The sequence below is a fragment of the Streptomyces cyaneofuscatus genome (assembly GCF_033109485.1).
Lineage (GTDB): Bacteria > Actinomycetota > Actinomycetes > Streptomycetales > Streptomycetaceae > Streptomyces > Streptomyces cyaneofuscatus.
On record NZ_CP137002.1, the window covers coordinates 1,544,962 to 1,660,304 of the forward strand.

Here is a 115,343-nt window from a genome sequence, read left to right on the forward strand (position 1 = left end):
ATCACCCCGCCGGCGAGGCTGGGCATCTGCGCGATCACGGCGTCCGGTCGTCCCGGCGGCGGGGCGAACAGTCCGGTGGCGAGGATGGATGCCTCGAACGCCGCCCGTTTCAGGGCAGTCTGACGGGGCGGCACATAGTGCCTGCGCCGGTGCACGCCGACGCCGCCGCGTATCTCGACCGTCCGCCACACGCTGCGGTACGCCTCGTCCAGCTGCCAGGACGGATAGTGCGGCATACCGGTGAGCGCCCGCACCCGGGCGCCCGACGCGGCCCAGTGCTCCGCGAGTTGAGTGGCGTACGGGCCGATGCCCGTGACCTCTGGTGCGTAGTTCGTCGAGACCACCAGAAGGCGGCGGTTCAGAAACGGCCTGTGCCGTTCGACATCGGACATCGGACGATCGCCTTCCCCCCACAACAGCCGCTGCTCCCTGCGGGAACAGCCCCTGCCGAGCTTATCCGTTCACGGCTTGCACAAGTGTTCTTCACAGTAAGGTCGTTGGAACATCACCGGATCACGTTGACCGTGGGGGGAGAGATACGGATGGTGCAGCACAGGGTGGGGTACGCACCCGGGGTGTACGACCTGTTCCATGTGGGTCACCTCAACATCCTGCGGCATGCCCGCAGTCAGTGCGACTACCTCGTCGCGGGGGTCGTCTCGGATGAGATGGCCGCCCTCGCCAAGGGCCACACGCCCGTCATCCCGTTGCGCGAACGACTGGAGATCGTCCGCAGTGTGCGGTTCGTCGACGCCGCGTTCGTGGAGACCGTGCCGGACAAGGTCGAGACCTGGCAACAGGTCCGGTTCGACGTGATCTTCAAGGGCGACGACTGGCGGGGCACGGAGAAGGGGAAGAAGCTGGAGCGCGACTTCGCCGAGGTCGGCGTGGAGGTCGTCTACTTCCCGTACACCGTGCACACGTCCAGCACCCAGCTGCGCCGGGCGCTGGACGTGCTGGTCAGCCGGGACGGAGCGCTCTCAGCTCCCTGAACCACTTGGTGAGGAAGGCCGCCAGGAAGAGCGTGTGGACCACCGCGAGCACGGCGTACCCGGCCCGGAAGGCCCCGGGTGCGCCGAGCAGCAGGAACACCAGGCAGAAGACTCCGTAGTCGGCGGGCAGCAGCGCGACGGCCCGCACCCTTGACACCGGAGCGGCCGTAGTGCCCGCCGTCGCTCCGGCCACCGCCGCCTTGCCGAGCTTCTCGCGCAGCAGCCCCGCGCAGAAGGTCACCACGGCGGCCAGCTGGAAGCCCAGCGGCAGCAACAGCCAGGCGTCCGAGGGCAGTTCGCCGAAGCGGTAGAAGGAGATCAGCACGGCGGTGTGGACGAGCACCAGCTTGCCGCAGTCCACGACGTGGTCCAGCCACTCCCCGTCGGGCCCGCCCCGGCCGGTGAGCCGGGCGAGCTGGCCGTCGGCGGAGTCGAAGGCGAAGCCGATCGCGAGCGCCGCGTAGACCAGCAGCGCAAGCGTCCAGGACGGCTCCACGAGCGCGACCGCCGCGAGCGCGGCGTAGGTGAACAGTGCGCTGATCAGCGTCACTTGATTGGGCGTCAGCCCGGCCCGGTACGCGCCCGCCGCGAGGAACCGCCCGGCCGGGCGGTTGAGGTACCGCGAGTAGAGCGAGACGCCCTTGGCGCTCTTCTGTGCGCCGCGCAGTTCGCGCAGCACTGTGCCTGTGCTTCCCATACGCCCCCCAGCGTCCGGCATTGCCCGCATCATGGCACGTGGCGACTGGGACCGGGGCATGATCGGCCGGACGCGCGCGCACGTCGACCGGCCTACGGGAACGTCGTCGGTCGATATTGTTAACTGTCCGGAAAATCTCTTGCCTTGCTCCGACCGCGGTCACCAGACTCGCACTGCCGCACCACAGCACCGCACTTCAGCACCACCGTTAGCACCGCATCTCAGCACCACAGTTCCTGCCGGACCGGGGCACGAGGAGTAGGCGTTGAGCACTGGCGATACCTGGGCCTATGACGGCCGGCGCTACCGCATGTACCGGTTCCCCGCCGATGTCCAGCGGGAGGTCAACGAACTCAACCGGGCCGACAACTGGCATGTCTTCCTCGCCTGGGCCGAGGACGTGTTCTGGATGGCGCTCTGCGTCCTCCTCTGCGTCTACGGCTCCTACTGGTTCTACCCTCTCGCCGTCCTCGTCATCGGAGCCCGGCAGCGAGGGCTCTCCACCCTGCTGCACGACTGCGCGCACGGGGTGGGCGTCGCCGACAAGCGGCTCCAGATGTTCGCGGGCACTCTGCTGACCGCGTACCCGATCTTCCAGCAGCACTACGCCTACAAGGTCTCCCACGTCTTCACCCACCACCCCAAGCTCGGCAGCCCGGACGGCGACCCCGATCTGCGGTTCTTCATCGAGCAGGGCGCCTACCGGAGGTCCGCCACGGCGAACTACGTCCGGCGCGTCGTCATCTTCCCCCTGCTGGGCACCCAGACCTGGGCCTATCTGCGCTATCTCGTGCGCAACCGCTACCGCGTCATCGCGGGCGTCGAGAAGCGGGCCGTGGCCGCCTCGCCCGTGCAGCGGCGCAAGCAGGCGTTGGACCGGGCCGGGTTCTGGCTGTTCTGGGGGCTCGTCGTCGGGCTCGCCTGGTACGGCGGGTGGCTGCCGGAACTCGCGATGTTCTGGGTGGTCCCGTACCTCACGAGCTTCCAGATCCTCGGCTGGTACATCGAGCTCTCCGAGCACACACCGCTGGTGCGCGACTCGAACACCGATCTGTACATGACGCGCAACCGCAAGAGCCGCAGCTGGGAGAAGTTCCTGACGGGCATTCACAACGACAACTACCACCTGGAGCACCACCTCGACCCCCGCACCCCGTTCTGGAACCTGCACAAGACGCGCAAGATCCGGCTCCGGGACCCGAACTACGCCGCCGTCGACCAGGCGCTCGGCGGGCTGTTCCACCGCGGGCCCGAGGGACAGCCCAGCACCATGTCGGCGATCGTCCGCTCCATGACGCCCGACCGGGACGCCACGCCGGAGAAGGTGCCCGGCGCGGAAGCCACCCCCGAGAAGACGCCCGCCCCGGCGGCCACGCCCGAGAACCGGAACCAAGAAGGACGCGATGTCGCAGCCTGACCACAGGGCTCTCGCAGCCAAGGAGTTCACCAGGCCCGAGTCGGCCGCCGTGCACGGCGGTTCGCAGTCGCGGCTGGGCATCACCCCGCCCATGGTGACTCCGATCTTCCAGACCGCCGCGTACGAGCTGCCCAGCACGGCCGCCGCCGCGGGCATCTTCGACCTGATCCAGGACGGGCAGGCCTACACCCGGCTCAACAACCCGACCTGTGACGTGCTCGAAGAGCGGATGGCGGCGGTCGACGGCGCGGCCGCCGCGCTCGCCGTCGCCTCCGGTCAGGCCGCCGTCAGCCTCGCCCTGCTCAACATCTGCCAGGCCGGCGACAACATCGTCAGCTCCAACGAGCTCTACGGCGGCACCTGGAACCTGCTGGCGAACACCTTCGCCCGCTTCGGCATCGAGACCCGGTTCGTCAGCCCCGAGGACCCCGCGAACTTCGCCGCCGCGACCGACGAGCGCACCCGCTGCTACTTCGGCGAGACCCTGCCCAACCCCCGGCTGCGGCTCTTCCCGGTCGAGGAGGTCGCCCGGATCGCCGAGGACCACGGTCTGCCGCTGGTCCTCGACAACACGATGCTGCCGTACGTGCTGCGCCCCATCGAGCTCGGCGCGCACATCCTGGTGTACTCCGCCACCAAGTACATCGGCGGACACGGCTCCACCCTCGGCGGACTGATCGTCGACGGCGGGACCTTCGACTGGGAGCGACACGCGGAGCGCCATCCGCTGCTGACCACGCCCGACCCGGCGCACGGCGGCGTGGTGTGGACGCGCACCGGCAAGGAGCTCAGCGGACCGCTCGGCCGCAGCAGCTATCTGCTGAAGGCCCGCGAGACGCTGCTGCGCGACCTCGGTCCCTGTTTGAGCCCGTTCAACGCGTTCCTGCTGCTCCAGGGGCTGGAGACGCTTCCGCTGCGCATGCGGGTGCACGGCGAGAACGCCGCCCAGGTGGCCGCCTTCCTGCACGGCCACCCCCTCGTCGACCACGTCATCCACCCCGCGCTCGCCGAGGGCGAGGAGGGCGAGCGGGTGCGCCGCCTGCTGCGCGGGAACACCGGCCCGCTGGTGCAGTTCGAGGTCAAGGGCGGCCGGGAGGCCGGCAGCCGGTTCATCGAGGCGCTCCGGCTGATCTCGCACGTCACCAACATCGGGGACGTACGGTCCATGGCCACCCACCCCGCCTCCACCACCCACGCCCAGCTCCCGGAGGCGGAGCAGATCGCGGCCGGTGTCACCCAGGGGTCGATCCGGCTCGCGGTCGGCGTCGAGCACATCGACGACCTGCTCACCGACCTCGACCAGGCGCTGAAGGCGACATGAGCGCGACCGGTACGGGCACACCCCTGGTCGCCCTCGCCTGTGTCACCGAGGACGTCGGCGGCGTACCGCACGCGGCGGTCCGTCAGGTCTACGTGTCGGCGCTGGAGTCCGTCTCCGGCTGCGCGGTCGTCCTGGTGCAGGGGCCTGCGGCCCGGCTGCCGTCGGTGCTCGGCCGCTTCGACGGGATCGTGCTGGGCGGCCATGAGTCCAACGTGGCGCCGGAGCGGTACGGCAGCCCTCCCGGTCCGGGCCCGCGCGCACCGGAGCGGGACGAGCTGGCCCTGTCGCTGCTTCCCCTGGCGGTCGACGCGGGCCTGCCCGTCCTCGGCATCTGCCGCGGGCTCCAGGAGCTGAACGTGGCGTACGGCGGGACCCTGCGGGACATCGGCGCGCTGCCCATCGGCGCGGCGCACCGCGAGGACCTGAGCCTGCCCCGGGACGAGCAGTACCTCCCCGCGCACGACATCGCGGTGAGCCCCGGCGGGCTGCTGCACGGCATCGTCGGGCAGGACACCGTACGGGTCAACTCCCTGCACCAGCAGGCGGTCGACCGTCTCGCGCCGGGGCTGAGGCTGGAGGCGGCGACCTCCGACGGTGTCGTCGAGGCGGTCTCGGTGGCGGACGCCCCCGCCTTCGCCCTCGCCGTGCAGTGGCACCCCGAGTGGTACGCCTCGTCCGAACCGGTCTCCAAGTCGCTGTTCACCGCGTTCGGGGCGGCCGCCGCCCGGCACGCCCGGAGGCGCGGGTGACCAAGGCTCCTCACCGCCCGGAGAGCCTGGTGCTCTTCGGTGCGGACCGGCCGCTGCGCCTGGAGTCCGGCCGGACCCTCACCGATGTGCCCGTGGCCTTTGAACGGTACGGCCCGCCCGACCCCACGGGCACGGACACCGTCTTCGTCTGCCATGCCCTGACCGGCGACGCCCATGTGGCCCGGCACCGGCCGGACGACGCGCCGGGCTGGTGGGAGTCGATGGTGGGGCCGGGCCGCCCGATCGACACGGACCGCTACCAGGTGATCTGCGCCAATGTGCTCGGCGGCTGCTCGGGCACCCTGGGCCCGGCGCCGCTCGCCGACCGCACGGCCTGGGAGCCGTTCCCGCAGGTCACCGTCGCCGACATGGTCGCCGTCCACCGCGAGCTGCTGCGCCGGCTCGGTGTGGGGCGGCTGCACGCGGTCGTCGGCGGCTCGCTGGGCGGGATGCAGGCGCTGGAGTGGCTGCTGCGCCATCCGCGGGACGCCGGGCGGTACGGTCTGATCGCCACCTCCGCCCAACTGTCCACCGACAACCTCGCGTTCAACGCCATCGCCCGTGCCGCGATCCGCAGCGACCCACGGTTCCGGGGCGGTGCCTACCGGGCGGGCGAGGGGCCGGACGCCGGGCTGGGCATCGCCCGCATGATCGGCCACCTCACCTACATGTCCGGGGCTTCGTTACAGGCGAAGTTCGACCGCGACCTCGCTCCGCCGCCGCAGGGGGTCCCCGCCGAGGGAGACGCCTCCTGGGGGCCGTTCTCCGTGGAACGCTATCTGGAGCACCAGGCGGACAAGCTCGTCGCGCGCTTCGACGCGAACAGCTACCTCTGTCTGACCAACGCCATGGACCTGTTCGACCCCTTCGCAACACCGTACGAGGACATCGCCGGGGCGGAGCCGGACGTCCACCTCTTCAGCTTCGCCTCGGACCGGTTGTACGGGGTCGAGCACAGCCGCCACATCAGGGAGCGGCTGGAGAAGGCGGGCGTCGGCTGTGCGCACTTCCACGAGGAGACCGCACGGGGAGGCCACGACGCCTTCCTGATGGACGTGCCCGACTACCTGGAGGCGGTGGGCCGATGGCTCGCGGCACCCGCGTGCCGCGAGGCCACCGCGCCCGGCGTCGTCTCCCTCCCCACCACCCGTACCCAGCAGCCCAGGAGAAGCTCCAATGACGTCGATGCGTGACACCCCCGATGGAGCGGCAGGCCGCACGCCGGACCGGAGATCACGCGGGATCGGCGCGATCATCCAGCGGCCGCTGGTCCCCGACCGGCCCACGCGCCGGCTCTCGCAGCTGATCTTCGGACTCGCCCTGTACGGCGTCAGCGACGCGATGGTGATCCAGTCCGGGCTCGGCGTCGAGCCGTGGGACGCGCTGAGCCAGGGCCTGTCCCGGACCTTCGGTCTGGGCATCGGCATGTGGACCAACATCATCGGCGCGCTGGTGCTGCTGCTGTGGATCCCGCTGCGCAACAAGCCCGGTCTGGGCACCGTGCTCAATGTGCTGATGGTGGGCACGGTCATGGACCTCTTCATGGCCTGGACGCCCGTGCCCGAGGCGATGTGGCTGCGCTGGACCGTGCTGATCTCCGGCGTCGTCCTCAACGGCGTGGCCACCGGCATGTACATCGGCGCGGGCCTCGGGCCGGGGCCCCGTGACGGGCTGATGACCGGGTGGGCGGCGCGCGGCCACTCCATCCGGGGCGTCCGCTGGGTCATCGAACTGACCGTGCTGGTCATCGGGTTCCTGCTCGGCGCGACGCTCGGCATCGGCACGCTCATCTACGCCGTCGCCATCGGGCCGCTCTCGCAGATCTTCATCCCGATGTTCGACGTGAAGAGCCCGATGCCGAAGGAGCCGGTGCCCGGCGTGCGGAAGAGCCGGACACCGGACGGGGAGGCCCCTTAGGGGGTGGGGCTCAGGACTTCTCGCGTGAGCGGGGGGCCGGGCCCTCGTCCGTGAGCTGCTCGTCCAGTTCGTCGAAGAGCAGTTCCTCGTGCTGGACCTGTCCGGTGCGGTACGCGGAGCGGGCGACCAGGTGCGAGGCGACCGGGCCGGTGAGCATCTGGAAGAAGCCGATCAGCGCGAGGGTGGCGAGGTCCATGCCGGTGCGCAGCCGCAGCGCGACCCCGGCCAGCACCAGGAGCATGCCGAGGGTCTGGGGCTTGGTCGCGGCGTGGCTGCGGGAGAGGACGTCGGGCAGCCGGAGCATGCCGATCACCCCGAGCAGGCAGATCGCGGCGCCGAGGAGGACGAGCAGGGCCCCGGCCGTGTCGAGGATCTGGAGCCAGGCGTTCACTGCGGGCCCTCCTTGGTCTCGCCGGCGTCCGGTCCAGGGGCACCCCGGGTCGGGACCGTGACGGCGGGCCGGTCGCGTACGGCGATGAAGCGGGCGATGCCCACCGAGCCGGTGAAGCCCAGGAAGGCGAGCACCAGCATGATCGGGAAGTAGAACGAGTCCAGCGCGACGGCGGACTTGGCGCCGAGGCCGGCGATGATCAGGGCGGCGATCACGTCCAGCGAGATCGCCCGGTCCAGCATGGAGGGGCCGCGCCAGATCCGGACCAGCAGCAGGAGGCCGGCCACCAGGACCAGGACGACGGCGGCGGTCAGCAGAATGCGGTCGATCTGTTCGAAGACGCTCATGGTGCGGGCCTTCCGGCGGCGAGCTGCGGCGGTGGGGGCGGTTCGGCGACGCGGGCGATCTCGTCCCGGGTGCCGAAGGCCCGTACGGTCAGTTCCTCCAGCCGCCAGACCTGGCGCCGGGCGGCTTCGAGCTCCTCGGGCCGGTCCGCGTCCAGGACGTGCAGGAAGACGGTGGCGGTGGCCCGGCGCACCTCGATGACCGAGCCGCCCGGCACGTTGGAGACGGCCACCGCGACGGCGGCGAGCATCAGGTCGCCGCGGCAGCGCAGGGGTACGCCGATGACGGCGGCCTGGTGCGGCGTACCGCTGAAGATCTGCCGGGTGACCCGCACGCCGGAGGTGTACATGTCGTAGAGCAGATACCCGGCGAGGCGGATGATGCCCCACGGGTGGAGCCGGAGCCCGAGGTCGACCGGCGGCAGCGGGAAGGCCAGGCAGACGGCGCTCGCGACGATGACGCCGGTGATGATGTTGGCCAGGTTGAAGGTGGACCAGAGCAGCACCCAGATGAGGGTGAGCCAGGCGATCAGCGGCAGGTCCAGCACCCGCCCCCGCTTGCCGATCTTGCAGCTCATCGGCGGCAGGTCGGCGTCGCGGAACGAGAACCGCAGGAAACGGCTCACTTGCCCAGCACCTCCTCGATGTAGGGCGTGCGCTTCAGCAGTTCGACGGCCGAGCGGTCGGTGAAGGCGGTGAGCGGTCCGGCGAACACCGTGAAGGACAGGGCCAGCGCGATGGTCGCGGCGGTCGCCGCCATCATGGGCCGGGGCAGCCGGCTGGTGGTGATGACCGACGTCTGCCGGGCCTTGGTCACCACGACGGCTCCGCCGGCCGGCCGGCGCACGGGCTCGATGCCCTCGTCACCGGTGCCGGGGACGCCGTCGGGGCCCTCGTCGGTGTCGTCGTCGCTGTCGTCCTGGGACTCCAGGACCGTGCCGGCTTCGGCCTGTCCGGGCGGGGCGGCCCGCCAGAAGGCCAGGTTCCACACCTTGGCCACCACGTACAGCGACAACAGGCTGGTGACCACCGATCCGGCGACCAGGACATAGGCCCAGACGGAGCCGTCGGCGACGCCCGCGCGCATCAGCCCGAGTTTGCCGATGAATCCGGAGAGCGGCGGGATGCCCGCCAGGTTCATCGCGGGGACGAAGAAGAGAAGGGACAGTATCGGCGCGGCCTTGGCCAGTCCGCCTAGCCGGGTCAGCTCGGTGGTCCCGCCCCGGCGTTCGATCAGCCCGGCGACCAGGAACAGCGAGGTCTGGACGGTGATGTGGTGGACGACGTAGACGATGGCACCGCCGTACGCCTCGCGGGTGGCGAGGCCGATCCCGAAGACCATGAAGCCCATGTGGCTGATCAGGGTGAAGGAGAGCAGCCGTTTGAGGTCGGTCTGGGCGACCGCGCCGAGGATGCCGATGAGCATCGAGGCGAGCGCCACCGCCATCAGCAGGTCGCCGATCCGGTTGCCGGGGAAGAGCAGGGTCTCGGTCCGCATCATGCAGTAGACGCCGACCTTGGTGAGCAGTCCGGCGAAGACCGCGGTGACGGGCGCGGGTGCCGTCGGGTAGGAGTCGGGGAGCCAGGCGGCGACCGGGAAGACGGCGGCCTTGATGGCGAAGACGGTGATCAGCATCGCCTGGATCAGCGTCTGCACACCGAGCGACAGTCCGGGCAGCCGCTCGGCGAGCTGCGCGAAGTTGACGGTGCCGAGGGCCGCGTACGTCATGGCGATGGCGATGAGGAAGACCATCGACGAGAACAGCGAGATGATCACGTAGGTGGAGCCGGCCCGCATCCGGGGACCGGTGCCACCGAGGGTGAGCAGGACGAAGCTGGCCACCAGCATGATCTCGAAGCTGACGAAGAGGTTGACCAGGTCGCCCGCGAGGAAGGTGGAGGAGACTCCGGCGACGAGGATCAGATAGGCCGGGTGGAAGACCGCCAGCGGGGTCTCCTTGTCCCGGTCGGTCATGCCCTGTCCGAGGGAGTAGACCAGCACGCAGAGCGTGACCGCCGAGGAGACGGTGAGCATCAGCCCGGAGAGCCGGTCGGCGACCAGGGTGATGCCGAGCGGCGGGGCGAAGTCGCCGAGGTGGACGGAGAGCGGGCCCTGCCGGTCGGCGGCGATCATCAGGATGATCGACAGCGCCAGGACGGCGGTGAGTACGGCGACGCTGATGAAGCGCTGGAAGCGCTGCATCCGGGTGCCGAAGGTGAGGCTGAGTCCGGTGGCGCAGAGCGGCAGGAGTACCGGCAGCGGGACGAGCGCGTTCATCCGGTGGCTCCTCTTCCGTCTCGGGGGTAGCGGTCGTCGGTCTTGGCGTCGCCTTCGCGTTCGTAGTCCTCGGGGTCGGCGCCGATGACGTCGTGCCAGAGGTCGCCGGAGGCGTCGCGGCCGCGGGCCTGGCGGGCCCGGTCGGCGCGGAGCCGGTCGCGGAGTCTGCGGCGCTCCTCCCGGTAGCGTTCGCGCTCGTCCGGCGTCGGCTCGGCGCCGGAGCGGAACTCCTCGCGCAACTGGGCGCGCTCGGAGAGCACTTCGGCGCGGAGCACGATGCGCCGGTCCTCCAGGTCGTCGTGCACCTCGTCGGTGCCGGTGATCTGGTGGCTGCGGTAGGCCATGGCCAGGAGGAAGGCGGTGGTGCCGAGGGTGATGACGATGGCGGTCAGCGCGATGGCCTGCGGCAGCGGGTCGGTGACCCGGCGCAGGTCGACCCCGTAGAGGAGGGGGGCGGCGCCCGCCGTGCCGGTCGAGGCGAGGATCAGCAGGTTGACACCGTTGCTCATGATGACGGCGCCGAGCAGGATGCGGGTCAGCGGCCGGGTCAGCATGAGGAGGGCGCCCACGGCGCAGAGCACCACGGCGGTGAGGAGGAGTGAGGCGCTGACGGTCATCGGGGGTTCCCTTCCGCCGTCGTGCTGTTGGAGGCGGCGAGGGCGCCGGCGGCCCGTTCGATCTGCCGGTCGATCTTGGCGCCGAGGGCCCGGACAATGTCCAGGACGACCCCGAGGACCAGGAGGTAGACACCGAAGTCGAAGAGGATCGGCGTACTCATGTGGAAGTCGCCGAAGACCGGCAGGTGCCCGTGATAGGTGAAGGCGTGCAGCACGGTGCCGTCGATCAGGCCGAGCAGTCCCACCGCGGTGGAGATGAAGAGGCCGAGCCCGGTGAAGAGGCCCGGTTGCAGGGGGGCGGCCTGGGCGAGTTCGAACCGGCCGCCGGCCAGGTAGCGGGTGATGAGGGCGACTCCGGCGACGAGCCCCGCGACGAAGCCGCCGCCGGGCATGTTCTCGGCGCAGAACAGCAGGTAGACCGAGAGGATCAGGATCGGGTGGAAGAGCAGCCGGGCCACCACCTCGAAGACGATCGAGCGGTGCTCGGGGGCGAGCGTGGAGCCGGCGGCCAGCCAGCCGCGCTCGGGTGCCACCTCGTCGCCCTGGGGCAGACGGGCGGTGTGCTGGGCCGCGATGGACCAGGCGGTACGGCCCTTCAGCTCGTCCGGGAGCATCGGCCCGTCGCTGCGGCGGTGCAGGTAGATGAGGCTGGTGACACCGATGGCGGCGGCGGCCAGCACGGCGGACTCCCCCAGGGTGTCCCAGGCGCGCAGGTCGACGAGGATCGTGGCGACGACGTCCTTGTACCCGTGGTCGTCGACCTCCTTGACCATGGCGGCGCCGGCCGGTTCGGCGGTCCGCGCGGCGGCGGCCACCCAGAGGGAGACGCCGACCACGCCGGCCGCCACGAGCGCCACCGGGATGCGGATCGCGCGCCGCCAGGGAGAGACGGTCTCCTCGAAGTGGACCGGCATCCGGCGCAGCACCAGGACGAAGACGATCATCGCCACGGTCTCGACGCAGAACTGGGTGAGCGCCAGGTCCGGCGCGCCCTGGACGACGAAGAGCAGCGCGGTGCCGTAGCCGATGAGGCCGCTGAGGACGACCGCCTTCATCCGGCGGCGTACGGTCAGGCAGAGCAGCGCCGCGATACAGGTGAGGGCCGCCACACCGCCCTGGAGCTCGTTGTCCCAGACCCGGGGGGCCGGAGCACCCTGCCAGGGCTGGTCGACCGCGAACACAGCGAGCTGTCCGCCGGCCATGACGAGCAGGGTGGTCGCCAGGTAGACCGAGAGGGAGCCTCGTTGGACGGTGCCGGTGACCTGGAGGGCGAGCCGTTCCTGACCCAGCAGCAGATGGCCGAAGACGCTGTCGCCGGTGGGCCAGGCGATGCGGCGGGAGACCTTGGTGACCGTGTCGCGCGCCAGGAACAGGCCGGTACCGGCGGCCCAGGCCACGGCGGACAGGAGCAGCGCGATGCCGAACCCGTGCCAGAGCGCGAGGTGGTAGGGGTCCTCGGGGGCCGGATAGGTGTCGGCGTAGGCGCTGAACAGCCGGTCGGTCAGCCCGACGCCGGGGCCGAGCACCAGGCCGAGGACGGCGAGCAGGGCGGGCGGGGCGAGGAAGGCCCAGCCCACGCTGTGTACGGCGGTGTCGGGAACGCCGGGCTTGCGGGCGAAGGCGCCCCAGACGAAGCGCAGGGTGTACGCGGTCGTCAGCGCCGAGCCCAGCACGACGACGGCCAGCGCCCAGCGGTCGGCGGCCGAGCCGTGCAGCAGCGCCTCGAACGCGGCCTCCTTGGCGGCGAAGCCGAGCAGCGGCGGCAGCGCGGCCATGGAGGCGGCGGCGAGGACGGCGACGGCGGCGACGTACGGCAGGGAGCGTCCGACACCGGAGAGTTTCCGCAGGTCGCGGGTGCCGGTGGAGTGGTCGACGATGCCGGTCACGAGGAAGAGCGGCGCCTTGAACAGGGCGTGCCCGAGGATCATCGCGACGGCGGCGAGGGCCGCGTCCCGGTTGCCGGTCCCGGCGAGCAGGGTGAGGAAGCCGAGCTGGCTGACGGTCCCGTAGGCGAGGACGAGCTTGAGGTCGTTGAGACGGAGCGCACGCCAGCCGCCGAGCAGCATGGTCGCGCCGCCGAGCACCAGGATGACGGGCTTCCAGACGGGTACGTCGGCGAAGGCCGGGGAGAGCCGGGCGACCAGGTAGACCCCGGCCTTGACCATCGCGGCCGCGTGCAGATAGGCGCTGACCGGGGTGGGCGCGGCCATGGCGTTCGGCAGCCACATGGAGAACGGCCAGATCGCGGACTTCGACAGCGCCCCGGCCAGGATCAGCACGAGGGCGACGGAGATGGCGAGCGTCGTCTCCGGCGGGTCGGCGACGATCGCGGAGATCTGGTACGTACCGGCGGCGTGACCGACGATCAGGAAGCCGACCAGCATGGCGAGGCCGCCGAGCGTGGTGACGGTGAGCGCCTGGAGCGCGGAGCGCCTGCTGTGGCGGTGTTCGCTGCCGTGGCCGATCAGCAGGAAGGAGAAGACCGTGGTCAGCTCCCAGAACACGTAGAGCGTGATCAGGTCGTCGGCGAGGACCAGGGCGAGCATCGCCCCCGCGAAGGCGAGCAGGTTCCCGGCGAACCGGCCCAGCTGCGGGGTGTTGTCGCGGAAGTAGGAGGCGCAGTAGATCAGGACGAGGGCGCCGACCCCGGCGGCCATCAGGACCATCAGCTCGGAGAGCGCGTCCAGGCGGAGGTCGAGCGCGACGTCGTAGTCCGGGATCCACTGCCAGGACCAGGTGACGGCCTCACCGGAGGCGGCGGTGCTCCACTGGGTGAACGCCCAGACGGTGGCGGCGACGGGGGGCAGTGCCAGCACGAGGAAGGCACGCCTGCCGAGCCGGTGGACCAAGGGGCCCGCGAAGGCGGCCAGCACGAAGTGGCCGATGATGAGCCCGATCACAGCGTGGCGTCCGGGTCGAGCGGCGAGACAACCGAGATAGAGGGCACCAAATACAGATATATCGCCCCAGTCGATTCATCGGACCGGCACGCCGCGCGCGATCCGGCACGCTGAGGCGCGCGACGGGACCGGGAAAGCGTCAGCTGGGGACGCGGGGGCCGCTGTGAACGCAGGCGAAGGTGTTCCATGTGGTGCCGCACCCGGAGAGCCTAACGCGACTCTCTTGACGAATTCTTTACGGGGGGTGCGTTTCGGTTCGCCGTACGCAGATGGTGCACGGAGAGGCCTCCGTCCTGCTCAGGGCAGCACGGCGATCCCGTCGATCTCGACCATCGCCTGTTCGTCCCAGAGCCGGGCCACCCCGATGACGGCCATCGCCGGGTAGTCGCGCCCGGCCAGCCGGCGCCAGATCCGGCCGAGTTCGGGGGCGTGGGAGCGGTAGTCGGCCACATCGGTGGCGTACACCGTGACGCGGACCAGGTCGGCGGGGGCGCCGCCCGCCGCGTGCAGGGCGGTGAGCAGATTGGTCAGCGCGGTGGCGAACTGTTCGGGCAGGGTGGCGCCGACGACCTTGCCGTCCGGGTCGAGGGCGGTCTGCCCGGCGAGGAAGACCAGATGGCCGCCGGTGGCGACGACGGCGTGCGAGAAGCCGGTGGGCGGGGAGAGTTCGGAGGGATTGATCCGGTGCGACGGGCTCATACGGACGGCTCCTGGGTCTCCTGGGCGGCGGCGGACGCGTACAGCTCCTTGGCGATGATGGCGCGCTGCACCTCGCTGGCGCCCTCGTAGATCCGGGGCGCGCGGACCTCGCGGTAGAGGTGTTCGAGCAGATGGCCGCGGCGCAGAGCACGCGCGCCGTGGAGTTGGACGGCGGTGTCGACGACGTACTGCGCGGTCTCGGTGGCGTACAGCTTGGCCATCGCGGCGCGGCGCGGCACGCCGCTCTCCCCCGCGTCGTACGCGGCGGCCGCCGCGTACACCAGGAGGCGGGCGGCCTCGGTGCGGGTGGCCATCTCGGCGACCTGGTGGGAGACGGCCTGGAGGTCGCTGAGCGGACCGCCGAACGCGGTCCGGGTGGCGGTGTGGGCCACGGTGGCGTCGAGGGCGGCGCGGGCCATCCCGACGGCGAAGGCGCCGACGCTGGGCCGGAACAGGTTGAGGGTGTCCATCGCGACCCGGAAGCCCCGGTCGGGTTCGCCGAGGACGTCGTCGGCGGTGACCGGTACACCGTCGAACTCCAGGGTGCCGATGGGGTGCGGGGAGAGCATGTGGAGGGCCTGGCCGGTGAGTCCGGGGCGGTCGGCGGGAACGAGGAAAGCGGTGATGCCGCGTGAGCCGGCGCCGGGCGTGGTGCGGGCGAAGACGGTGGCGAAGTCGGCCTCGGGGGCGTTGGAGATCCAGCACTTCTCGCCGGTGAGCCGCCAGCCGCCGGGGGTGGGTTCGGCGGTCAGGGACAGCGCCCCGGCGTCGGACCCGGCGCCCGGCTCGCTCAGCGCGAAGGCCGCGACCGCCCGGCCGGCCCGGACCTCGGGGAGCCAGCGTTCGCGCTGGGCGGGGGTGCCCGCCCGGACGACCGGTGTGGTGCCGAGGCCCTGGAGGGCGAGCGCGGTCTCGGCCTCGGTGCAGCCCCGGGCCAGGGACTCCCGCAGCAGGCACAGGTCCAGCGCGCCGGAGGAGAACATCCGTTCCAGCAGGCCCAGCTCGCCGAGGGCGGCCAGCAGCGGGCGGTTGACGCGCCCGGGCTCCCCCTTCTCCGCCAGCGGGCGCAAGTGCCGTTCGGCGAGGGTGCGCAGTTCCTCGCACCAGGCGGTCTGTGCCGGTTCGAGGGAGAATGCCGTCATGGCGGCGCCTCTCTTGTCGCGTCTCTGCTTCTTGTCGCGTCTCTACTGTCGCGTCTCTGCTTTATCGCGGACTGTTGACTACCGTCACCCGAACGATACGCTCCGAAGGCGACAAGGGGGCGATCCTTGATGGAGCCGAATTCCTCGCCGAACACGCCCACAGCCGCCGCCGACGCGTCCGTACGCGTCCCCGGTGCGCACACCGACACGTTCGCGCGCGACCATCTGCCACCGCCGGAGCAGTGGCCGAAGCTCCTCCTGGACGATCCCGGGCTGCGTTACCCCGACCGGCTGAACTGCGGCTACGAGCTGCTGGACCGCACGGTGGAGGAGCGGGGCCCGGACCGTCCCGCGCTGCGCTCCGCCGACGGGGGCGTCTGGAGCTACGGCAAGCTGCGGGAGACGGTGGACCGCATCGCCCATGTGCTCACCGACGACCTGGGGGTGGTGCCCGGGAACCGGGTGCTGCTGCGCGGTCCCACCACGCCCTGGCTGGCCGCGTGCTGGCTCGCCGTCATGAAGGCCGGCGCGGTGGCGGTGACCGTACTGGCGCAGGCGCGGGCGGGTGAACTGGCCACCATCTGCTCGCTGGCCGAGGTGAGCCACGCGCTGTGCGACGCCCGCTCGGCGGAGGACCTGGCGGAGGCCGCGGATCTCGCGAAAGCGGACGCATACAGCCTCCGGACGGTCCTCTTCGGCGGCGACGGCCCCGACGACCTCACCCGGCTGGCGGCCGCCCACGCCGCCTCCGGCCCGTACCGGACGGTCGACACGGCCGCCGACGAGGTCGCCCTCATCGCGTTCACCTCGGGGACCACCGGGCGCCCCAAGGGCTGTATGCACCTCCACCGGGACCTGCTCGCCATCGCCGACACCTTCTCCGCCCGCGTGCTGCGGCCCCTGCCCGACGACGTGTTCGCGGGCAGCCCGCCGCTCGGCTTCACCTTCGGCCTCGGCGGCCTGCTGGTCTTCCCGCTGCGGGCCGGGGCCTCCACGCTGCTGCTGGAGCAGGCGGGGCCGCACCATCTGCTGCCCGCGCTGGTACGCCACCGGGTCTCGGTCCTCTTCACCGCGCCGACCGCGTACCGCACGATGCTCGGCCAGCTGGACGGCCACGACCTCTCCGCCCTGCGCCGCTGTGTGTCGGCCGGGGAGAACCTGCCCGCGGCGACCTGGCAGGCCTGGTTCGAGGCGACCGGGCTGCGCATCATCAACGGCATCGGGGCCACCGAGCTGCTGCACATCTTCATCTCCGCCGCCGACGACGCCATCCGCCCCGGCACCATCGGCGTCCCCGTGCCGGGCTGGCAGGCCAAGGTGGTCGACGGGCACGGCGACGAGCTGCCCGACGGCGAGGCGGGGCTGCTCGCCGTACGCGGCCCGGTCGGCTGCCGCTATCTCGCCGACCCCCGGCAGACCGAGTACGTGCGGCACGGCTGGAACATGACCGGTGACACCTTCGTCCGTGAACCGGACGGCTACTTCCGTTACGTGGCCCGCGCCGACGACATGATCATCTCCTCCGGCTACAACATCGCCGGCCCCGAGGTGGAGGACGCCCTGCTACGCCATCCGGAGGTCGCGGAGGCGGCCGTGGTGGGCCGGTCGGACGAACTGCGCGGGGAGATCGTGGTGGCCCACGTGGTGCTGACCGAGGGTTCGGAGCAGACGGCCGACTCCCTGCGCGCCCATATGAAGGCCGTGCTGGCCCCGCACAAATGCCCACGCGTCTTCGTCTTCGAGCAGTCCCTGCCCCGCACCGCGACCGGCAAGCTCCAGCGGTTCCTGCTCCGGGACCGGCACCTCTAGAGTGATCACGTGGCCGAGCTGCGCACCCCCCGTTCCCTGATCATCACGCTCTACGGCGCCTACGGCCGTCCGGCGGACGGCTCTCCTTTTGCCGTGGCCGAGCTGATCCGCCTGCTGCACGCCGTAGGCGTCGACGCCCCTTCCGTACGCTCCTGCGTCTCACGGCTCAAGCGGCGCGGGCTGCTGGTCGCCGCGCGGGCGGCGGACGGGTCGGCGGGTTACGCCCTGTCGCCGGACGCCCGCCAGCTCCTCGACGACGGCGACGCGCGCATCTACGGCCGCCCCTCGCACCGGCTGGAGGACGGCTGGGTCCTCGCGGTCTTCTCCGTCCCCGAGGCCGAACGCGCCAAGCGCCACCTGCTCCGCTCCCGGCTGGCCCGCCTCGGCTTCGGCACGGCGGCCCCCGGGGTGTGGATCGCCCCCGCCGGCCTCTACGAGGAGACCCGGCACACCCTGGAGCGGCTCGAACTCGCCCCGTACGTCGACCTGTTCCGCGGCGACCACCTGGGCTTCGCCGCGACCCGCGCTTCGGTGTCCCGCTGGTGGGACCTGGACGCGGTGGCCCGCCTCCACCTGGACTTCCTGGACCTCCACGAACCGGTGCTCCGCGAGTGGGAGGCGACCGGGCGGACCGAGGAGGGCCCGCGCCCGCAGGAGGCCTACCGGGACTATCTGCTGGCCCTGGACTCCTGGCGCCAACTCCCCTACGCCGACCCGGGGTTGCCGGAGGAGCTGCTCCCGAGGGGGTGGCCGGGCGGGCGCTCGGCGGAGGTGTTCGGCAAGCTGCACGAGCGGCTGCGGGACGCCGGGGAACGGTTCGTGCGCGTCAAGGACTGATGCTGTCGCGGCACGACCGGGCCTCGATCTCGGCGGCGCTCGGCTTGTGGCTGCTGATCCAGCCCGGATCCTCCTTGATGAGCGTGGGGAGGGACGTCTCGACGTCCCTGATCCAACTGCTCGTCCCCACATGCTTCTTGAGCCAGGACGCCAGCTTGCGGCAGTCCGCGGTGTGCCCCTTCGGCAGCCCGATGCCGTAGTGCTGCGGCGCTCCTATCGTCACGTCCGGCACCACGCGCAGCCCCTCCTTCTCGTACTGCCGGGCGAAGCCGTAGAGGATGGCCTGGTCGGTGGAGACGGCCTTCACCTGGCCGTCGATGAGCTGCTCGATGCAGTCCGACGCGTCGGTCAAGGTGACCGGATCGGCGCCGGCGGTCTCCCTGATGCCTTCCAGGGCTTCGACCGAGGTGGTGCCCTGCCAGGTGCAGATCTGGCTGCCGCGCAGATCGGCCAGCCGCTCGATGCCGGCGCCGTCCGGGCCGACGAGGAAGCCCTGCCGGGTCTTGAGGTAGGGGCCGACGAAATCGATCTCGTCCATCCGGTCGGCGGTGATGGAGAACGACGCGATCGTCATGTCCGCCTTGCGCTGGATGAGCTGGGTGACCCGGTCGCCGGAGGAGACGTCGACGGGCTCGCTGAAGTCGACGTCGATCTCCTCCTCGATGTGCTGGAACATGAGGAAGTCGAGTCCGGAACGGTCGTAGTTGGAGGAGTACGACAGGCCGGGCAGGTCGTTGTGCATCGCGACCGTGATGCGCTGCACGCCGAGGAACTCCCGCTCCGGCTCCTCGGAGGAGCAGGCGGCGAGGCCCGCGAGCAGGACCAGCGTGGCGACGGTGCCGAACAGCCGGCCGGGCACGGGCCGCGCCCGGCGCCCGGTCGTGGAGGTGGGGGCCACGGTGTCCTCTCAGTCGTGAAGTACGGCGTCCGTGACGAACAGGTTCATCCGGCAGCCTTCGTCGGTCAGCAGCGTGATCTCCACGTCGATCGCGCCCTGCAGTCCGCCCAGGGGGAATCCGATCGTCTGACCGCTGCGCACATCGTCGACGCGGGTGCTGGTGTTCCCCAGCAGCTGGGCGGAGTAGCGGGTCTCCGGCGCGCAGAACTGGGCGGCCTTGTCGGCGTCCCGGACGGTCAGGGTCAGCCGCAGCCGGGAGCGGTCGGCGGGGCTGTCGACCACGAGCCGCAGCCGGGAGCCGTTGGTGACCGTGCTGTCGGTGACCGTGCCGCCGCTGATGCGGGTCCGCCCGGTGACGTCGATCTCGCCGTGGTCCGCAAGGTGGTCCATGCCGACCACGCCGGCGAACGAGCAGATCACGGCCGCCGCCGACATCAGGACGCGCCCGTGGGCCCGGGAGCTCCGCGCCGGCAGGACCAGCCGGACCAGCGCCAGGGCGACCGCGGTGCCCAGCGCGAGGTGGACCCAGAGGAACTGGCGCGCCGGTCCGTCGGGGGCGTAGATCAGCGCGTAGGCGCCGAGCGACACGACCAGCAGGAAGGGCGGCCAGTTCCAGCCGCTCCAGCGTTTCGCCTGATCCGTGAAGTCGACGAAGTCGCCGAGGAACACGCTCAGGAACAGCTTGCCGACGAAGCCGATCGCCGGGGAGTTGTCCCCATGGGTGACGGTGTCGCCCCGCGCCGGCGGCTCGGGCGTCAAGCGGTTCCGCCGTCCGGGCCGCGGTGGAAGTGAAAGGTCGCCGAGCCCACCTGGCCGATCGCCGGGGAGTTGTCCCCGTACGACGCCACGTAGGTCCGGTCACCCGCCCGGTAGGCGCTGTGAACGGATCTGATGGAGTGGGTCAGGGACCGGGCGCTCAGATCGTCCCCGTCGGCCAGCCATTGCCCGATGGCACTCTCCAGGATCTCCCGCTCCTGCGGCTGAAGTCGCGCGATGGCCGTGGCCGCCTCGTCGTCCTGCTCGGTCAGGGGCGGGTCACCGGTCCCCCGGGACAGCACCGCACCCAGCAGCACCCGCCCCCGCTCCACCGCACTGTCGGCGATGCGGTCCCGCGCGGCGTCGACGACGGCCCCGGCGAAGGAGGTCGCGGCGGCGCTCACGAAGGGTGCGATGACGGCGGCGGCCGCCAGCAACTCAGACATCTGGTCTCCCCCGAGTAGGAGACCAATTTTACTCGGATTTCCTTTCGGCAGAAGGTAATTGGCACCGCCATCCGCACTTCCTCACCCCAGTGCGAGCCGGGGCTTCGGCGCGTCCGTGCGGCCTGTGGGCGGGGGACGGCTACCGGCGCCGTACGGGAGGGGCCAGGGTGCGCCCGCCCCCGAGTAGCCCTGTTCGGCCGCCGCGTGGAGGGTCCAGTGCGGGTCGTACAGATGCGGGCGGGCCAGGGCGCAGAGGTCGGCGCGGCCCGCCAGGAGCAGGGAGTTGACGTCGTCCCAGGAGGAGATGGCGCCGACCGCGATGACCGGGACGTCCACGGTGTTGCGGATCCGGTCCGCGTACGGGGTCTGGTACGAGCGGCCGAACTCGGGGCGCTCCTCGGGCACCACCTGGCCGGTGGAGACGTCGATGGCGTCGGCCCCGTGGTCGGCGAAGGCGCGGGCGATCTCGACGGCGTCCGCCGCGTCGGTGCCGCCCTCGGCCCAGTCGGTGGCAGAGATCCGGACGGTCATCGGGCGGTCCTGCGGCCAGACTTCGCGGACGGCGTCGAAGACGTCGAGGGGGAAGCGGAGGCGGTTCTCCAGCGGGCCACCGTAGGCGTCGGTGCGGTGGTTGGTGAGCGGGGAGAGGAAGCCGGAGAGCAAGTAGCCGTGGGCGCAGTGGAGTTCGAGGAGGTCGAAGCCGGAGTCGGCGGCGCGGCGGGCCGCCTGGGTGAACTGATCGCGGATGGCCGCCAGTTGGGCGAGGTCGAGTTCCTGCGGGATCTGGCTGACGCCGGGGGTGTACGGGAGCGGGGAGGCGGCCGAGACGGGCCAGTTGCCGGTCTCCAGGGGCTGGTCGATGCCCTCCCACATCAGCCGGGTGGAGCCCTTGCGGCCGGAGTGGCCGAGCTGGACGCCGATGGCCGCGCCGGGGGCGGAGGTGTGGACGAAGTCGGTGATCCGGCGCCAGGCGGTGGCCTGTTCACCGGTCCACAGGCCCGTGCAGCCGGGGGTGATCCGGCCCTCGGGGCTGACGCAGACCATCTCGGTCATGGTGAGCCCGGCGCCGCCGAGCGCGCGGGCGCCGAGGTGGACGAGGTGGAAATCGCCGGGGAGCCCGTCGGTGGCCGAGTACATGTCCATCGGGGAGACGACGACCCGGTTGCGCAGTTCGAGGCCGCGCAGCCGGAGCGGGGTGAACATCGGCGGGGTCTGTGGCGGGCAGCCGAACTCCTCCTCCACGGCGGCGGTGAACGAGGCGTCGCGCAGCCGCAGGTTGTCGTGGGTGACCCGGCGGCTGCGGGTGAGCAGGTTGAACGCGAAGCGGCGGGGCGGCTGGTCGACGTAGCCGGCCAGCTCCTCGAACCAGCGCAGACTGGCCGCCGCCGCCCGCTGGGTGGAGGCGACGACCGGGCGGCGCTCGGCCTCGTACGCGCTCAACGCGGAGGCGAGGTCCGGCTGTTCCTCGATGGAGGCGGCGAGCGCGAGGGCGTCCTCGACGGCGAGCTTGGTGCCGGAGCCGATGGAGAAGTGCGCAGTGTGGGCGGCGTCACCGATGAGGACGGTGTTCCCGTGCGACCAGCGGGAGTTGGTGACCGTACGGAAGGTGAGCCAGCTGGACCGGTTGGCGCGCAGGGGGCGGCCGTCCAGGGCCTCGGTGAAGAACTTGGCGCAGCGGGCGGTGGATTCGGCCGGGTCGCAGGTGTCGAGCCCGGCGGCCCGCCACACCTCGTCGCGCATCTCGACGATGACGGTGGAGGCGTCGGCGGCGTACGGGTAGCCGTGCAGCTGCATGACGCCGTACGGGGTTTCGGCGATCTCGAAGCGGAAGGCGTCGAGGGCGAAGTCGGCGGCGAGCCAGATGTAGCGGTTGCGGTGCTCGGTGAGGGACGGACCGAAGGCCTCGGGGTGCGCCTGGCGGGTCGTGCTGTGCACCCCGTCGGCGGCGATGACCAGGTCGTGGCGGGCGGCCAGCTCGGCGGCGGGCGGGGCCTCGGTCCGGAAGCGGAGGTCGATGCCGAGGGCGGTGCAGCGCTCGTGCAGGATCTCCAGGAGGCGGCGGCGGCCGAGGGCGGCGAAGCCGTGGCCGCCGGAGGTGTGGGTGCGGCCGCGGTGGACGATGTCGATGGTGTCCCAGCGGACGAACGCACGACTCAGGGCGCGGTAGACCTCGGGGTCGGCGTGTTCGATGCCGCCGAGGGTCTCGTCGGAGAGGACGACGCCGAAGCCGAAGGTGTCGTCGGGGGCGTTGCGCTCGTACACGGTGATCTCGCGGGCCGGGTCGAGCCGCTTGAGGAGGGCGGCGGCGTAGAGGCCGCCGGGGCCGCCGCCGATGACCGCGATGCGCCGCACGGGGGTGGGCATGGCCGCTACCTCCCCCGCCACTTCGGCGGCCGCTTCTCGGTGAAGGCGGCGTGGAACTCCGCGTAGTCCTCGCCGTGCATCAGGAGCGCCTGGGTGTTGGCGTCCAGCTCGACGGAGGCGGCGAGCGGCATGTCCAGTTCGGCGGTGAGCAGCGCCTTGGTCTGGGCGAGGGCGAGGGCGGGGCCGTCGGCGAGGCGGCGGGCCAGCTCGGCGGCGCGGGCGTCGGCCTGCCCCTCGTCGGCCAGCTCGCTGATCAGCCCGATCCGCTCCGCCTCGGGGGCCCGGACGGCGTCGCCGAGCATCAGCAGCCGGGTGGCGTGGCCGAGGCCGACGACCCGGGGCAGCAGATAGGCGGCGCCCATGTCGCCGCCGGAGAGGCCGACCCGGGTGAAGAGGAAGGCGAAGCGGGCGGAGGGGTCGGCGACCCGGAAGTCGGCGGCGAGGGCGAGCACGGCTCCCGCTCCGGCGGCGACCCCGTGGACGGCGGCGACGACCGGGAAGGGGCACTCGCGCAGGGCCCGTACGACCTGGCCGGTCATCCGGTTGAACTCCAGGACGGCGGCGGTGTCCATGGCGAGGGTGGCGCCGATGATCTCGTCGACGTCGCCGCCGGAGCAGAAGCCGCGCCCCTCACCGGCGAGCACGAGGGCACGGGCGGAGCGTTCCCGGGTCAGCTCGGCGAGCAGGTCGCGCAGATCGGCGTAGGCACCGAAGGTGAGGGCGTTGAGTTTCTCGGGGCGGTCCAGTGTGACGGTCACCACACCGCCGTCCCGGGTGATCCGGAGATGGCGCCACTCCTCCACCCGCGGGGCGGAGCTGGGAAACGAGCTCATGAAGGGGTTCCCTTCAGCATTCGGGCGGGTTGCCGGCCGTGCGCGGGTCGCGTTCCACCCCCGAAGTTATCACCCGTACGTGACTGTCGTCACGAGGTCGCGATACGCCAGCCGTGAGACTGTTGTGGCGAAAGTCCTGTTTGCACCGGTCGACCGCCTCTATGGTCCAGGCCGTGCGGTTCGTAAGGTTGACCCCAGGAAGTCTCGATACGCGATGCCGATGAGTCGAGTGAGTCGAGAGACCCCGATGAGGAGTCGGGAGAACCCGATGAGTCGAGAAGTCCCGCTCCAAGGAAGTCCCGCTCCCGAACGGAACCCCGCCGTGCCGCCCGATGTCCCTGTTCCCGCCTCCTGGCGCATCGCCCTGCCGCACTCCACGGCAGCCGTGCCGATCGCCCGCGCCCTGGTCCGTACCGCCCTGTCGGACATCCACGCCCCGGCGGACAGCGACACCGCCGAGCTGCTCACCGCCGAGCTGGTCGCGAACGCGGTCGAGCACACGGTGAGCAGCGAGCCGATCGAGCTGGTCGTGGAGCTGCTGCCCACCGGCTGCCAGGTCGAGGTGCACGACCACGACCCCGCTCCGCCCGGTGACCTGTCCCGGCCGCAGCCCGGTTTCGAGGTCGACCCGTGGCAGGAGCACGGCCGCGGCCTGCTGCTGATCCGGACCCTCAGCTCCGCCTGCGGTCACCGCACGACGGAGCACGGCAAGGCCGTCTGGTTCACGCTTCCGGCGATACCGTCCCAGCCGGGTCCGTCCCCGGAGAGCTGACCAGCCGGGACCGCTTGCGCCCGTAGAAGGTGTAGAGCAGCGATCCGGCGGCGAGGAAGACCGCGAACTGGAGCCAGGTCGTCCAGCCGGTCCCGTACATCAGATACAGGCAGAACACGACGCCGAGCACCGGGCTGACCGGGTAGAGCGGCACCCGGAAGGTGCGCTCCAGCTCCGGGTTGCGGCGGCGGAGCACCACGACGGCCACATTGACCGCGACCATGGTGGCGAGCGTGCCGATGGTCGTCAGGTTGACGACGACGTCCAGCGAGGCGAAGGCGGCCGGGAGAGCGAAGACGCAGGCCACGATCCAGGTGTTGGCGACCGGGGTGTGGGTCTTGGGCGAGACGCGCTCGAAGACGCGCGGGATCAGCCCGTCGCGGGACATCGACATCAGGATGCGGGTCTGCCCGTACATCACGGCGAGCACCACCGAGGCGATGGCGACGACCGCGCCGAAGGCGATGATGCCGCCGCCGACCGAGGAGTCGGTGACCTGGTTGACGACGAGCGAGAGGGCCGCGGGCTTGTCGGAGACGGCGTCCGCGCCGAGCGCGCCGATGGCCGAGAGCGCCACCGCGCAGTAGAGCAGCGTGACGACGCCGATGCAGATCAGGATGGCGATCGGAATGTTCCGGCGGGGGTTCTTGACCTCTTCGCCGGCGGTGGTGATCGCGTCGAAGCCGATGTACGAGAAGAACGCCAGCGAGGCACCGGCCGTGATCCCGCCGAGCCCGTGGCCCGCGAACGGCACGAGGTTGTCGTCCTGGTACGCGGTGAACGCGATCGCGCAGAACGCCAGCAGGATGCCGATCTTCAGGACCGCCATGGCGGCCGTCGCGTTGGCGCTCTCCCGGACGCCGCGCACCAGCAGGGTGGCGGCCATCGCGATCACGACGATCGCCGGGAGGTTGATCACGCCGCCGTCGCCCGGTCCGGCGGACACGGCGGCGGGCAGCTGCCAGCCGATCAGGCTGTTCAGCAGCTCGTTGACGTACTGGCTCCAGCCCACCGCGACCGCGGAGACCGAGACGCCGTACTCCAGCATCAGGCACCAGCCGACGAGGAACGCCGTGCGCTCGCCGAGGGCGGCGTACGCGAAGGAGTACGAGCTCCCCGAGACCGGGATCGCGCTGCCCAGCTCCGCGAAGGAGAGGGCGGTGAAGATGCAGGTGATCGCGGCCAGGACGAACGAGATGACGACGGCGGGTCCGGCCTCGGCGACGGTGTCGGAGAGGCCGACGAAGATGCCGGTGCCGACGATGGCGCCGACGCCGAAGCAGACGAGCTGGAAGAGGCCCATCGTCCGCCTGAGGCCGTGGCCCTCCAGGTCGCCGCCGGATTCGGCGATGAGCATGTCGGGGCTCTTGCGGCGCAGTCCGGGCCGGGAGAGGCCGGGACGCTTCGGGGTGCCGGGGGTCGGCAGGCCGGGGCTCATGCGGGACGTTCTCTTCTCTGGTGGTGCAGTGGGGGGACGGTCCTGTGCGCGCCCGGGGCGGCACGGGAAAGGGGTCCAGGCATGTCAGAGCCCGAACCCCACCAGAGGCGACATCGTAGCCACCACCGCGCATGTTCACCCAATCGGGCGAATGACCATACGCACCCCCACCCGCAGGGGCGCCTACTCCCCCGCCAGCGTCGCCACCAGTACGGCCTTGATCGTGTGCATCCGGTTCTCCGCCTGGTCGAAGACGACCGAGTGCGCCGACTCGAAGACCTCGTCGGTGACCTCCAACTCGGTCAGGCCGTGGGCGGCGTGGACGTCCCGGCCGACCTGGGTGCCGAGGTCGTGGAAGGCGGGCAGGCAGTGCAGGAACTTCACGTCCGCGTTGCCGGTGGCCCGCAGGACGTCCATCGTCACGGCGTAGGGCGCGAGCGCGGCGATGCGCTCGTCCCAGACCTCCTTGGGCTCCCCCATCGAGACCCAGACGTCGGTGGCGACGAAGTCGGCGCCGCGGACACCCTCGGCGATGTCCGCGGTGAGCGTGACCTTCGCGCCGCTGACCACGGCGAGCTTCTCGGCATGCTCAACGACTGAGGGGGCCGGCCAGTACATCTCGGGGGCGACGATCCGGATGTCCAAGCCGAGGAGGGCGCCGGTGATCAGGTAGGAGTTGCCCATGTTGAAGCGGGCGTCGCCGAGGTAGGCGAAGGCCAGCTCCGTGACGGGCTTGTCGCTGTGCTCCGTCATGGTCAGCACGTCGGCGAGCATCTGCGTGGGGTGCCAGTCGTCGGTGAGCCCGTTGAAGACGGGGACACCGCCGTACGCGGCCAGCTCCTCGACCACCTGCTGGCTGTCGCCCCGGTACTCGATGCCGTCGAACATCCGGCCGAGCACCCGGGCGGTGTCCTTCACCGACTCCTTGTGGCCCATCTGGGAGCCCGACGGGTCCAGGTAGGTGGTGGAGGCGCCCTGGTCGGCGGCGGCGACCTCGAACGCGCAGCGCGTACGGGTCGAGGTCTTCTCGAAGATCAGCGCGATGTTCTTCCCGCGCAGCCGCCGGACCTCGGCACCCGCCTTCTTGGCCGCCTTCAGCTCACCGGCCAGCGCGACCAGGCCGAGGATCTCCTCGGCGGTGAAGTCCAGCTCCTTGAGGAAGGGGCGGCCGGTGAGGTCGATGGCCATGGTGACGGCTCCAGGGTGGGACGGGCAGCCGGAACGGGGATCGGCATACAGTTCTGGAAGTCTATACGACCATCCGCATTCCTATACAGCCCCCTGGTCCGGAAACCTTCTGGCCCCTGTCTCGAAAGCGCTGGTACTACACAGGGTCCCGCACGACCGGACAGCTCATGCAGCGCGGTCCGCCCCTCCCCCGGCCCAGCTCGCTGCCCCGGATCTCGATGACCTCGATGCCCTGCTTGCGCAGATAGGTGTTGGTGGTCGCGTTCCGCTCGTACGCGATGACGACGCCCGGCTCGACCGCCAGGACGTTGCAGCCGTCGTCCCACTGCTCGCGCTCGGCCGCGTGCACGTCCTGGGTGGCGGTGAGCACCCGGATCGCGTCGAGGCCGAGGGCGGCGGCGATGGCCCGGTGCATGTGCTCGGGCGGGTGGTCGGTGACCTTCAGCTCGCGGGGGCCGCTGCCCGGCTCGATCGTGTACGAGCGGAGCATGCCGAGCCCGGCGTACTGGGTGAACGTGTCGCCGTCGACCATCGTCATCACCGTGTCCAGGTGCATGAACGCGCGGGCCTTCGGCATGTCCAGCGCCACGATCGTGCGGGCGGAACCGGCGTCGAAGAGGCCGCGGGCCAGCATCTCCACCGCCTGCGGGGTGGTGCGCTCGCTCATCCCGATCAGGACCGCCCCCTGCCCGATGACCAGGACGTCACCGCCCTCGATCGTGGACGGGTAGTCGTCCTGCCCCTCCGACCAGTGGTGGAAGACACCCGCCTCCGGGCCGGTGAAGAGCGGGTGGTGGCGGTAGATCGCCTCGAAGTGGACGGTCTCGCGCTGCCGGGCGGGCCAGCGCATCGCGTTGATGGAGACCCCGTCGTAGATCCAGGCGGAGGTGTCCCGGGTGAAGAGGTGGTTGGGCAGCGGGCCGAGCAGGAAGTCGTCCAGGTCCATCACATGGAAGCGGACGGAGGTCGGCTCGCTGTGCCGCTCCAGGAACTCGCGCTTGGTCATCCCGCCGACCAGGGCCTCCGCCAGCTCGGCCGAGGGCAGCTCCTCGAAGGCGGCCCGCAGGTGCTCGGTGGCGAGCGGCCCGTACTCCTTCTCGTCGAAGACCCGGTCGAGGACGAGCCGGCGCGCGACCGGGATGTCCAGGGACTCCTGGAGGAGGTCCCCGAAGAGGTGCACCTCCACGCCCCGGTCGCGCAGGACGTCGGCGAACCCGTCGTGCTCCTGCCGGGCCCGGCGCACCCAGAGCACGTCGTCGAAGAGGAGCGCGTCCTTGTTGGAGGGGGTCAGCCGTTTCAGTTCCAGATCGGGGCGGTGCAGTATGACGCGGCGCAGCCGCCCGGCTTCGGAGTCGACGTGGAATCCCATGTCTTCATCCTCACCGGGCGGAGCACCGTTCACCCCGCGAATCGCCCAGGGTTTGCAGCGGTCTCAGAGCCGGGGGTCCACCGGCTCCGACTCCAGGGCCAGGACCGCGAAGACCGCCTCGTGGACCCGCCACAGCGGCTCGCCGTCCGCCAGCCGGTCCAGCGCCTCCAGGCCGAGCGCGTACTCCCGCAGCGCGAGCGAGCGCTTGTGGCCGAGGAAACGGGAGCGCAGGCGCTCCAGGTTCTCCGGGCGGGTGTACTCGGGGCCGTAGATGATGCGCAGATACTCCCGGCCGCGCACCTTGATGCCCGGCTGGACCAGGCGGCCCTTGGCGTCCCGGACGAGGGCGCCGAGCGGCTTGACGACCATGCCCTCGCCGCCGCGCCCGGTCATCTCCAGCCACCAGTCGGTGCCCGCGCGGACGGACGCCTCGTCGGCGGGGTCCACGACGAGCCGGCGGGTGACCTGGAGCAACCCGGTCGGGTCGTGCTCGACGAGGCGGTCCAGCCAGGCCAGCTGCTCGTCGTGCGGGACGGCGGCCAGCGAGCGGCCCTGGACGGCGAGGATCTGGAACGGGGCCAGGCGCACCCCGTCCAGCCCTTCGGTGGACCAGCAGTAGCGCCGGTACGCCTCGGTGAACGCGGCCGCGTCCGCCGCCCGGCCCTGCTGCCGTACGGAGAGGTCGCCGACGTCGACGCCACGGGCGGCGGCCGTCTCCAGGGCGGCGAGGGCGGAGGGGAACACGGCGCCGGAGGCCGCGCCGACCGCGGCGTACTGCGAGCGCAGCAGCCCGCCGGCCTTGAGGGACCACGGCATCAGCTCGGCGTCGAGCAGCACCCAGTCGGTGTCCCACTCCTCCCAGAGCCCGGCCGCGGTGACGGCCGTACGCAGCCGGCCGAGGATCACCTCGGTCAGGGCCCGGTCGTCGAGGAAGGGGCGGCCGGTGCGGGTGTGGAGGGCACCGGTCGGGCCGTCCGTGCCGAACCGGGCGGTGGCGGCCTCCGCGTCCTTGCAGACGAGGGCGACGGCCCGGGAGCCCATGTGCTTCTCCTCGCACACCACCCGCTCCACGCCGTCCGCGCGGTACTGCGCGAACGCCTCGGCCGGGTGCTCCAGGAAGCCGTCCTCCCGGGAGGTGGCGGTGGGCGCCATGGTGGGCGGGAGGTAGGCGAGGAGCTGCGGGTCGACGGCGAACCGGCTCATCACTTCGAGCGCGGCCGCCGCGTTCTCCTCGCGCACGGCGACGCGGCCCATGTGCCGGGTCTCCACGACCCGGCGGCCCTGCACGTCGGCGAGGTCCAGCGGCCTGCCTTCCCGGCCCCCGGGCGCCTCGGTGGTCAGCGGCCTGGTGGGCTCGTACCAGACCTTCTCGGCCGGTACGTCGACGAGTTCGCGCTCCGGCCAGCGCAGCGCGGTCATCTTCCCGCCGAAGACGACGCCGGTGTCCAGGCAGATGGTGTTGTTGATCCAGGAGGTGGTGGGCACGGGGGTGTGGCCGTAGACCACGGCGGCGCGGCCCCGGTACTCCTCGGCCCACGGGTAGCGCACGGGCAGGCCGAACTCGTCGGTCTCGCCGGTGGTGTCCCCGTACAGCGCGTGCGAGCGGACCCGGCCCGAGGTGCGGCCGTGGTACTTCTCCGGCAGCCCGGCGTGGCAGACCACCAGGTTGCCGCCGTCCAGCACGTAGTGGCTGACGAGCCCGTCGATGAACTCCCGCACCTGCTGCCGGAACTCGGGGTGCTCGGCATCCTCACGCTCCAGCTGCTCGACGGTCTCGGCGAGGCCGTGGGTCTGCTGGACCTTGCGGCCCGCGAGATAGCGGCCGAGCTTGTTCTCGTGGTTGCCGGGCACGCACAGCGCGTTGCCCGACGCGACCATGGACATGACGCGGCGGAGCACACCCGGGCTGTCGGGGCCCCGGTCGACGAGGTCGCCGACGAAGACGGCCGTACGCCCTTCGGGGTGGGCGCCGTCCACGTAACCCAGCGTGCCGAGCAGGGTATCCAGCTCGGAGCGGCAGCCGTGGATGTCGCCGATGATGTCGAACGGGCCGGTGAGGTGGCGCAGGTCGTTGTAGCGCCGCTCCAGGACCACTTCGGCGGTCTCGGCCTCCTCCTCGGTGCGCAGGATATGCACCTTGCGGAAGCCCTCGCGCTCCAGGCCGCGCAGCGAGCGGCGGAGCTCGCGGCGGTGGCGCTGGATGACATGGCGGGGCATGGACGCCCGGTCGGGGCGGGCGGCGTTGCGGGCGGCGCAGACCTCCTCGGGGAGGTCCAGCACGATGGCGATGGGCAGCACGTCGTGCTCGCGGGCCAGCCGGACGAGCTGCTTGCGGCTCTCGGACTGGACGCTGGTGGCGTCGACGACGGTGAGCCGCCCGGCGGCCAGGCGCTTCCCGGCGATGTAGTGGAGCACGTCGAAGGCGTCGCCGCTGGCGCTCTGGTCGTTCTCGTCATCGGCGACGAGCCCCCGGCAGAAGTCCGAGGAGACGATCTCGGTGGGCTTGAAGTGCTTGCGGGCGAAGGTGGACTTGCCCGATCCGCTGGCGCCGATGAGGACGACGAGGGAGAGGTCGGTCACGGGCAGGGTGCGGGCGGCGGTGCCGGTGGTGGTGTGCGTGGTGCTGTCGTCGTTCGTCATGCGGCTTCCGCCTCCTTCTTCTTGTCGATTTCCGTGTCGGTCAGGGTGAAGACGGCGAGCTGGGTGGGCGGGCCGACCTCCGGGTCGTCCGGGCCGACGGGCAGATGCGCGACGGTGTACCCGTGGCGTTCGGCCACCTTCGCGGCCCACTCCCGGAATTCGGCCCTCGTCCACTCGAAGCGGTGGTCCCCGTGGCGCACATGCCCGGCCGGGAGGCTCTCCCAGCGGACGTTGTACTCCACGTTGGGCGTGGTCACGAGGACCGTGCCCGGCCGCGCCGAGCCGAAGACCGCGTACTCCAGCGCGGGCAGCCGGTCCAGGTCCAGGTGCTCGATGACCTCGCTGAGCACGGCGGCGTCATACCCCTTGAGCCGCTTGTCCGTATAGGTGAGGGAGCCCTGCTGGAGGGTGACCCGGCCCGCCTGGCGCTCCCCCATCCGGTCCAGCTTCAGCCGGCGCGAGGCGATGGTGAGGGCGCGCATCGACACGTCGACACCGACGATCTCGGTGAACCGCACGTCCTTGAGGAGCGCCTGCACCAACTGGCCCTGGCCGCAGCCCAGGTCGAGCACCCGGTGGGCACCGGCTCCGCGCAGCGCTTCGAGGATCGCGGTGCGCCGGTGCTCGGCGAGCGGGACCGGCTTCTCCTCGGTGTCGGTGCTCTCGTCCACCGCGTTGTCGACGCTGTCCACGTCGAGGTCGTCCGACTCCGCGAGCCGGACCAGCTCCAACGCCTGGTCCGCCTGACGGGTCAGCCCCCAGCGGTGGGAGAGGTAGCGCCGGGTGATGAGGGGGCGCTCGGGGTGGTCGGCCAGCCAGCCCTCACCGGCCCGCAGCAGCTTGTCCACCTCGTCGGGCGCGACCCAGTAGTGCTTGGCGTCATCGAGGACCGGCAGCAGGATGTAGAGCTGGCGCAGGGCGTCGGCGAGCCGCAACTCCCCCTCCAGCACCAGGCGTACGTAGCGCGACGCGCCCCACTCGGGGAACTGCTCGTCCAGCGCCACCTCCGCCACCTCGACCCGCTCCCAGCCGAGCGGCCCGAACAGCTTGCGCACCAGCTCCGCACCGCCCCGGGCGGGCAGCGCGGGCACCTCGATCCGCAGCGGCAGCGGAGCCTCGACCCGCTCGGGCAGGGCCCGGCAGACACCGCCCAGCGCGGACTTGAACACGGCGGCGAGGGCGACCGAGAGCAGCGAGGAGGCCGCGTAGGGGCGGTCGTTGACGTACTGCGCGAGCGCCGCGTCGGGCGCACCGCCCCGGCCCTTGCCCTTGCCGCGCCGCACCAGCGCCACCGGATCCACCTCCAGCAGGAGGGCGGCCGTGCAGCGCTCGACGGACGCCTCGGGGTAGAAGACGTGTGCCGTGCCGTGCGAGGTGGAGAACGTCTGCGCCCGGTCGGGATGCTTGTGCAGCAGGAAGCCGAGGTCCGTGGCGGGGCGTTCAGGGGTGCCGGTCGTACTGATTGTCAGGAACACCTGTCTGAGTATGGTCCTCGTCTCCCCTCCCCCACCAGGCATTTTCAGCTCCCGCCGCCGGCTCCCCGGCTCAGCGCTCCAGCAGCCCCGCCAGCTCCTTGATCCGGTCCGGCCCCACCCGGCAGCAGCCGCCGACGAGCCGCGCCCCGGCCCCCGTCCAGGCCCGCACCCGCCCCGGGTCGAAGGTGCTCGTCCCGGTCCATCCCCTCCCTTCCGCGTCCCAGCCCTCCCCGCTGTTCGGGTAGACCACGGCCGGCTTGCCCGTGACCTCCACCGCCACCCGCACCGCCTCCTCCGCCTCGGCCGGGTCGCAGCAGTTGACCCCGACGGCCATCACCGCCTCCCGCCCGGCGGCCACCGCGAAGGCCTCCTCCAACGGCTGCCCGGCCCGGGTCCGCCCGCCCACCACGCTGTACGAGAGCCAGAGAGGCAGCCCGGTCTCCTCGGCGACCCGCACCACCGCCTCGGCCTCATCCATGTCCGGCACCGTCTCCAGTGCCAGCACGTCGGGCCCCGCCTCGGCGAGCGCCGCCACCCGGGGGCGGTGGAAGCGCTCCAGCTCCCGGACGGTGAGCCCGTACCGCCCCCGGTACTCGCTGCCGTCGGCGAGCATCGCTCCGTACGGGCCGACCGAGGCGGCGACCCAGATCTCCCGCTCCGGGTCGGCCCGGCGGGCCGCGCCGGCCGCCCGCCGGGCCAGCTCCACACTGCGGGCGAGGAGCGCACCGGTCCGTTCCGGGCCGATCCCGTGGCGCCCGAACCCTTCGAACGTGGCCTGGTAGCTGGCCGTGATGAGCACCTGCGCTCCGGCGCGCAGATACGCCAGGTGGGCCGCCTCGACCTGCTCCGGCGCGTCGGCCAGCAGCCGGGCCGACCAGAGCGCGTCGGAGAGGTCGCACCCCTGTGCTTCCAGCTGGTTGGAGAGGCCGCCGTCCAGCAGGACGGGCCCTTCCGCCAGCGCTGCGGCGAGCGTACGGCCGGAGTTCACGGCCATCTCCTCCTCGTCCGTCTCTTCCGTGTCTTCTGTAAGCGGGTCAGGTCAGCTGGGACTGGATCTGCGAGGAGATCAGTTCCAGATGGTCCAGGTCGCCCAGGTCGAGGGCCTGGAGGTAGATCCGGGACGAGCCGATCGCCGCGTACCGGCCGATCTTGTCGACCACCTCGGCGGGCGAGCCGGCCAGCCCGTTGGCCTTCAGCTCCTCCACGTCCCGGCCGATGGCCGCCGCGCGCCGGGCCACCTCCGCGTCGTCCTTGCCGGTGCAGACGACCAGGGCGTTGGAGTACACCAGGTCGTCCGGGTCGCGCCCGAACGCCTTCGCCGCGGCCCGGACCCGGCCGAACTGCTTCTCGCTGTCCTCCAGCGAGGCGAAGGGGATGTTGAACTCGTCCGCGTACTGCGCGGCGAGGCGCGGGGTGCGGGTCGCGCCGTGGCCGCCGATCAGGACGGGCACCTTGGCCTGGGCCGGCTTCGGCAGGGCGGGTGAGTCGGTGAGCTGGTAATAGGTGCCGTCGTAGCTGAAGGTCTTGCCGACCTCCGTCGCCCACAGACCGGTGACGATCGCCAGCTGCTCCTCCAGCCGGCCGAACTTCTCCTTCGGGAACGGGATGCCGTAGGCCTTGTGCTCCTCCTCGAACCAGCCCGCGCCCAGGCCCAGTTCGACCCGGCCGCCGGACATCTGGTCGACCTGGGCCACCTGGATGGCGAGCACACCGGGCAGCCGGAACGTGCCCGCCGTCATCAGCGTGCCGAGCCGGATCCGCTTGGTCTCGCGGGCGAGGCCGGCCAGCGTGATCCAGGCGTCGGTCGGGCCGGGCAGGCCGTCGCCGGAGCCCATGCGGAGGTAGTGGTCCGAGCGGTAGAAGGCGTCGAAGCCGAGGTCCTCGGTGGCCTTGGCGACGGTGAGCAGGGTGTCGTAGTCGGCCCCTTGCTGGGGCTCGGTGAAGATTCGAAGATCCATGCTCCCATCCTGCCCCTTCGGCGGCGCCTCTTCCTCAGGGCCCCGCCGCCGACGGGGCCGGGCCCCGTATCCCGCCGTAGGGGCCGTCGCGCTCCCGCTCCCGCTCGGCCAGCCGTCTCAGCAGCCCGTGCACCCGGTCCAGCGACTCGTCGGCGGCGTCCATGGCCTCGATGCACTGCCAGTAGAGCCCGTCCTCCCCCGTGTCGCAGGCCACCGAGACCAGCGCGATCCCGGCCTCGCCGAGGAGCAGCGCCAGACCCGTCAGGGCCGCCCGCACATCGGCGATCTGGGAGAGCTGCGCCGCCCGTGTGCCCCGGGAGAGGACGGCCGGGTGGTCCGGCGCCACGCACCCGCCGCCGATCTCACCGAGGGCCCGCGCCTCGCCCCGTAACTCCATCGGGCCGAACAGGGCCAGCCGGCTGCCGACCGTCCGCGCGAGGGCCTGGGCCTGCCAGGCCTCCGCCATCACGTCCGGCGCGCCCCGGCTCTCGGCCAGCGCCCGCCGACCCGTCTCGATGAGTCGCTCCGCTTCCATGTGTTTCCCCCGTCATCACGAAAACCCGCTCACCTCTTCCATTACCCACAGTGAGGTAGATGGCACCGTAAGGCCAGAGGAAATCGGAAATCTCTGGACACAAAATCGATTGTGGATAACTCGATCACTCCGAAGAGTGACGATCCTGGGGTTCCGGAGGGCTCGGGACGGGGAAGCGCTTCTCGTTCCGGTCCAGCTTGGCCGCCAGCGCCTGCAGCGGATCGATGCCCAGCACCTCGCAGAACTGGAGGAGATAGGCGAGGACGTCGGCGACCTCGTCGGCCACGCGGTGGGCCGCTTCGGGCTTGTCCATGATCCGGGCGGACTGTTCGGGCGTCAGCCACTGGAAGATCTCGACCAGTTCGGAGGCCTCGACGCTGAGGGCGGAGGCCAGGTTCTTCGGGGTGTGGTACTGCCCCCAGTCCCGTGCCGCCGCGAACGCGGCCAGCCGACGCTGGAGTTCTGCCACATCGAGTTCTGTCACGGCCCCAGGTCTACCACCGCCCTCGGACACCGCCGCCCTCGGATACCTCTGTACCGGACAACGCCGCCCCGGACGCCCCTGACGAGGCGTCCGGCGGCGAAGCCGACGAGAAGGGGTGAGGAGATGGGGACTACGACTGGGCGAGCCCCGCCGGAGTGACCCCTTCGACCTCCATGCCCTCCGGAGCCAGCAGGAAGACGTTCCGGTCGACGCGGTGCATACCGCTGCCGAGCCCGAAGACCACGCCGCTGCTGAAGTCCAGGATGCGCTTGGCCACATCCGTCTCCGCCGCCGTCAGGTCGAGCAGCACCGGAACCTGGGCGACCAGGTACTCCGCGACCTCGCGGGCGTCCGCGAAGACCTGCACCCGCAGCACGACCAGGCGGCGCTGTTCGGCCGCCCGCTCGTCCGGAACCGTGCGGTGGTCGATCCGGGACGGCCACTCGTCGCGGCCGCGCAGGGGTACGACCTGGGCGAGCCCCTCCCACTGTTCGTCGGTGGCGTCATATCTGTCGTACCTGTCGTACCTGCTCACAGGGCCACCCCGTCGTCAAGCCGGTCGAATTCGCGCCGGCTGCGCTCACTGTTCATCGGGCAATCCTCTCGTCCCTCACCCGTTCGGCGTACCAACGACACGGCGAAGGGCCTGATCGAGTCCCTCACACGGAGCTCTCCCGCCGCACCCGAGCCCTTACACCGTGATGACCTGGACGCCCGCCTCGCCGAACCGGTCCTTCGCCTCCGCCGTGATGTGCCCGTCGGTGACCAGCACATCGACCAGACCGAGGTCGCAGACCCGGGCGAAGGCCCGTTTGCCGATCTTCGAGGAGTCGGCGGCGACCACCACCCGCTGCGCCCGCTCGGCCAGGAGCCGGTTGACGCTGGCCTCGCCCTCGTGGTGGACGTAGGCGCCGCGTTCGATGTCGATGGCGTTCACCCCGAGGACGGCGACGTCGAGCGTGATCTCGTTCATCACGCCGACGGCCAGCGGGCCGGTCAGTTCGTACGACTGCGGCCGGGCCACGCCGCCCGTGACGACCATCTTGATCTGCGGCCGGATCGCCAGCTCGCTCGCGATGTTCAGCGCGTTGGTCACGACGGTGAGCGTCGGCTGCCCGCCCGCCACCGTGGTCTCGCCGACGATGTCGGGGCGGACGGCGAGCGCGCGGGCCACCTCGGTCACCGTCGTACCGCCGGTCAGGCCGACCACCTCGCCGACGGCGACCAGGCCGGAAACCGCGCGGCCGATGGCCTGCTTCTCGGGGGCGTGGCGGCCGGTCTTGTAGCGGAGCGCCAGCTCGTACGAGACGCCGTGCGCGACCGCTCCGCCCCGGGTGCGGGTGAGCAGGTGCTGTTCGGCCAGCTGGTCCAGGTCGCGGCGGATGGTCGCGGCCGATACGGCGAGCTCGGCCGCCGCCTCCTCGACCTCCACCCTGCCGTGCTTGCCGACCAGTTCCAGCAGCGCGTCCCACCGGGCGTCCCTCGCCACGTGCGTCTCCTTCACCGTCCGGTGCCGGGCTCCGCGCTTCCCGGGAACGCGGTCGCCGGTGGCCGGACCGCCGCAAGCCTCGCACAGGAGCCCGGCGCCCACCCGGTTCCCGGCCCGCCGCAAGCCGCACCCGGTCGACGGGCCCGGACCGGGCGTGAGGGAGGATGGGTGGCAGGAGGCGGCCGATGCCCCTCCGCGCACCCGACACCCCCACGCCGGAGAGCCTTCATGCACCTCGCACTGTCAGTCGCTGCCGAGGAGCCGAAGGGCGGCATCGCGGGCTGGGCCACCGGACTGGTCGAGACGTTCGGCGGGCCGGGCGCCGGCCTGGCCATCGCCCTGGAGAACCTGTTCCCGCCGCTGCCGAGCGAGATCATCCTCCCGCTGACCGGGTTCGCAGCGTCGCAGGGCGTGCTCAGCCTGGCCTCCGCGCTGTTCTGGACGACGCTCGGCTCGGTCGTCGGCGCGGTGGCGCTGTACGGGCTCGGAGCCGTCTTCGGCCGGGAGCGGATGCACGCTCTCTGGGCCAAGCTGCCGCTGGTCAAGCCCTCGGACCTGGTGCGTACGGAGGAGTGGTTCGCGCGGCACGGCACCAAGGCGGTTCTGCTGGGCCGCATGGTGCCGGTCTTCCGGAGCCTGATCTCGGTGCCCGCGGGTGTGGAGCGCATGCCGCTGCCGGTGTTCATCGGGCTGACGACGGCGGGCAGCCTGGTGTGGAACTCCGTGCTGGTGCTGGCGGGTTACTGGCTCGGCGACAGCTGGGACGTGGTCGGGACGTACGTCGGGCTCGTTTCCAAGATCGTGCTCGGGGTGGGCGTGCTGGCGGTGGCCTGGTGGATCGTGAAGCGTGTCCGGGGCGGCCGCAAGGAGTCCCGGCGCAGCGAGTGACGGACGGCTGCGGCTGAGGCCCCGGCCCCTGCCCCGGCTCTGGCCCGTACGGCATCACCCTCCGGCGCCGCCCGCCCCTGGACAGCACCGCCCGCCCCTGGACAGCGCCGGGCGCCCCCGGGCGCCGTGGCGCCGGGAGTGCCGCTCGGCGGTGTCCAGGGGCGTGGCCGGCCGCTCAGGACTCCTCGAAGTAGGCGTCCAGGACTGCGTCCAGCTCGGCCGGCCACTCCTTGAGCTGCGCCCGGCTCTCCGCCTCGACCTCGGCGTTGAACCAGCGCCGGCTCGACAGGTGCACGGTCACGGTGAACCGGCGGCCGAAGCGGGCCGGGTTCATCTCCACCGCGCCGATCTCGGACCAGTCGAAGTCGGCCTCCTGGTCGTCCAGCGTGAACCGGACGCCTTCCCGGGCCACCCGGATCGAGCCGCGCCGGTCGCTGATCTCGAAGACCGGACCTTCCTCGGCCCCTTCCGCTTCGCCTTCCGCGTCGGCCACGGCATCGGCCACCGCGTCGGCCTCGGCCCCGGGAGCCTCCGCAGCCGCTTCGGGCGCTTCGTCGAGCTCCGCGTCGGTCTCCGGGTCCGTCTCCGGTGCGGCCTCCGATTCCGGTTCGGTCTTCCGGGGCGCGGCAGGTGCCGCCAGGCCGGGGAGAGGGATGAACGCCGGGTCGGTGCCTGCGGCGAACTCGGGCTTCTTGTTCGAATCTATGCTCTGCTCCACGGCGGGCAGTATGGTCGACGAACCTGTACGTGACCAGTCGTCACCGTCTCCGGCGCCCCGTTCCGGACCTCTTCGCCTCCGCCGGTCCTCCACCTCACCGGTGAACTCCCTTTCTCCGGAGGGAGAAGCTCTGCCCGGAGAATCAAAACTAAGGGTAGGCTCACCTAATCAAGACAGCCTGTCTGTTACGGGCTGTGCCGAGGCCTGCCCAGAGGAGGCGCGTGGGGATGGAGCACGAGGAAAAGCAAGCGGACGCGGAAGAGGTGAAGGCCCGGGCGCGCGCCGGACGGGCCGCGCTCGCCGCGATGCTCGCGCCGGTCCGGGCCCGTACCCGCCTCGCCATGGGGCTCCAGATCGTCGGTGCGGCGGCCACCGTCGTCCCGTACATCGCCATCGCCGAGCTGGCCAAGGCCCTCCTCGCCCCCGGCCCCACCGACGAGGGCGATGTGCGCCGGGCCGTGCTGATCGCGGTGTTCGGGCTCTCCGTACGGGCGCTGTTCGGCGGGGTCGCGCTCGCGGTGACCCACTTCGCCGACGTGGCGCTCCAGGCGTCGCTGCGCCGCCGCATCGTGGAGCGGCTGGGCCGCGCCCCGCTCGGCTGGTTCACCGCCAACTCCTCGGCCACCGTCCGCAAGGCGGCCCAGAACGACGTGCACGACCTGCACTACCTGGTCGCCCACAGCGCGGTCGAGACCACGGCGGCGGTCACCGTGCCGGTCGTGGGGCTCGGCTACCTCTTCTGGCTGGACTGGCGGCTTGCCCTGCTGGCGCTGGCCACGCTGCCGCTCTACGCGGGGGCGTACGCGTACATGATGAAGGACTTCGGTCCGCAGATGGGCCGCCTCGATGCGGGGATCGCCGCGATCAACAAGGCCATCGTCGAGTTCGTCACCGGTATCGGGGTCGTGAAGACCTTCGGCCGGGCGGGCGAGGCGCACGCGGGCTACCGGGAGGCGGCGACGCGGTTCGGCGAGCACTACAGCGGGTGGGTGCGGCCGATGCTGAAGCTGGAGGCGTTCTCCTCGATGGCGGTCTCGCCGCCGGTGGTGCTGCTGGTGAACCTGGCGGGCGGGGTGTGGTTCGTCCACGCCGGCTGGGTCTCCCCCGTCGACGTACTCACCGCCTCCATGGTCGCGCTCGTCATCCCCAGCGTGCTGGTGACGCTCGGCTTCGGGGCACAGGCCCGGCGTGAGGCCACGGCGGCGGCGCAGCGCATCGCCGCCGTCCTGGAGACGCCCGTCCTGCCCGAGGCGGTGCACCCCCGGGCGCCCGAGGGGCATGACGTGGTGCTGGAGGACGTGTCGTTCAGCTACGACGGGAGCACCGACGTCCTCAAGGGGGTGAGCCTGCGCCTCACCCCGGGGACGGTCACCGCGCTGGTCGGGCCCTCCGGCTCCGGGAAGTCGACGCTGGCCTCGCTGGTCACCCGGTTCCACGATGTGACCGGCGGGCGGATCACCATCGGGGGCGCCGATGTGCGCGAGATCGCGTCCGAGCGGCTCTACCGGCACATCGGCTTCGTCCTCCAGGACGTGCAACTGCTGCGCACGAGCGTCCGCGACAACATCCGCCTCGCCCGGCCGGACGCGAGCGAGGAGGAGGTCCGCGAGGCCGCACGCGCCGCGCAGATCGACCGGCGGATCGAGGCACTGCCCCGCGGTTACGACTCCGTCGTGGGCGAGGAGGCCGTCCTCTCGGGCGGTGAGGCGCAGCGGGTCTCCATCGCGCGCGCCCTGCTCGCCGACGCCCCGGTCCTCGTCCTGGACGAGGCGACGGCCTTCGCCGACCCCGAGTCCGAGGCCGCCATCCAGGACGCCATCGCCCGGCTGGTCCGGGGCCGGACCGTCCTCGTGATCGCGCACCGGCTCCCGACGATCGTCGAGGCCGACCAGATCGCCGTACTGAGCGAGGGCCGGATCGTCGCGCGCGGCCGCCACCCCGAACTCCTCGCCGAGGACGGTCTCTACGCCCGGATGTGGGCCTCGCACGAAAGGGCAGTCGTATGATCCGCGACCTCACCGCCGTCCTGGGGAGCGCGCACCGCGCTGTCCTCTTCCGCTATCTCGTCGCCCTCTTCGCCTACGCGGTGGCCCAGGGGCTCTCCGTCGCCCTTCTGGTGCCGGTCCTCAGCGACCTGCTGACCGGCGACACCGGCGGCGCGGCCCGCTGGACCGGGTGGCTGGCGGGGGCCGTGCTCGTCACGCTGGGCCTGCACTACGTGCAGGCCATGCTCGGCTTCAAGGTGGCGCTCGTCATCCTCACCACGCTCCACCACCGCCTGGGCGACCATGTGGCGGCCCTGCCGCTGGGGTGGTTCGACGGGACGACGGTGGGGCGGCTGACCCGGATGGGCACCAAGTCGGTGCTGTCGATCGCGGGGAGCTGCGCGCATCTGCTGCAACCGCTGGTCACCGGGGTGCTGACCCCGGCCACGGTGGTCGTGGTGATGCTCTTCCTGGACTGGCGGCTCGGGCTCGCCACCCTGGTCTGCTCGCCGCTGATCCTGTTCGCCGCGCGGCTCTCCGTACGGCTGCTGAACCGGATGGACGAGCTGAACGACGCGGCCGGGGTCGAGGCCTCCGGCCGGGTGCTGGAGTTCGCCCGCAACCAGCCGGTGCTGCGCGCCTTCGGCCGGACCACGGACGGCTACGCGCCGCTGGAGGCCGCGCTGGAGGAGCAACGGGCGGCTTCCCGTAAGCAGGTGTGGATGTCGGTCCCGGGGATGCTGCTCGGCGGCTTCGCGGTGCAGGTGTGCTTCTCGGCGCTGATCGGGGTCGGGGCGTCGCTGGCGCTGGACGGGGCGGTGGACCCGGTCGAACTGGTGGCGCTGCTGGCGCTGGTGGCCCGTTTCGCGGGGCCGCTGGCGGAGGTCGGGGACTTCGCGGCGGTGGTGCGGGCGGCCCGCAACGACATGGGCCGGGTGCGGGCGGTGCTGGAGGAGCCGCCGCTGCCGGAGCCGGAGCGTTCGGCTCCGGTGGTGGTCCCGGGGGCGGTGGAGGTGGACGGGGTCCGCTTCGGCTACCCGGGCCGCGGCGACCGTTCCGGTGATGTGGTCCTGGAGGACGTCTCGTTCACGGTCGCCCCGCGTACGGTGACGGCCCTGGTGGGGGCGTCCGGCTCGGGAAAGACCACGCTGACCCGGCTCATCGCCCGGTTCTTCGACGTGGACGCGGGGACGGTCCGGGTCGGCGGGGTCGACGTACGCGACCAGTCCACGGCCGCGCTGATGGAGCAGCTCTCCCTGGTCTTCCAGGACGTCTACCTCTTCGACGACACCCTCATCGGCAACATCCGGTCGGCCGGCCGGACGCGGACGAGGAGGAGGTGCTGGAGGCCGCCCGGCTCGCCGGGGTCGACGAGATCGTGGCCCGGCTGCCCCAGGGCTGGGAGACCCGGGTCGGGGAGGCGGGGACCTCGCTGTCGGGCGGGGAGCGGCAGCGCGTCTCGATCGCGCGGGCGCTGCTCAAGGGCGCGCCGATCGTGCTGCTCGACGAGGCGACCGCCGCGCTGGACCCGGAGAACGAGGCGTACGTCCAGCGGTCGATGGACGCCCTGCGGGAGACGAGCACGCTGCTGGTGATCGCCCATAGGCTGTCCACCGTGACCGGTGCCGATCAGATCGTCGTCCTGGACGAAGGACGTGTGGCGGAGCGGGGGACCCATCAGGAGCTGATGGCCCTCGAAGGGCACTACGCCCGCTTCTGGAACGAGCGCCATCGCGCGCTGGGCTGGCGGATCGCGGCCGGCTCATCGTGAAAACCGCAACCTCGTGAAAACCGCCACCTCATAAAGACAGGCATCTCATGAAACCGACCCCCGGCAGGCCGGGCAGGCGTCCCGGGCGGGCCCCTTCGCTGACCCGGGACGCGGTGGCGGACGCGGCGCTCGACGAGGGGGTCGCGGTGTTCAGCATGCCGGGGGTCGCCGCCCGGCTGGGGGTCAGCCACTCGACGCTCTATCGCTATGTCGACAGTCGGGACGATCTGGTGCGCGCCGCGGTCGAACGGGCCGCGGCGCGCACCGACTGGCCCCCGGCAGACCTGCCCTGGCGCGAGCTGCTCACCGCGTTCGCCGACGCGGTGTGGGCGGCCTGCGACGCGTCCCCCGGGCTGGCGGAGGTGCTGCTCACCACCCCGGCCGCGCCGCGCGTGATGGTCGACAGGCTGGGCGGGTACGGCGTGGCGCTCGTACGGGCGGGGCTCTCCACCCGCGATGCGGCGGTGGCCGTGGACTTCGTCGGCGATCTGGTGCTGTCCTCGTGGGTGGCGATGCGGGGCCTGGACCGTACGGTGCCGGACGCGGCGGGCGGCCCGGTCACCGTCCGGGAGCAGTACCGGCGGGCCTGGGCCTCGGCGTCGGCCGGGTCCCACCCGTTCGAGGCCGAGTTCGCCGCCGAGGAGACCTGGCACGGGCGCGGCTGGTTCGACGACAAGCTGGCCGTCTTCCTGGACGGCCTGGCCACCAGGATCACCGCTCCGGCCCCCGGGGAGAGTTCGTGAAGCGCACGGTCCTGACCTTCGACGGCGTCGCGCGCGGCCTCGCGGAGTACGGCGACCCGCACGGCCGGCCGGTGGTGCTGCACCACGGGCTGCTGGGCGACGCGGGTCTGCCCGCCGTCTGGGACACCTTGGCGGGAGGTGCGGGCGTGCGGCTGATCGCGGTGGACCGCCCCGGGTACGGCTTCTCCGACCCGGTCCCGATGGCCGCCGTGGGCGACTGGACCGCGCGGCTGCTGCCGGTGCTGGAGGCGTGCGGGGTGGGCGGGTTCGACGTGCTGGGCATCTCGGCGGGCGCGCCGTACGCGTACGCCCTGGCGGCCGGTCTGCCGGAGCGGGTGCGGCGGGTCTGGGTCCTCAGCGGGCTGCCGTACGTCCCCGATGTCGCCGTCCGCGGCCGCTACCCCGAAGAGGCCGAGCCGGTCTGGACGTTCTACCGCGAGGCCCCCGAGGCGGAGGTGGTGGCCCGGTTCGCCGGGGCGGCGGAGCGGATGGCGGAGGTGTTCGCGGCCTCGCCCTCGACCCTGGCCGCGCTGCCCCGGCTGGCCGCCCACGGCTGGCGGGGGCCGGCCCGGGAGGTGCGGCTCCAGACCCGCCCGTGGGGGTTCGTCCCCGGCGAGGTGGCGCAGCCCGTACGGCTGTGGCACGCACCGGCGGACCAGGAGGTGCCGTTCCCGGCGGCGGAGGCGACCGCCGCGCTGTTCCCGGCGGCCCGGCTGACGGAACAGAGCGCGCCGGACCACATCCCGAGCGAGGCGACGGTGGGCGAGCTGTTCGCGGAGTTGAGGGCCGCGAGCCGCTAGAGGACTCCCCGGCGCCACTCCCGTACGAGCAGATAGCCGAGGTAGGCGCCGCCGATCGCCATGGTGTAGATCCCGACCGGCAGGTCCTCGAAGAGTGGCAGTTGCTGGGCGCAGAGGTCGGCGGCCACCAGCAGCAGGCCGCCGGTGAGGCCCGAGAGCAGCAGGTGGGGGCCGGAGCCGCGGCTGATCCGCTTGGCGATCTGCGGGGCCGTCAGGGCGATGAAGGCGATGGGTCCCGAGACGCTGACGGCGGCCGCCGAGAGGGCGATGGCGAGGACCACGGCGAGGGTCTTGGCCTTCCTCGGCTCGGAGCCGAGCCCTTCGGCGATGTCGTCGCCCATCTCCCCGATGTCGAGCCGCCGGGAGATCAGCGCGGTCAGCGGGGCGGCGGCGAGCAGGACCAGCCAGACGGTGGTGGCGTCGGTCCAGGAGCGGGCGGTGAGGCTGCCGTTGACGTAGGCGGTGAGAACGGAGGCCTTGTCGCGTTCCAGGGCGTACACGACGTACTGGGTGACGGCGGCGCCCATGGCGGCGACCCCGATACCGGCGATGACGAGCCGGGCGGGGTTGCGGAAGCCGGTGCCGGTGGAGACGTACACGAGGGCCATCGCGAGGACCGCGCCGAGGAGCGCGCCGACGGCGACGGGCACGGTGTCGGGGAACATCAGCGCGCAGATCGCGGCGCCCGCGCCCGCCCCGGCGGAGAGGCCGATGACGTCGGGGCTGCCGAGCGGGTTGCGGGTGACGGACTGGAAGAGCGCGCCGGAGAGGCCGAGCGCGGCGCCGACCCCGATGGCGACGGTGAGGCGGGGGCCGCGCAGCCGGTTGAAGACGAAGCGGTCCTTGCCCTCGGCGTCCCCGAGGAGGGCGGCGGGCAGGTCGGCCAGGTCGAGGCCGAGGCGCCCCCAGGTGAGGGTGGCCACGGCGGCGGCGAGAAGGAGGAAGAAGAGCCCGGCGCCCGCGAGGAGGGAGGCGCGGCGCATCGGTACCGCCACGGTGCGGCCGACGACCAGGTAGCCGCGGGGGGCCTTGACGGGCGCGCGAGGGGGTTCGGTGACGGTCATGTGGTGCCCCGCATCCTGCGTACGGCGATGAGCAGCGCGGGTGCGCCGATGAAGGCGGTGACGACGCCGACCATGAGTTCGGTGGGCCGCATGACGGTCCGGCCCACCACATCCGCGAGGAGCAGGAGGCTCGGCCCCAGCAGCGCGGAGAAGAGGAGCTGGACCCGGAAGTCGACGCCGACCAGGGCCCGTACGACGTGGGGCACGGCGAGGCCGACGAAGGCGATCGGGCCGACGGCGGCGGTCGCGGCGGCGCTGAGGAGGGTGGCGGCGAGGAGCCCGCTGCCCCGGGTGCGGGCCGGGTTGGAGCCGAGGGAGACGGCGGTCGCGTCGCCGAGGGCCAGGGCGTTGAGGCCGGGGCCGAGGGCGAGCGCGAGGAGGAAGCCGACGGCGGCGAAGGGCAGGACGGACCAGAACACGTCGAAGTCCCGGCCGCCGAGGGCCCCGACGACCCAGTAGCGATAGCTGTCGAACACCTGCGGCTTGCTGAGGGTCACCGCCTGGATGAACGCCATCAGTACGGCGGTGAGCACGGCCCCGGCCAGCACCAGGCGCACCACGCTCGTGCCCGTACCGGCGGAGCCGATGACATGGACGAGCACCCCGGCGACCAGCGCACCCGGCAGCGCCCACCACATGGTGTCGGTGGCTCCGGAGGCACCGAACCAGGCAGTGGCGGCGACGATGCTCGCGGAGGCGCCCGCGTTGATGCCGAGGAGGCCCGGTTCGGCCAGCGGGTTGCGCGAGACGCCCTGCATGAGGGTGCCCGCGACCGCGAGGCAGAGTCCGGCGAGGACGCCGAGGGCGGTGCGCGGGTAGCGGCTCTCGATGATGGCGGTGACGTTGTCGCCGGCGGTACCGCCGAGCACGCCGAGGACATCGCCGAACGAGGTGGAGCGGCTGCCGAGCATGACGCTCGCGCAGAGCGCGGCTGCCAGCGCGGCGACCGCCGCGACCGTCATGAGCAGGAGGAACGCCGGCCGAGCGGCTCCGGTACGGGAGGTACCGGAGCCGCTCGGCGGTGCGACCGTGGTGGTTGCCATGGGAGTGAAGTGTGCCTGGTGGCCTCGGCGGTTCGGATACCCGGCCGGGGTTACTTGCCGGCCTTCTTGACGGCCTCGTCGATGATCGGCAGGTAGCGCTCGATCGTCCACGGCACGGTCAGCGGGTTGATGATCGAGGAGGCGGTGACGAAGGAGTTGTCGTTGCTCGCGACGACGGCGCCCTTCTTGATCGCGGGGATCGCGCCGTACAGCTTCTGGCCCTCGATCTCCTTGCGGTTCTTCGCGTCCGTGTAGAACGTGAAGACCACGTCGCTGTCCTTCAGCTTCTCGGCGTTCTCCAGGCCGATGAGGGCCGAGTCGGTGCCGGGGGTCTCCTTGAAGCCGTTGACGACCGGGTCGACCTTCAGGCCGAGCGAGGAGACCATCTTGACGCGCTGCTCCTCGGGCTTGAAGACGCCGAGGGTGCCGGGGCCGGAGTTGTAGATGTAGGAGAAGGTGACGTCCTTGTAGTTCGGCCGGGTGGCCGCGGCGTCGGCGAGCTGCTTCTCGATCTTCGTCTTGAGGCCGTCGGTGTCCTTCGTCCGGCCGAGCGCCTTGCCGATGATGTCGATCTGCTGGTCCCAGTCGGTGCTCCACGCCTGGTCCGGATAGGCGACCGTGGGGGCGATGTCCTTGAGGACGTCGTACTGCTTCTGCGTGATGCCCGACCAGGGGGCGAGGATGACGTCCGGCTCCAGCTCGGTGATGGCCTCGAAGTCGATCTCCTCGCCGCCCGCGAACTGCTTGGGGAGCTTGTCGCCGGACTTCTTCACGGCCTCGTTGATCCACGGGAGGTAGCCGGACTTGTCGCTGCCCCACGGGTAGCTCTCGATGCCGACCGGGGTCTGGCCGAGGGCTATCGCGGTCTCGGCGGAGCCCTGGCCGAGGGTGACGATGCGCTCCGGCTTCTCGTCGATCTTCGCGGTGCCGAGCGAGCTCTTGATCGAGACGGGGAAGGCGCCGCCGCTCTTCCCCGCGTCCTTGGCCGAGTCCTTGCCGCTGTCACCGTCCGAGGAGCAGCCGGCCAGGACGACAGCGAGGGCGACGGCGGTGGCCGAAGCGGCAAGGGTGTGACGACGCACGCGGGTGAAGCCGAGCATGGGTGTTCCTCATGGTTGGACGAGCGAGTGAGAGTTAGGCAAGCCTAAGCTAAACGTACAGGTGCCCTCGATGGCACCCTCCCCCACCCTCTCCGAGCCCTCCCGAAAGGGCGGCACTCACACAGTCGGCACCCTTTCAATCTCCCTGAAGATGATTGACTGACAGATCATTTCTGCGTACCGTCGGTCGGGCCGCTGATCCTGCCGAACGCCGTACGGACGGAGATCCATGCCCCCGCTCGACCTGACCGCCGACGAGGTCCTGACCACCACCCGGGCGGTCCGCAGACGCCTCGACCTGGACCGGCCCGTGGAACGCGCCCTGATCGAGGAGTGCCTGCGGCTCGCCACCCAGGCCCCCACCGGCCGCAACCGGCAGCGCTGGGACTTCGTCCTGGTGACGGACCCCGCCAAGCGCGCGGCCCTCGCGGACCTGTACCGGCTGGGCCTCACGCGACCGCGTCAGCAGGTCGTACGGGACGGGGTGGACCGGGGCGATCCGGGGCGCGGCCGGCGGATCGCGGAGAGCGCCCAGTACCTGTTCGACCATCTGCACGAGGTGCCGGTGCTGCTGGTGCCGTGCATCCGGGTCCAGGGGCGGCACGAGAACGCCTCGCACGTGGGGCAGGCGAACACCTGGGGCTCCGTCCTCCCGGCGGTCTGGCAGTTCATGCTGGCCGCCCGCTCCCGGGGGCTCGGCACCGCGTGGACGACCCCGCACCTGCACTACGAGCGAGAGGCGGCCGAGCTGCTCTCCATCCCGTACGAGACCGTGCTCCAGGCCGCGTTGATCCCGGTGGCGCACACGATCGGTACGGACTTCCGGCCCGGGCCCCGGACGGACGTGGACGAGATCGCGCACTGGGACGGCTGGTAGGCGGGCGGGGCGTCACCTCAGCTCAGCTCAGTGGGATCTTCTCCAGCGCCGCGCCGATCCGGTCGGCGAGGACGTACTCGCCCTCGGCCGTGGGGTGGAGGCCGTCGGCGTACACCCGCCCGGCCTCCTCGACGGGGACGACGGTGAGCCCGTCCACCAGGTGCAGGGCCCGGTCCCCGAGCCGCTGGAGGACGCGTACCGCTCCGGCGGTCGCCGCCCGGGTCTCCACCAGCGTCATCCCCGCCTGGTTGACGGCCTGTTCGCGTCCGGGCGCGGCGAGCGAGGTGAGCACCACGACCGGGGTGCCCGGGTGGCCGTCGCGGACGGTCTCCACGAAGCCGCAGACCGCCGGTCCCCAGGTCCGTGCGGTGAACCCGCCCCGGAGGTAGGCGTTGATGCCCAGCTCCAAGGTGATCAGGTCCGCCGGCGTGTCCCGGATCGTCCGCGCGAGGGCGGGGTCGAGGTAGGCCTCCCCCGCGAGCCCCAGGTTCCGCAGCCGCCATCCGCGGTCGGCCGCCACGAGGGCGGGCCAGGTCTCCGAGGGGCCCGCGGCGAACATGCAGTGGACGATGGAGCTCCCGTACACCACCCAGCGGGCGCCCGGCCGGTCCACCGGGAGCGGGGGCGAGCGGTGGCCGCTCAGGGAGACCGACGCGATCCGAGTGGCGTCCAGGTGCGGCAGCCAGACCTCCACCTCCGCCGGGCGCGCACCGCCGGCGGGCAGCGCGAAGGCGATCCGGTGGCGGCCCGGCCCGCCCGTCCAGCGATGGGCGAGGAGTCCGTCGACCCGGACGTCCAGGGGCGAGCCGCCGGTGCCGTTCTCCATCTCCAGCTCGATGGAGGCGGCGTCGGTACGGAGCGCGAAGCGGACCCCGGCCGTAGTACGGGCCAGCCGCGCGAGGTTGGCGGACAGGGTGGTGCCGAGCCGCTCCAGGGGGATCCGGAGCGGTAGCAGGCCATCAGCGCCGCCCTCCCGGCTCCAGCCGGTGATGCCGTCGAAGGAGAGGAAGGGATCGTCCGGGGCGAGCTGCTCAACGGAGGGCTGCGGCGGAGCGGGAGTGGCGTCGGTCGGCATGCACGCAAACGTATCAGGAAAAATCATCTTGTGGCCAACAATCTTGCGAACGCATTACCCTGCTCCTCGGCCGTGCGCCCGGACTCGGCCACCGGTCAGCCCCTCCGGCGCGGCGCTAGGCTGGGGACGAAAACGGTGGGCGGAAACGTTCTGGAGCCGGACCGTCCCGCGACGCCGGGTGGCGCCCGCCGTCCCGCACCCAGGAGGAACAGCCATGGCCGCCCCACAGCCTGCCCGCCTCACCTCGCCCAGCCGGGAGCCGGAAGCCGGCGGACGTGACCGGTACTTCGCCAAGCTGGCGCAGGAACGGCCCGACGTCGCCCTCTGCCGGGCGACGACGCTGGTGACCCGCGCGCTGGACGAGGAGCTGGCCGGGCGGCGGCTCACCATGGCCCAGCACCTGGTGCTGAAGATGCTCAGCGATGTGGGCCCCTGTTCGCAGCAGGAGCTCAGCGAGCAGCTGCGGATCGACCGCAGCGTGATGGTGGGGTGCATCGACGGGCTGGAGGACTCCGGTCTCGTACGGCGCGAGCGCCACCCCCGGGACCGCCGGGCCTACGCGGTGACGCTGACGCCGGACGCCGCGCCGGTGCTGGAGGAGGCGGAGAGCGGGGTACCGCACCTGCTGGACCGGGCCTTCGGTGCCCTCACGGCGGCCGAGCGCCGGACCCTGACCCGGCTGATGGGCAAGATCCTCGACGTGGGCTGAGCTCCGGCGCGAGCCTGCCCCTGCGGGCAGCGGCCAATCCCCTTGCCGTACGGCTCCGAATCACTGGTGGGAGCCCATCCGGACTCCCACCGGCGAGGCAGGTGGGACCCATGACTCAGGCACGATCGCTGCTCACCCCCGACCTTCCGCCCCGCTGCGCGACGCCGGACCTGCCGGGGGCGCGTGTTCCGGCCGACCGGCCGTCGCCCCGCCCTCCGGAAGTGATCGTCAGCCCTTCCCGGCCTCGTGGAGCGCCAGCCACACCCGGTCCCGCGTCAGCGGCAGCTCGGTGAACCTGATGCCCGTGGCATCGCGCAGCGCGTTGGCGAAGGCCGGGGCGACCGGGTTGAACGGGCTCTCGCTCATCGACTTCGCGCCCAGCGGGCCGATCGCGTCCGAGGTCTCCATGAAGTGCACCTCGGTACGCGGCACATCGGCGTACTGCGGCAGCCGGTAGCGGCGGAACGCGGCCGTGGTCACCTCACCGCGCTCGTCGAGCCGTACGTTCTCGAAGAGGGTCGCGCCGAGCGCCTGCGCCACCCCGCCCTCCACCTGCCCCCGGCACTGCATCGGGTTCATCACCTTGCCCGCGTCGGCGGCGTGGACGCTGCGCAGGATGCGGATCTCGCCCGTGCCGGGATCCACCGCCAGCCGGAACCACTGCGCGTTGAACGCCACCGAGCGTGGCGAGCCGCCCCAGTGCCCGTCCGCCGACAGCTCGCGCCCGGCCGCGCGGGCGGCCTGGAACAGCTCCTTCAGGCTGACCACGCGCCCGGCGCACTCCACCGCGTCCGCCGTCAGCCGGCACTCCCCCGGCGCCGCCGCTCCCAGATACTCCGCCGCGAAATCCAGGAGCTGTACGGCGAGGGCGTCGGCGGCCTTCATCACCGCCTTGCCCGCCACCACCGTGCCCGCCGAGCCGAAGGCGCCCGTATCGTGCCGGACCACGTCCGTGTCCGACTGGCGGATCGCGATCCGGTCGACGGTCGTGGAGAGAGCACCTGCGGTGATCTGTTTGTGGACGGTCGTGGTGCCGTTGCCGAACTCGGCGGTACCGACGGCGATGTCGTACGTTCCGTCCTGGAGCAGCTTCACCGTGGCGTCCGCGAAGTGGCCGCCGGGCGGGCCGGTGGCGATCATCGACATCCCGGTGCCCTGGCCGACGAGCCACCCGTCCGGCACGTCGCCCCCGGCCCCGGAACCGGCCGGAGAACCGGACCCGGAACCGGCCGGGGAACCGGGCCCGCCCCCGTACTCCGCGATCGCGTCCCGTACGACCTGGAGGCACTGGTCGAGGCCGTAGCTGGCGATCTCCAGGTCCTCCTCCTCGCCGCCGGGGCTGATCATGTGCTCGCCGGGGCCGATGATGTTCAACTCCCGGAAGACCAGGGGGTCCACGCCCGTGCGCCGGGCCAGTTCGTCCATCGCCGACTCGACCGCGAAGACGACCTGACCGAGGCCGTAGCCCCGGAAGGCGCCCGCGGGAACGGAGTTGGTGTAGACGGAGTAGGCGTTCACCTTCTTGTGCGGGGCACGGTAGACGGCCATCGACTCGCCGACGCTGTGGAACATCACGGCCGGGCCGTGGTTGCCGTACGCACCCGTGTTGGACACCACCCGCACCTGGAGCGCGGTGAGCGTGCCGTCCGACCGGGCGCCCGCGCGGACGCCGATGGTGAAGGGGTGGCGCGTGGTCGCCCCGTAGAACTGCTCGGCGCGGGTGTACTCCAGCTTGACCGGGCGGCGCAGCCGCATCACGGCGAGCGCCACGATGTCCTCGACGATCATCTCCTGCTTTCCGCCGAAGCCGCCGCCGACCCGGCCCGCCAGCACCCGTACCTGCTTCAACTCCAGGTCGAACAGGGCGCAAAGGGCGCGGCGGGTGAGGAAGGGGGTCTGGGTGCTGGAGCGCACGGTGAGGCGTTCCTCGCCGTCCTCCCCGGTCTCGTACCAGGCGACCGCGCCGTGCGTCTCCAGGCTGGCGTGCTGGACGCGCTGGGTGCGGAAGGTCTCCTCGTACACGACGTCGGCCGACGCGAACCCCTCCTCCACCGAGCCGATCTCGCCGTGGACTTCACCGACGACGTTGTTCTCGGGGCGGGCGATGCGTGACTCGGGTCCCTTGTCGTGGACGACCGGGGCGCCGGGGGCCATCGCCTCCTCCGGGTCGGTGACGTACGGGAGTTGCTCGTACGTCACCTCGATGCGGCGGCACCCTTCCTCGGCCGCCGCCTCGCTGTCGGCGACCACGGCGGCGACGCGCTGGCCGATGTAGCGGACGGTGTCGTCCAACAGCTTTGTGTCGTCGGGGTCTTCGGTGGGGTGCTCGTGGCGGGCGGTGGAGTAGAGCCGTTCCGGGGCGTCGTCGTGGGTGAGGACCAGGTGGACGCCGGGGACGCGCAGGGCGGCGGCCGTGTCGATGGCGAGGATGCGGGCGTGCGGGTGCGGGGAGCGCAGGAGCTTCATGTGGAGGAGACCGGGGACGTCGAGGTCGAAGGTGTACCGCGCGGTGCCCGTCACCACCTGGGGGCCGGCCGGGGCGCCCAGGTTGCGGCCGACGGCCCGCCCGGCGTCCGGCTCCTCGGTGTGCCGTACGCCGCGCACCGCGTCCTCGATGGCCCGGTAGCCGGTGCAGCGGCAGATGTTGCCCTTGAACGCCCGGGGCAGGTCGGCCAGTTGCTCGGTGTCGAGGGCGGCCGTGGTCATCAGGTACCCGGCGGTGCAGAAGCCGCACTGGAACCCCTGCGCATCGAGGAACTTCTGCTGTACGGGGTGGAGTTCGCCGTCCTCGTCCGCCAGCCCCTCCACCGTGGTGACGGCTCGCCCCTCGGCCCGTACGGCGGGGTAGATACAGCTGTGCACCGGCTCCCCGTCGACGTGGACCGTGCACGCGCCGCAGTCCCCGGCGTCGCAGCCCTTCTTCACGCCGAACCAGCCGCGCTCGCGGAGGTAGGTGCGCAGGCACTGGCCGGCACGGGGCTCGTCCTCGAAGGGGCGACCGTTGATGTGGATTCCGTAGCTCATGCCGTCTCCCCCGAAGCTTCTGTCCCTGACGTCAGTTCGTGGCGGATCTCCTCCGCGAAGCGGAGCGCCATGTGCCGCCGCCACGCGGGCAGTCCGTGGATGTCGTCGAACCAGTCGCCTGCGGCGATCGTGGAGTCGATCGCGTCGTGGAGCGTGTCCCGGTCCGGTGGCAGCGGGAACCAGAAGCGGAACGGCCGGACCGTCGCCGCGCTCACCGTCACGGCCAGCGACCCGTCGACCGGGTCCAGGACCCCGATGACCAGCGCCCCCGAGCGCCCGAGCCCGTACAGGGACGCCTGGCGGAACGCCGTACGGGAAGCCAGGGCGCGGGCGGACAGGGTGACCGAGCGCAGGAGTTCGCCCTCGGCCAGGCCCCTGCGGCCCGCGCCGGTCACGAAGTCCGCCACCTTCACGCGGCGCAGCGAGCCGCCCTGGGCGCGGAGCAGGCAGGTGCCGTCCAGGGCGGCGGTGAGCGAGATCATCGGCCCGGCGGGCAGGGCATTGCAGAGGTTGCCGCCGACGGTCGCCATGTTCCAGATCTTGAACGAGGCGAGGAAGGCCCGGCAGCACTGCTCGACGAGGGGAGCCGCCGGCGCGCGCCAAACCTTCCCGAACCGGGAGAGCTGAGCGATCGTGCAGGTCGCCGCGAGCTCCAGCGAGCCGTCCGGCAGCTCGCGCACCGGCTCCCAGCCCATCCGGCTCAGGTCCACCAGCCGGCGCAGCTGCGGCTGCGGCTCGGAGAAGAGGTAGGTGCCCCCGCCGAGCCAGGCGTCGCCCGGCCGCCAGGGAACGGGGCTGCGGGCGTCCCGCACATCGAGCACCGTGTTGAGGTCCATGCCCGCCAGTGAAGCCCCGCGACAGGGGCCCGCACGACTGGTTCACCGTACGGAAATACACTAGGCCCCAGACGTAACACTGGAGGATCAACCAAGAGGTGTTTGCCCTCTTCAGGCTTGCATTTACGATGCAGTGACTCGCATTGGCCTCGTGAATGTGAGATGCCGGGTGTGGTGCCCGGCAGCCCTGCAAGGAGACCGCCCATGCACGTCGAAGACCTCCTCCGGCTGGAGTCCCTGGACCTCACCCTGCTCTGGGGCGGGCCGCCGCTCCTCGCGCGGGAGATCAGCGGGGTGACCGCGACCGATCTGGAGGACCCGGGGCGCTTCCTCCAGCGGGGCGAGATCGTGCTCAGCGGTCTGGTGTGGTGGAGCGCGGCGGACGAGGAGGGGACGGCGGACCGGTTCGTCGCGGCGCTGCGGGATGCCGGTGCGGCCGCGCTGCTGGCGGGCGAGGAGACGCACGGGACGGTGCCGGAGGTCCTGGTCGACGCCTGCCGCCGCCACGGGATCGCGCTGTTCTCCGTGCCGGTGCACACCTCCTTCCGGGCGATCACCGACACCGTGTACCTGCGGCAGTGGGGAGACCTCAGCCGGCGGCCGGCGGCCGACCCTTACGCGCTGCCCGAGAACGTACGGGGCGAGCTCAGCCGCCTCCTCGCGGACGGCGCGGACCCGGACACGCTGCTCGCCCGCGCTGTGGACCGGCTGGGGACCCCGCCGTGTTACGTGCTCAGTGCCACCGGGCGCACGATCGCCCGTACGCCGGGCGCCCCGGCCCTGTCGGCGGCGGAGGCGGCGGGGCGGTTGAAGGCCGCACTGCGCGTGGACCCGGACGCGTCCGCGTACGGGCAGTGGTTCCTGCATCTGCCGGGGGCGGTGGAGGTGCCGCCGCGGATGCTGCACGAGATAGCCGAGGTGTTCGCCCAGTACCGGCGGGGGGTGCTGCGGCGCGAGGCAGCGGCGTGCGGTGCCGCTGCGGAGCTGCTGGGGCTGCTGGGGCTACTGGGACTGGACACACCGGGCTCCGGGTCGGGGTCCGGTTCGGGGTCCAGCTCCGGTTCCGGTTCCCGCTCTGCGGCGGTCGCGGCGGCCTTGCGCGCCTGTGGTCTGCCGGAGCACGGGCCGTACACGGTGGTGGAGGTCTCCCTGGGCGCGGCTGGGAGCGATGCGGCGGAGGCTCTGGGGGAGGTTCTGCGCCATCTGACGGGCCACCGGTCCGTGATGGGGAGCCTGGCCGGAGGCCGGGCGGCAGCGGTGATCGCGACGGATTCCGGTTCGCCGGAGGACGTGGTCCCGGCCCTCAAGGAGCTCTGGCCCACGCTGCATGCCTGCGACGCAGCCGTGCTTCCGTACGGAGGCATCAGCACCACGGCCGTGACGCCTGCCGAGCTCAACGGGGCGCTGGTGCAGGCCCGTTACGCACTGACGGCGGCGGCGCGGGCGGGGAGCGCGAACCTCACCGCGATCGACGACCTCACGACCCTGAACGCCCTGCTCGCGGGCGTCCCCACCGACGTACGGACGGCCTTCGGCATCCATGCGCTGGGCCCGCTCGCCGACGCCACGAACCCCTCCCACCGCATGCTCCTGGACACCCTCGACACCTTCCTGACGCACAACGGGTCCTGGGCGCGGACGGCGGAGGCCCTGCATCTGCACGTCAACACCGTGCACTACCGCATCCAGCGCGTGGAGCTGCTCACCGGCCGCGACCTGGCCCGCCTCGACCACAAGCTGGACCTCAAGGCGGCCCTGCTCTGCCGCTGACCGACGGCGCGACTCACCCCCGGCGCAGGGTGAGCGCGCTGCGCTTCTCCGGCTGCGGGCGGCTGGCCCAGAGGGTCCGTACGTGCTCCAGGTGGTGGCGCATCAGGGCCTCCGCCGCCTCGGCGTCCTGGGCGATCATCAGGTCGAGCAGCGTCACATGCTCCTCGGCGGAGTCGACGAGCACCCCGGCCTCGTCGAGCTCGGTGAGACCGTACAGCCGGGACCGCTTGCGGAGGTCGCCGACGACCGAGACGAGGTGACGGTTGCCGCCGAGGGCGAGCAGGTCGAGGTGGAAGCGGCGGTCGGCGTCCAGGTAGCCGATGAGGTCGTGCCCCCGGGCCGCAGCCACGATGGCCTCGGCTCCGGGCCGCAGGGCTTCGAGCTGGTCCCGGGTGGCGGTCCGCACCACCTTGCCGACGGTGGGCACCTCGATGAGCGTACGGATCTCCGTGTACTCGTCGAGATCCCGCTCGGTCATCTCCGTCACCCGGAAGCCCTTGTTACGTACGACCTCGACAAGCCCTTCGTGGGCGAGGTCCAGCATCGCCTCGCGCACGGGTGTGGGCGAGACCCCGAACTCGGCGGCGAGGGCGGGGGCCGAGTAGACGCCGCCGGGCTTGATCTCCCCCGCGATGAGCGCGGCGCGCAGGGCGTGGGCCACCTGGTCGCGCAGGTTCTCCGTGGGGGACACGAGTTTGCGCGATTGCAGGGTGACCACGGTGTCCTCCGAGACTTGGAGCTTCGGGACTTGGGGCTTCGGGCTTCGGGCTTCTTCGGTGCAATGTCACGTTACCCGACGGGAGTTCGGGATTCTCTACAGCAGGAAGCCGTCCGGGAACGGATCGCTCGGGTCGTGGTGGAACTGCGCGGTCCCGGTGATCCAGGCGCGCCCGGTGATCGTCGGGACGACCGCCGGCTCCCCCGCCACCCGGCACTCCTCCACGAGCCGGCCGGTGAACGCCGTACCGAGGAAGGACTCGTTCACGAAGTCGCGGTGCAGGGGCAGTTCACCCCGGGCGTGGAGCTGGGCCATGCGCGCGGAGGTGCCGGTGCCGCAGGGGGAACGGTCGAACCACCCCGGGTGGATGGCCATGGCGTGGCGGGAGTGCGCGGCGGTCGAACCGGGCGCCAGGAGCTGGACGTGGTGGCAGCCGGTGATCGACGTGTCCTCGGGATGCACGGGCGGTTCCGTGGCGTTGATGGCCGCCATCATGTCCAGCCCGGCCCGCAGGATGTCGTCCTTGCGTGCGCGGTCGAAGGGGAGGCCCAGGCGGGCGAGGGGGAGGATCGCGTAGAAGTTGCCGCCGTAGGCGAGGTCGTAGGTGACCGTGCCGTACCCGGGGATCTCGACGCGGCGGTCGAGGGCGGCGGTGAAGGACGGGACGTTGCGCAGGGTCACGGCGGTGGCCGCGCCGTCCTCCACGCGCACCTCGGCGACGACCAGCCCGGCGGGGGTGTCCAGCCGGACCGTGGTGACGGGTTCGGTGACGGTCACCATGCCGGTCTCCACGAGGACGGTGGCGACGCCGATGGTGCCGTGGCCGCACATCGGCAGCAGCCCCGACACCTCGATGAACAGCACCCCCCAGTCGGCGTCGGGCCGGGTGGGCGGCTGGAGGATCGCCCCGCTCATCGCGGCGTGACCGCGCGGCTCGTACATCAGCCAGGTGCGCAGGTGGTCGAGGTGCTCCTGGAAGTAGGTGCGCCTCTCCCCCATGGTGGCCCCGGGCACGGTTCCGATGCCGCCGGTGACGACGCGGGTCGGCATGCCCTCGGTGTGGGATTCCACGGTGTGGATGGTGCGGCGGCTGCGCACGGTGCGGCTCCTTCGTGGTGGGGCGGGGGCTTCTCCGAATGGGGCGAGCGCTGCTGTCTCAGTCGAGGCCTTCGGCAAGCAGCTTCTCGGTCAACGCCCTTACGGTTGCCTCGACTTGAGGGGCGAGCGGGGTACGGGGGGGCCGGCAGGGTCCGCCGCTGCCCTCGGCCACCACGTCCTGGGATGCCTTGATCGCCTGGACGAACTCCGTCCTGGAGTCCCAGCGCAGCAGCGGGTGCAGCTTCCGGTACAGGGGTACGGCGGTGTCCAGGTCACCGGCGACCGCCGCGCGGTAGAGGGCGGTGCAGGAGCCGGGGAGCGCGTTGGGGAATCCGGCGATCCAGCCGACGGCCCCCGCCACGGCGAGCTCCAGCAGGACGTCGTCGGCGCCGATCAGCAGGTCGAGCCCGGGGGCGCGCTCGACGATCTCCCAGGCCCGGCGCACATCGCCGGTGAACTCCTTCACGGCGACGATGTCCCCCGCCTCGTGGAGCTGCGCCAGCAGGGCCGGGGTGAGGTCGACCCGGGTGTCGTACGGGTTGTTGTACGCCACCACGGGCAGCCCGGCACGGGCGACCTCGGCGTAGTGGGCGCGTACGGCGGCCTCGTCGGCCCGGTAGACGTTGGGCGGCAGCAGGAGTACGGAACCGGCTCCCGCGTCCGCCGCCTGCTCGGCCCAGCGCCGGGCCTCCGCGCTGCCGTAGGCGGAGACACCCGGCATCACCCGGGCCCCGTCCCCCGCCGCTTCGACGGCGGTCTCGACCACCCGGCGGCGCTCGTCGTCGGTGAGGGTCTGGTACTCGCCGAGGGACCCGTTCGGTACGACGCCGTCGCAGCCGGCGTCGATGAGCGAGCGGACGTGGTCGGCGAAGGCGTCGTGGTCGACGGAGAGGTCTGCGCGGAAGGGGAGGGTGGTGGCGACCATGACGCCGTGCCAGGGGTGGGTGCGGGTACTGGTGCGGGGCACAGGTGAACTCCTCTGCTCATCGGGCGGTGTTCGTGATGGTGGACGTCAGGGGGCTGAGGTTCCCGGGGTGGCCGTGGGACCCGCGTCGGCGGACGGGGTGGAGTCCGCGAGGTCCTGGAGGTCCTGGAGGGAGACCGGGCAGGAGAGCGGTCGGCGGGCCGGGACGAGTGGGGCGGAGCCGTCGCCGTCGGCCGCGTCGGCCACGAGGCAGGTGACGGCCGTCTCACACATCCGCCCCTGGCACCAGCCCATGCCCGCCCGGGTGAGGAGCTTGGCGGTCCGCGCGTCCCGGGCGCCCAACTCGCGCGCCTGGCGCAGGTCGTGGGCGGTGACCTCCTCGCAGCGGCACACTTCGGTGTTCTCGGTGATCCACTGCGGCCAGTGGGCGCCCGGGCGGTGGACCGTCGCCATGAGGTCGGCGAAGCGGCGTCGGCGGGCGGTGGCCGCGCGGGCTCGGGCGTCGCGTCCGCTTCCGGTTCCACTTCCGCTTCCGCTTCCGTGGAAGGCTGCCGCCACGCTCCGGGCTGCCGACCTGCCTTCCAGCAGGGCGAGTTCGACGCCGCCCACGCCGGTCGGTTCACCGGCCGCCCACAACCCGTCGATGTCGGTGCGCTGTTGGCCGTCGACCTCGATGGCGGGCGTCCCGTCCAGTGCGGTGCGCAGGGCACAGCCGAGGGCGACGGCCAGTTCGAGCTGCGGGACGAGGCCGTGGCCGACGGCGAGCGCGTCGCAGGCGATACGCACCTCGGTCCCGGCCACCGGCCGCCAGCCCCGGTCGAGGGTCGCGAGGGTGACCGCCTCGACCCGGTCCGTACCGTGCGCCCGGACGACCGCACTGCGGGTGCGCACCCTGATCCGGTACCGCAGGAGATCCGCCGCGAGCCGGACCCCCTCGACCGCCTTCGCCGGATTGCGGGCGAGCACGCCGGGACGGGAGGCATAGCCGGTGTACGAGGCGGCCTCGGCCAGGACGGGGATGCAGGCGCCCGCCTCCGCCAGGGAGACGGCTACGGCAAGCAGGAGCGGTCCGCTGCCGGCCACGACGATGCGCCGGCCGGGGAGGGCGCCGGAGTCCTTGAGGATCGCCTGGGCCCCGCCGGCGGCGACCACACCGGGCAGGGTCCAGCCGGGGAAGGGGAGTTGGCGCTCGTAGGCGCCGGTCGCGAGGAGGAGGAAGCGGGCCGTCGTGACCCGGGTGCCGTCTGCGGGTGTGGGGGCAGGGGCGGCTGGGGCGCCGTCGACCGGAACGTGGCGGAGCGTCCAGCGCCCGGAGCCCGCCGCCGGGCCGCCCTCCTCGGCCGTCCAGACGTGGTGTCGCGGGAGATGGGTGATCCTCCCTCCGCGCACGTGGGCCGCCAGGCGGGCGGAGAGCGCGGCGAAGGTGGCCCGCTTGTGGTGGACGGGCTTGTTCCTGGGGGCGAGGCCGGGGGCGGCATGGCGGAAGAACTGGCCGCCCGGGCGTTCCGATGCGTCGATCAGCACGACACGCAGGCCGCCGTCGGCCGCGGTGACGGCGGCGGCCAGGCCGGCGGGCCCGGCGCCGATGACCGCCAGGTCGTATCCGCCCGGGGCGGGGCCACGGCTCCCGTGCCTGCCGTCAGATGGCGAGCTCGTCACGACCGTGCCCTTCCTGCGAGGTGACCACATCGCCTTCAGACACCCTCACCAGGCAGGCGCGTTGACCGGGCGTTCCGTTGACGGTGACCAGGCAGTCGAAGCAGACGCCCATACCGCAGAACGCTCCTCGCGGCCGTCCGCCGCCGCGCGTGGTGCGCCAGGCGAGGATGCCGTGGCCCCAGAGGGCGCCCGCGATGCTCTGTCCCTGGCGGGCGGCGAGGGCTCGGCCGTCAAAGGCGAAGCGCACGGGCAGCCCGGCTTCGGCGGGCGGCGGTTCGGCTCGGTGGCGCATGGACTGCCTTCCCCTCTCTCGTACGCGAACTGGTGCTCGGACACGAACTGGTGCCGGAAGCCCCGTGCGGGGACGGGCCTACGTCAACTGCCGCGCCCCGGACGCGCTCCGGCGGCTTCCGTCAGCCGCCCCGGGTCGAACGGGCCGACGTCGACATCCGTTGCCGCGCCGGTCAGTTGCCGGGCGATGGCCAGCCCCGTCGCCGGGGCGAGGCCGATCCCGGCACCCTCGTGACCGCAGGCGTGGTAGAGGCCGGGGACGTACGGGTCGGGGCCGATGGCCGGCAGATGGTCGGGCAGGTACGGGCGGAAGCCGCAGTAGACCCGGAGGATGCGCACCTGTGCGAGCACCGGAAAGAGCCCGGTCGCCCCTGCGGCCAGCCTGCGCACGGCCTCGGCGGAGATCTGGCGGTCGTACCCCACCCGTTCCCGGCTCGCGCCGATGAGGACGGGCCCGGCGGGCGTGCCCTCCACGACGGGCGAGGTCTGCAACTCCGCGTCCCCGCTGGCCACATCGGCGACGTACCCGGCCGCGTACACCTTGTGGCGGATCAGCGGGGGCAGGGGTTCGGTGACGAGGACGAAGCCCCGTCGCGGCTGGACGGGGAGATGGGAGCCCGCCAGCTCCGCGACCCGGTCCGCCCAGGTGCCGGCCGCGTTCACGACCGCTCCGGTCAGCAGCCGGCGGCGCGCGGTCCGCACCCCGCTCACCCGGCCTTCCGGGGTGGTCGTGACGGCTGTGACCTCCTCCCCCAGGAAGAGCCGCGCCCCCGCCCGCCTTGCTGCCTCCAGGAGGCGGGCGGCGGCCCGGGCGGGCTGCACCTGGGCGTCCTCCGGGTAGTGGAACCCTCCGGCGAGGCCGGGCGCGAGGTGGGGCTCCCGGTCGTGGAGACCACCGGGGCCCACTTCCTCCACCGCGACCCCGGACCGGGCCTGCGCCGCCGCGAACTCCCGTAACGGTGCGAGCTGTTCACCGTCTTCGGCGACGACGAGACCACCCTTGGCCTCGAACTCGATATCGGAGGGCAGAACTTGTGCGAGCTGACTCCAGAGTCGGAGCGACGCCCGCGCCAACTCCAGCTCGGGGCCTGGCTCCTTGTCCGAGACGAGGAGGTTTCCCTCACCCGAACCGCTCGTGCCGCCCGCGACCGGCCCCCGGTCGACCACGGCCACGGACAGACCGGCCTCAGCGGCGTAGTAGGCGCATGCGGCACCCACGACTCCGGCGCCGATCACGACGAGATCCACGGACTCTCCCTTGAGCACGGCAGTAACATGTCACATGACGCAGCGGCTGCCAAGACCCGCTCCCAAGGGGGCGGGAGCGGGTCGTCGGCACCGGGTGGTGCCGGGTCAGAACTCCGCGGAGACCACGAGCCCCGACACCGCCTGTTCAGCGGCGATGGAGACGTAGTTCCACCCTGGGGTGGGGTTGTTCACGGTCACGGTCTCGGCGTTGCCGGGTTTGGCGGACCGGTGGGTGAAGTCGGTCTTCGACGGCCAGGAACCGGCCCGGTGGTACAGGTCGGCGTTGCCCGTCCCGCCATGGGTACTGAGGCGCAACTTCGTTGTCCCGGCGGGCACATAGAGGGTGAGGTAGGCGTAGTCACCGGCCCGGGCCGAGACACCGGAGCGTGCGCAGTTGCGGTCGAGCCGGGTCCGCTCGGGGAGAGTGCACTCGGGCAGGTCCGGCGGATCGGTCGGATCGGTCGGGTCGGTCGGATCGGGCGGGTTCGTGGCTTCACCGCAGTCGCCTGCGGCGCAGGCGGTGAGCCAGGCGTTCCAGCCGGCGTCGTAACGCGTGCCGATGGTGGTCTTGAGGTGGGTGCGGGCGGCGGTCCAGTTCCCGGCGCGGTAGTGGCGGAGGACGGTGTCCAGGTCCGCGCGGTGGGACTGGACCATGTAGCGGACCGCGAGGTAGCCCCAGCGGTAGATCCGGGTGCTGTCGCTGTTGTCGTAGGTGGTGTCGAACAGGGTGCTGAGGGGGTAAGTGCGCTTGCCTGCCTCGGCGATGGCGGCGTCGTAGGTGAGTCGGCGGTAGGAGTAGGAGACGTACTCCGCGAATCCTTCGACCCACCAGACGGTCGGGGTGGTCATGCCGTCGGCGAAGTCACCGGCCATGGTGAAGCGGCCGTCGAGGTAGTGGGTGTACTCGTGGTTGAGGTTCCAGATCTGGAAGTCCGGCCTCAGCCACTCGGCCTCGTAGGCGATGAAGCGCGCTTGGTTGCCGACGGCGGACGGGTCGCCCTCCAGGTACATGCCGCCGTTGTTCGTGTCGATGCCGAACATGGCGCCCGCGTAGGTCCCGTAGTCGTCGCTGGAGTTGTAGACGACGACTTCGAGGCGGGTGTTGAGGTCACCGGCCACCGGCCCGCTATCACGGGCGAGGCCGTGGAAGAAGGCGTCCTGACCGGCCAGGCTGGCGCAGGTGGAGGCGAGTTGGGCGGCCGACATCTCCTGGGCGCGGATGCGCAGGCTGCCGCTGCAATCGTGCCGGACCGGCAGAGCGGCCCGGTCGAGTCGGGCGGGGAGGTCGCAGGTCGCGAAGTAGGCGCAGTTGCCCGTGTCGTAGTAGTTGGCCGACTCGGCCAGGCCCACCCACAGGGGTGCGGTCACCCCGGTGATGGACGTCCGGTCGAGGAGCCCCTTGACCTGCGGGCGCACCCCGGCGCGCAGCGCCTCGTACGACAGGAAACGGGCGAGTTCGCGGCCCGCGTTGGTGACGAGGAACGCATGGTCGGTGCCGAGCAGGGCGAGGTTGCGGGAGGCGAAGGAGTGGACCGTGTCGGCGGTGGACCGGTCCGCGGTGACGGCCGCGACGAAAGCCGGGAGTTGGTGCCCCCGGAACAGCACGGTAAAGGTGTTGTTGACGGCGGCTCGCATGTTCCAGAGCGCGTTGTACGAGGTGTCGTAGCCGGTGAGCAGGCGGTTGACGACGAGTAGGTAGCGGGCGTTCTCCTGGGAGCTGTCGATGAGGATGACGGCTTCGGAGAGCGCCTCGCCGTTGGCGTCGGTGACGTCACGGGAGCGCGGGGAGGCAAAGAAGGCGTCGAGCCCGGACCGTATCGCGGTGGTGAGCGCCGGTCCGTACGGGCCGACGGCCGGCTCGTTGTACCACTGCACGTAGTACCCGGCCCGCAGGTAGAGCACCAACTGCGGTACGCCGGTCGACCCGTTGCCCGGGTAGGCGGCCGAGGCATCGCGCAGCGCGGACGCCACCGTCACCATCTGCGCCTCCCGGAAGGCGAGGCGCGCGTTCTCACCGGTGAGGCCGAAGAGCGTGTTGACGCACGCCGTGTCGGACGCCTTGATCTGCTGGACGAGGGCGCTGCCGGTACGCGAGGTGAAGTCCGCCGGGTCACAGGCGGCGGCCGGGGCGGCGCCGGGGCCCTCGGCGGGCTCGTCATAGTCCTGCTGACGTGCGGCGTCGGACGCCGGGGCCGGACCCCGCTCGTCGACGGGCAGCGCGGAGGCGCGTACGTGGTCGGGCTCGGGTGTGCCGTCGGCGGCCGCCGGGGCCGTGGCGGCTACCGGAGCCTGCGCAGACTGCGGGGACTCCTGGGACTCCTGGAACTGCGGGGCAGACGCGAACGACGGGGCGGCGAACGAGGTCGTACCCAGGCACATGCAGAGTGCCAACGCGGCTAAGGTCGCGGCGCGTCTGCGCATCGATGCTGGTCTCACCAGCGGCCTCCTCTTAAGGCTCACCCGGGACGGGTGTGGGGGATGAGGGTGGGTGGGGATGGCGGATCGAGACCCTGCCCGTTCATGAGCTTGACATGAACACGCAAGGTGCTGTGCGACAGTACAATTTCACACAGCACTGCATTTGAGAAGGCGCCCGGCGGGACTTTCGACTCGGCCCTGTTCTCGTACAGCTACGGCGAACGGACGCGTAGCGCTACGTGGTGCTCGGGGACATCGAGGACCTGGACGGCTGGACCCTGCACCGGCTCCGCCACAGTGCGCTCACCCACGACGCCGAGGGTGGCACCTCCACCCCGATGCCGCCGGCCCGCTCCCCGTCACGCCTCCGTCCGCTCCCTGGAGCGGTACGCCCGCCCCGGTGTGGACGCGGTCGCCAGGCACGTAGCCGACCGCGACCCGGCCGTCCGCCACCGTAGGTGAGCCCTCGAAAGCTGGCCTCGCGGCTATGTGCTCCCTGGTGCCCGAACCAGGGCTACCGGACCGTGATCCAGGTCTTGTGGCGCCCTTGATTGCGCTTGCGTTCGTTCCCTGTCTCCTCGATCACACGCTCTCTTCCCGACGGACGGAGAAGGCGCCCGCAGCAGCCGCCAGGACGGCCGCCTCCGCGGCCCGTTCCGGGAGTTGCGGGTCCGGATCGGCACGCAGGAGCACCAGCTGGTGGTAGAGCGGTGCCGTGGCGGCGATCAACAGGCTCCGCGCGTCTGTGTGCTGTGCGGGGAGTTCACCGCGCTCGATGGCGCGCTCGACGAGGATCTCGCACTGGGCGTACCGGTCCGTCCACAACTGAGTCTGAGCCCGCGCAGCCTGTCCGGAGTGGAACGAGGCGGCCATCAGGGCGACGGCGAGCGACGGCTGCACGACCAGGGATTCCTGGATCTCCTGGTTGAGGGCCGTCAGATCGCCGCGCAGGGAGCCGGTGTCCGGCGGCTGCCAGTCGATCTCGCCGGCGGCGTCGATGACGTCGACGAGTAGGCCGCCGACATCGCGCCAACGCCGGTAGACCGTGGCGCGGTGCACTCCGGCCCGCGTCGCGACACCCTCCATCGTGAGTCCTTCGTGACCGCCGTCAGCGAGTTCGGCGCGTACAGCATCGAGAACCTGGGCGCGGATGCGGGCGGTGCGACCGCCCGGGCGGCGGTCCGACGTCGTGTCCGGTGGGTCTGTCATCGGCAATCAGTATCCGGTTGATCAAGGCGGCAGGACTGTGCCAGCATCTTAACGCGACAATTGTCGCTCCAGGTTCACCAGAGAGGAACCGCTTCCGCAATGCCTCCCGTTCCCGCTGACCCCACCGTGCTCCACCCGATGCCCGAGCACCCGCGCGTGGTTCTGCTCAAGCCGTTGGTGAAGTCGCCGTTGATCGAGGTCGGTGACTTCTCCTACTACGACGATCCGGACGACCCGACCGCGTTCGAGACGCGCAACGTTCTCTACCACTACGGTCCCGAGCGGCTTGTCATCGGCAAGTACTGCGCGCTGGGGACGGGCACCCGGTTCATCATGAACGGCGCCAACCACCGTATGGACGGCCCTTCCACCTTCCCGTTCCCCACGATGGGGGGCTCTTGGGCGGAGCACTTCGACCTGATCACCGACCTGCCCGGCCGGGGCGACACGGTCGTCGGCAACGACGTGTGGTTCGGGCACGGCGCCACAGTCATGCCCGGCGTACGGATCGGCCACGGCGCGATCATCGCCGCCGGCGCCGTGGTCACCGGCGACGTCCCCGACTACGGCATCGTCGGCGGCAACCCGGCCCGGCTCATCCGCACCCGCTACGACGCCGCGGACATCGCCCGGCTCCTCGCGGTGGCGTGGTGGGACTGGCCCGTGCAGTCCATCACCAGGCATGTACGGACGATCATGTCGGGGACCGTCGCCGACCTGGAGGAGGCCGCCGCGCAGATCGACCAGCCCTGACATCGCGTCCTCGCCACACCGCCCGCACCCGTTCCGCGCCGGAAACGAGTGATCGCCCATGTCCCGTCGCCGTGCCCATATCGCGATGGTCGGCGTCCCCGTCGTCAGCCATGTCCTGCCCAGCCTCGCTCTCATCCGTGAGCTGGTGGCCCGCGGGCACCGGGTCACCTACGCCAACGACCCGTTCGTGGCCGACCAGATCGAGTCCGCCGACGCGGAGCTGGTGCCCTGCACCTCCACGTTGCCCGTCGCGGACAACGACTGGCCTGCCGATCCCATCGCCGCGGCGAGCCTCTTCCTCGACGACGCCGTCCAAGCGCTCCCGCAACTGCGCGCCGCCTACGATCATGATCCGGCCGATTTGTACCTCTACGACATCGGCGCCTATGCCGCGCGCGCCCTCGGCGAAGCCCAGGGCCGTCCCCTGGTGCAGCTGTCCCCGACGTTCGTCGGCTGGGACGGCTACCAGGAGGAAGTCGCGGCGCATCTGAGGAAACTGCCCGGCGCCGACGCGTACCGGGACAGGTTCGCACGGTGGCTCGCCGACTGCGATGCGACCACCACGAACGTGGACACGTTCTCCGGTCCGCCCGCCCGGGCCCTCGCCCTGATCCCGAGAGCGATGCAGCCGCACGCCGATCGAGTCGACACCGACACGGTGACCTTCGTCGGCCCCTGCGTCGACAGCCGAGCGGACAACGACGACCACAGCAGTCACACAGGGCTACTTGTCCGTTCGCCGTAGCTATACGAGAACAGGGCCGACTCGGCGGGGGTACGACGATGGCCCCCGCTGAGCGTGTCAGCGGGGGCCATCGCGTACCGGCGTCGGATCAGGCGGTCAGGTCGCCGCTCTTGACCGCAGAGACGAACGACGTCCAGCCGGCGGCTGCGAACGTGAGCGCCGGGCCGTGCGGGTTCTTGCTGTCCCGGACCGGGACGGCGGGGGCGAAGTCGTCCGCGACCTCAAGGCACTGGCCGCCGTCCTGGTTGCTGTAGCTGCTCCTGCGCCAAGTGGCTGCGTTCAGATCAAGGGCTCGCACGTACTTCCTCCAGGATGCGCAGAATGAACCTCCGCGACTCGGCTGGTGAAAGAGCCAGGTCGCGTACCGAATCGTACGCACGTTGCAGCCGCTCAACCGTTACAGAGTCCTCGATGAGTTCGCCCCTGTACCCGTTCTCGGCATACGCCACGGTACGCCCATCGGGCAGGCGGAGGAACATGACGTCAGCGTTCGTGAGGCCGTGCAAACCCGCACTGAACGGTGCCACCTGCAGGGTCACGTCATCCCTTTCACCGAGCTCCAACAGATACTCCAACTGCTGCCTCCACCCCTGCGGATCGCGCAGCGACGTCCGCAACACCGCCTCCGACAGGATGGTCCGGAACTGTGGCGCATCCTCACCGGCAAGCAGCTCCCGCCGCCCCATCCGCGCTTCAACCTGCTGGTCCAGCGCCTCTCCCTTGAGCCCACCGGCCGATAACACCTCCCGCGCATACGCAGGCGTCTGCAACAACCCCGGCAACACGCTCACCGCGAAGTGCCACAGACTCACCGCGTCGGCCTCCAGCGCCATGTACCGCCGGTACCGCTCCTTGAACTGGGTCTTGTCGCTGACGGCCAGCTCCCAGAGGGCCAGCAGCAGCCCCGGCGTCCCGTAATGGACGTCCAGCGCCTGGACCACCTCCGGGCCGCCGACGGTCTCACCCTTCTCCATCTTGCCGAACAGCGACCAGTCCCAGCCCAGCCGTTCGCCCAGCTCCCGCAGGCTGTGACCGCGTGCCGTGCGCAGGAGTCGTAGCTCCTCCGCGAAGCGTGCGCGTGGTTCCCTGCTGCGGCCCGTGACCGCTCGCCTCGTCGGCATCGCGTCCTCCGTGGAACGTGTGGAACGTAGCTCTCCCGGCCGGGAAGCTGCGCCCGGATTCCCCCGGACGGCACTCCTGGCCAGGCCATTCTCGTAATGAGCCCCTCACGCACGGTAGTTCAGGCCGGGCGGCCGGGGCGCCGGTTCCGTGCAACATCAGCCGAAGGAGGACGCCATGTCGTCCAAGCCGCCGCTCCCCCGCCGTACGCCGCAGAGCGCCACGTTCAACTCCGGTGCCGCCAAGGTGAAGGAGGCAATGGACGCGCGGGACGCGCTGGCCACCGCCCTCACCCGGGCCGGTATCCAGCTTCCCGCCATGGATGTCCGTACGCCGTGGGCCGACACCGTGCGCGAGGACGACGAGGGCGGCGAGGACGCCTCGGAGCACGCGGGCGAGATCCGGTACGCCCTCGTCCACCTCGGGGTGTGCTCCGCCCCCGTGGCCCACGCGTTGGCGACCGCCATCACGAACGGGCTGGCCAGGTGAGGGAGGGCGGTGGCCCCGGTGTCGGGGCGGCCGTCCATGACGCCGGGTGCGACCGGGTCGGGGTGGTGCTCGGCCACCGGGGCGCCCTCCTCCGGCTCGGCCCGCTCGGCGGCGGGCGCCCCTGGGAGGCGGACCCCGCGAACGTACGGCCCCTCAGCCGTGCCGAACAGCTGAGCGCCCAGCTCGCCGAGGTGAACGCCCGCAGCCGGCAACCGCGCTGACGTCAGCCGCAGGACTCCCGCGCGGCCTGCCAACGCTGGCGGGCCGGGGGGCCCGGGGCCTCCCCGGGGAGGGCACTGTCCTGTTCGAGCAGCCGCCGCTGCGAGAGGAGATAGCCCAGCTCCGCCCTGCTGCGGCTGCCCAGCGCTTCGGAGACCTTGCGGATGTGGGTGGAGACGGTGCGGGCGCTCATGCCCAGCCGGGACGCGATGGACTCGTCGGTGTGGCCGGTCACGACCAGGCGGAGCACGGTCCTGCGGACGGAACTGGTGAGCAGGTCGGGGCGGTGCCGTTCGACGCTGATGGCGACGGGCTCCGCGCGCTCCCACGCGTGGTCGAACATCTTGGCCAGGAACTCGACCACCCCGGGATGGCGAAGCGCCAGTGCGGTGCTCTTGCGCTCCGCGGTACCCGGGATGAAGGCGACGGAGCGGTCGCAGATGATGACGCGCTCGAAGACCTCATCCACGGTACGGACCCGGGCGCCCTCGGCGAGGACCTGTTCGATGTAGGCGAGGGTGGGCGCGTGGGACCGGACGCTGTGCTGGTAGAGGGTGCGCTGCCGTACGCCCTTCCGCAGCAGCGCGAGATCGCGGGGTAAGGCCTCGGCGAGCAGCGCGGGCGGCCGGCCGCCGCCGGGCTGTGCGGTCAGCAACTCCTCCTTGCAGGACCCGACGGCCTTACGCAGCGCCTCACCGATCACCTCTTCGCCGTTCAGGGACTCGATGGGCAGCTCGGCCCGGCGCTGGGCCTTTCGGTAGACGGCCTCCGCCGCGAGAAAAGATGAATGTAGAACTTCCAGGGATTTCCGGCGCTCCTCTATGTCGCGCTCGACATGGCGCGCCAGCAGCGATTCGGCGATCCCCGGGGGAACGGGCACGTACACGTCCCGCCGGCCGGGCAGCGGCCTGAGCAGACCGGAGCGTACGAGGGAGGCGGGCACATCACCGGATATCGTCCCCGCCTCCAGCGCCTCGCGGTAGCGCCGCAGCACCTCCTCGCTCAGGCGTACCTCGCTAAGTGACGTTTTGTCAGGTTCTGACGCCATCTGCGCATCCTTCGTGTTGCCGCAATTCGTGGTCGGGACGGGAGGCAGGCTCGCACCGTCGCCTGAATATGCATAAGGATGGCCGTGACGCAAAAAATGCGCCCGAACAAAAGCGATCGAGATACCGCCGCCCGGGTTATCCACAGGAACGCGCCCGGGAAATTTCACAAACGGGAAACACCCTCCGTGAAACATGGAAACAATCACATCGATAAGGTGATGGTATGTATCGGACCGTCAGCGCTGCGCACACTTGCTTTTCGGAGCGCACGCACCACGCAGAACGGGCACGAAAAGACTCCGCCTGGGGCTGATGCACGAAAAGCGCAAACAGCGTCATTCCCTATTCGGCCGACTTCTCCTCAAAATTGACAGGGAATCATCTCACATCCTGAGACAACCTACCTCTGGCCTGCCCCTCCGCCCGGCCCCGCTCCCCGTCCGCCCCTCAGTCCTGGGCGAGATCGTCCGGGGCCGACCTGGCCAGGTCGGCCAGGGTCGCGAGGGCCCGGGAGAGGGTCTCCTCGGCGGGCGAGGCGAGACCGAGCCGGATCGCGTGCGAGCCGCGGTGGCGGCCGACGGAGAACGCGGCAGCCGGGGTGACCGCGATGCCGTGCCGCGCCGCGGCGGCCACGAAGGTGTCGGCACGCCACGGACGCGGCAGCTCCCACCAGCGGTAGTACGACCCCGGCGCGCTGCGGGTCACGAAGTCCCCGAGGTGGCGCTGCGCGATCTCCTGCCGCTCCACGGCCTGCCGCTGCTTGGCCCGTACGAGCGTCTCCACGACGCCGTCCGCCTGCCACTGGGCCATCGCCTCCAGCGGGAAACCCATGGGCGTCCAGCCCCCCGAGCGCAGTGCGGCCGCGACCCCGCCCGACACGGCGGCGGGGGCCACCGCGAAGCCCAGGGAGAGCCCTGGGGAAAGCCGCTTGGACAGGCTGTCGACGAGGACCGTCCGCTCCGGCGCACGCGACGCGAGGGGCGGCAGATCGTCCCGGAGGAAGGCCCAGACGGCATCCTCGATCGCATGGATGCCGCACGTCAGCAGCACATCGGCCAAGCGGTCGAGCCGGTCGGCGGGCATGGTCAGCGACAGCGGATTGTGCAGGACGGGCTGTACGTAGACGGCGTGCAGCGGCCCGGCCCGGTGCGCCTCCACCACCGCCTCCGGGATCAGCCCGGCCTCGTCCATGGCGAGCGGCACGAGAGTGACGCCGAGCCGGGTGGCGATCGCCTTGAGCACCGGGTACGTCAGCTCCTCGACGCCCAGCCGCGCGCCCGGCCGGGTCACCGCCGAGACAACCGCCGAGATCGCCTGCCGGCCGCTCCCGGCGAACAGGATCCGCTCAGGATCGGGGCGCCAGCCGCCCCGGGCGAGCAGATCCGCCGCCCCATCGCGGGCGGCGCGGGTACCGGCCGCACCGACCGGGCGCAACACCGGCTCCAGCCGGCCCGGGCTCAGCAGCTTCCCCAGACCGACGGCGAGCAGCTCGGCCTGCTCGGGCACCACGGGATAGTTCAGCTCCAAGTCGACCCGGCTGTCGGCGGGTTCGGACAGCGCGGGGGCAGGGGCCGCCACACTTGAAGCGTCGCGCACGAAAGTTCCGCGGCCCACATGGCCCTCGGTGAAGCCCCGGCGTGCGAGCTCCTGATAGACGCGGGTGGCCGTGGAATTCGCGATGCCGTACTGCCGGGCGAATTCCCTTTGGGTGGGCAGCCGTTCACCCGTCCTGAGCCGACCCGCCCTGATCTCCGCGGCCACCGCGTCGGCGACGCTCCGGTAGTCCTTCACGGGCCTCACCTTCCGCACTCATCAGTCATCGCTCATCGCCATCGCTCTTCAGTCATCGCCCATCGACGCACTCAGTGGCATCGAAGCACAGTATTGCACCGAGTTCAATATTTCGTATTGAACCGAGGAAAGAATTGACCTTACACTCGAATTGCTCCGAGTCGCGGCTCCGTCAGGAGCCCGGAAATGCACGGAGCAGCAACGGAACCAACCGACTGACCGACCGAAGAACAGACCTCGAACAGAAGGCGGCGCGCAGCAAATGGTTGAGCTGACCGGAGTACTGGGGGTCGCGATGGTCGCCCTGGGGATGGTGCTCACCCCCGGCCCGAACATGATCTATCTCGTCTCCCGAAGCATCACCCAGGGCCGGCGCGCCGGCATCGTCTCTCTCGGCGGTGTCGCGGTGGGGTTCCTGGTCTACCTGCTGGCGACGAACCTGGGCCTGTCGGTGGTGTTCATAGCGGTGCCCGAGCTGTACATCGCGGTGAAGCTGGCCGGGGCTGCGTACCTCGCCTATCTCGCCTGGACCGCCCTGAAGCCCGGAGGCGTCTCCGTCTTCGCCCCCCAGGAGATGCCGCACGACTCACCGCGCAAGCTGTTCACGATGGGGCTGATGACGAACCTGCTCAACCCGAAGATCGCCATCATGTACCTCTCCCTCATCCCGCAGTTCATCAACCTGGACTCGGGACACGTGCTGTTCCAGGGGTTCGTGCTCGGCTCCGTCCAGATCGTGGTGGCCCTCACGATCAACCTGAGCATCGTCCTGGCCGCCGGATCCATCGCCGTGTTCCTCGCCCGCCGCCCTTCCTGGCTCAAGGTGCAGCGCTACATGATGGGAACGGCCCTCGCCCTGCTGGCCGTCTCGGTCGCGCTGGACACCTCGATGCCCGCGAGTTCGAACTGATCCCGCACGGTCATCGCGGTGAGCTGCTCGGCGTGTTCTTGGAGTGAGCGGACGCCGACGTCGCCGCCGTTGAGGGCGTCGATGCCCTGGACGGCCGCGGCGAGTGCCTGGACGGTGGTCAGGCACGGCACGGACCGGGCCACGGCAGCAGTACGGATCTCGTACCCGTCGAGCCGGCCGCCGGTGCCGTAAGGCGTGTTGACGATGAGGTCGACCTCGCCGTCGTGGATGTGCTGGACGATGGTCTTCTCCCCGTTGGGGCCCTCGCCTTCGGACTGCTTGCGCACGATGGTGGCGTTGATCCCGTTGCGCTTCAGCACCTCGGCGGTGCCGGAGGTGGCCATCAGCTCGAAACCGTGCGCGACGAGCTCACGGGCCGGGAAGATCATGGAGCGCTTGTCCCGGTTCGCGACCGAGATGAACGCCCGCCCGGAGGTGGGCAGCGGCCCGTACGCACCGGCCTGCGACTTCGCGTACGCCGTCCCGAAGACGGAGTCGATGCCCATGACCTCACCCGTGGAGCGCATCTCCGGGCCCAGGACCGTGTCGACACCCCGGCCGTGGATGTCCCGGAACCGCGACCACGGCATGACGGCTTCCTTGACGGAGATCGGCGCATCGAGGGGCAGCGTGCCACCGTCACCGGTCTTCGGGAGCAAGCCCTCGGTGCGCAGCTCGGCGATGGTCGCGCCGAGGGAGATGCGGGCGGCGGCCTTCGCGAGCGGGACGGCGGTCGCCTTGGAGGTGAAGGGAACCGTGCGGGAGGCACGGGGGTTGGCCTCCAGCACGTAGAGGATGTCCCCGGACAGCGCGAACTGGATGTTGATCAGCCCGCGCACCCCGACACCACGCGCGATGGCCTCGGTGGAGGCCCGCAGCCGCTTGATGTCGAACCCGCCCAAGGTGATCGGAGGCAGCGCGCAGGCGGAGTCCCCGGAGTGGATGCCCGCTTCCTCGATGTGCTCCATGACACCGCCGAGGTAGAGCTCGGTGCCGTCGTAGAGGGCGTCGACGTCGATCTCGATCGCGTCGTCCAGGAACCGGTCCACCAGCACCGGCCGGGTCGGGCTGATCTCCGTCGACTCCGCGATGTACGACTCCAGGCGCGCCTCGTCGTACACGATCTCCATACCCCGGCCGCCGAGGACGTAGGAGGGTCGGACCAGGACCGGGTAGCCGATCTCGTCCGCGATCGCCTTCGCCCCGGCGAACGTGGTGGCGGTGCCGTGCTTCGGGGCCGGGAGCCCGGCCTCGGCGAGGACCTGGCCGAACGCACCACGGTCCTCAGCGGCGTGGATCGCCTCCGGGGAGGTGCCGACGACGGGGACGCCGTTGTCCTTGAGGGCCTGGGAGAGGCCGAGGGGGGTCTGGCCGCCGAGCTGGACGATGACGCCGGCGATGGGTCCGGCGAGGGATTCGGCGTGGACGATCTCCAGGACGTCCTCCAGGGTGAGCGGCTCGAAGTACAGCCGGTCGGAGGTGTCGTAGTCCGTCGAGACGGTCTCGGGGTTGCAGTTGACCATCACGGTCTCGTACCCGGCGTCGGAGAGGGCGAAGGAGGCGTGGACGCAGGAGTAGTCGAACTCGATGCCCTGCCCGATCCGGTTCGGCCCCGACCCCAGAATGATCACCGCCGGCTTCGTACGCTGAGCGACCTCGGACTCCTCGTCGTAGGAGGAGTAGAAGTACGGCGTCTTCGCCGCGAACTCGGCCGCGCACGTATCCACCGTCTTGTACACCGGCCGGATCCCCAGCGCGTGCCGCACCTCCCGGACCACGTCCTCACGCAGACCCCGGATCTCACCGATCTGGACGTCGGAGAAGCCGTGCCGCTTCGCCTCGGCGATCAGACCGGCATCCAGACGCTCGGCCGAGGCCAGCTCGTCCGCGATCTCCTTGATCAGGAACAGCTGGTCCACGAACCACGGATCGATCTTCGTCGACTCGAAGACCTCCTCCTGCGTGGCCCCGGCCCGGATCGCCTGCATGACGGTGTTGATCCGACCGTCCGTAGGCCTCACTGCTTCCGCGAGGAGCTCCGTCTTGTCCCCCACCGGGCCGGTGAAGGCGAACTGGGAGCCCTTCTTCTCCAGCGAGCGCAGCGCCTTCTGGAGGGCTTCGGTGAAGTTCCGGCCGATCGCCATCGCCTCCCCCACCGACTTCATCGTCGTCGTCAGCGTCGAGTCGGCGGAGGGGAACTTCTCGAACGCGAACCGCGGCGCCTTCACCACCACGTAGTCGAGCGTCGGCTCGAACGAGGCCGGGGTCTTCTCCGTGATGTCGTTCGGAATCTCGTCCAGCGTGTAGCCGACAGCGAGCTTCGCGGCGATCTTGGCGATCGGGAAACCCGTCGCCTTCGACGCCAGCGCCGAAGACCGGGAGACCCGCGGGTTCATCTCGATCACGATGACCCGCCCGTCGGTCGGGTCGATCGCGAACTGGATGTTGCAGCCACCGGTGTCGACACCCACCTCGCGGATGATCGCGATACCGACATCCCGCAGCCGCTGGTACTCGCGGTCGGTCAGCGTCATCGCCGGAGCGACCGTGATGGAGTCACCGGTGTGGACACCCATCGGGTCGAAGTTCTCGATCGAACACACGACCACGACGTTGTCGTTCTTGTCCCGCATCAGCTCCAGCTCGTACTCCTTCCACCCCAGAATCGACTCCTCCAGGAGCACCTCAGTGGTCGGAGACAACGTCAAGCCCTGGCCGGCGATGCGGCGCAGCTCTTCTTCGTCGTGGGCGAAGCCGGAACCCGCGCCGCCCATGGTGAAGGACGGGCGGACGACGACGGGGTAGCCGCCGAGGGTGTCGACGCCCTTGATGACGTCGTCCATGGTGTGGCAGATCACCGAGCGGGCGGACTCGCCGTACCCGATCTTCGCCTTCACGGCCTCGACGACGCCCTTGAACAGGTCGCGGTCCTCCCCCTTGTTGATCGCCTCCACATTGGCGCCGATCAGCTCGACCCCGTACTTCTCCAGCACCCCCTGCTCGTGCATCGAGATCGCCGTGTTGAGTGCGGTCTGGCCGCCCAGGGTCGGCAGGAGGGCGTCGGGGCGTTCCTTCGCGATGATCTTCTCGACGAACTCCGGAGTGATCGGCTCGACATAGGTGGCGTCGGCGATCTCGGGGTCGGTCATGATCGTGGCGGGGTTGGAGTTGACCAGGATGACCCGCAGCCCCTCCGCCTTCAGGACCCGGCAGGCCTGGGTGCCGGAGTAGTCGAACTCGGCGGCCTGGCCGATGACGATCGGACCCGAGCCGATGACCAGGACGGACTGGATATCGGAGCGCTTAGGCACGCTGGCCCTCCATCAGAGAAACGAAACGATCGAACAGGTAAGCGGCATCATGCGGACCAGCAGCCGCCTCGGGGTGGTACTGCACACTGAACGCCGGCCGGTCCAACAGCTGGAGGCCCTCGACGACCTGGTCGTTCAGGCAGACATGGGAGACCTCGGCGCGGCCGAACTTCGTGTCGGACACCTGGTCCAGCGGGGCGTCGACGGCGAAGCCGTGGTTGTGCGCGGTCACCTCGACCTTGCCGGTCGTGCGGTCCTGCACGGGCTGGTTGATCCCCCGGTGCCCGTACTTCAACTTGTAGGTGCCGAAGCCGAGGGCGCGGCCGAGGATCTGGTTGCCGAAACAGATCCCGAACAACGGCGTCGACCGCTCCAGCACACCCTGCATCAACGCCACCGGGTGATCAGCCGTGGACGGGTCACCGGGACCGTTGGAGAAGAACACACCGTCCGGCTCGACCGCGTACACCTCCTCCAGCGTGGCCGTCGCCGGCAGGACGTGTACCTCGATACCCCGCTCCGCCATCCGGTGCGGCGTCATGCCCTTGATCCCGAGGTCGATCGCGGCGACGGTGAACTTCTTCGTCCCGATCGCGGGAACGACGTACGCCTCCTTGGTGGCGACCTCGGCGGACAGGTCCGCACCCGTCATCTCCGGGGCCTGCCGCACCTTCGCCAGCAGCGTCCCCTCATCCGCGATCGCGTTCCCCGAGAAGATCCCGACCCGCATCGCACCACGCTCGCGCAGGTGCCGGGTCAGCGCACGCGTGTCCACACCACTGATCCCCACCACACCCTGCGCCACCAGCTCCTCATCCAGCGACCGCTGCGCACGCCAGTTGGACGGCTTACGGGCCGGGTCTCGAACGACGTAACCCGACACCCAGATACGGCCCGACTCCGGGTCCTCGTCGTTCACGCCCGTATTACCGACGTGCGGGGCCGTCATCACCACCACCTGACGGTGATACGACGGATCAGTCAGCGTCTCCTGATAACCCGTCATCCCGGTCGAGAACACCGCCTCGCCGAAGGTCTCCCCCACGGCCCCATAAGCACGGCCGTGGAACGCACGGCCGTCCTCCAGAACGAGTACGGCGAACGGCGGCGGCCCTCCACTGCCCCTGCCCCCTCCCTCGCCCCTCATCGATCCAGTCCGCAGGCCACACGCGCTCCACGCTCCGGTACGCACTCCAACCGGAACTGGGCTGCCGTCCTGAGGATCGCCTTCTCCACGTCACCGCTCGACCCCCCGCGGAACCGGAACCGGGCGCCCACGTGCTCGTACCCGCCCACGCGCGGGACCACCTGCCCCACGGCCGGGACCACCACGGCGTAGGGGCCCTCGTCAGGGGTCGGCGGTTCGGGGAGGTCCCAGGCCGTCACGCGGCAGGGGGCCGGGACGGGTGAGGGCACCAGCAGCCAGCCGCCCGTACGCCATACGTCCGGTACGGGGAGGTGAGGGCGCCGGCCTAGCTGGACGTCGGCGGCGGCCCCGGCAAGGTCGATGCCGTGCACCTCCCGCCAGACGAACGGGATCTCCGCCCCGCCGACCCGGTACCCCGCCTCCAGGAACTGGATCGAGGGCGAGCCGTCGGCGGACGTACCGACGAACGCCTCCAGGTGGAAGACCCACGGTTCCGGGCCGAGCGCCCTCGCAACCCGGGAGGTGAACTCGCTGAGCGGAAGCAAGAGTTCGGGATCGTCGACCTCGACCGAGCCGAGCGCCTCGCCCTGGGTGAAGTCCACGCAGGTGTTGACGTACCGGGAGGCCCGCCAGGGGCCCAGTTCTTCGCCGGTCCACAGGCCGTCGATGTGGAAGATCGGGTCGGCGCAGAACCGCTGGACCAGGCGCGGTTCCGGGGGCGAGGTGCGCAGCAGCGGCAGGTCGGCCTCGGAGTCGAGCCGTACGACACCCCTGCTCGCTGTCCCCCGGCGCGGCTTGACCACGACCGGCCAGCCGTGGCGTTCGGCGAAGGCCAGGACGGCGGCCTCGTCCGGGGCGTCCGCGAAGGCGGGGGCGGGTATGTCCGCGTCGGCGGTCACCCGGTTCATGGTGAGCTTGTCGCGGAAGCGGGCCAGGGCGGCGGGGGCCTGGCCCGCGCAGCCCAGCCGTTCGCGGATCACGGCCGCGGTGTCGAGGTCGCCCTCGTTGAGGGCCACCACCCGCTCCGGCACTCCGAAGTGGGTTCGCAGCTCGGTCACCGCGCGCCAGACGGCGTCGAGGTCGTCGGTGGCCGGGACGGTACGGGCGGCTGCCGCGCCGCCGGGGACCGAGTCGAGCGCCAGTTCCGTGGTCACGTAGGTGACCCGGTGGGTGCGGTGGTCGACGTACTCCTCGTAGTGGGCGTGCCGGTCGCGCCAGCGGTGGATGACGATGATGTGTCCGCCGTGTCGGCCGGGTTCGCTGTGTCCGCTCATGTCTGATCGGCTCCGGCGGCCGACATGTCCCGAACCCGGCCCACCGCGAAGGTCGCGGAGACCACGGCGGCCCGGGCCGAGCCGAGTGCGCCGCGCGCCGCGTCCAGGTCGCCGTCGGGGAGCTGGCCCACGATGTCGGTGGCGCAGTCGATCAGGTGCAGCGCGGCGCGGGCGAGGGGCTGCTCGCTGCTGTACCGGTCCTCGACCAGTCGGCGGGCGGTCTGCAGCTGGGCGACGGGGTCCGGCAGGGGCCCCTCCGCCACGACAGGGCAAATGATCGTGTTCATCGGTGAGTCCATCCCAGGAGGCAGGAGGCAGGAGGCAGGAGCGGGGTGAAAAGGGAGAAGGAGAAGGAGAGCGGACACGCGGGCGGCCGGGGCCTCGGCCAGAGGTCCCGGCCGCCCTCGGCCGCGTCCCGCGGCGTGCGGCGCGCGACGGCGGGGCCGGCCGTGCGCCCGCCCTCAGCTCGTCTTGAAGCGGATCCGGTCGTTCGTCGCCTCGCACTTGGCCACGGCGTCGTCCGCGTCGCGCCCGGAGGCGATGACGTACCCGGAGACGCAGTCCGCGACGGTCAGCAGCGGGGGTACGGTCTCGCCGACGCTCTTGCCGATCACGGCCGCCACCTCCGTGTCCGTGAACTCGTCCAGGTACGGGAGGAAGACGTACTGCTTCTCGTCCTTCGGGACCCGGCGGATCTCGTGGGCCGCGTCGTCGTCCACCTCGATCGCGTCGACGGTGCCGGGCTCCGGTGTGAAGAAGCGGACCGCCGCTCCGCCCAGCGGCTCGGGCGAGGTCTGGGGGAGCTCGTCGATGCCGAGCGGGACCGTGAGGAACATTCGGTTGAGGTTCAGCCCGAAGGCGCGGCGGACCAGTTCGGGGGCGCCGCTGCCGGCGAGCCGGGCGTGGGATTCGAGGACGCGCGGGCCCTTCGGGGTGAGGACGAACTCGCTGTGCGAGGGGCCTTCGGTGAGGCCGACGGCGTCCAGCAACTTCGGTGTGAGCTCGCGGAGTTCGGCGAGCCACGGAGTGGCGTACCGGCTGGGGGTGCTGACCTCCCACTCGACGTACCGCTCGTTCATGCGGTACTCGGAATAGCCGATGGTGAGGTGACGGCCGGCATGGGAGAAGGAGTCGACGCTGACGACGGGGCCGTCGAGGTACTCCTCCGCGATGACGGCCGAGGTGTCCGCCTCCTGAAGCGCCTCCCAGGCCTTCTCGGCGTCCTCGGGCCCGTCCACGGGGTGGATGTGAAGGCTGGCGACGCCGTCCACCGGCTTGACGATGATCCGGTCGCCGACCTCCGCCCGGAACGCGGCGATCTCATCGGCGCTCCGGACGATGCGGTAGCGGACGGGGCTGATGCCGTGCTCGTCCAGCAACTTCCGGGTGAGCGCCTTGTCCTTGAGGGCGCGAGCCGTGAACTCGCTGACGCCGGGCAGGCCGAGGGCGTCCACGACGAAGCCGGTGGACTCGGCGGCCGGTTCGGTGGTGGTGAGGACACGGTCGAACGGGCGCTCGGCGTGCAGTGGCTTCAGGAGTTCGAGGATGGCGGGGCCGTCGTCCAGGGGGCCGTGGATGATGCGCTCGCAGTGCTGGGCGACAGCCACGTCGTAGGCGCCCTCCTCGTGGACGAGGACGACATCGATGCCCAGTTCCTTGGCTCCTGCGACCGGTGCCGGCCGGCCGCCGATGACTGCCACGCGGTACTTGCCCATGGGGTTCCCTTCGGAGTGGTAGGTGGTATGTGCGTTTGAGGAAAGGGGAGTTGTGGTGCCGGTCAGGCGGCGTAGCAGCGGCGGAGCCAGCGGGCCGTCGCGTTCGGGCGCGGGGTGAACGCCTTGCGGCGGTGCAGCACACGGAGGTTGTCGAAGATCATGAAGTCGCCGGGCTGGAGGATGAGGTCGGCCGACGGGATGTCGAGCAGGACCTCGCGCCAGCGCTCCAGGGCCTGTTGGGCGGCGGGGGTGAGTCCGGCCGTGGTGCCCCGGTCGTAGCGGGCGCGGCGGCGGCCGTCCGGTCCGGCCTCCAGGACCGGGGTCTTCACCAGCGGGCCGATGGTCTCCCCGTCGTTGGAGTCGGGTGCGCCGACCTCGAACTCCGGTGCACTGAGCGCGGATCGGGTTTCCTCGTCGAGCCGTACGACGACGTCGTCCAGGGCCGCGATCTCGGTGGGGATGCGCTCCTCGTTCCGTATGGCGAAGAAGGTGAGGTACGGCGGTGTGTAGAGCCGGGGGTCCGATCCGGGCGGGCCGAAGGGCTGGTGCGGGTTGTCGGAGTGCCAGAAGAACTCCGAGTCGGCCCCCCAGGAGCTGGTGGTTCCGGAGGCCGCCGGGTTGGGCACCACATTGCGGATGAGCCGGCCGTCGTTCTCGTAACTCACCGCGAACGGCGTGCATCCGAGCAGGCGGATCAGGCCCAGGTGGACGGCGTTGGTCACGGCGAGTTCGCCCTCGTCGGCGAAGCCGCTGACCGGGGTGGCAGGGAAGTCCTGGGTGGGCAGGTTGGACAGGAGTAACGCGTGGGAGCCGGCGGCCGTGAACACCTGGCTGCCGTGGAGGATGTCACCGGGCAGATGGCGCCGCAGCGCGTACGCGCCGATGGAGCCGAGGATGGCGTCGTCGAGGTCGGAGTCGAGGCTGGTCTCCGATACCCGGGCCGATATCTCCTTGCGCAACAGGTCCCGGGCGCTGTCCTCGACTCGGTACCGGGCGAACTGGAGCAAGCTGGTCATCGTCTGTCTCCGTTAGGTCGGTTGCACGCCCTCGTTTGCGTCGCTCAGCGAGCCGTCGACGGGGCTGTCGCGTTCCAGTACGTGTCGGCGCGCCGGTTCCAGCGGCGCGCCAGGGGGTCGTTGACCAGTCGGCTCAGCAGGCCGAGGGGGGTCACGACGAGGTAGTAGGCGATGAGGAGCAGGAAGGTGCGCATGGGGGTCCGTCCGTCCGTTTCGAGGTGTTCTTCGTGGCGGCGACGCGGGGGCGGGAAGGAAGCGCCCGGCGCGCTCAGTCGAGCGGGATCTCGTCGCGCCAGTCGGACGCTTCCTGCCAGGCGGGCTGGTCGCTCTTCTCCAGCAGGAAGTTGCCGAGCGCCAGCATGTCGATGTCGGTCCGCATGAAGCAGGTGTAGGCCTCCTGCGGGGAGTTGACGATCGGCTCGCCGCGTACGTTGAACGAGGTGTTGACCAGGACCGGGCAGCCGGTGAGGGCCTTGAAGGCGGTCAGCAGCCGGTGGTAGGCCGGGTTGCTGTGGCCGGTGACCGTCTGCACGCGCGCCGAGTGGTCGACGTGGGTGACGGCGGGGATGGTGGAGCGCCGCACCTTCAGCAGGTCGAGCCCCGAGGCCCCGCCGTCCTGGGCCTCCAGCCGCTGGGCGGCGGCGACTTGGGAGACGACGAGCATGTACGGGCTCTCCTGCGGCAGGTCGAAGTAGTCCTTGGCGTCCTCGGCCAGGACGGCCGGCGCGAACGGGCGGAAGGACTCCCGGAACTTGATCTTGAGGTTCATCGCCGACTGCATGTCCGGGTTGCGCGGGTCCCCGATGATCGAGCGGGCGCCGAGCGCCCGGGGCCCGAACTCCATGCGCCCCTGGAACCAGCCGACGATCTTCCCCTGGGCCAGCCCGTCCGCGACCTGTGCGGCCAGGGTGTCGCTGTCGAGCCGCCGGTACGGGATGGAGCGCGCGTCCAGGTAGGCGGCGATCTCCTCGTCGCCGTAGGCGGGCCCGAGCAGGGAGCCGCTCATCGCGTCGTGTCCCGTACGCACATGGTCGCGGCGGGCCCCTCGTTCCATCGCGACGGCCTGGGCGGCGCCCAGGGCTCCCCCGGCGTCACCGGCGGCGGGCTGGACCCAGACCTCGTCGAAGATCCCGGCGTCGATCACCTTGCCGTTGGCCACGCAGTTGAGGGCCACGCCGCCGGCCATGCAGAGCCGGGACTCCCCCGTACGCTCGCGGGCGGTCCGGGCGAGCCGGAGCACCGCCTCCTCGGTCACCGCCTGCACCGAGGCCGCGAGGTCGAACTCGCGCTCGGTGAGCGGGGATTCGGAGGTGCGGCGCGGTCCGCCGAAGAGCTTCTCGAAGCCGCGTCCGGTCATCACCTGGCCGCGCAGGTAGGCGAAGTAGCGCATGTCGAGGCGGAAGGAGCCGTCGGGCTTGAGGTCGATGAGCTTCTCGCGGATGAGGTCGGCGTAGCGCGGCTTGCCGTAGGGCGCGAGGCCCATGAGCTTGTACTCGCCGGAGTCGACCTTGAAGCCGCAGAAGTAGGTGAAGGCGGAGTAGAGCAGGCCGAGCGAGTGCGGGAAGCGCAGCTCGGAGACGGGGCGGAGATCGGTTCCGCGTCCGTGCCAGAGGGTGGTGGTGGCCCATTCGCCGACGCCGTCGATGCAGAGCACGGCGGCGGACTCGTAGGGGCTCGGGAAGAAGGCGGAGACCGCGTGCGACTCGTGGTGGCGGCGCACAGAGAGGTCGGGCACCCGGCCCCGGCCCAGCGCGGCGAGTTCGGCGCGCACGGTGTCGGCGGTGCGCAGCTTCCCGCCGGGGCCGAGCCAGGCGGGGAGCGTGTCGCGGAAGGAGGCGAAGCCGGTGGGTGCGGCGCCCGCGAAGGTGGCCAGCACCCGGCGGAACTTCAGCCGGGGGTCCTCGTAGTAGGCGACGGCGGAGACGTCGTCCAGGCTCACGCCCTGCTCGTCGAGGCAGTACGCGACCGCGCGGGAGGGGAACGAGGGGTCGTGCCGCCGCCTGGTGAAACGTTCCTCTTGGGCAGCGGCCACGGGGACGCCGTCGGCTATCAGGGCGGCGGCGCTGTCGTGGTAGAACGCGGAGACTCCGAGAATGAGGTCAGACACCGCTGGGTTCCTCCGGCTGGGTTCGGATGCGGGATCGGGGGCGGGGCGGGGGCGGGGGCAGGGGCAGGGGCAGGTGCAGGTGCAGGGGCAGAGGCAGAGGCAGAGGCAGGGGCAGATTCCGGGCGGGCCGCTCGGGACCGGCCGGCCGGGGGCTCACCTGCGGCGGCCGGTGAAGCGGGTGCGGCGGGCGGCGAGCCGTGCGCCGACGGTCCTCGGCGGGTTGAGCGAGCGGTAGCCCACGCGCACCCGGCCCCACACATCGGCCCGGGCGCCGGGCCCCGGTGCGTCGGGCAGCGAGGCGAGCAGGGTGTCCACCGCGTCGGCCGCCCAGGCGGAGTGGCCGGTGGCCACGTTGTCGATGGTGTTGTGGATGTCCACGAAGCGGGTGCTGAAGCCGTACGCCTTCAGGGCGAGGCGCGCCCGCCGGTAGGTGCCGCCGACGCCTGACAGTTCCATGGCCAGGTTCAGCCCCAGGACCTCCGGCAGGAAGGTCTGCGGGAAGCGGCCCACGCACAGCCAGTACACCGGGAGTTCGAGGGACTCCTCACGGAAGCCGGGCCACTGCGCGAACGCGGCGGAGGCGGTCGGCGGGAGCTCCACCCCCATCTCCTTGAGTACGTCGCGGTAGATGAGGGGGTGGTTCAAGTGCGGTTCGCCGTTGCCGAGTTCGTCCCAGTAGGTCTCGAAGAGGGAGTGACCGATCGCGGACGAGGCCTGCTCGTAGTCGGTGAACCCCTGGAGCCAGCTGCCGTCGATCAGGGTGAGCGGCGCCGTCTGCACGGTGTCGTCGACGACCGCCTCCTTCGAGGGCAGGGGCACCGCCGCGTTCTCCTCGAACTCCGCTCCGTGCTGGTCGTGTTGGGCCTGGAGCCAGGGCCGGAGCCCTTCGTGGCCCCAGCGTTCGGGCAACCGCATCGCCGTACGGTCCATGCCGTGGCCGGAGCGGGCGAGCCAGCCGGCGACGTAGTCCATGGCCCAGGAGCGCAGGGCGGGGGTGTCGGTACGGTTCATGAGCAGGTGGTACGCCTCGCGCAGCCCGGACGGGGTGCGGCCCGGGGAGCGGGCCCCTGCACGCAGGGATGCGGCAACGGCGGTGAGGGGGTCCGCGGTGCGGGCTGGGGAGGACTGCTCCGGCACACCGCGTGCCGGTACGGCCTCCGACCCCGTCTCCGACGCCTCCGCGGGCTTCACCGGGAGCGAGTCGATCCATCGGCGGATCACCGTCAGATCCTCCGGCGAGAAGACCCGGAACATCGGTCCGCGCTCGCCGACCAGTCCCCGTACCAGCGAACTGGCCCCGGAACGGCCCGGCTTGACCAGCTTGCTGCGCGCCAGGACGTCGAGCAGCGGGCCCGGGTCGGTCCGGCACTCCGCAAGCCAGCGGGCCAGGGGCTTGCCCTCCAGCAGGAACTGGTGGTGGTAGACCGCGCCTTCACGTGCGCGCAGCCGCATCAGCTCGGCCATGTCGAACGCGGGGTCCCCGGCCGCCACCAGCTCCGCGTGGAGCGCGCCGGACCAGTCGCGGAGACCGGCCAGCATCCAGCGGAAACCGGTGCGCACGGCGTCGGCGCCCCGCTCGCCCTCCTGCTCGACCAGCGCGTCCACCGCGGCGCGGCACCGCTCGACGGGAGAGGGCCCTTCGCCTTCACGCCTGCCGCCCGGGTCGAGGGTCGCCCAGTCCGCCTCCGTCGGCAGCACCTCCTGGACCAGCTTCAGGGCGGGCAGCAGCCCGACGGCCCGCAGGCACAGGTCGGCGCCGAGGATCTCGCCCCGGAAGTCGTCGGGGCGCCGGCTCATCGCCAGCAGCAGGGCCGGGAGGCGGAATGCCCCGTCCGGGATGCGCTGGTCGCCGGTGAGCCGGCCGGCCGGGGCGGCGTTCTCGGCGAGCCGCAGCCTGCGTAACAGTTCGAGGTAGGCGCTGCCCCGGGAGGCCGCCGGGTGGCCGGCGCCGACGTCGGAGGCGTACAGGGCGAGGATGCGCAGGACCAGGGGGTCGTCGGCGTTCCCGGGGGCGCTGAGCCATTGCAGCCAGGCCCCGGACAGGAGGGCGAGCGGGGCGCAGCCGAGGACCGCCCGCCGGACGAGCACCTCGCGGTGGCCTTCGGGGCCCTCTCCGGCACCGGCCAGGGTGAGGTAGCGCTCGCGCTCGGCGGCCCCCCAGTCGGCGGCCTGCCGGACGAGGGCGTCGAGCGAGCCGTCGTCTCCCGTAGCAGCCGAGCCGTCGTCGCCCCTCGCGGTGGCCGGGGCGGTGCCTGTGGTCCGGCGGCGCAGTACGGTCCGTACCTCCTCGACGAACCGGCCCTCGGGGAGGGACGCTTCCGGGTCCGTCGCGTACGCGTACACGGTCCGCGCGGAGCCGCCGCCGTCCCCGGGCAGCCCGTGCGGACCGCCCGCTCGGTGCTCCGCTGCGGACAGCGTGGCCGTGGCGGCTGCCTGTTGGCTGTGCATCGTTCCCCTCTCTCCGTATCTCCGTCTCGTCCGTCTCGTTCGTCTCGGGCGGTCAGAACATGGGGTAGATGGAGGCGTCGTTCTTCGGCTTCCGCTTCCGACGGAACACTTTCGCGATGAGGTTTTTGACGAACGACATGGCTGAATAGCCCTCTCTTGCGTAAAGGGGGTAGGTGAGGACCGAGCAGGTCAGGAAAGACCGAGGGATTCCGCGAGCAGCCCGGAGACGATTTCCGTACCGTGGTCGGTGAAATGCGCCCGGTCCACATAGAGCCAGTCGTCGTCCTTGACGGACTCGGCGACAACAGGGCTCAGGTCCAGGAAGCGGATGTCCTGTTCCTTGCAGGCGACCTGAAGCGCGTCGGCGTACCGGCGGCCGGTCTCCAGCGTGGCGATGTCCCCGTACAGCTCCCAGAAGTTGGAGATCCCGTCGAGCTCACCGAAGATCGCCCGCTCCTCGGCCGGGCCGGACTCCCGCACCCAGGTCGCCAGGGGCTGCAGGACGTAGGTGATGCGGGCGCCGGTCGGCCCGGCCAGCAGGCGGAGTGCGGCTAGGTGGCGGGAGGTCAGGTCGACGGCGTACGCGATCCGGTCCGCGAGCGGGGGCACCACATGAGGGGCGTCCTCCGGCCCTCCGGGGCGCCGGCCGAAGCCCCGCTTGGGCTTGCGGTGGGAGGCGCGCAGCTCCTCCATGCTGTCGAAGTACTCACCGCAGTTGAAGAACCCGCCGTGGTCGCCGCGCTGGGCGTCGGGCAGCCGGGCGAGCGCCAGGTCGTTGAGTCCGGAGAAGACGACGATCTCGTCGATCTCGGGGACCAGCTCCCGGTGCATCAGGAACAGCAGCAACTCCTGCATCGAGTTGTGGCTCCGCCCGGCGAAGTTGAGCCAGGGGACGGAGGGCGCGTACCGGGTCCAGAGGCGTGACGCCATGGTGGCAGCGTCGCTGGTCGCTCCGATCCCGAACGGGGTGGAGCTGCCGGCCAGCAGCCGGACCGGGCCCTTCGGGGGGTTCGCCACCGACCCCTTTTCGGTGGCGCCGTGGGAGATCCTGAATCCCAGCCGGTCGGTGTTGATCGTCGCGGAACGGTAGTCCGCCCGGTGGAAATACATCAGATAAGGCAGATACCGGGTTTCCGCGCGGTCGTCGAAGTCGTCGTACCGCAGCATCTGCGGGGTCAGGATTTCGCGCTGGGATTTCACGGGCAGGACGCTCCTCGATTCAGGGCTCGCTCTTCCGGTGGGGCGTATCTCGGCGCCGTACGTGACGAGCTTTGCCGGTCGGCGGCCGTGACTGAAGAGAACCCTGGGGTCGGGAACGCGCAATGCGGGATCCGGAGGGAAGGACATACAGGCATGAAGGGGGTGATCGCCCCTATGGGCGGTTCGGAATGGTGGCGTCTACATCCACCCGCTCCTCACCCGGTTCGTAACGGGTGAGGAAGGGGGAGCACGGCAGCCTGTTCGCCACCGGGCGCGGGCGGGTGTTCGTCAGCTGCGGTGCTCCGGGTTGGGTGCGTCGAAGCGGCAGCCGGCCTGCCACTCGGGGCGCTGGTTGCCGTACGCGGGGACGCCTCCGGCGCGTTTCAGGAGAGCGGCGAGGTGCATGAGGTTCCAGGCCGCGAAGGTGGTGTTCCGGTTGGTGAAGTCGTTCTCGGGGCCGCCGGAGCCGGGGTCGAGGTAGCTGGGGCCTGGGCCCGCCTCGCCGATCCAGCCCGCGTCGGCCTGCGGGGGGATGGCGTAGCCGATGTGCTGGAGGCTGTAGAGGATGTTCATGGCGCAGTGCTTGAGGCCGTCCTCGTTGCCGGTGATGAGACAGCCGCCGACCCGCCCGTAGTAGGCGGACTGGCCCGCGTCGTTGAGATCGGCAGAGTTGGAGTAGAGCCGTTCGATGACGTGCTTCATCGCCGAGCTGTTGTCACCGAGCCAGATCGGTCCGCAGAGCACCAGGATGTCCGCGGCCATCACTTCGGCGTACAGCTCAGGCCAGGCATCGGTGGCGGCGCCGTGCCGGGTCATGTCGGGCTGGACGCCGACCGCGAGGTCCAGGTCGACGGGGCGGATCACCTGCGTGTGCACGCCGGCCGCGCGCATCACGGCGGTGCTGCGGTCGATCAGTCCCTCGGTGTTGCTCGTCTCCGGGGAGGGCTTGAGGGTGCAGTTGAGGTAGAGGGCGCGGAGGTCGTCGTAACGGGGCGGAACGGTGCACGGCACGGGTGCGGATCCCTTCACGGTGGCTGATGACATGAGCTTGGAAGACCGGGACGGGAAGGGCCATCGCAGCGCGGCGAACGCGGTACGCGCCCCGGCACCCGGCTCCAGCGGATGCAGTCCGAGGCACGGGGCGCGAGAGTGGAACCATGTGTCCTCGGCCGTCCGGGCCGGGGCGGGCGGGCCTCCGGGAGGCGCCTCCGATGGATCTGTTTCCCCCGCTGCCCAGGGAGTCATGGGCCCCGACGAAGGAGACGCTGCACCGGTTCCTCCAGATCGTGGGGAAGGTGCGGCTGGCGGCGAGCGTCCGGCGCAACCACTGGTGGAACGTCCCCTTCCACCTGACCGGGAACGGCATCACCACCCGGCCCGGCGGCCCGCTCGGCGACGGCACCGTGTTCACCGTCGACTTCGACTTCACCGCCCACCGTCTGGTCGTGTCGACCCTCGACGGGCGCCGGGTGTCGTTCCCCCTGACAGGCCTGTCGGTCGGCGCCTTCTACCGCGAGTTCACCGGCGCGCTGGCACACCTGGGCATCAGCGTGCTTCCCGAGCACCCGTACCCCTTCGACCTGCCCGACGCCGCCCGGCCGTTCGCCGAGGACGACGAACACGCCACCTACGATCCGGCCGCCGTGAACCGCTACTGGACGATCCTCACCCAGGTCATGCTGCTTCTGGAGAGGTACGCGGCCGGCTACTCCGGAAAGACCAGCCCCGTCCACCATTTCTGGCACACCTTCGACATCGCCGTCACCCGGTTCTCCGACCGACACGTGGCGCAAGGGGTGTCCGTCGATCCCGTGATCCGTGAGGCGTACTCGCGCGAGGTGATCAGCAGTGGCTTCTGGTTCGGTGACGAACGGTCCTACCCGGAACCCGCCTTCTACTCGTACACGGCGCCGGAACCCGACGGACTGGAGCGGCAGCCGCTGGAACCGGCAGCCGCACGGTGGACGGAGAGCAACGGCTCGCACCTGGCTCTGCTGCCCTACGACGAGGTGCGCACCCAGCCGGACGCGTCGGCCGAGATCCTCCGGTTCTACGACTCCGCGTACGCGGCCGGCGCACGCCTGGCGGGCTGGGAACCCGACCGGCTCTGCCCGGGGGGAGTGACCGACCCCCAGGCCTCGGCCACGGACGCGACCCGGCCGCCGGCCTGATCCGACGACCACGAAGCAGGGATGTGAAACATGCCCACGGAAGGCACGGCAGGCGAGACAGACACGGCAGGCACGGGAGGCACGGGAGGCTTTCCCGCACCCGAGTCAGGGATGCTCCTGACCTACTTCCTCAGCGTCGCCGACGTACCCCGTTCGCGTGCTTTCTACGCGGACGTCCTCGGCGGTGAGGTCGTTCTCGCCGAGAACCCCTGCACCGTCCGGCTGGCCAACAGCTGGATCATCATGAATCCCGGGGGCGGGCCCACCCCCGACAAGCCTGGCATCACCCTGAGCCCGCCGGAGGACATCTCCAGCGCATCCTGTTTCCTCAACATCCGGGTGGCGGACATCGAGGCCGTCCACCGCGACTGGAGCGCCAAAGGCGCTCAGTTCATCACCGGACCGATCGACCGCAAGGCCGAGATCCGCTGCTACCTGCGCGATCCGGACGGCTATCTGATCGAGGTCGGTCAGGCCACCGGCATGCTCCATGGTGTCTACGCCGACCCGCCGCCCGGAGACTAGAGGGGCGGTGCCGTGGTCTCCTCCGCCGTCCCCGCCAGCACCTCCGCGAGCCCTTCCGTCGTCAGCACCATGCTGACCGGGGCCGAGCTGTTGAGGCAGAGGCTGTGTCCGGCGGGGATGCGGGCCAGCAGTTCCTTGAGCGGCAGGGTGACGGAGGCCAGTTGCCCGAGGCCGCGGAGGTAGCGCGGCGAGGTGTAGACGGGGACCACCGCCGTGCCGTCGGGCGCCGACGCGCTCACCGGGTCCCCGTCGGCGGTGACCGGCACCGCGACCTCGGCCCCGGCCAGTGCGGCGGTGACGTCCTCGGCGGGGCCGTAGCCGGTGGTGGCGAGCTGGACGGCGCGGTCCACCTCGTCGGCGGGTTCGGGCCACCCCATCGCCTCGGGTGACGGGCGGTAGTCCGGGTTGTCCTCCCACTCGACGATCTCGCCCGCGTGGTCCGAGCGCCACTGGCCGACGACGGCCCATTCAGGTGGCGGGCCCTCTCCCTGCCAGGCGGGGTCGGTCAGGTAGAGCCAGTGGTCGGGTGCGAGCCGGGCGGCCTCGACGAACTCCTCCGGGGGTGCGGGGTCCAGGGGGGAGGTGGCGGGCTGGGCGCCGGGCTCACTCATCGTTTCCTCGTTCACTGGGCACTGGGGGTGCGTGGTCGGGGGCGGGGATCGGGGCAGGCATCAGGGCAGGGATCGGGTTCGAGCATCAGGGAGCTGGGGCGGATGCCCCGGTGCGGTCGTCATCGCTCGGCCTGGAGCGGGGCAGTGGTGCCGGGACCGGGCGCGGGGCGTCCTCGGCCGAGGCGGGGTGTGCCGGGCGGGCCCGCTGCCAGGGGGCGACCCCGGGGGCGGTGCCGTCGGCCGCCGGGTGCAGGGTGAGCACCGGGTCCCCGGCGTCACCGGTGCCGGAGAGGTCCGCCGGGAAGCCGGTCCACCACACGGTGCGGCCCAGCCTGCGGGCGATGAGGTCCGCGAGGCCGGCCGCGTCGGCGGCCGGGCCCGGGAGGGCGAGCACGACCGGCACGGTCAATTCGGTATGGGCCAACGCCGTGTCGGCGGCGAGGAGTTCGGCGAACTCGTCGGCGGTCGCCTGATAGGTGTCGCCACCCCAGGACACCTCGACGAGATCCGGGTCGTCCGCGTCGGCCCCGGCCCGCACCAGGTAGGGGGCGGGCCGGTCCTTGCCCTGCGCCCAGGGCGCGTCCGCAAGTCCGGTGGGGGTACGGAACCGGGCCAGGTCCACGTCCTGCACCGGCCGACCCGTGTAGTCGCGGCCGGTGCCGTCCGCCGTGCCCTGGACCGTGTCGAGCGCGGTGTCGTCGTACGCGCCGGCCTCCTTCAGGGCGTACGCCGCCGCGATGTCCGGGTCGGACGCCTCCCGGCCCACCGCGAAGGCCCGGGTCAGCACGTCGAGCGCCTCGGTGCGGCGGGCGTGGGCGGCGCCCGGGTCCGGCTCCCGGTGGAGGACCCTGGCGACGAACTCCTGCGTGCCCTGGCCGATCCCCGGCAGCGTTTCCTCGGCCTTGACCCGCGCCCAGAACATCCGGGACATCTCCGCCTCGCCCACCTCGTCGGTGCGCAGGCGCAGAACGGCGGCGGCCTCGTCCTCAGCGTCCCCCTCCGCCAGCCACTGGGCGGCGGCCTCCACCGCGGGCAGGTCGACGAAGCCGACGAGCCCGTCGCCCGGGTACCGGGCCCACTGCTCCGCGGCGGCGGCCAGCACCCGGCGGGTGGTCTGCCGGTCCACCCCGGCGGCCGCTTCCGGGTGCGCGGCGACGACCCGGTGGAGCAGTTCCAGCGTGAACGGCCCGGCCTCCTCGAAGTCGGAGTCGCTGCGCCACATCTGGTCCACGGCCGCCGCCCCGCGCAGCAGGTCGTCGAAGCCGGGGTCGTCGTCGATGTCGTGGCCGAAGGTGATCCGCAGCGCCCGCACCAGCCGCAGCGTCGCCGTACGCATCTCGTCCGACACCTCGCCGTCGCCGGGGCTGATCCCGGCGATCTCCGCCAGTCGGTCCAGTTCACCGACGTCGGGTTCAGGACTGGCCAGCGCCCAGGCTCGGCGGCGGCCCTGGGCGTCGGCGAACAGGGTCCGCCGGTAGCGGCCGTTGCTCTCCTGGGTGCCCTGGGGGCCGTAAGCGAGGCGTACCGCGCGCCCGGTGGCGTTGGCCACGTGCTGGCCCATCGAGACGGTGGCCAGCGGGTCGGCCACGAAGGGGCCGCCGTACGCGTCGGATGCGGTGCCCGGCTCCGGTACGGCGCTGTCGCGCGGCGCTCCGCTCCAGCAGACGACGAGGTCGACCCAGTGGTCATCGGGGAGGGTCGTCAGGCTCTTGCGGCGGCGCAGCCACGGTCCGGCCTCCCGCTCGTCGATGTCGCGGGTGGTGCCGTCACGCAGGGCGAACGTCAGGCTGCCCGGAGAGCCGTGGAGGTCCAGCCGGTACGCCCGGTCCTCGGGGCCGGGCCGGGGAAGGTCGTACTCGCCGGAGGTGCGGCCGGTGGCCGGGTGGTCGTGGACGAAGGTCGCCATCCGGTCCAGGTGGCGGTCGTCGTCCTCGAAGTCCCGGGCGAACTCGGCGGGATGGTGGGAGGCCCGGCCGATCTGCCGGCCGCTGAGCGCGCTGACGAGGGCCCGGCTCACCACGTCGTGGTGCCAGACGGGAGTGTCGTCGTCGGTCTCCGGCCCGAGCCCCGGATCGCTCGCGATCCAGTCGCCCCGGGGTGTCTTCGGGGTGCGGACGACATCGATGGTGCTCGCCTCACCGGGGGCGGACTCGACGGTGATCCGGCCGCTGTGCGCCCACACCGTCCGGCCCGTACGGTCGGCGAGCCTGCGGGGCAGGTCGAGGTAGCCGTCGGCGGCGAACGGTACGGCGAGCACGACGGGCGTGCCGGGCGGCAGCGCCTCGCGGGCCAGGTCGGCCGCGACCAGCTCCACGAACTCCTTGATGCCCAACTCCCGTACGGTGCCGTCCGGGAGCCGTGCCTCCACCCGGTCGGGCCCGCCATCCGCGGCCACCACGTAGGGGGTCGTGGAGCTCGGCCAGGGGGTCGGTGAGGTGCTGACGACGTCGTAGCCGCCCGCCGGGTCGGCCTCCAGCAGGTCGCCCTGGGTGGTGTCGAGTCCGATGACGTCGCTCGTGCTCCAGTTGAGGCCCGGGACCCGGCTGCCGCCGACGGTGAAGTGCTGGGCGCGACCCGGCGCGGTGACCCCCAGCTCGGACAGGTGGTACGCGGCCAGCGCCGGGAAGCCCGTCGCCCGGCCGGCCGCCGTGGCCCGGCCCACCAGGCCGAACAGCTCCTGCCTGGTGTCCTGTCGGGCGGGGGCGCCGGGGTCCAGGTGCAGGACGCGGCGGGCGATGGCGTCCACGTCGAGCGGCCGGTCCCGCAGCGCGCGGTCACGGCGGCGCAGGGAGTCGAGCTTCTGGACCGCCACCGCGTCCGGCGGCTGGTGGAGGACGACGGTCGCCTGGCGGCCCAGCTCGGCGCGGGTCACCTGGGCGAGGGCACCGGTGCCCACCCAGTCGGCGGGTACCCGGGCCATGGCCTTGACGACGATGCCGAACTCCTGGGCGGTCAGGCGGGGTGCGCCGGTCGGCAGATCCCGTTGCAGCCGCTCCAGTTCGGCCGCCAGCAGCCGGGTGAAGCGGTGGCGCGCCGTGGTGGCGCGCCGCCTCGCGGGTGAGCCGGAGGACGGGCGGTCGGGGCGGATGTCGGCCCCGTAGCCGGTGACCTCCACCCGGGGCAGGGACGCGCCCGCCCGCCGGTTGCGCAGGCCGGTGGCCGCCACCTGGGCGGCGAGCAGCTCCAGGGTCCGGTCCCCCTGCGCGGAGGGGCTGGTCTCGTCGCGCCCGTACGCCACGAGGGTCCGGGGCGGCAGCGGTTGCAGGGCCCTCACCGAGGCGGGGGTGACGGGGACGGCGGCGGCGGGGGCCCCCGGTACGGAGGTGGACTCGATGCCCTCCATGGGGTCACCGGTGGAACTGCGCTGGTTCCGAGCGGTGTTCGGGGTGGTGTCGGCGGGTGCGGCGGCCGGGTCCCCGATCCGCGACTCCTCGGCGTCCGGCTCACTGTTGGTGGCCGGTGTAGGCGCCCCGGCGCCCGGGGCCGGCGTGGCAGGCACCGTCCGCGCACCCACGTCGGGGACGGACGGTGCGGTGAACCGCCAGTCCGTGGAGCTGGGTTGGGACAGCGTGGAGAGGTCGGGCGCCAGCACGGGGAGTTCGCCCTCGGCGGCGTCCGGGGCGGACAGCTCTACCGGGGAGGTGCTCCACCACACGGGCCGCCCCAGCCTGCGGGCGACGGTCTCCGCGACCTCCGGGGCGGGGCCGCTCAGCCCGTCGAGCAGCAGCAGGACGGGCACGGAGGACTGGATGCCCTGCAAGTCCGTATCGGAGGAGAGCAGTTCGGCGAACTCGGCGGCCGACAGCCGGTGGGTGGCCGTGCCCACGGTCACCTGGACGTGGCTGCTGTCCTCCAGGTCCACCGAGGCCCGAACCGCGTAGGGCACCGGCCGGTCCGTGCCGTCCGCACCCGGTCCGGCCCACGGCGCGTCCACCGTCGTGTCCGCCACCCGGAAGCCGTCCAGCCGGGGCAGCAGGGTCGCGAGGCCGCGCCAGTCCCGGCCGGAGCCGAACGCCGCGCCCACGGTGGTGAGCAGCGCGGGCGCCGCGAGGGCACCGGCCGCCTCGATGGCGTACGCGCCCGCCACGTCCGGGTCGGCCATGTTCCGGCCCGCCGCGAAGCCCCGGGTGAGCAGGGCGCGGGCCCGGTCGCGCAGGGCGTCGTCCACCTGAGTGTCCTGGCCCAGGCGGAGGGCTCGTACGGTCAGCAGGTCGGCGGCCGGTCCGGGGCCGGGCAGTGCCTCCTCGGCGCGGACCCTCGCCCAGAACATCCGGGTCCGGTGCGCGGGGGCGTCGGCGGGGTCGGTGAGCCGCAGCGCGTCGACGGCCGCCCGGTCCGCCTCAGCCGGGTCGGCGAGCCAGGCCGCCGCCGTACGCAGCTGCGGGAGGGGGACGAAGCTGCTCACCGGCAGCGCGCCGCCCGCGTTCCGCCACGCCTTCGCCGCCTCGGCCAGCACCTGGCGGGTGACGTCCCCGTCCACGCCGCCGGCCGCGAGGGGGTGCGCCGAGATCACCTGGGTGAGCAGCTGCGGCCAGACCGGGCCGGTGGGCTGGAGGTCCGGGTCGGTGAACCACATGTTGACGATCGCGGCCGCCCCCGTGACCAGTGCCGGGAAATCGTCGGCCGCCTGCACGTCCGGTCCGACGACCAGCTTCAACGCCCGCACCACGCGCAGCAGTTCGGAGCGGACGTGCGGAGACGGGTCACCCTGGAACCCGGCCTGCTCCGCCAGCCGGTCGAGTTCGGCGTCATCCGGTTCCGGGTGGCTGGTCTCCCACCACCAGGGGCGGCCCTGGGCATCGGTGGCCAGCACCCGCACCGGGCCGTCGCCGAACCGGACCACGCCCTGGGAGGAGTACGACAGCCGGGTCGTGCGCCGCAGTTGGTTGGCCAGGTGCTGCCCGAGGGAGAGGGCGTCGTCGCCGAGCGGATCGATGGCGAACGGCGCGGGCAGGACACCGTCGAGCTGGGAGACGTCCTGCGCGGACCCCTGACCCGGGGCTCCGGAGTGGCAGATCACCAGGTCGACCCAGTGGTCCTGCGGCAGGCTCGTCAGACTCCTGCGCCGCCGCAGCCATCCGGCCGCCTCGTCCCGGTCCACGGTCCGGCTGGAGCCGTCGGCCAGCGGCAGGGACAGCCCGCCCGGCAGCCCGTGGCCCGCCAGCCGGTACGCCTTGTCCGCCGGGCCGGGGTCCCGCATCGGCAGCTTGCCGGAGTACGTGTTGGTCGCGGCGTCCCAGTGGACGTAGAAGGACATGTGGTCGAGGTCGCGGTAGCTCTCGCGCTCCCCGACGAGTTCGGCGGGCTGGTGGAAGCTGCGCCCGGTCTGCTCCCCGGTCCGGGAGCTGACGATGGGCTGGGTCAGCACCTCGCGGTGCCAGGCCGGGGCGCCGTCGTCGGGGTCCGGCGCCAGGCCGGGGCGGACCGGGAGCCAGGTTCCGTCCGGCAGGCCGTCCCGGTGGAGCACGGCGACGGTGTTCGTCGCGGCCGGGTCGGGGTTGCGCTGCGCCAGGCCGCTGTGGACCCAGACGGTGCGGCCGGTGCGCTCGGCGAGCTTGCGGGGCAGTGCCAGGTAGCGGTCGCCGGCATACGGCACGGCCAGCACGATCGGGGCGCGCTCGGGCAGCGGGTGGCGGGTCAGGTCGGCGGCGACCAACTCGGCGAACTCGTCGGCGTCCAGCTCCCAGGTGGTGCCGTCCGGCAGTTGGGCCGTCACCCGGTCGTGGCTGCCGTCCGCCAGCACCGGGTACGGGGCCGGGTCCCACGGCCACGGCGCGATGTCCGCGTTCCCGGTGGGGGCGGGCGCGCCCGTGGGCCCGGTGGTGAGCCGGTCCACGAAGAGGGTGTCGAGCCCGGCGGTCGCGGTGCCGGTCCAGTTCAGGCCCGGCACCCGGTTGCCGCCGGCAATCACATGCCGGGCGCGGTCGTCCGCGAGCAGGCCCTGCTCCTCCAGGTGGAAGGCGGTCAGCGCGGCCAGACCGGTGGCCCGCCCGGCGGCGATCGCCCGGCCGGTCAGCGTGTACAGGTCGCGCCGCATCTCCGGGTCGACGAGCACGGACGGCGCCAGGTGCCAGATCCGGCGGGCGACGGCGTCCACGTCCAGGGGCCCGGAGCGCAGGGCCGGGTCGGTGCGCCGCAGCGCGTCCAGGGCGTCCAGGGCGGCGGCGTGACGCGATGACGTGACGCCGATGGTGGCCTGGCGGCCCAGCTCCTCCCGGCCGATCTGCCCGGTCAGGGCCACGGCGGCACTCTGGCCCGGCACCCGGCTCCGCCCCCGCGCGCTGATGGTGAAGTCCTGCCGCCGCAGCGGCGTGACCCCGGCGGGGAGGCCCGCCTGAAGGGTGCGCAGGGCGTGGTCGAGATGGCGCACGAACAGATCGCGGACCGCCTGCGCCCGCAGATCCCCCTGGGCCTGGGCGGCCTGGTCCCGGTCGCGCGCGGTCCCGGCACCCCGCGCGTCGGCGCCGTATCCGGCGATGTCGATCCTGGGCAGCGGTACGCGGTTGCGCCGGTTGCGCAGCGCGGTCCGGGCGACCTGGTGGGCCAGCCGCTCCACCCCGCGCTCGGCGCTGTCGGCGGTTCCGGTGGCCTGCGGCGCGAACGGTACGAGGGTGAGCGCGGGCAGCGTGGTGAGCGGCCGGGCGGGCGGGGCGGCGGGTACGGCGTACACGGGCTGCCCGCCGGCCGCGCCCGGACCGACGGGTACGGGCGCGGGCAGGTCGAAGGTGAAGTCGAAGTCGGAGAGGTCACCCAAGTCACCCAGGTCACCCAGGGGGTCCATGCCTGCCAGGGCGTCCAAGGCATCCAGGTCGAGGCTGTCCAGGGCGGACGGGAAGGCGTCGGGCAGATCGAGACCGCCGAGGTCCATATCCATGTCCATGTCCATGAGTTCGCCCTGCCCCTGGCCGAAGTCCAGGTCGGGCATGTCCAGATCCGGCATGTCGCCACTCGGCCGGGACTGGAGAGCGGGCCGCCCCGGCGCCGTCTCCCCGCCCCTGGGCCCGGTCGCGGGAGCGGTCCGGCGCGGTGCCAGGCCGAGGCCGGGACGCAGGGAGTCGGCCAGCTCCGCGGCGGAAGCCCGTACGCCCTCGGCACCGCCTTCCGCCGCCAGCAGATGACCGGCGACCCGCCGCACCGCGTCGCGGAAGGCCTCACCGGCGTACCGGGCATCGGCGAGTACCGGGTGCGGTTCGGGCGGCAGCACCAGGGCTACGGCGGCCGACCATGCGCGGGCGGTCGCCGTGTCGTCCCGGCCCTCGGGGGCCGCGTCCAGGACCTCGGCGTACGTCCCGGCCCACAGCCGGCGCGCCACGCTCGCCGTCACCGTGTCGAGGGCCCCCGTTCCGTCTTCGGCCCGGACCAGGCGTACCCGGGCCAGGTCCAGCGGGGAGAGCCCGCCGGCGGGCAGTCGGCCGTCGCCGCGCAGCATCATCTCGGCGCGCAGGCCCGGAGAGAGCGTGACGCCCGCCTCGCGCAGCTCGTCCGAGCCGACGGTCTCCTCCGCGCCAGGGGGTGCGGGGGCCGGCGGCAGGTCGTCGGCGGTGAGCTGCTCCGCGAGGTAACGCCGCTGGTCGGCATCGAGGACCACGTCCGGCCCGGCAGGCACGGCCCCGGGCTGCGGCGGGGCGGAGTTGAGTGCCGGAGCCGGAACGGGGGCCGGCTCGTCGGCGTCCAGCACCTCCTGGGCGTGCTCGTCGGGGAAGCGGCCCTCGCGGGCGACGTGTTCGCGCAGCTCCTGCTCGGTGAGCGGGGGGATGTTCCAGTAGCGGCCCCAGTTGTCCTGGTAGTCCAGAGCAGGATCGTGGCCGGGGAGGGAGTCCAGCGCCAACTGGGCACCCCGCATCACCTCGTGGAAGGAATGGTGGCCCGCCGACAGCGACATGGCGATCATCCCGGCCCGGATCAGCCCGAGGTCCAGGTCGAGGCCCCACTGGTCCCGCATCCGGGCGGCGTGCACCAGGAAGCGGTAGGTCGATCCCGCGGTGCCGGTCAGGACCAGGCCACCCGAGTCCTCGGACGTCTCCTGGAGGCCGGAGCTCATCGCGAGGTCGTACACGGAGGACGCGGGCATCCAGGTGAGTCCGAGCTCGTTCACCGCGAAGGGACGCTCGGCGCTGCTCAGCGGCGGACGTACGTCGTCGGGGTCGGTCGGGACCGTGTGCTCCCGGGTGGCACGGGCGAGCGCCTCCTGCTTCTCCGCTACGGAGAGGGTGTCGTCCAGGTTCAACTGCGCTGCCAGCCGCTCCAGTTCGGCGCGGCCCTCGGCCTGGCGGCGGCTGGGCCGCTCCGCCTCGATCTCCGGGTTCGGGTCCTCCCGGCCACCGAGCATCTCCGGCACCAGGTCGCTGGAGATGCCCTGGAACAGGAAGGTCACCAGCTCCCTCAGGTTGCCGGTCCGCAGCACCTGCTGGAGGGCGGGCCTGCTGGTCCCGACCGTCCCAGGCATGCTCGGGTTCTCGCTGCCGAACGTGGCGAGGGCGCGCGGGTACTGCTGCCGCGCCCGGTCCCATGCGGCGCGCGCCATCTTGCGGAACTCCTCGGTCACCGCCTCGTTCTCCGCGAGATGTTCGGCCAGTCGGCGCTCGAAGGCGACGGACTCCTCGGCGTACCGGATGCGGGCCCGGACCCACGCGGGCACCGGTGCGCCACGGTCGGGGCTGGGCGTCGCGGACCGGCGGCCCGGACGGGACGGGTCCCGGTCGGAGGAGGAGGTGCGGGACCCGGTGGTGGGCGGGTCCGTGACGACGGGCGGCGACCCCTCCGGGGCGGGCCCGCCGGTCGGACGCGGCAGGGCGGGCGGCTCGGTGCGGAGCGGCTCCCCGCCGGGCGCGGGGCGGCCGGACTCCGGAGGGGACGTGTGCCGGTGGTCGTCGATGTCGACGGTCACCACCCGGCCCCGGTCCGGGTCGGTGGCGCGGCGGACCCGCTGGGCGTCCAGGGTGAGCGTGAAGTCGGAGAGCCGGACGTGCGGGCCGGGGGTGCCCTCCTGGAACGTCCTCAGCAGCCCGGCCAGCCGGTCCCCGAGGGCCTTGCCGACCGCCGCCGCGCGCTTCTCGCCGCTGGTCCGGGAGCGGTTGCCGTGTCCGGTGACGGTGACCGCGGGCAGGGGCAGACCGTTGGCGCTGTTCCACAGGCCGGTGCGGGCCAGGTACAGCGCCAGGGCGTCCAGGTTCTCGTCCGCGTCGGGCGACAGGGTGTGCTGCTGCTCGGCGAAGCGTACGGTCCGCCGGTCCGGACGGAGGGTGTGGCCGTGCAGGGCGACCGTGGTGAGCGGGTTGGACACGGCGGGTGAACGGTCCGACAGCAGCGCCGCGTTGACGGCGTGCGCCGACTCCCCCGGGCGCTTGCTGTAGGCCCGGAAGTACCACTCGTCCTTGTCGTGCGGGACCGGTGCGGCGGACCGTACGGCGTCCCGGGCGCGGGTACGGGCCTGGTCCACCTCGCGCTGGGCCAGAGCGTGTTCGGGGCGGTCCTCGGTGAAGTGCCACCGGACGTGCTCGGCCTCATGGACGGCGGCCAGGGCGCGGGCCGCGCGCGCGAACCCTTCCAGCCGGGCGATCTCCGCCGGGTCCGCTCCGTCGCGCCGGGCCTGCTCGGCCCGTCGGCCCGTCTCCTGTGCCAGGAGGGTGAGTTGCTCTTTGTCGTAGCGGTCGAGGTTGTCGTCCACGACGGCGTCGAGCTGGTCCGCCGGGATCTCCGTGCGGTTGTGGTTCTCGTTCTCCAGGGTGATCTGGTGGGTGCCGTCCTCACTGGCCAGCACCACCTGCGCGAAGTGGTACGGGGCGTGCGGGCCGACCGGGTCGCCGGGCTTGGCGTGGTTGTGGGTGAAGAGCTGGGCGCCGCCGGCGTTGGTGGTGCTGACCGACTGGATCAGATAGCCCTCGCCGACCTCCGCCCAGGCGAACTCGTTGACCCCGGCACGCGCGGCGGCCCGGGTCAGCGGCCCGCGCAGCGCGTTGTCCTGGGTGTGGCTGAGGGCCCGGCCGTACGCCTCGCCCGGGGTGGGCGCGCCGACGACCCCGCCGGTGAAGCGCGGGTCCCGGCCCGCCTGCCGGACGGCCCAGTCGGGGGTCACGGCGGTGGCGGTACGGGTGCCGTCGGCCACCTCCGTCAGTGCCTGGGCCAGATGGTGGGTGCCGGTGACCTCCCGGCCGTGCAGTCCGTTGACCGGGGCCGTGGCCACTGTGCCATCGGGGCCGCGGAAGGCGAGATGGGAGAGCGGCGCGGCATCCGTTCCGGCGACCATCCGGGCGAAGTCGCGGGTGAAGGCGTGCTCGGAGGCCCCGGAGGCGGTGAGGAACCGGGGCTCCACCCGGAACAGCGGTTCGCCGGGCGTGCCGTCCTCCTGGTCGAGCACCACCCGTACCGAAGGGTCGGCCTCCAGCCGCACCCCGGCTCCGGCGGCGGCCAGTCGGGCCGAGGAGCGCTCGATCGCCGCGCGGGTGGCGTACACCTGGCGGCCCCGGCCGGTGGTGTCGTCCCCGGCCGAGAGCAGCGCGACCGTACGGTCCGCGGAGATGTGCAGCGGCGGCCGGTCGGCGGCGGGGACGGTCCCCGGAATCTGCTGGGGCAGGATCAGCGCGGGGCCCTCGGCCCCCTCCCCCGTACGGACTTCACCGACGGCCACCGGGCCGACGGTCCGGGGGCCGGGCTCGGTCAACAGCACTCCGGTGCCGCTGTCGTCGATGACCTGGTAGTCGCGGGTGATCAGGGGGCGGGGGCGCAGGGCGTCGATCCGGTGTTCCCACTGCAGTTGGTCGGCCAGCCGGTCGAACTCCGCGTCGCCGTCGCTGGTGAATCCGGAACCGCTGTCGCTTCCGGCGTCGCTGCCCCGGCCGTCGTCGCTGTCGGTGTCGCCGCTGTCGCTCCGGTCGCGGGCGCCGGGCAGGCCGGGCTCCTGCGGAGGCGGGGGCGTGGTCCAGTCCGGACCGGCCTCCCCGGCCCTCCGGTGCACCACAAGGTGGGCGGCTCCGGTGGTGGGGTGGGTGAGGACCTCGGCCGGCCCCATGGGGTACCAGACCGGCCGGGCCGTCGTGCCGGCGACGAGGTTGGCGACCTGAGCCGCGAACGCCGGGGGCAGCGCGAGGACGATGTCCGCGCCGGCCGGCCGCCGGGAGTCGTACGAGATGATCCGGGCCATCTCCTCGGCGTCGCGGACCACGAAGGTGCGCCACGGCGTCACGATCTCGACGCCACCGCCCTCCGCCGCCCCGGCCACGAACAGGTACGGATTCCGCCAGGCCGCGTTCCGCTCGGCCGCGCGCCCGGACCGCTCGGCGAGATAGGCGTCCGGAGCCGGAAGACCCGGGTCCTTCTCCGTGAAGTTCCGTCCTGCGGGGGTCCGGTCCGCCGTGCGGAGCAGAGTCTCCTCGGCGAGGGCGTCCCGCCGGGTCTCGATCTGCCGGTCGACGAAGTACAGGGCGAGGTCATCGGCGCTCGCCAGGTCTTCCGAGGACGCCTCGAGCGCCAGCGCTCCCAGGTCCAGGACGTCCTGGTTGCTCACCCGGGCCCGGGTCGGCAGGTGCAGGACGTGCCGGACGAGGTCGGCCAGGCCGTCGCGGGTCGTCCGGCCGCCCGCCGCCTCCTCGACCAGCTCGTAGAGGGCTTCGGAGGTCTCCTGGAGGCGGGCGCGGGGAGCGTGGCTCCACTGCGGACCGAACACCGCCGTCAGCCACTCGGGGTCGGCCCAGATCGGGGTGTCTTCCTCCCCCTCGGAGTCGGAGTCGGAGTCGGAGTCGGAATCGGAGTCGGAGTCGGAGCCCGGATCGGTGTTGCCGTGGGGCTGGGGGTGGGGCTGCGGCTGGGGCTCGGCGCCGGAGAGCGTGCTCAGCTCGTACGCCTCTTCCTCGCCCGGCAGCCCGGGACCCTCGCCCGTGGGGGAGATCTCCGGCGTCTTCGGCTTCGGGACCGGGGCCTTCGGTGCCGGCGTCGGCGTCTTCGGTGCGGGCGTCGGGGCCTTCGGTGCGGGTGTCGGAGCCGGGGTCCGGAGGAGCAGCGGCACGAAGTCCCGGCCCCGGCGCCGGAGCCGGAGGACGGGCGCGTCGGCGGAGGGACCGGCGTAGGTGTGGGCGGTGCCGTTCTCCTCGATCAGGGTGACCGTGGCGCCGGTCGCCTTCGCGGCCCACTCGGCCACCGCGCGGTCGGCGTCCGGGCCCCACGGGGCGTTGGCCAGGTGGCGGCGCAGCCGGCCGTCGAGGGCGTCCTGGCTCAGGACGGGGGTGCCCTTCCGGTCGCCGGGCGCCGGCGGCGAGAAGAGCGTGTCGCGTTCCGCCCGTTCGCCGGGGAGGCCGTTCAGCCGCATCAACTGGGCGGGCGACGCACCGGCGCGGGTCCGGAGCCGGGCCGCCGCCCGTGAGTCGCGGCCGGGCTGCTCGGCGGCGTGGCGCAGGGCCGTGGAGAGCGCGCCGAAGAAGCCGTTGCCCCGTCCGGCCGGAGTGCCCTGGGTGTAGGTCGCGCCGTCGGGGGCGGTGAGGAAGCCGTCGCGGTCCAGGCGGTAGCGCGGGCCGGTGGTGTCGGCGGGCGGCAGCCAGGGTGGGGTGGGGTGGCTGCGGTGGGCGGGCGGCTTGGGGGGCGCCGGGGGCGTGCCGGTCGTCGTGGTCGGCGGCGCGGGCAGCGCGGTGGTGGGAGGCGGCACCGTGCCGGGCGTCAGCGCGGCGGAGAAGAAGCCGTCGGCGGCGAAGAGCACCGGGCCCGAGGCCGGGACGGCCGTCGCCGGGTCGGCGCCGTGCGGCAGGAACATCTGCGGCCGCCCCTCCCCCGTCACCACCGTCACCGGGGTGCCGAGGATCCGGGCCGCGAGTGCGGGCAGCACGTCGGCGCCGCCGTGGTCGGCCGCCCGGCGCTCGGGCGGGGCCGGGTCACCGGCATCCGGGTTCGCCGTGGGCTCGGCCGTGAACGGGCGGTACAGAGCAGCCGTGGCCAGCGCCACCCGCTGCTCCGGGGTCGGCCAGACGGTCTGCGGGAGCCGGCCGAACGCGTCGAACTCCGCCTGCTGAGCAGCCGTCAGCTCGATTTCGGCGTAGTCCAGTTCGGCTTGAGTGAAGGTGTCCGCCGCATCCAGGGCCAGGCCGTCGAGCAGATCCTCGTTGCCGTCGTCGGCCAACGCCCAGGCGAGCCGGTCGCGTACCGCACCGACGGCCTCGGCGGTGACCGCCGGGTCATCGGGGGCCGCCGCGAACCGGTCGGCGAGGCCCGCGTCGAGCAGGAAGGGCAGCTTGCCCTGGTCCTGGGCCGTCGCGAGGAGCGCGTGGAAGAACGAGGCCCCGTCGTGCGGCACTTCGTGGACCTCGTGCACCGTGCGCCCGTCCGGCGAGGTGAGGGTGCGCGCGGCGGAGCCGGTGGCGTCGGTGACCTTGTACGGCTCCGGCGCCTCGGAGCGCCAGTCGGGCGCGGCGTACTCCTGCGGCACGTCCTTCACCGGCACGGAGCCCGAACCCTGGTGGTGGGCGGTGAGGCGGGCGGCGGCCAGGTGGAGGCGGTGGTGGTCCTGCGCGGCGGCGTCCAGGCGCTGCTGCCACCGTCGTACGTCGTCGCGGGCCGTCTGCCAGGCGGTGACGGCCGGGGAGGCGGCCACCGCCGGGGACGGTGTCGTGGCCCCGGCGCCGTCACCGAGCGCGGTCTGCTCCTCGGGGCTCAGGTCGAGCCAGGTCTCCCGGGCCTTCGCGCGGGCGTCGTAGTAGTTCTTCTCGGCGGTGGCGAGGTCGGCCGCCGCCTTGGCCTGGTCGTCCCAGGCCGTGCGGGCCTCGTCGGGGAAGGTCGTGTCGTCCAGCAGGCCGTAGTCGCGGGCGATGTCCTCGCGGAGCCAGACCAGGGCGGTGGTCTCGGCCTCGGCGGCGCGCGGGCCGCGCCTGGGCTTGCCGAGGGCCTGCATCGGGCGGCTGTCGGTGACCCGGTGATCGACCTCGGCCACCGACAACCAGCTGACGGGGACCGCGAAGAGCATGCTGCGGTCGGTGACGACCTTGATGTGGGTGCCGACGGTGGTGTCGGTGGCGCTCCTGAGGGCGGTTGCGTCGTTGGCGCCGCCGATCGGGACCGTGGCTCCGGGGTTGGTCACGCCCGCGTTGCTGTTGCCCGCCAGCGGCGACGTGCTGACCGCGCCCTCGATGTTGTCGGTGATGCCCGCTTCCAGCGCGTCGCCGGTCTTGCGCCGCTGCATGGCCTCCATACGGGGCTTGTTCTCCACGGCGAGCAGCCGGGCGCCGGTGCGGTGCATCTTGGCGTAGAGGCGGGAGTCGGCGGTGTGGGACTGACCGAGGAGGCGGGCGGAGGACTGGGTGGGCAGCGGCGAGCCGTCGGGGCCGAGCGCCTCGCGGAAGCCCGCCGTCAGGCCGACCTGGGAGGTGGCCTCCTGCTGGGCCTGCACCGGGGCGGTGCCGAGGGCGGTGAGCGGGGTGTGGCGGGCCATCCGTACGCGTTCGGTGAGCGTGGTGCCCGTATGGCGCTTGCCGAGGTCCGTGTCGCCGGGGAAGCCGTCGGCGCGGGCGGTGGCGAGGGTGAGGGCGTCCTGCACGTTGGCCGAGCCGAGGATGTCGACGGCGAGGATGCCGGAGCCGATCACGTCGTCGAAGGGCAGGATGTCCGGGTCTGTCTCGCCGCTCTTCCCGTCCGTGGTCCGCCACCGGGCGATGCCTTCCGGGCGTGCCTGATCGGCCGTCAGAACCTTAACTGCGCGGACGGGTTCTCGTACATCCTGCTCGGTGAGCGCACCGTCCGCGCCCGCACCGTCCGGGGTGAGCAGGCTGGCCGGGAGGATCTCGTTGAGGGAGCCGACGGGGGCGGTGGCGGTGGGGCCGAGCGGCTTCCCGGAAGCGTCCACCAGGGTGGCTGTCAGGGTGTACGTCGTCACGATCTCGGCGTGCGCCTGGGTGGTGGCGATGTTGGGCATCGCGGTGCTGCCGACCGCCTCGGTCACATTGCTGGACCGCTGCTTGGCGGCTGTGCCCTGGAGCGCCGGGTTGGCGACCAGCACCCCGCTGCCGGCCGCGCGTTCGCTCGCGCTGAGCGTCACATCGGCGCCGCGGTCCTGGGACCGGCCCTCGACGTCGTCGCGGGCGGTGGTGCGGTAGTCCTCCAGTTCGTAGCCGGTGCGCAGCCGCTCCACGGTGGTGGTGACCGGGGTCAGGGTCAGTTGCAGCTGGCCGGGGCTGCCGCCGACCGGCAGGTGGTGCGGGCTCGTCCAGGTGCGGTAGCGGACCGGCAGGGCCATGCCGTCGGTGGTCAGCTCGTGCACATGGGAGCGGAGGAAGTCCGGGGAGAGGCGCTGGAGCACCTGCTCCCGGTCGTGCGAGGGCACACCCATCCGCTCCAGCTGCCCCATCAGCTGCTGCGCCGCCCGGCTCGCGTCGAGCTGGCCGCTGGGGTGGGAGGGGAAGTGGCGGCGGCGGAGGAAGGGGGGCAGCTTGTAGCCGCCGCCGAGGTTGGCCGGGGTGGTGGTGCCGAGGCCGTCGGGGGCGAGCCCGGCCTCGATCGCGTCCTGCATCGGCAGGTGGAACATCACCGCGTCGCGGACGCGCTGGAGCGCGGCGGCCGCCCGGCGCGGGGCGAGGCCGCGCCCGAGCCGTTCGGAGATCCGCCCGGCGGCGGAGCTGATCCCGCCCCCGGCCCGGGTGCCGACCGCCCCCATCGCGGCCGTCCAGCGGTCCCGTACGGCCACGGTCTCGGTGGCGTCGGCGACCACCAGGTACATCCGCCCGGCGTAGCTGAGGGTGGTGTTGCGGCCCCGGGTGAGGGTCTGGGAGATGCTGCGGCCCTTGCCCCAGGCGTACTGGAGGGCGGTCGAGTACGCACCCACCACGGCGTGTTGGCCGGGCGCCTGCTGCAACGGCGTGACCGCGCCCTGGAGTCCGAGGGTGGTCCGGGTCCCGGTGCTGGAGGTCCCGGCGACGCGGTGCTCGTTGCCGATCGTCGCTTCGAGGCTGCCCGGCTTGGGGTCGCTCTTGACGCGTACGTTGTCGAGTTCGCCCCGGACCGCCGCCTTGAGGTAATGCGTCGAGAAGGGGCCCGCGCCGGTGAGCCCGGTGATGCGGGAGCCGAACGGGCCGAGATACTGGCCGAGTTGCCCGGCGACGCCGAGGTTGGCCATGGCCCGGCGCAGGGCGGTGCGGATCGGGGCGCCGGGCGCGCTGACGTGCCAGGAGGTGCCGGTGGCGCGGTCGGCGGTGTCCTGGACGAGTCGCTGCCGCTGCTCGCCCCCCTCGGTGCTGAGGACCACGTGCGGGGCGCTGAGCAGCTTGTTCACGAGCTGCCGGTCGGACGCGGAGGTCCGGGGCAACGGCCGTGTCCCGTCAAGGAGTTGGTCCGCCTCGGTGGCGGCGAGGGGACGCGGTACGGGGGCGGGCGCGGGCGCGGGTGCGGGACCGGTGGCCGGGGGGTCGGCGGGGGCGTGGCGGTCGGAGCCATGGGCGGCGGGGACTGCGAGCTCCACCCGGCCCACGGTCTCGGTCCCCCGGGTGAACAGCGGCCGCTCCGTGACCTTGCTGACGAAGATGCCCGCGCCGAGCAGCCCCACCGTGGCGAGCCGGGTCCAGCCGCGCGGCCTGCGATGGCCCTCGAAGGTGGCTCCCAACTCCACCTGGTAGCTGTAGAGATCGGCGCCGTTCTGGAAGGTCAGCTGGTCGTGGGCGACCGCGACGGTGTTCTTGGTGGCCCGGGTCCGCGTCTGCGCGTAGCGGGCGCCCAGGGAGACGTTGCCCGCCTGGCGGGGCACCCCGGCTGCGGGGTCCTTGTCGTGGTCGCGCGGCGAGATGCCGAGCTCGACACCGGCGGAGAGGGTGGTGGACTCCTGCTGCCCCTGGCCGGAGATCTCCGTGCCGATGACGGCGTTGCGCAGCGAGCGTTCGCTCAGGGTGGTCTCGAACTGCCGGTCGGTGAGGCGGGCGCGCAGGATGAGCGTGTGGTGACCCCGGCGGACCTTGCCGTCCTCGGTGAGGGTGACGGGCACTCCGGTGGTGGTCAGGTCGTCCAGGCTCTGCGCGAGGCTCGGCCGGTTCAGCGCCTCGCGCACCTGGCGCTCGTTGTGCAGGGCGGTCCGCATGCGCCCGTCCCCGTACCAGAGCTTGGCCAGGTGGGGGTGGCGCAGCATCAGCGGGGGGACGAAGAGCGACGGGTAGGCACGGGTGAGGGTGTCCAGGACCGTGTCGGTGAAGGCCTTCAGGGGGTCCTGAGGAGCCGGGGCAGGGGCGGGGGCCGGGGCGGGCGCGGGGGCGGCGGCCGTCGCCGGAGCGGGCGCCGTTGTCGTGGCTGCCGTCGCCGGAGCGGGGGCCGCCGTCGTGGTGGCCGGGGGCGGCGGGGCGGCGGGCCGCCGGTCCGGTACGAAGCCTTCGGCGCGGACCTGCCCGCCCAGGTGCACCGGGTCCTGCCGGGTGAGGTACCACGGCACCGGCGGCTCGGCGTCCGGGTTCGGGCCGGTCGCTCCGGGCGTACGGCTGTCCCAGCCCGCGAGGCGGCGGGCGTCCTGGGTGGAGTACCAGTCGAGGCTGACCACCCGGACCGGCCGCGCGGCGGAGGCCGGCTGACCGGCCTTCCGCACCATCAGGGTGCGCTCCACCCGGTACAGCGCCATCGGGTGGTTGCGGACGCGGCCGGTCACCTTGCGGGCGGCGTCGGAGCCGAGGTAGTGGCCCCGGCCCGCGCTGAGGTCGGTGCGGACCAACGGGCCGCCCTGGAGGCGGATGTCGGTCTCGGGGCCGACGAGGGTGTAGTTCGGCCCGGCGGTGACCTGGACACCGAGGCGGGTGTCGCGGACGTGGGCGCGCTGGTTCTGGTACGTGGTCTGGGCGAGGTCGCGCACCTCCGCCTTGACCGACTCCGTGACCAGGGTGGCCCGGTGCGGGATCGACCGCTCCACGATCAGATGGCCCAGCGGGTGCTGCCCGCTGCCCCGGGTCAGCTCGGGTCCGCTGACGGGTCCGGCGAACCGCCCGAAGAGGCCGAGCAGCCGTCCCGGGCGGACGTAGGAGACCAGCGTGCGGTGGGCCGAACTACCGGGCCTGGCACCGGATATGGCGAGTGCCACGTCCTCCGGCGGGTCCGTCAGGTGCAGCGCGGTGGTGTCGGTGATCCGGGGTTCGGCCCCGTCCGGGAAGGTGAGCGTCTCCGGCGCCCGCTTCGGTCCCTTGAAGGGCACGGTGAGGTCGTCCGGCAGCCGCCAGCTCAGCCCGTCCCGCATGGCGAAGGCGGCGGAGTGCACCTGGCTGCGCTGCCAGCGCGGGGTGGCGGCGGGCGCGGCGCCCGGACCGGGTGGCGTCGGCGCGGGGGCCTTCGGGGCCTCGGTGACCCGCTCGACACGCACCCGGTAGTGGACGTCGTCCAGATGCAGGTGGGACCCCTCCCAGGCCCGGTACTCGCTCTGGTGGTACGCCTGGGTGCCCTGGGTGTAGTCGGTCTTCCGGGTCCAGCCGAGCGAGACGCCGATCTTGAGCATCCAGGTGAGCGGCGGCCCCATGCCCAGCGCGGCAGCGACCCGGCGGCCGACACCGACGCTGCGCCCGCCGCCGGTACCGGACTGGCCGCGCCGCATGGTGTCCAGCCGGACGGTCGCGCCACCGACCTCGCCGAACCGTTCCCAGCGGTGGTACGGGACGGCCTCGACGGTCATCTCGTGGCCGACGCCGGACTTCTCCCGGCCCACGAAGCGGGCGCCGCGCGGGGCGGTGAACGCGCCGGGCTGGTCCTTCAGCAGGCGCAGCAGCTCCGCCTCGTCGAACTGGGCCCGGAGCTTCTTGGGCAGCTGGTCGAAGACCTCCTTGGCCACCTGCTCGGGCGAGCGCAGGGTGAGAACGCCCAGGCCGTTGAGGAGCCCGGCCCTGGGGGTTGCGCCTGGCCGGGCGCCCGGGTCGGTGGAGCCGTCGTCCGGGTCGGCGTCGGGGCTGATCAGGACGGTGGGCAGCCGGCTGCCGTCGTCGAAGGTGACGGTGCGCGGGGCGGGCCCCGGCGGCCGGGCATCCTCGCCGGTCAGCAGCCGGGCCGGGCGGTACCGCTCCAGCTGGGTCTCCAGCGGTACGGGGTCCCCCCGGTCCGGGGTCTCCTCGGCCGGAGCGTAGAGGTCGGGGGCCCTTCCCATGCTCCGCAGCCACTCGCCGAAGACGTCGGTGCCGGCCGGGTCCAGGGTGGCCGGGGCGGGGATGGGAGTCGGGGTGGGGGCGGGCACGGCTGCGGCCGGGACCAGGGCGTCGTAGTGGTCGGATCCGTTGTAGGCGAGGTGCAGGGTGCCGCCGTGGCCGCCCGGGTTGAGCGGGGTGACGGAGGTGCCCGCCGGGGCCGACGCGTCGGGCCGGACGAGCCGCAGCTCGATGTCGAGGGTGTGCGCCAGCGCGAGCGGGAGCGCGTCGGCGAAGGGCGAGGACCACAGGGCCGGGAGCTCGGCCGCAGCGACGATCAGCCCGTCGGTGCCGAGCTTCCGCGCGTCGGCGGGGGTGGGCGCCACATCGGCGAGGTGGGGGTAACCGCTGTCCTTGAGGATGCGCCGCCACCGGCGTCCGTCGCCGTCGGTGACGACCGCCTGTTCGATCCGGTCCCAGCGCTGCCCGATCCGCTCCCGCGCCTCCGGGTCACGCACCCCGGCCAGGGCGGTCATCCGCAGGTCGTCGACGACGGCGAGCACCGGGTCCGGGGTGGCCTCGACGTCCGGGGCCAGCAGTTCGGAGCCGGTGAGCCGGTCGCGGAGCAGGCTGCGGAGGCCTGCGACGTTCCGCGCAGCCCAGGCGGGCGGAACGTCGTGGCCGCGCGCGGTGTCGAGGAGCGACCGGAAGAGGCAGTCCCCGTCGGCCCGGGTGCGCAGTCTGCGGAGGGCCTGCCCGTCCGCGTGGACGGTGTCCACGAGGCCCGGCGTCCCGCTGCCCTTGCTGAACAGGTCCACGTCCTCGGCGATGCTCTCCGGGCGGCCGGACGGGGAGGGCGGGGAGGAGGCGTTGGGCTCGGGGTGGACCAGCTCGGCGTGGTCGCTGCCGGGGCTGAAGCGCAGCAGCGGTTCGCCGGACGAGCCTTCGTGGGAGCTGACGATCTTGTCGAAGACCGACTTGTCGAAAGCCGTCGGCGGATTCCAGAACATGTGCGCGCCGTGCGCCACGGCCATGTCCTTGGCCCGCATCTCCTCGATCAGAGCGTCATGCGCCGTGGGCGAGATCCGGGAACCGTCCGGCGACGAGACATCGAACAGGTCATGGTCTCCGGTGATCGGCCGACGCCCGCCCTGGTCATCGACACCGAACACGATTCCGTCATGGACGGTGAATTTCCCGTCGGCCTCGTACTGGGCCATCTTCCCGGCCAGCTCATAGAATTCCGTGGACCGCTGGTTGAACCGCGAGACCACCCGGTCCCAGGCATCCACCGGAACCGAACCCTGATCCGGCAACGCCGGCTTGAAGTAACCGACCAACCCGATGTTCCCCGCATCCGCACCCAGCAGAACATCGACATCCGAGACCGTCTTCGCCTTGATCTCCTGAGGCTTCGACATCGCCCCCGCGTCCAGCCACTTCGGCGCCGAAGGATTCGTCGGCCGCACATCCACGACCACATTCCGGCCCCGCGCCACATCACGGAACTTGTTGAAATTCTTCTCCGGAATGCCGTACGTGTGCCGGGCCGTGTAGGAGTCGACCTGTCCGGGCTTGAGCTTCTGCGTCCAGGTGAGGACGGCGTGGTCGCTGTTGGGGCTGAAGCGGAGCAGTGGTTCCCCAGTGGGGCCCTGATGGGAGCCGACGATCTTGTCGAAAATCGACTTGTCGAAAGCCGTCGGCGGATTCCAGAACATGTGCGCGCCGTGCACCACGGCCATGTCCTTGGCCCGCATCTCCTCAATCAGCGCGTCATGCTCCGGATGCGAAAGCCGGGAACCGTCCGGGGAGGAAAGGTCGAACAGATCGTGGTCGCCCGTGATCGGACGCCGTTCGCCGTCGTCGTCGCGGCCGAACACCACCCCGTCCTGAACGACGAAGCGGCCGTCGGCCTCGTACTGGGCCATCTTTCCGGCCAGCTCACGGAATTCCGTGGACCGCTGGTTGAACCGCGAGACCACCCGGTCCCAGGCATCCACCGGAACCGAACCCTGATCCGGCAACACCGGCTGGAAATAACCGACCAACCCGATGTTCCCCGCATCCGCACCCAGCAGAACATCGACATCCGAGACCGTCTTCGCCTTGATCTCCTGAGGCTTCGACATCGCCCCCGCGTCCAGCCACTTCGGCGCCGAAGGATTCGTCGGCCGCACATCCACGACCACATTCCGGCCCCGCGCCACATCACGGAACTTGTTGAAATTCTTCTCCGGAATGCCGTACGTGTGCCGGGCCGTATACGCGTTGACGACGAGGGAGTTCACCGGGGGCGGCGTTCCCTCGGAACCGGACCCGGACCCGGACACGTCCGGGTCGATGGTCGGCCCTGCGGGCTCAGGGCGGTGCAGGCGGCGGGCCAGCTCGGCCGTGTCGTCGGGGCCGAGGCCCAGTTCGGAGAGCGGCAGCGGGGCGTCCGACAGCGACCAGGCGATCTGCGCGGACCGTGCGTAGGAGAGGCCCAGCACGTCGGCCCGTGAGACCAGGGTGTCCGGCGCCGGTGTGGGCGGCGGGGGCGGCAACAGCCGGTCGAGCGTCGTCGTGGGGGTCGCACCGGACCGCAGCCCGGCGGCCGCCTCCAGGAACGCGGTGTACTGCCGCTGGGTGGGACCGGTGGCCGGGTCGACGGTCCCGCCGTTGGTGGCGGTGTGCCAGTCGGTGACCATCCGGTCCAGCAGGTCCGGGGTCATCCGGCCGTCGCCGTACCGGGCCGCAGTGCCCGGATCGCGCCAGCGCAGCCCGTCCACGTAAGCGAGCGCAGCCAGCAACTCCCGGTTGCCCGGCTGCTGTTCGGCGTCCGGGCCAAGGACCTCGCGCAGGGTGCGGAGCTGCTGAAGGGTACGGGCACGGGCGAAGGCGTCGGCCGGGTCCGGGCCCGTGTGCAGTCCGGCGTCGCGGGCCAGGTCGTCCAGTTCGGTTCCGGCGGGCTCCGGGGTGAACAGCCGCCACCCGCCCGGCCCGTCCGGACCTTCGCCGAGCACCGCGGTGACGTTGCCGTCCCGGTCCTTGGCGGTGCCCGCCTCGGTGGTCGGCGCGTACACCGGGCGTCCGGTCCGGTTCGCCACGTGCTGGGCGACCGGGAGTCCCGCGATCTTCGGCTGCTGCCCGGTCTCGCAGGAGAACAGCACCAGCGGCCGGTCCCGGTCCCCGTCCTGCGCCCAGGACTTGAGGACCTCGCCGAGCTGGACACCGCTGACCTTGACCGTGGGGTACGCGGGGTTGTCCGTCCCGAGGGTGACGGTACGGGGCGTGCCGTGGCCCACGAAGTAGTCGGCGCCCCGCTCGGTGCCCGAGCCGGGCAGTGCGGTCGGCGGGCCGGTGAAGACCGTACGGGGAGCGGGCGGGGCCTCCCCGGAGGTTCCTGGAGGCGGAGGCTCGGCCGTGGTGGTGCGCACCCCGCGGAAGGTGTCCTGGCCGAGCAGCGCCTCACGGCCCGCACTCCGCCCCGTACCGTCCTCGGCCGGGCCCTGCGAGATGGTCACCGTCTGCACGGCGACGCCGGGCTGCGGAGTGAGCGCCGTCTGCCGCACGAGGCGCCGGAGCTCGCTGAAGGGCACCTTCTTCCGGTCGAGCGTGGTGACGGAGGGCCCGGCGGTGGGGGGCGGCGCGGTTCCGTCGCCGTCGGTGGTGCTCGTGGTGATCAGGGCCACCGGGGCGTCGCTCGTGTCCATGTCTCCGTCCCGTCCCGACTCCAGGTGCGGGTCGGCGGCGGTCTCCCCTTGCGGCGGGCGCGGCCTCCCGGTGTCCAGGGCACCGTTGCGGATCAGGGAGTGGACCATCTGCGGTACGGAGTGGCCGCCCTGGAACAGGCTGTACATGTTGTCCGGCACGACCGGGCGCAGGCCCTGCTCAAGGAGGAGTTTCGGCAGCAGGATCTGCACGTTGGACCGGAGGTTGCCGTCCTGGAACGGGTGGACGACGTGCAGCGCCCGGATGGTGCGGACGATGGAGGCGAGCTTGGCCGTGTCGTCGGCATCGGGGTCGGACACCCGGGCGTAGTGCTGCTGGAACAGCGTGTCGACGAGGCCGGGGGCCGCGTTCTTGCCGTAATTGGTCGCCAGCGAAGGGTTGTTGTGCATGAACCGGGTCAGGATGGTGACCGGCCGGGGCTTGGGCAGGGGCGTGGACCAGTCGCGGCTGGTCGTGTCGTAGACCAGCAGTTGATCGCCGATGCGCTCGTCGAAGATGTCGTCGGCGAGCGTCTCGCCCCGCAGCGGGAACTGCGTGGCACCGCCGCCGGACCAGCCGATCGTCCGGCCGAGGTGGCCGGTGGCCAGCCCGTGCATCGTCCCGTACGAGGTCGAGTCCATGGGCGTGGCGACGGTGGCGGGGTCGCCGAGGAACTGCGTGTACGCCGACACCATGCCCTGCTGAAAGCCCGGTGAGCGGTCGTGGTCGTAGTAGGACCCGGGGTCGTCCGGGAAGGCTTCCAGCGCGGCCTGGTGGTTCTTGGGGTCGATGTAGAAGGTCCACCACCGGTCCTCCGGCAGGAAGTCCCGGAGTGTCTGCGGTGGTTGGTCCTGGTCCGGGTCTGCGGGGCGGACGGTGATCTGCCCGGGCGGCGGCGTCGTGTCCGCGTCGCCGCGGCCGGACTCCAGGTGCAGGTAGGTGGCCGTCTCGGCCCAGGGACGGGCGTCGGTGGCGAGCTTGGAGGCTGCGGGTGGGGCGGTGGGCGTGATCGTGGGGGCCGAGGAGGACGGGGTGACCGTCGGCTTGATGTCCGGGGCGGTGTCGGTGAGCGGAGCCTTGACGTCCGGTCCGGGCGTGGAGCTGGTGGTGATCACCGACGGCTTGGCGTCGGGGACCGGCAGGTCACCCGTGGTGGGGGCCGACTCGCCCGACAGCACCTTGACCGAGGACGGGTCGATGTCCCCGTACTCGGCCTCGGTGCGGGGAGGCGCGGTGGTGGCGTGGGTATCGGGATCCGCCGGACCGGACTCGGTGTCGGTGGACGTCTCCGGTGTCTCCGGTGCCCCCGGCGTCTCCTGCGCCTGCTCGCTCCACGAGGTCTCGACCGTCGCGGCGGTGTCGCCGGGCTGGCCGCCCTGCGCGACGGGACGCGGCGGCGAGCCCGCCGACGCGGGAGCCGGGTTGGCCGACGCGGTGGTCGAGGCGGCGGGTGGTGGAGCGGCCGGCATGACGGGCGGCACGCCCAAGGCGTCAGCGACCGGCAGCAGCACGTTCGCGCCCGGGAACGCCGTGTCCGCCCCGCCGTCGGGCATCGCGGCGGGCCCGGGGCCGGTGAGCGGGCGGACCTCCACCGGCGCGCCGGGGCCTTCGCGGGTCAGCTCGACCGCCTCGCGCACCGGTTGCCCCGTCGCGTCGGAGCCGGCCGGCGGACCGAGCACCACGGCCCGGTCGACCCCGGCGCCGTCCAGCAGCTCGGCCGCCTCCGGTGATCCGGCGACCGGCGGCGGCCCTTCGGAGACGACGACGGTCAGCGGGGGCGCACCGGTGCCGGGGCCTTCGGCGGTGGTCGAGGTGTCGCCCTCGACTCCGCGCGTCTCGGGGCCGCCGCCGACCTCTCCGGGAGCGCGCGCATCGCCGTACGAACCGCTGGTGTTCACCTCGGGAGGGGCGGTGGTGCGGCCGTCCGGGCCAGGCTGGTCGCGCCGGCCGGACTGCTCGGCAGGGCCGGAGGAGGTCTTCGTACCCGGTGATTCCGCGGTGTCCACGCCACCGGATACTCCGGTGCCGCTGCCGGCCGGTCCCCCTGGCCTCTCCCCCAGGATCGGCGTGTCCACCGTCACCGGCGTGCCGAAGCTCTCCAGGGCCCGGCGCACCTCGTCGGTGTCCACCCGACCGGCCGGGCTGTTGCCGGAGGGCACCACCCGCACCTCGGGCAGCTGCGAGAGCCGCTCGTGCACCCCGTCGCGTACGCCGATCTCGGCGGGGCCCGGCGGCTGGGAGCCCCGGAGCGCGGCGAGGTCCCGCAGAGCCTGCTCGCGTACCTCGGCGGGCCCCTGGTGGACCTGCTGCCACAGCGCGTTCTCCGCCGCGGTCACCGGCAGCGGGCCCGGCGTGTACGGGGGCGGATCGACGGAGACATAGGGCGGCGGGTCCTGGGACACATAGGGCGGCGGCGACTGGCTGCCGGTGAAGTCGCCCTGGCTCGTGGTCTGTTGGACGGTCGGTGGCAGCGAGGAGACACCGGGACCGGGGCCGCCCGTGCTGTCCGTGCGCGAGGGGCCCTCGGTGCGGTCGGAGCCGCCCGTCTCCGTGCCGTTTCCGTTTCCGTTTCCACCGGAAACGGTCGGCGGTGGCTGGTTGCGCAGCTTGTCGATCGCGTGGCGGAGTTCGGCGCCGCTGTTGAGTGCGGCACTCATGAGGGTGGATTCGACCCGGCTGCTGACACCCGCGCCCACGAACGTGGTCCAGCTGGAGGACCAGTCCCCCTCGAAAGCCCCCTTGATCAGGATCTCCGCGACCACCTCGCCGGCTCCGGCGGCGATGAAGTCCGCCGTGCCCTTGAGGGCGTAGTGCGCGGTGAGCGCGCCCGGCCGGTCGAGGTTGAGGCGCAGGATCTGGCTGTTGCGCCACAGTTCGGGGTTGTTGCGGAAGGAGAGCGGGCCGTCCCGGAAGGTGACGGGCACCGGGCCGGGCGAGGGGGTGGGGCCGGGGGTGTTGCCGTACGGGTTCGGGTCGGGGCGGTCCTTCGGGGGGCCGGGCAGGTCGGGGTCCGGCTTGGGGTTGGGGGTGGGCCCGTTGGTCTTGATGTCGACGTTCGGCGTGTCCCGCAGGTTGGGGGGGTTCTTGAAGTCGAGATCCGGGCCCCCCTTGAGGAAGTTGCCGTCGAAGCTCCTGACGATGTCCTTGGCGAACTTCTCGAAGACGCTGGTGAAGAACCCCGCCGCCGCGCCGAACGCGGCGGCCTTGCCGATGTCACCCCAGTCGATGGAGTCGGGGCGCCGGCCGTCCGGGGCGAAGTTCATCATCGCGAGCCGCACGGCGAAGGTGG

80 protein-coding genes and 2 pseudogenes (2 of these 82 only partly in view) are annotated in these 115,343 nt (G+C 72.1%); 24 read left to right on the forward strand and 58 right to left on the reverse strand.

From position 1 onward, the window contains the following. On the reverse strand, window positions 1–392 hold the 5' end (the start) of the coding sequence (locus R2B67_RS06415; RefSeq protein ID WP_317816836.1) for a glycosyltransferase. Its footprint begins 871 nt before the window's first position; the window shows 392 of its 1,263 coding nt (coding positions 1–392); the start codon lies at window positions 390–392; its stop codon lies off the left edge, out of view. A 150-nt stretch (window positions 393–542) separates the two neighbouring features. On the opposite strand from R2B67_RS06415, the gene R2B67_RS06420 reads away from it, so the two are divergent. Beyond that, window positions 543–992: an FAD synthase family protein gene (locus R2B67_RS06420; RefSeq protein ID WP_015612087.1), complete on the forward strand. Its 450-nt coding sequence runs from the start codon at window positions 543–545 to the stop codon at window positions 990–992. Here R2B67_RS06420 and R2B67_RS06425 read toward each other — a convergent pair. Beyond that, the gene (locus R2B67_RS06425; protein WP_317816837.1) at window positions 961–1,689 is read right to left on the reverse strand and encodes a CDP-alcohol phosphatidyltransferase family protein; all 729 of its coding nucleotides are present in this window, start codon (window positions 1,687–1,689) and stop codon (window positions 961–963) included. The two genes, R2B67_RS06420 and R2B67_RS06425, sit on opposite strands and share 32 nt — an antisense overlap. Window positions 1,690–1,954: 265 nt before the next feature. Here R2B67_RS06425 and R2B67_RS06430 point away from each other — a divergent pair, with 265 nt between their 5' ends. The 5 genes from R2B67_RS06430 to yczE are packed head-to-tail and all read left to right on the forward strand — an operon-like array spanning window position 1,955 to window position 7,093. Beyond that, a complete protein-coding gene (locus tag R2B67_RS06430) occupies window positions 1,955–3,106 on the forward strand; it encodes a fatty acid desaturase family protein (protein ID WP_018514426.1) in 1,152 nt (383 codons plus the stop codon). Next, window positions 3,093–4,427 carry an O-acetylhomoserine aminocarboxypropyltransferase/cysteine synthase family protein gene (locus tag R2B67_RS06435; RefSeq protein WP_018514425.1) on the forward strand — a complete coding sequence of 445 codons (1,335 nt, stop codon included), beginning with the start codon at window positions 3,093–3,095 and terminating at the stop codon, window positions 4,425–4,427. Before R2B67_RS06430 ends, R2B67_RS06435 begins: the two co-directional genes overlap by 14 nt. Further along, complete coding sequence (locus R2B67_RS06440; RefSeq protein WP_317816838.1) at window positions 4,424–5,176, forward strand: gamma-glutamyl-gamma-aminobutyrate hydrolase family protein; 753 nt, start codon at window positions 4,424–4,426, stop codon at window positions 5,174–5,176. The genes R2B67_RS06435 and R2B67_RS06440 overlap by 4 nt, the downstream gene beginning before the upstream one ends. Then, window positions 5,173–6,369, forward strand: coding sequence for a homoserine O-acetyltransferase MetX (gene metX, locus R2B67_RS06445; protein ID WP_317816839.1), 1,197 nt, complete (start codon window positions 5,173–5,175; stop codon window positions 6,367–6,369). The genes R2B67_RS06440 and metX overlap by 4 nt, the downstream gene beginning before the upstream one ends. Next, window positions 6,353–7,093: a membrane protein YczE gene (gene yczE, locus R2B67_RS06450; RefSeq protein ID WP_317816840.1), complete on the forward strand. Its 741-nt coding sequence runs from the start codon at window positions 6,353–6,355 to the stop codon at window positions 7,091–7,093. Before metX ends, yczE begins: the two co-directional genes overlap by 17 nt. Window positions 7,094–7,103: 10 nt before the next feature. Here the strand turns inward: yczE and mnhG are convergent, their stop codons facing one another. The 8 genes from mnhG to R2B67_RS06490 form a co-directional block, all read right to left on the reverse strand. Continuing rightward, window positions 7,104–7,484 carry a monovalent cation/H(+) antiporter subunit G gene (mnhG, locus tag R2B67_RS06455; RefSeq protein ID WP_018514421.1) on the reverse strand — a complete coding sequence of 127 codons (381 nt, stop codon included), beginning with the start codon at window positions 7,482–7,484 and terminating at the stop codon, window positions 7,104–7,106. Continuing rightward, the gene (locus R2B67_RS06460) at window positions 7,481–7,831 is read right to left on the reverse strand and encodes an MrpF/PhaF family protein (protein WP_237328406.1); all 351 of its coding nucleotides are present in this window, start codon (window positions 7,829–7,831) and stop codon (window positions 7,481–7,483) included. The genes mnhG and R2B67_RS06460 overlap by 4 nt, the downstream gene beginning before the upstream one ends. After that, complete coding sequence (locus tag R2B67_RS06465) at window positions 7,828–8,454, reverse strand: Na+/H+ antiporter subunit E (RefSeq protein WP_109979997.1); 627 nt, start codon at window positions 8,452–8,454, stop codon at window positions 7,828–7,830. Before R2B67_RS06465 ends, R2B67_RS06460 begins: the two co-directional genes overlap by 4 nt. Further along, window positions 8,451–10,106, reverse strand: a complete 1,656-nt coding sequence (locus R2B67_RS06470) for a Na+/H+ antiporter subunit D (protein WP_317816841.1) — start codon at window positions 10,104–10,106, stop codon at window positions 8,451–8,453. Before R2B67_RS06470 ends, R2B67_RS06465 begins: the two co-directional genes overlap by 4 nt. Continuing rightward, the gene (locus R2B67_RS06475) at window positions 10,103–10,723 is read right to left on the reverse strand and encodes a Na(+)/H(+) antiporter subunit C (protein WP_018514417.1); all 621 of its coding nucleotides are present in this window, start codon (window positions 10,721–10,723) and stop codon (window positions 10,103–10,105) included. The genes R2B67_RS06470 and R2B67_RS06475 overlap by 4 nt, the downstream gene beginning before the upstream one ends. Continuing rightward, entirely contained in the window at window positions 10,720–13,623 is a 2,904-nt protein-coding gene (locus R2B67_RS06480) for a Na+/H+ antiporter subunit A (protein WP_109979995.1), read from the reverse strand. Before R2B67_RS06480 ends, R2B67_RS06475 begins: the two co-directional genes overlap by 4 nt. Window positions 13,624–13,920: 297 nt before the next feature. Continuing rightward, a complete protein-coding gene (locus R2B67_RS06485) occupies window positions 13,921–14,322 on the reverse strand; it encodes a RidA family protein (RefSeq protein WP_237328402.1) in 402 nt (133 codons plus the stop codon). Further along, window positions 14,319–15,464 (reverse strand): acyl-CoA dehydrogenase family protein, encoded by a 1,146-nt coding sequence (locus R2B67_RS06490; protein ID WP_317816842.1) that lies wholly within the window; start codon window positions 15,462–15,464, stop codon window positions 14,319–14,321. Before R2B67_RS06490 ends, R2B67_RS06485 begins: the two co-directional genes overlap by 4 nt. A 129-nt stretch (window positions 15,465–15,593) precedes the next feature. On the opposite strand from R2B67_RS06490, the gene R2B67_RS06495 reads away from it, so the two are divergent. Beyond that, entirely contained in the window at window positions 15,594–17,273 is a 1,680-nt protein-coding gene (locus R2B67_RS06495; protein ID WP_317816843.1) for an AMP-binding protein, read from the forward strand. 9 nt (window positions 17,274–17,282) lie between these two features. Further along, complete coding sequence (locus R2B67_RS06500) at window positions 17,283–18,110, forward strand: PaaX family transcriptional regulator (RefSeq protein ID WP_109979991.1); 828 nt, start codon at window positions 17,283–17,285, stop codon at window positions 18,108–18,110. Here the strand turns inward: R2B67_RS06500 and R2B67_RS06505 are convergent. The 5 genes from R2B67_RS06505 to R2B67_RS06525 all read right to left on the reverse strand — a co-directional run bounded on the left by R2B67_RS06505 (window position 18,100) and on the right by R2B67_RS06525 (window position 23,407). Further along, on the reverse strand, window positions 18,100–19,008 hold the full coding sequence (locus tag R2B67_RS06505) for a transporter substrate-binding domain-containing protein (protein WP_317816844.1): 909 nt from the start codon (window positions 19,006–19,008) through the stop codon (window positions 18,100–18,102). The two genes, R2B67_RS06500 and R2B67_RS06505, sit on opposite strands and share 11 nt — an antisense overlap. A gap of 9 nt (window positions 19,009–19,017) precedes the next feature. Further along, window positions 19,018–19,767 (reverse strand): hypothetical protein, encoded by a 750-nt coding sequence (locus R2B67_RS06510; RefSeq protein WP_317816845.1) that lies wholly within the window; start codon window positions 19,765–19,767, stop codon window positions 19,018–19,020. After that, window positions 19,764–20,210 carry a hypothetical protein gene (locus R2B67_RS06515; RefSeq protein ID WP_018514409.1) on the reverse strand — a complete coding sequence of 149 codons (447 nt, stop codon included), beginning with the start codon at window positions 20,208–20,210 and terminating at the stop codon, window positions 19,764–19,766. Before R2B67_RS06515 ends, R2B67_RS06510 begins: the two co-directional genes overlap by 4 nt. A gap of 81 nt (window positions 20,211–20,291) precedes the next feature. After that, window positions 20,292–22,574 carry a bifunctional salicylyl-CoA 5-hydroxylase/oxidoreductase gene (locus R2B67_RS06520; protein WP_317816846.1) on the reverse strand — a complete coding sequence of 761 codons (2,283 nt, stop codon included), beginning with the start codon at window positions 22,572–22,574 and terminating at the stop codon, window positions 20,292–20,294. Window positions 22,575–22,579: 5 nt separating this feature from the next. Further along, complete coding sequence (locus R2B67_RS06525) at window positions 22,580–23,407, reverse strand: enoyl-CoA hydratase family protein (protein WP_317816847.1); 828 nt, start codon at window positions 23,405–23,407, stop codon at window positions 22,580–22,582. 322 nt (window positions 23,408–23,729) lie between these two features. On the opposite strand from R2B67_RS06525, the gene R2B67_RS06530 reads away from it, so the two are divergent. Next, window positions 23,730–24,179, forward strand: a complete 450-nt coding sequence (locus R2B67_RS06530; RefSeq protein WP_018514406.1) for an ATP-binding protein — start codon at window positions 23,730–23,732, stop codon at window positions 24,177–24,179. Here R2B67_RS06530 and R2B67_RS06535 read toward each other — a convergent pair. The 11 genes from R2B67_RS06535 to R2B67_RS06585 form a co-directional block, all read right to left on the reverse strand. Further along, window positions 24,130–25,617 carry an amino acid permease gene (locus R2B67_RS06535; protein WP_317816848.1) on the reverse strand — a complete coding sequence of 496 codons (1,488 nt, stop codon included), beginning with the start codon at window positions 25,615–25,617 and terminating at the stop codon, window positions 24,130–24,132. The two genes, R2B67_RS06530 and R2B67_RS06535, sit on opposite strands and share 50 nt — an antisense overlap. 183 nt (window positions 25,618–25,800) lie before the next feature. Then, window positions 25,801–26,805: an ornithine carbamoyltransferase gene (gene argF / locus R2B67_RS06540; protein ID WP_317816849.1), complete on the reverse strand. Its 1,005-nt coding sequence runs from the start codon at window positions 26,803–26,805 to the stop codon at window positions 25,801–25,803. 136 nt (window positions 26,806–26,941) lie between these two features. Continuing rightward, the gene (locus R2B67_RS06545) at window positions 26,942–28,174 is read right to left on the reverse strand and encodes an arginine deiminase (protein WP_317816850.1); all 1,233 of its coding nucleotides are present in this window, start codon (window positions 28,172–28,174) and stop codon (window positions 26,942–26,944) included. Window positions 28,175–28,237: 63 nt separating this feature from the next. Further along, a complete protein-coding gene (locus tag R2B67_RS06550; RefSeq protein ID WP_317816851.1) occupies window positions 28,238–30,814 on the reverse strand; it encodes a polynucleotide kinase-phosphatase in 2,577 nt (858 codons plus the stop codon). Next, on the reverse strand, window positions 30,811–32,289 hold the full coding sequence (locus tag R2B67_RS06555) for a 3' terminal RNA ribose 2'-O-methyltransferase Hen1 (RefSeq protein WP_317816852.1): 1,479 nt from the start codon (window positions 32,287–32,289) through the stop codon (window positions 30,811–30,813). The genes R2B67_RS06550 and R2B67_RS06555 overlap by 4 nt, the downstream gene beginning before the upstream one ends. Window positions 32,290–32,359: 70 nt before the next feature. Next, window positions 32,360–33,283: a homocysteine S-methyltransferase gene (gene mmuM / locus R2B67_RS06560; RefSeq protein ID WP_317816853.1), complete on the reverse strand. Its 924-nt coding sequence runs from the start codon at window positions 33,281–33,283 to the stop codon at window positions 32,360–32,362. A gap of 40 nt (window positions 33,284–33,323) precedes the next feature. Beyond that, the gene (locus tag R2B67_RS06565) at window positions 33,324–34,247 is read right to left on the reverse strand and encodes an LLM class F420-dependent oxidoreductase (protein ID WP_018514399.1); all 924 of its coding nucleotides are present in this window, start codon (window positions 34,245–34,247) and stop codon (window positions 33,324–33,326) included. 34 nt (window positions 34,248–34,281) lie between these two features. Next, entirely contained in the window at window positions 34,282–34,782 is a 501-nt protein-coding gene (locus tag R2B67_RS06570; protein WP_317816854.1) for a DUF6099 family protein, read from the reverse strand. A 124-nt stretch (window positions 34,783–34,906) separates the two neighbouring features. Next, the gene (locus R2B67_RS06575; RefSeq protein ID WP_317816855.1) at window positions 34,907–35,266 is read right to left on the reverse strand and encodes a nucleotide pyrophosphohydrolase; all 360 of its coding nucleotides are present in this window, start codon (window positions 35,264–35,266) and stop codon (window positions 34,907–34,909) included. A 130-nt stretch (window positions 35,267–35,396) separates the two neighbouring features. Then, the gene (locus R2B67_RS06580; RefSeq protein ID WP_015612061.1) at window positions 35,397–35,801 is read right to left on the reverse strand and encodes a cell division protein SepF; all 405 of its coding nucleotides are present in this window, start codon (window positions 35,799–35,801) and stop codon (window positions 35,397–35,399) included. A 156-nt stretch (window positions 35,802–35,957) separates the two neighbouring features. Further along, window positions 35,958–36,755: a DeoR/GlpR family DNA-binding transcription regulator gene (locus R2B67_RS06585; protein WP_030572631.1), complete on the reverse strand. Its 798-nt coding sequence runs from the start codon at window positions 36,753–36,755 to the stop codon at window positions 35,958–35,960. Window positions 36,756–36,983: 228 nt separating this feature from the next. Here R2B67_RS06585 and R2B67_RS06590 point away from each other — a divergent pair, with 228 nt between their 5' ends. Continuing rightward, window positions 36,984–37,643 (forward strand): DedA family protein, encoded by a 660-nt coding sequence (locus R2B67_RS06590; RefSeq protein ID WP_317816856.1) that lies wholly within the window; start codon window positions 36,984–36,986, stop codon window positions 37,641–37,643. Between the two features lie 175 nt (window positions 37,644–37,818). On the opposite strand, the gene R2B67_RS06595 is transcribed toward R2B67_RS06590, so the two are convergent. Then, window positions 37,819–38,361 carry a hypothetical protein gene (locus R2B67_RS06595; protein WP_317816857.1) on the reverse strand — a complete coding sequence of 181 codons (543 nt, stop codon included), beginning with the start codon at window positions 38,359–38,361 and terminating at the stop codon, window positions 37,819–37,821. Between the two features lie 227 nt (window positions 38,362–38,588). Between R2B67_RS06595 and R2B67_RS06600 the strand changes: the two genes are divergently transcribed. From R2B67_RS06600 to R2B67_RS06615, 4 genes and pseudogenes are all read left to right on the forward strand, one after another. Beyond that, window positions 38,589–40,367, forward strand: a complete 1,779-nt coding sequence (locus R2B67_RS06600; RefSeq protein WP_317816858.1) for an ABC transporter ATP-binding protein — start codon at window positions 38,589–38,591, stop codon at window positions 40,365–40,367. Beyond that, window positions 40,364–42,117 (forward strand): annotated as a pseudogene (locus R2B67_RS06605) (ABC transporter ATP-binding protein). The gene R2B67_RS06600 and the pseudogene R2B67_RS06605 overlap by 4 nt, the downstream one beginning before the upstream one ends. A gap of 47 nt (window positions 42,118–42,164) precedes the next feature. Beyond that, window positions 42,165–42,860: a TetR/AcrR family transcriptional regulator gene (locus R2B67_RS06610; protein WP_317816860.1), complete on the forward strand. Its 696-nt coding sequence runs from the start codon at window positions 42,165–42,167 to the stop codon at window positions 42,858–42,860. Then, complete coding sequence (locus R2B67_RS06615; protein ID WP_317816861.1) at window positions 42,857–43,660, forward strand: alpha/beta fold hydrolase; 804 nt, start codon at window positions 42,857–42,859, stop codon at window positions 43,658–43,660. The genes R2B67_RS06610 and R2B67_RS06615 overlap by 4 nt, the downstream gene beginning before the upstream one ends. Here the strand turns inward: R2B67_RS06615 and R2B67_RS06620 are convergent. From R2B67_RS06620 to R2B67_RS06630, 3 genes are read right to left on the reverse strand one after another with little or no spacing between them, the layout of a single operon-like run. Beyond that, complete coding sequence (locus tag R2B67_RS06620; protein ID WP_317816862.1) at window positions 43,657–44,724, reverse strand: FecCD family ABC transporter permease; 1,068 nt, start codon at window positions 44,722–44,724, stop codon at window positions 43,657–43,659. The genes R2B67_RS06615 and R2B67_RS06620 overlap by 4 nt on opposite strands. Beyond that, on the reverse strand, window positions 44,721–45,767 hold the full coding sequence (locus R2B67_RS06625) for a FecCD family ABC transporter permease (RefSeq protein WP_317816863.1): 1,047 nt from the start codon (window positions 45,765–45,767) through the stop codon (window positions 44,721–44,723). The genes R2B67_RS06620 and R2B67_RS06625 overlap by 4 nt, the downstream gene beginning before the upstream one ends. A 50-nt stretch (window positions 45,768–45,817) precedes the next feature. Further along, window positions 45,818–46,867 (reverse strand): iron-siderophore ABC transporter substrate-binding protein, encoded by a 1,050-nt coding sequence (locus R2B67_RS06630; protein ID WP_018514387.1) that lies wholly within the window; start codon window positions 46,865–46,867, stop codon window positions 45,818–45,820. Between the two features lie 229 nt (window positions 46,868–47,096). Between R2B67_RS06630 and R2B67_RS06635 the strand changes: the two genes are divergently transcribed. Continuing rightward, window positions 47,097–47,744: a nitroreductase family protein gene (locus R2B67_RS06635; RefSeq protein ID WP_317816864.1), complete on the forward strand. Its 648-nt coding sequence runs from the start codon at window positions 47,097–47,099 to the stop codon at window positions 47,742–47,744. A 22-nt stretch (window positions 47,745–47,766) separates the two neighbouring features. On the opposite strand, the gene R2B67_RS06640 is transcribed toward R2B67_RS06635, so the two are convergent. After that, entirely contained in the window at window positions 47,767–48,819 is a 1,053-nt protein-coding gene (locus R2B67_RS06640; RefSeq protein WP_317816865.1) for a GDSL-type esterase/lipase family protein, read from the reverse strand. Window positions 48,820–49,033: 214 nt separating this feature from the next. Between R2B67_RS06640 and R2B67_RS06645 the strand changes: the two genes are divergently transcribed. Continuing rightward, the gene (locus R2B67_RS06645; protein ID WP_317816866.1) at window positions 49,034–49,528 is read left to right on the forward strand and encodes a MarR family winged helix-turn-helix transcriptional regulator; all 495 of its coding nucleotides are present in this window, start codon (window positions 49,034–49,036) and stop codon (window positions 49,526–49,528) included. Between the two features lie 228 nt (window positions 49,529–49,756). On the opposite strand, the gene R2B67_RS06650 is transcribed toward R2B67_RS06645, so the two are convergent. Both R2B67_RS06650 and R2B67_RS06655 read right to left on the reverse strand, forming a co-directional pair. Continuing rightward, a complete protein-coding gene (locus R2B67_RS06650; protein ID WP_317816867.1) occupies window positions 49,757–52,552 on the reverse strand; it encodes a molybdopterin-dependent oxidoreductase in 2,796 nt (931 codons plus the stop codon). Then, a complete protein-coding gene (locus R2B67_RS06655; RefSeq protein ID WP_317816868.1) occupies window positions 52,549–53,388 on the reverse strand; it encodes an FAD binding domain-containing protein in 840 nt (279 codons plus the stop codon). Before R2B67_RS06655 ends, R2B67_RS06650 begins: the two co-directional genes overlap by 4 nt. Window positions 53,389–53,592: 204 nt before the next feature. Between R2B67_RS06655 and R2B67_RS06660 the strand changes: the two genes are divergently transcribed. Beyond that, window positions 53,593–55,158, forward strand: coding sequence for a helix-turn-helix domain-containing protein (locus R2B67_RS06660; protein WP_317816869.1), 1,566 nt, complete (start codon window positions 53,593–53,595; stop codon window positions 55,156–55,158). A 13-nt stretch (window positions 55,159–55,171) separates the two neighbouring features. Here the strand turns inward: R2B67_RS06660 and R2B67_RS06665 are convergent, their stop codons facing one another. The 8 genes from R2B67_RS06665 to R2B67_RS06700 all read right to left on the reverse strand — a co-directional run bounded on the left by R2B67_RS06665 (window position 55,172) and on the right by R2B67_RS06700 (window position 64,724). Further along, window positions 55,172–55,876, reverse strand: a complete 705-nt coding sequence (locus R2B67_RS06665; protein ID WP_161263978.1) for a GntR family transcriptional regulator — start codon at window positions 55,874–55,876, stop codon at window positions 55,172–55,174. A 96-nt stretch (window positions 55,877–55,972) separates the two neighbouring features. Then, complete coding sequence (locus tag R2B67_RS06670) at window positions 55,973–56,974, reverse strand: proline racemase family protein (RefSeq protein WP_317816870.1); 1,002 nt, start codon at window positions 56,972–56,974, stop codon at window positions 55,973–55,975. A 58-nt stretch (window positions 56,975–57,032) separates the two neighbouring features. Beyond that, complete coding sequence (locus R2B67_RS06675) at window positions 57,033–57,899, reverse strand: dihydrodipicolinate synthase family protein (RefSeq protein ID WP_317824789.1); 867 nt, start codon at window positions 57,897–57,899, stop codon at window positions 57,033–57,035. An 87-nt stretch (window positions 57,900–57,986) separates the two neighbouring features. After that, window positions 57,987–59,558 (reverse strand): FAD/NAD(P)-dependent oxidoreductase, encoded by a 1,572-nt coding sequence (locus R2B67_RS06680; RefSeq protein ID WP_317816871.1) that lies wholly within the window; start codon window positions 59,556–59,558, stop codon window positions 57,987–57,989. After that, window positions 59,539–59,850: a (2Fe-2S)-binding protein gene (locus R2B67_RS06685; protein ID WP_317816872.1), complete on the reverse strand. Its 312-nt coding sequence runs from the start codon at window positions 59,848–59,850 to the stop codon at window positions 59,539–59,541. Before R2B67_RS06685 ends, R2B67_RS06680 begins: the two co-directional genes overlap by 20 nt. Before the next feature lie 83 nt (window positions 59,851–59,933). After that, a complete protein-coding gene (locus R2B67_RS06690) occupies window positions 59,934–61,097 on the reverse strand; it encodes an NAD(P)/FAD-dependent oxidoreductase (RefSeq protein ID WP_317816873.1) in 1,164 nt (387 codons plus the stop codon). 105 nt (window positions 61,098–61,202) lie between these two features. Then, window positions 61,203–63,476, reverse strand: a complete 2,274-nt coding sequence (locus R2B67_RS06695) for a M9 family metallopeptidase (RefSeq protein ID WP_455679986.1) — start codon at window positions 63,474–63,476, stop codon at window positions 61,203–61,205. Window positions 63,477–64,097: 621 nt separating this feature from the next. Continuing rightward, a complete protein-coding gene (locus tag R2B67_RS06700; RefSeq protein WP_317816874.1) occupies window positions 64,098–64,724 on the reverse strand; it encodes a TetR/AcrR family transcriptional regulator in 627 nt (208 codons plus the stop codon). Between the two features lie 99 nt (window positions 64,725–64,823). Here R2B67_RS06700 and R2B67_RS06705 point away from each other — a divergent pair, with 99 nt between their 5' ends. Together R2B67_RS06705 and R2B67_RS06710 are read left to right on the forward strand one after the other, a co-directional pair. Beyond that, a complete protein-coding gene (locus tag R2B67_RS06705) occupies window positions 64,824–65,477 on the forward strand; it encodes a CatB-related O-acetyltransferase (RefSeq protein WP_317816875.1) in 654 nt (217 codons plus the stop codon). A 58-nt stretch (window positions 65,478–65,535) separates the two neighbouring features. Beyond that, window positions 65,536–66,180 (forward strand): annotated as a pseudogene (locus R2B67_RS06710) (glycosyl transferase); the annotation flags it as partial. A 130-nt stretch (window positions 66,181–66,310) separates the two neighbouring features. On the opposite strand, the gene R2B67_RS06715 reads toward R2B67_RS06710, so the two are convergent. Both R2B67_RS06715 and R2B67_RS06720 read right to left on the reverse strand, forming a co-directional pair. Beyond that, window positions 66,311–66,520 (reverse strand): DUF397 domain-containing protein, encoded by a 210-nt coding sequence (locus R2B67_RS06715; RefSeq protein ID WP_317816876.1) that lies wholly within the window; start codon window positions 66,518–66,520, stop codon window positions 66,311–66,313. Continuing rightward, window positions 66,507–67,343, reverse strand: coding sequence for a helix-turn-helix domain-containing protein (locus R2B67_RS06720; RefSeq protein WP_317816877.1), 837 nt, complete (start codon window positions 67,341–67,343; stop codon window positions 66,507–66,509). The genes R2B67_RS06715 and R2B67_RS06720 overlap by 14 nt, the downstream gene beginning before the upstream one ends. Before the next feature lie 175 nt (window positions 67,344–67,518). Here R2B67_RS06720 and R2B67_RS06725 point away from each other — a divergent pair, with 175 nt between their 5' ends. Then, window positions 67,519–67,830: a hypothetical protein gene (locus R2B67_RS06725; RefSeq protein WP_317816878.1), complete on the forward strand. Its 312-nt coding sequence runs from the start codon at window positions 67,519–67,521 to the stop codon at window positions 67,828–67,830. Continuing rightward, window positions 67,827–68,051, forward strand: a complete 225-nt coding sequence (locus tag R2B67_RS06730; protein ID WP_317816879.1) for a hypothetical protein — start codon at window positions 67,827–67,829, stop codon at window positions 68,049–68,051. Before R2B67_RS06725 ends, R2B67_RS06730 begins: the two co-directional genes overlap by 4 nt. Before the next feature lie 2 nt (window positions 68,052–68,053). Here the strand turns inward: R2B67_RS06730 and R2B67_RS06735 are convergent, their stop codons facing one another. After that, window positions 68,054–69,097, reverse strand: coding sequence for a LuxR C-terminal-related transcriptional regulator (locus tag R2B67_RS06735; protein ID WP_317816880.1), 1,044 nt, complete (start codon window positions 69,095–69,097; stop codon window positions 68,054–68,056). Between the two features lie 448 nt (window positions 69,098–69,545). Beyond that, window positions 69,546–70,889, reverse strand: a complete 1,344-nt coding sequence (locus R2B67_RS06740) for an aminotransferase-like domain-containing protein (RefSeq protein ID WP_317816881.1) — start codon at window positions 70,887–70,889, stop codon at window positions 69,546–69,548. A 262-nt stretch (window positions 70,890–71,151) separates the two neighbouring features. Here R2B67_RS06740 and R2B67_RS06745 point away from each other — a divergent pair, with 262 nt between their 5' ends. Then, the gene (locus tag R2B67_RS06745; RefSeq protein WP_317816882.1) at window positions 71,152–71,799 is read left to right on the forward strand and encodes a LysE family translocator; all 648 of its coding nucleotides are present in this window, start codon (window positions 71,152–71,154) and stop codon (window positions 71,797–71,799) included. Here the strand turns inward: R2B67_RS06745 and carB are convergent. From carB to R2B67_RS06800, 11 genes are all read right to left on the reverse strand, one after another. Continuing rightward, window positions 71,721–75,110: a carbamoyl-phosphate synthase large subunit gene (carB, locus tag R2B67_RS06750; RefSeq protein ID WP_317816883.1), complete on the reverse strand. Its 3,390-nt coding sequence runs from the start codon at window positions 75,108–75,110 to the stop codon at window positions 71,721–71,723. The genes R2B67_RS06745 and carB overlap by 79 nt on opposite strands. Further along, window positions 75,103–76,257, reverse strand: a complete 1,155-nt coding sequence (carA, locus tag R2B67_RS06755) for a glutamine-hydrolyzing carbamoyl-phosphate synthase small subunit (protein WP_317816884.1) — start codon at window positions 76,255–76,257, stop codon at window positions 75,103–75,105. Before carA ends, carB begins: the two co-directional genes overlap by 8 nt. Beyond that, a complete protein-coding gene (locus R2B67_RS06760; protein WP_317816885.1) occupies window positions 76,254–77,531 on the reverse strand; it encodes an ATP-grasp domain-containing protein in 1,278 nt (425 codons plus the stop codon). The genes carA and R2B67_RS06760 overlap by 4 nt, the downstream gene beginning before the upstream one ends. Further along, a complete protein-coding gene (locus R2B67_RS06765; protein ID WP_026242251.1) occupies window positions 77,528–77,818 on the reverse strand; it encodes a hypothetical protein in 291 nt (96 codons plus the stop codon). Before R2B67_RS06765 ends, R2B67_RS06760 begins: the two co-directional genes overlap by 4 nt. A gap of 174 nt (window positions 77,819–77,992) precedes the next feature. Next, window positions 77,993–79,246, reverse strand: a complete 1,254-nt coding sequence (locus R2B67_RS06770; RefSeq protein ID WP_317816886.1) for an ATP-grasp domain-containing protein — start codon at window positions 79,244–79,246, stop codon at window positions 77,993–77,995. A 62-nt stretch (window positions 79,247–79,308) separates the two neighbouring features. Further along, window positions 79,309–80,262: a TauD/TfdA family dioxygenase gene (locus R2B67_RS06775; protein ID WP_317816887.1), complete on the reverse strand. Its 954-nt coding sequence runs from the start codon at window positions 80,260–80,262 to the stop codon at window positions 79,309–79,311. Window positions 80,263–80,306: 44 nt separating this feature from the next. After that, window positions 80,307–80,456, reverse strand: coding sequence for a hypothetical protein (locus R2B67_RS06780; protein WP_018516189.1), 150 nt, complete (start codon window positions 80,454–80,456; stop codon window positions 80,307–80,309). 74 nt (window positions 80,457–80,530) lie between these two features. Continuing rightward, entirely contained in the window at window positions 80,531–82,369 is a 1,839-nt protein-coding gene (locus tag R2B67_RS06785) for a carbamoyltransferase family protein (protein ID WP_317816888.1), read from the reverse strand. Between the two features lie 153 nt (window positions 82,370–82,522). Continuing rightward, window positions 82,523–84,817, reverse strand: a complete 2,295-nt coding sequence (locus tag R2B67_RS06790) for an iron-containing redox enzyme family protein (RefSeq protein WP_317816889.1) — start codon at window positions 84,815–84,817, stop codon at window positions 82,523–82,525. Window positions 84,818–85,006: 189 nt separating this feature from the next. Further along, window positions 85,007–86,017 (reverse strand): SGNH/GDSL hydrolase family protein, encoded by a 1,011-nt coding sequence (locus R2B67_RS06795; RefSeq protein WP_317816890.1) that lies wholly within the window; start codon window positions 86,015–86,017, stop codon window positions 85,007–85,009. 288 nt (window positions 86,018–86,305) lie between these two features. Beyond that, window positions 86,306–87,028 (reverse strand): flavodoxin family protein, encoded by a 723-nt coding sequence (locus R2B67_RS06800; RefSeq protein WP_317816892.1) that lies wholly within the window; start codon window positions 87,026–87,028, stop codon window positions 86,306–86,308. 200 nt (window positions 87,029–87,228) lie between these two features. On the opposite strand from R2B67_RS06800, the gene R2B67_RS06805 reads away from it, so the two are divergent. After that, window positions 87,229–88,188, forward strand: a complete 960-nt coding sequence (locus R2B67_RS06805; RefSeq protein WP_317816893.1) for a DUF5996 family protein — start codon at window positions 87,229–87,231, stop codon at window positions 88,186–88,188. A gap of 111 nt (window positions 88,189–88,299) precedes the next feature. Further along, a complete protein-coding gene (locus R2B67_RS06810) occupies window positions 88,300–88,713 on the forward strand; it encodes a VOC family protein (RefSeq protein WP_317816895.1) in 414 nt (137 codons plus the stop codon). Here R2B67_RS06810 and R2B67_RS06815 read toward each other — a convergent pair. Both R2B67_RS06815 and R2B67_RS06820 read right to left on the reverse strand, forming a co-directional pair. Continuing rightward, window positions 88,710–89,324 carry a type VII secretion system-associated protein gene (locus R2B67_RS06815; RefSeq protein WP_317816896.1) on the reverse strand — a complete coding sequence of 205 codons (615 nt, stop codon included), beginning with the start codon at window positions 89,322–89,324 and terminating at the stop codon, window positions 88,710–88,712. The genes R2B67_RS06810 and R2B67_RS06815 overlap by 4 nt on opposite strands. A gap of 85 nt (window positions 89,325–89,409) precedes the next feature. Continuing rightward, a protein-coding gene (locus R2B67_RS06820; protein ID WP_381073724.1) for a lonely Cys domain-containing protein crosses the window boundary here: on the reverse strand, window positions 89,410–115,343 show its 3' portion. 502 nt of this gene lie beyond the right edge of the window; 25,934 of the gene's 26,436 nt are visible here — the last part of the coding sequence; its start codon lies beyond the right edge, outside the window; its stop codon occupies window positions 89,410–89,412.

Bases quoted from the DNA above. Each gene is read 5' to 3' on its own strand.
- R2B67_RS06420 (WP_015612087.1), top strand. From the start codon at position 543: ATGGTGCAGCACAGGGTGGGGTACGCACCCGGGGTGTACGACCTGTTC.
- R2B67_RS06425 (WP_317816837.1), bottom strand. From the start codon at position 1,689: ATGGGAAGCACAGGCACAGTGCTGCGCGAACTGCGCGGCGCACAGAAG.
- R2B67_RS06435 (WP_018514425.1), top strand. From the start codon at position 3,093: ATGTCGCAGCCTGACCACAGGGCTCTCGCAGCCAAGGAGTTCACCAGG.
- R2B67_RS06440 (WP_317816838.1), top strand. From the start codon at position 4,424: ATGAGCGCGACCGGTACGGGCACACCCCTGGTCGCCCTCGCCTGTGTC.
- yczE (WP_317816840.1), top strand. From the start codon at position 6,353: ATGACGTCGATGCGTGACACCCCCGATGGAGCGGCAGGCCGCACGCCG.
- R2B67_RS06460 (WP_237328406.1), bottom strand. From the start codon at position 7,831: ATGAGCGTCTTCGAACAGATCGACCGCATTCTGCTGACCGCCGCCGTC.
- R2B67_RS06470 (WP_317816841.1), bottom strand. From the start codon at position 10,106: ATGAACGCGCTCGTCCCGCTGCCGGTACTCCTGCCGCTCTGCGCCACC.
- R2B67_RS06475 (WP_018514417.1), bottom strand. From the start codon at position 10,723: ATGACCGTCAGCGCCTCACTCCTCCTCACCGCCGTGGTGCTCTGCGCC.
- R2B67_RS06485 (WP_237328402.1), bottom strand. From the start codon at position 14,322: ATGAGCCCGTCGCACCGGATCAATCCCTCCGAACTCTCCCCGCCCACC.
- R2B67_RS06490 (WP_317816842.1), bottom strand. From the start codon at position 15,464: ATGACGGCATTCTCCCTCGAACCGGCACAGACCGCCTGGTGCGAGGAA.
- R2B67_RS06495 (WP_317816843.1), top strand. From the start codon at position 15,594: ATGGAGCCGAATTCCTCGCCGAACACGCCCACAGCCGCCGCCGACGCG.
- R2B67_RS06515 (WP_018514409.1), bottom strand. From the start codon at position 20,210: ATGTCTGAGTTGCTGGCGGCCGCCGCCGTCATCGCACCCTTCGTGAGC.
- R2B67_RS06520 (WP_317816846.1), bottom strand. From the start codon at position 22,574: ATGCCCACCCCCGTGCGGCGCATCGCGGTCATCGGCGGCGGCCCCGGC.
- R2B67_RS06525 (WP_317816847.1), bottom strand. From the start codon at position 23,407: ATGAGCTCGTTTCCCAGCTCCGCCCCGCGGGTGGAGGAGTGGCGCCAT.
- R2B67_RS06535 (WP_317816848.1), bottom strand. From the start codon at position 25,617: ATGAGCCCCGGCCTGCCGACCCCCGGCACCCCGAAGCGTCCCGGCCTC.
- argF (WP_317816849.1), bottom strand. From the start codon at position 26,805: ATGGCCATCGACCTCACCGGCCGCCCCTTCCTCAAGGAGCTGGACTTC.
- R2B67_RS06545 (WP_317816850.1), bottom strand. From the start codon at position 28,174: ATGGGATTCCACGTCGACTCCGAAGCCGGGCGGCTGCGCCGCGTCATA.
- R2B67_RS06550 (WP_317816851.1), bottom strand. From the start codon at position 30,814: ATGACGAACGACGACAGCACCACGCACACCACCACCGGCACCGCCGCC.
- mmuM (WP_317816853.1), bottom strand. From the start codon at position 33,283: ATGGCCGTGAACTCCGGCCGTACGCTCGCCGCAGCGCTGGCGGAAGGG.
- R2B67_RS06565 (WP_018514399.1), bottom strand. From the start codon at position 34,247: ATGGATCTTCGAATCTTCACCGAGCCCCAGCAAGGGGCCGACTACGAC.
- R2B67_RS06570 (WP_317816854.1), bottom strand. From the start codon at position 34,782: ATGGAAGCGGAGCGACTCATCGAGACGGGTCGGCGGGCGCTGGCCGAG.
- R2B67_RS06590 (WP_317816856.1), top strand. From the start codon at position 36,984: ATGCACCTCGCACTGTCAGTCGCTGCCGAGGAGCCGAAGGGCGGCATC.
- R2B67_RS06600 (WP_317816858.1), top strand. From the start codon at position 38,589: ATGGAGCACGAGGAAAAGCAAGCGGACGCGGAAGAGGTGAAGGCCCGG.
- R2B67_RS06610 (WP_317816860.1), top strand. From the start codon at position 42,165: ATGAAACCGACCCCCGGCAGGCCGGGCAGGCGTCCCGGGCGGGCCCCT.
- R2B67_RS06620 (WP_317816862.1), bottom strand. From the start codon at position 44,724: ATGACCGTCACCGAACCCCCTCGCGCGCCCGTCAAGGCCCCCCGCGGC.
- R2B67_RS06625 (WP_317816863.1), bottom strand. From the start codon at position 45,767: ATGGCAACCACCACGGTCGCACCGCCGAGCGGCTCCGGTACCTCCCGT.
- R2B67_RS06630 (WP_018514387.1), bottom strand. From the start codon at position 46,867: ATGCTCGGCTTCACCCGCGTGCGTCGTCACACCCTTGCCGCTTCGGCC.
- R2B67_RS06635 (WP_317816864.1), top strand. From the start codon at position 47,097: ATGCCCCCGCTCGACCTGACCGCCGACGAGGTCCTGACCACCACCCGG.
- R2B67_RS06640 (WP_317816865.1), bottom strand. From the start codon at position 48,819: ATGCCGACCGACGCCACTCCCGCTCCGCCGCAGCCCTCCGTTGAGCAG.
- R2B67_RS06645 (WP_317816866.1), top strand. From the start codon at position 49,034: ATGGCCGCCCCACAGCCTGCCCGCCTCACCTCGCCCAGCCGGGAGCCG.
- R2B67_RS06650 (WP_317816867.1), bottom strand. From the start codon at position 52,552: ATGAGCTACGGAATCCACATCAACGGTCGCCCCTTCGAGGACGAGCCC.
- R2B67_RS06655 (WP_317816868.1), bottom strand. From the start codon at position 53,388: ATGGACCTCAACACGGTGCTCGATGTGCGGGACGCCCGCAGCCCCGTT.
- R2B67_RS06660 (WP_317816869.1), top strand. From the start codon at position 53,593: ATGCACGTCGAAGACCTCCTCCGGCTGGAGTCCCTGGACCTCACCCTG.
- R2B67_RS06675 (WP_317824789.1), bottom strand. From the start codon at position 57,899: ATGGTCGCCACCACCCTCCCCTTCCGCGCAGACCTCTCCGTCGACCAC.
- R2B67_RS06685 (WP_317816872.1), bottom strand. From the start codon at position 59,850: ATGCGCCACCGAGCCGAACCGCCGCCCGCCGAAGCCGGGCTGCCCGTG.
- R2B67_RS06695 (WP_455679986.1), bottom strand. From the start codon at position 63,476: ATGTGCCTGGGTACGACCTCGTTCGCCGCCCCGTCGTTCGCGTCTGCC.
- R2B67_RS06700 (WP_317816874.1), bottom strand. From the start codon at position 64,724: ATGACAGACCCACCGGACACGACGTCGGACCGCCGCCCGGGCGGTCGC.
- R2B67_RS06705 (WP_317816875.1), top strand. From the start codon at position 64,824: ATGCCTCCCGTTCCCGCTGACCCCACCGTGCTCCACCCGATGCCCGAG.
- R2B67_RS06720 (WP_317816877.1), bottom strand. From the start codon at position 67,343: ATGCCGACGAGGCGAGCGGTCACGGGCCGCAGCAGGGAACCACGCGCA.
- R2B67_RS06725 (WP_317816878.1), top strand. From the start codon at position 67,519: ATGTCGTCCAAGCCGCCGCTCCCCCGCCGTACGCCGCAGAGCGCCACG.
- R2B67_RS06735 (WP_317816880.1), bottom strand. From the start codon at position 69,097: ATGGCGTCAGAACCTGACAAAACGTCACTTAGCGAGGTACGCCTGAGC.
- R2B67_RS06745 (WP_317816882.1), top strand. From the start codon at position 71,152: ATGGTTGAGCTGACCGGAGTACTGGGGGTCGCGATGGTCGCCCTGGGG.
- carA (WP_317816884.1), bottom strand. From the start codon at position 76,257: ATGAGGGGCGAGGGAGGGGGCAGGGGCAGTGGAGGGCCGCCGCCGTTC.
- R2B67_RS06760 (WP_317816885.1), bottom strand. From the start codon at position 77,531: ATGAGCGGACACAGCGAACCCGGCCGACACGGCGGACACATCATCGTC.
- R2B67_RS06765 (WP_026242251.1), bottom strand. From the start codon at position 77,818: ATGAACACGATCATTTGCCCTGTCGTGGCGGAGGGGCCCCTGCCGGAC.
- R2B67_RS06770 (WP_317816886.1), bottom strand. From the start codon at position 79,246: ATGGGCAAGTACCGCGTGGCAGTCATCGGCGGCCGGCCGGCACCGGTC.
- R2B67_RS06775 (WP_317816887.1), bottom strand. From the start codon at position 80,262: ATGACCAGCTTGCTCCAGTTCGCCCGGTACCGAGTCGAGGACAGCGCC.
- R2B67_RS06780 (WP_018516189.1), bottom strand. From the start codon at position 80,456: ATGCGCACCTTCCTGCTCCTCATCGCCTACTACCTCGTCGTGACCCCC.
- R2B67_RS06790 (WP_317816889.1), bottom strand. From the start codon at position 84,817: ATGCACAGCCAACAGGCAGCCGCCACGGCCACGCTGTCCGCAGCGGAG.
- R2B67_RS06805 (WP_317816893.1), top strand. From the start codon at position 87,229: ATGGATCTGTTTCCCCCGCTGCCCAGGGAGTCATGGGCCCCGACGAAG.
- R2B67_RS06810 (WP_317816895.1), top strand. From the start codon at position 88,300: ATGCTCCTGACCTACTTCCTCAGCGTCGCCGACGTACCCCGTTCGCGT.
- R2B67_RS06815 (WP_317816896.1), bottom strand. From the start codon at position 89,324: ATGAGTGAGCCCGGCGCCCAGCCCGCCACCTCCCCCCTGGACCCCGCA.